Below are 115,343 nucleotides of genomic sequence, written 5' to 3' on the forward strand. Positions count from 1 at the left end.
CTGCTTCGAACTCAAATTCTGGCATTTCATCAGGGATTTGGTTTTTAGCAAAACGGTTAACAAACTCTTGCTCCGCCGCATCAGCGTCGGCTTCACTGTGGAAACGTGCAATGATTTCTTTGGCAAGCAGTACTTTGATGTCACGAGGGTTCTTACCAGCTTCAACATCAGCCTTAAACTGAGCAACCTCTTCCAGCGGACGGAAAGACAGAAGTTCGTAGTAACTCCACATCAAATCATCAGAGATCGACATAATTTTACCGAACATTTCACTTGGTGCTTCGCTGATACCAATGTAGTTGTTCGCAGACTTAGACATCTTCTTCTCGCCGTCCAGACCAACAAGAAGAGGCATCATTAGTACAACCTGAGGCTTCTGACCGTGAGATTTTTGTAGCTCACGACCCATTAGCAAGTTGAACTTCTGGTCAGTACCGCCGAGCTCAACATCGGTTTCCATTGCCACTGAGTCCCAACCTTGCAGTAATGGGTACATGAACTCGTGAATGGCGATTGGCTGGCCGCCTGTGTAACGCTTTTTGAAATCGTCGCGTTCTAGCATTCGAGCAACTGTCTGGTTAGCCGCCAGGCGAATCATGCCTTCAGCACCAAGTTCAGAAAGCCACTCTGAGTTAAATTGGATCTTAGTTTTTGCTGGGTCTAGAATCTTAAACACCTGCTCTTTGTACGTTTCTGCATTACGCAGTACGTCTTCACGGCTAAGTGGTGGACGAGTTGAGTTTTTACCTGTCGGGTCACCAACCATTGCAGTAAAGTCACCAATCAGGAACGTCACTTCATGGCCTAACTCTTGGAACAAGCGAAGCTTATTGAAAATAACCGTATGGCCCAGGTGGATGTCAGGTGCCGTTGGATCCGCGCCCAACTTAATACGTAGAGGACGACCTTCTTTTAGTTTTGCGATCAGCTCTTCTTCTGGAATCAGCTCTTCAACACCGCGCTTAATCTCGGCTAGTGCAGCTTCAATGCTCGCCATTCTTGTTCACTCCCACAGATTTGGCAAAATATAATAGCTGGACATATTACTTGAATAGCGATGCATTTTGAAACACGTTAGACTAGGTAGTTGTCATTTTTTATGTTTAATTTAGCAAACAAGTACGTCATGCATTCGATTTTTGTCCGACTTCCACTCTTGCACAAAGTATTGATCGGTTTTTTTAGTGCGCTAATCATCTTCGCACTATTCTTTTTACCCGATCCGCAAGAACTTAACCCTCAGCAAAGCCGCTTAAAAGTGGGGCAATATTATCCTGTGCCAATTTCTATGGAATTGACGACATTAAACGGGACGTCGTCTACTTCCTCGGTTTTACGCTGGGAGACCTACAAAGTTAAAAATGGTGAAAGTGCAGCCATTCTCTTTAGCCGTGTAGGTCTATCAGCGCGCATTCTGCATGAGCTGGTTTCCTCAGATAAAGAAGTGGAACAGCAGCTAACCCGTCTCCGACCTGGCGACAGGCTGCAATTCGGCTTTGATGAAAACAATGACTTAGTTCAATTACGACGTACCTTGAGCGCATTCGAAACCTTCCGAATCAAGCTACAAGATGGCAAATACGTCTCTGAAATCGACAAAAAAGAGGTCGATTATCAATACAACTTTGCCGAAGCAACCATCAAATCTAACTTCTGGAATGCAGGCATTTCTTCAGGCTTAAACGCTAACCAAATTATGGAGTTAGCGGGAATTTTCGGCTGGGATATCGACTTTGCATTAGATATTCGTAAGAACGACACGTTCAGAGTCCTGTATCAGGAAGAGGTTGTCGAAGGGGAAGTGATTGGACGCGGTAAAATCATCGCGGCCGTGTTCAAAAACCAGGGGGATACCTTCACTGCGATTCTGGATGAAAAATCAGGTAAGTATTACGATGAAAATGGTCGAGCAATGAAGAAAGCGTTTTTACGCGCACCATTGGACTTCCGTCGTGTAAGCTCAAACTTCAACCCTCGCCGTCTGCACCCTGTCACGGGTAAAGTTCGTCCTCACCGAGGCACAGACTATGCGGCTCCAGTGGGTACGCCAATTTGGGCTGCAGGTGATGGTGTGGTGCAAAAATCGTCATACAACAAATTTAATGGTAACTACGTGTTCATCAAACACAGTAATACCTACATTACCAAGTATTTGCACCTAACCAAACGTACCGTTAAAACCGGTCAGCGTGTTAAGCAGGGCCAAACCATTGGTACGTTAGGTGGTACAGGCCGAGTGACCGGCCCTCACTTACACTATGAGTTCCTGGTTAACGGCGTGCACAAAAACCCACGCACGGTTAATTTACCTCAATCAAAATCGTTAACTGGGCAAGCAAGACAAACCTTCTTAGCCAATGCGAAAATCAACATGGCTAAGCTCGACCGATACAGCGAACTTTTAACCATGAAGTAAGCAGCTCAAACAGGGAAAGAGGCGATTTATATCACCTCTTTCTCTGATCCAATCACCTCATGAGATGAATGCTCTTTCCCTAGCATAAGCAGACAGGGAGTTAACACCAGCGTCAGCAATGTAGCAAAAGCAAGCCCACCTGAAACAGCGGTTGCTAACTGAGACCACCACTGGGTACTTGGCGCACCGAATTCGATTTTCTGATTAATCAAATCGATGTTCATCTCCAGCACCATTGGCAGCAGGCCAAGAATCGTCGTGATCGTTGTAAGTAATACCGGGCGCAGACGCTGCACACCTGTTCTTAGGATCGCATCACGCTTATCCAACCCTCGTTTGCGCAGCTGATTGTACGTATCAATTAAGACGATGTTGTTGTTCACTACAATACCCGCTAATGCAATCACGCCGATACCCGACATAATCACACCGAAAGGTTTCTGGAATATCAACAAGCCCGCAAAAACGCCAACCGTCGAAAACAATACCGCACTCAGAATAAGAAACGCTTGGTAGAAGCTGTTGAACTGAGTAATTAAGATCAGAGCCATACCAACCAGCGCCACGATAAATGCGTTGAGTAAGAAAGCAGAGGAATTTTCCTGCTCTTCGTTCTGACCTCGGATTTTAAACTCGACTCCCTCAGGCAAGGTTAACTCTTTGAGCGCTTCTTCAACTTTAGGCAGTTCAAGCGCCAGGTTGTAACCTTCTCTAATGTCTGCAAACACGCTGATCACTCTATGCCCATCGACACGACGGATCGTATCCTGTTTATGTTCAGGAATAATGCTGGCGAAATTGGTGATCGGAACCAGTCCAGCAGCGGTTTTGACCCGCAACTGATCAAAGCGACCAATATCACGCTTATCCTCTGGGTAGCGCACTAATATATCGACTTCCTCTGAGGAGTCATCCGGCAGGTAATCTCCCAGCTTTAAGCCGTTGGTAACAAACTGCACTGTGTTACCGACTAATGTCGCGTCTGCTAAGAAGCGGGCGGCATCATCACGGCGAATATCGATCTGCCAGTCAATACCGTCTTTGCTTGAGTTATCACTGATATTGGTAAATGCAGGGTAAGCATCCGCCCAATGACGAACGATTTTCGCACCTTCGTCTAAGCCACTGAGCGTTGAACCAGACATTTCAATAACCAAGTCGTGCTCAGTTGGTGGACCCGCCTCTGGAAACTTGTACTCAATTTCCACCCCAGCATACTGGTCTGTGGTTTGTTTCAGTTCATCGATAATGGCTGTCACCTTACGACGATACTGCCAATCCACAGGCGTGATCTGGATTAAACCAATCTCATCATCGCCACCTGTTTTGGTGTAAACACTTTCAAACTCATCATGCCCCAACATCACCGATTCAACATCGCGCATGATTTGGTCTTTCTCATCGATAGATAAATCACCGTACGAGCGCACTTTAACCGTAAAAAATGGTGGGTCGACTTCAGGGAAAAACTCTGCACCTAATCCCGCTTTAACATAAGTAAAACCAACGCCGACCGAGAGTAAGATAGCACTCAGCAAGATCTTCAACGGGTGACGCAACGCAACATTCAGCGTCTGGTAATACAGCTTAGTAATACCCGTAGCTTTGTCATAATCGCCTTCATTCAGAGCCAGCATTTTCTCGTGTTGGATAGGCGAGACGTTTTGAGGTTTACCGATAAGGCTACCGAGCACAGGTACGAATAACAGTGCCATCGCCAACGAAGCGGCCAACGTCGCGATCAATGTCAGCGGAAGATACTTCATAAACTCGCCAGTAACATCCGGCCAGAACAATAGCGGAGCAAAGGCTGCCAACGTCGTCGCTGTCGAAGCCGTAATCGGCCAAGCCATGCGCTTTGCAGCGTCTCGATACGCTTCTTTACGCGGCGCTCCTTCCTGCATGCGGCGATCGGCAAACTCGGTGACCACTATCGCCCCATCGACCAGCATACCGACCGCCATTATCAGCGAGAACAAGACGATAATGTTCACTGTCAGGCCAAACACCGAGAGCACCAGCAAGCCTGTGAGGAATGAACCAGGAATCGAAATACCGACCAGTAGCGCTGTGCGAACACCGAGAATCGCAATAATCACAATTACGACTAAGATGATCGCCGACAAGATGTTGTTCTGTAGGTCGTTGAGCATCATCTTGACATCATCTGACTGGTCTCTCGTGTATTTCACCAGCAGGTTATCCGGCCATTGCTCTTGATTTTGAGCTTCGGCCATCACCGCTTTGATTAGATCTACGGTCTCGATGATGTTTTCGCCCGCACGCTTTTTAACATCGAGCACAATCGCGGACTTACCATCCAAACGAGCATAGCTTTCCGGATCACGGAATGCACGTCTTACCGTCGCCACATCACCAAAGGTAATGACTTGTTTACCATCGACTTTAACTGGCAACTCAAGCACATCTTTTAGCGTCTCAAACACCGACGGTACTTTGACCGAAAATCGGCCGTAGCCAGTATCAACAAACCCCGCCGCCACCACACGGTTGTTTAACGCGATCAAGTTATAGATACTCGCCTGATCCAGACCATAACTTTCCATCAACAATGGATCGACGATGATCTCAACGATGTCTTCTCGGTCACCCGCGATATCCACTTCCAGGATCTGTCTGTAGCTCTCCAGCTTGTCTCTTAATTGGCGCGCAAGATGTACAATGGTTCTTTCCGGCACGGTTCCGTAGAGCACCACCGACAAAGCTGCTTCTTCAGACGCTAAAGTGACTTCATTGACGGTAGGCTCATCACTATCGGCGGGCAATTTAGGCTTTGCCAAGTCAACCGCATCACGCACTTCTGCCATGGCTCGGTCAAGGTCGACGCCAACACTGAACTCTAGCACTACCGACGCATGCCCTTCAGAGGCTGTTGCGGTCATATCTTTAACCCCTTCGATAGAACGCAACTCCTGCTCTATCGGGCGCACGAGCAAGCGTTCTGCATCGGTAGGTGAGATACCTTGGTGGCTAACAGAAACATAGATAATTGGAATGGTGATATCAGGGCTCGATTCTTTCGGAATCGTCAGATAGGTAAGCACGCCAGAAATCAGAACAAAGACCAGCAGTACCATCATCGTACGTGCGCGAGATAAAGCGGCGTCGATCAAACGTAACATATCAACCCCACTTACAATTCTTGCTTAACGGCAATCACGTCATCACCGTCACGTACAAAACCCTGACCTGTGGTGATAATGTCGACTCTATCCCCCAGCCCTGTCAGCCAAACACCATCTTGTTCGGCTTTAACCAATTGAATGGGGATAAATTTTACTTTTTTATTTTCTAGTACTTTGACACCTAAAATACCGGCTTCATCGAGTGCCAGCATCGCTGGAGTTAACTTGATCGCTAATTGTTGTTTGAGGTTTAAATCAACCTCGGTGCTGATCCCTGCTGGAATCAACTGTTGAGGATTTGGTAGTCGGATTTCAATTGGGAAAGTGTTAGTCGCTGGTGAGGACACCCGTGAAACATAACTCACCGTGCCTTCAACCGTGTCACCAGAAATAAACTTAACTTTTGCAGGCTGATTTAATGACAAGTCCTGAATATGGCGCTCACTGACGTCCGCCTCAATCACCAAGTGAGTGAGATCAATAATCGTCGCAACTGGATCGCCAACACCGACAAAATCACCCACTTCGATAAATAGATGATCGAGAATACCGCTGAACGGTGCGATTACATTGGTATTTCTCAACGCAATCTTAGCGTTGGTGACTTGCGCTCGAGCCTCTACTAAAGAAGCTTCTGCATTACTGAATGCGACCTCCCCTTGTAGTCCTTTATTTTTTAAAGATTTTGCCGCGTTGAATTCCTTTTCACGGACTTTAAGTAGTGCATGCGCGCGCTCCAATTGGATATCGAGATCGCCTTTATCAATTTGCGCTATCACTTGTCCTTGCTTAACCGACTCCCCTTTTTCAACCTTAAGCGCAATGATCTTACCGGCAATTTCCGCCCCTAAATTAGCCTGTCTGTCTGGAGCGGTACGGCCGTACAACTCGATCGTTTTATAGGTGTTTTGTGCGGTAAATGTTTGGTAGGAGACTTTTGCCAGAGGAATATCTTGCGATGCACGCTGTGGTGACACATCGTCGGCTTGAAGTGAACCAAGTCCTAACCAAGCAGACATTAATAAAATAATGAGCAACGACACGATATAAGGTCGTTCAGCGAAAAATCGCGTAAAGGGGAAGCTAGCCATAATAATCTCTTGCAATAAGTAATGTTGCGAGAATTAATTCAATATACAAATCAATCTTAGTCGAATAATTTATGATACGAATTAACTTTCTAAAAAGAAAATAATAGCGGCTGGGATTCTTAACTACGTCGCAATTTCAGGAAATTCATCAATACATAAAACAAAGGCTGCAAAAATGCAGCCTTATGAATAACTTATACGGGATATTAAACGCTAAATGATGCACCACAACCACAAGTGGTCGTTGCATTCGGGTTATTTACGAAGAAGCGTGCTCCCTCTAACCCCTCAGTGTAATCCACGATGCCGCCAATAAGATATTGCAAGCTCATTGGGTCAACAACCAGTGTTACACCACTATTTACGATGGTTGTATCACCATCATTTACGTTCTCATCGAAAGTAAAACCGTATTGGAAACCGCTACAGCCACCACCAGTGATGTATACGCGCAGTTTCAATGCTGGGTTTTCTTCTTCTGCAATCAGCGCTTTAACGCGAGATGCTGCAGCATCGGAAAAAGATAATGGTACGTTTACTTCGCTCACGAAAAACCTCTCTCACTCGTGTAATGCGTCGAGCCTGAAGCAAGACGTCAAATTTGTGCTTATTGGATACGATTATCTAATACCTGACCAACTCGTTCAAGTATTCACCGCCGATTCTTTATATCGGATAGTTAAAATTACATTGCGAAACAACACATAAATTAAGCAAAACGTTTCTAAGTTGATTATAGCTAGGTACAATGCGCACCACTTGGTCCGAGCAATCAAAAGAGGATAACCCCATGACCAAATCATCAGAACTGTATGACAAAGCCCAGAAAACCATTCCAGGCGGTGTAAACTCACCTGTTCGTGCATTCAACGGCGTAGGCGGTTCTCCGCTATTTATCGAACGAGCAGACGGTGCTTTGATTTTTGATGCCGATGGTAAGGCGTATATTGATTACGTCGGTTCTTGGGGGCCAATGATCCTTGGTCACAACCACGCTGTAATTCGTGAAGCCGTGATCGACGCTGCACAACGCGGCCTTAGCTTTGGTGCGCCAACTGAGCTAGAAATTTCAATGGCAGAACTGGTTTCTGAACTTGTACCATCAATGGAACAACTACGCATGGTTAGCTCTGGTACCGAAGCAACCATGAGTGCGATTCGCCTTGCTCGTGGTTTCACTGGCCGCGATAAAATCATGAAATTCGAAGGTTGTTACCATGGTCACGCTGATAGCTTGCTAGTAAAAGCAGGCTCTGGCGCGTTGACTCTGGGCCAACCAAGCTCTCCGGGTGTTCCAGCAGATTTTGCTAAACATACCCTAACTGCAACATTCAACGATCTGGACTCAGTTCGCGAGCTATTTGCTGCAAACAAAGGTGAAATTGCTTGTATCATCGTTGAGCCTGTAGCTGGCAACATGAACTGTATTCCGCCAGTAGAAGGCTTCCATGAAGGCCTGCGTGAAATCTGTGATCAAGAAGGTGCTCTACTGATTTTTGATGAAGTAATGACAGGCTTCCGTGTTGCACTTGGCGGCGCTCAGGCACACTACAACATCAAACCAGACCTAACAACATTAGGTAAAGTGATCGGTGGCGGTATGCCAGTTGGTGCTTTCGGTGGTCGTAAAGAAGTAATGCAATATGTCGCACCAACAGGTCCTGTATATCAAGCAGGTACTCTATCTGGTAACCCAGTAGCGATGGCAGCAGGCTTTGCTTGTTTGAGTCTTCTTAAAGAAGAAGGCAATGAAAAACGTCTGGCTTCAAAAACTAAGCAGCTAGCAGATGGTTTTAAATCTCTGGCGGAAAAACATGGTATTCCATTGGTGGTAAACCAAGTGGGTGGCATGTTCGGCTTCTTCTTCACCGATCAAGATAGCGTAACTTGCTACGAAGACGTGACAAAGTGCGACGTTGAACGCTTTAAACGATTCTTCCACCTTATGCTTGATCACGGCGTTTACCTTGCACCTTCAGCATTTGAAGCAAGCTTTACATCTCTCGCTCACGGTTCAAAAGAAATCGATGCCACGCTAGAAGCAGCAGACCGCTGTTTTGCAACGCTGGCTGCTGAAGCACAATAATTCAGCAAAGGCAGTAACGACAAATCTCAAAAGGACCTTCATGGTCCTTTTTTAGCGCCAATTCAAAATAACTAAGACAACAAGTACACCAACCACAATACCTAACCACGGAGTGCGCTTGGTTTTTTTCTCGTTTTGACACGACTTGTCACCATTACAACAACCCATTTTACATCTCCTGATTGATAACCGACTGATTTGTCGTCATTATAACAAGGTATGCTACTAGGCTCTAATTGCACGGTATTATAAGACCGCGAGCACATACCGTAATAAAGGTTCACAGCCCGTGTTATAAGCTAGAAACCGTAAATATCATCCGTAATTTGGACTTATCTTATGCCAAACAATGTGAAAATCACGTCGAGTCATCGCGTTCTAATGGTCGCTCTGCTCGCCGCTGCTTTTGCTTGCTACTTATTAGTCGAACCTTACATCAACTCGATCGTAATGGCATTCATCATTTCATTACTCATGTTCCCTATACACGAATGGTTTGAGCAAAAGATACCAAAGCATAGGAACATGGCTTCGTTACTCTCTTGTGTGGTTCTGACCTTTATTATTGTGATTCCGCTTCTGTTTGTTTTTGCTGCTATCGTTCAGCAAGGCTCATTATTTTCACAAAATACTTATAAGTGGGTAACGAATGGCGGAATTCAGGATATTTTCCAGCACCCTTTAGTTGTCAAGGCTTTAGCGTTGGTGAATGAGTACTTACCATTCGATACAGTAGAGCCAAAAGCCATTGCGGAAAAAATTGCCCAATTCGCCACATCATTTGGTTCAAACTTAGTCACCATCAGCGCAAAAATACTTGGTGATGCGACAAACTTCTTAATGGACTTCTTCCTTATGCTGTTTGTCCTGTTCTTTTTGTTGCGCGATCACGACAAAATAATTTCCGCCATTCGACATATACTTCCCCTCTCACGTAGTCAGGAAGACAAAATTCTGACCGAAATTGAGCAGGTATCAAAGTCCGCAGTAATGGGATCATTTCTTACCGCAATAGCACAAGGTATGGCCGGTGGGATTGGCATGTGGCTCGCTGGTTTCCCGGGACTATTCTGGGGTACTATGATGGGCTTTGCCTCGTTCATTCCTGTTGTGGGCACCGCTTTAATCTGGATACCAGCGGCGGGGTACCTTTTCCTAACAGGTGATACTACTTGGGCTATCTTCCTAACGGCGTGGAGTGTGGTTATTGTTGGCTCAATTGATAATTTATTGCGCCCACTGCTGATGCAAGGCAGTTCTGGCATGAACACCTTAATGATTTTCTTCTCACTATTGGGTGGTCTGCAACTGTTTGGACTCATCGGCCTGATTTATGGCCCGCTGATTTTTGCTATCACTATGGTGCTATTTAATATCTATGAAGAGGAATTTAAAGACTTCCTCAACGATCAAGACAACAGCTAGTTACTCGTTAATGACTTCAAGCTTGGGCCAGATTGTGAGAAAATCTGGCCCTAATTATTTCTGACGAACAAAATTTATGTCTGCTTATATCGCTCCAAGTCAAATAGCGCAACGCCAGCTGGAATACTTCAATGGAAAGCATGTTTTAGTCGCAGGTGAAGTTGAAGACCTATTCCCTCTTGAGCTGGCCTCCTACTGTGAGTCTGTTGAAGTTTTTACTTCTAACTACAGCTATTACCGTCAAATTCGTACATCTGACAAGATCAAAAGCCACTTTGGTTCAGAGTATAACGTCGATACCCAAGCAGACATGGTGTTACTTTACTGGCCTAAAGCCAAAGCAGAAGCCGAATACTTACTGGCAATGCTCATGGCGAAACTTGGTGTCGATACTGAAATCGTTGTCGTTGGAGAAACCCGCTCTGGTGTAAAAAGTATCGAAAAGATGTTCAAAGACTATGGCCCGATCAACAAATACGATTCCGCCCGTCGCTGCTCTTTTTACTGGGGTCAATGCGTAAACGAACCAGCGCCATTTAATCAGATCGACTGGTTTAAGTCCTACACTATCAGCTTAGGCAACCAATCACTGCTAGTGAAAAGCCTACCTGGGGTATTCAGCCATGGTGAATTCGACTTAGGTAGCCAGCTATTATTGGAAACCTTACCGCCATTGTCCGGTAAAGTTCTCGATTTTGGTTGCGGTGCTGGCGTGCTTGGCGCATTTATGGCGAAAGCCAACCCTGAAATAGAAATTGAAATGTGCGATATCAACGCCTACGCGATCACCTCCAGCCAAGCAACACTGCAAGCTAATGAATTAGAAGGTAAAGTGTTTGCTTCTGACATTTATTCAGATACGGCAAACGACTACCGATTTATCATCAGTAATCCGCCTTTTCATAGTGGCCTGGATACAAATTACAATGCCGCAGAAAGCTTACTTGGTGATGCACCACGATACCTTCAAAGACAAGGGGAAATGATTATCGTAGCGAACAGTTTCTTGAAGTATCCGCCAATTATTGAAAGCGCTTTCAATAATTGCGAGACGCTAAATAAGACGAAAAAATTCTCAATTTATTACGCTAAAAAGTCTTAACTCTCCTCCGCGCAGGCGACAACCTGCGCGATTTTCCGCTAAAAACTCATCAAACATAAAAAAACTGCGTGACTCTGCACGCTTTGCAACTAACTTTCTTGTCAAAGAAAAAAAACTCGTTAATTTTGTTATTTCTATCGAATTTAACGTCTTATCCGTTTTTAACGAGAACCTTGGTAGCAATAAGTAAACTTTTTGCTGCCCTTTATGAGTTGCAATCTTATCCATGTTCAAATTCTACAAAAAACAGAAGTTTAAGCGTCTACAAAGTACGCTGATGACTGCGTTTCTTGTCCTCAGCCTTACGCCTCTAACCATTACCGCGCTTTTTTTCCTGCAGTCACACAGTCAAGATCTGCAAGAACAGAGCACATCACACCTGTTGTCTGTAAGAGATACCAAACAGCAGCAAATAGTTGACTATTTTGAAGCACGCGAAACCGAAGTCATGGGCTTTGTCCGTTCGGAGTTAGCTTATGCCAGTGGTGGACGCTTTTATGGTTTAGTCAATGCGTTCAGTCGCTTAGGAAATGACATTGAAGAATCACGTCAAAATGCACAGCAACGTTATATTGAAGGCAGTGGCGATCAGACAAAAACGTCAATCTTGCCGGAGTCATCTAACTTTGTCGGGAGTGAGCGTTATCGCCTGTTACACAAGCGCTATCATTGGGCTTATTCAGAACTTCTCAAACGCTCTGACTTCAATGACATACTTTTAGTCGATATCAACGGTAACGTTACTTACTCAATCAACAAAGATGACAATTACGGCACGAACCTTCTCACTGGCCGCTATAAAGATGCTGCGCTAGGTAGAGCATTTCAGCGCTTGGCCAACGATGTCAGTGAACGCCGTAAAGTAAACGAAGACTACACTCCAATCCTTATCTCTGACTTTGAACTTGAAAATGGCAAGCAAGTCGCGTGGCTTGGCGCTCCTATCGTTCAACAAGGATACCTCCACAGCTATGCCATGTTCCGATTGCCAAATAACGGCATCACAAAGCTAGTCGCAGACAAAAACCGCGAGTCATCGATTGAGACGCTGTTAGTCGGAGGAGATCAACAACCTCGAACCATTAACACCAAGCTAGATGATATCCAAAACAGTATGGAGGTCATCACTCAGGCACTTTCAGGTCAAACGAGCGTAGGTACTTATACAAACGGGCTCGATGAAGCTATTATCGCCGCCTATGCGCCAGTTAAAACCCGTGGTTTGAATTGGGCGTTGGTCGTGCAATTACCAGAAAAAGACGCCTTTTCGCGCATTCACCAGTTGGAAAAACTCTTCGTCATTGCGATGCTTACGGCGATCATACTGGTTGTGATTGCCTCGCACTATTTATCTAATTTCATCACCTCGCCACTGCTTAAATTAACCTGGGCGGCAGAGCGAGTATCAGCAGGCGATCTGGACGAAACCACATTTGATACCATTAGAAAAGACGAAATTGGTCGCTTAGCCATCAGTTTTGAGCGCATGCAACGTTCTATTCGTGAAAAAATTCAGACTATCAAGAAGCAAAATGAAGAGCTGGAAAGCAATATCCGCTTAATTCAAAAACAAAATGACGAGCTGCAACTGGCAGACAAGCTAAAAGATGAGTTTCTGGCAACGACCTCTCATGAACTGCGTACACCTTTGCACGGTATGGTCGGTATTGCAGAAACCTTGATATCCGGAGCCAACGGTACAATTCCAGCAAACCAGAAGTATCAGCTTGATATAATTATCAAAAGTGGTCAGCGCTTGGCTAACCTGGTCGACGACTTACTGGATTACCATAAAATGCGATACGGTAGCATGGACATCCAAAAGTCGGCGGTTAACCTGGCAAGTTCAACCCGATTGGTGCTGGAGTTGTCGGGTCATTTACTTGGAAACAAGACCATTCGAATCATCAACCAAGTGCCTAATGATCTCAAAGCTGTCTCAGCGGATCCACAACGACTTGAACAAGTGCTGTACAACCTGATCGGAAATGCAATTAAGTACACCTCTGAAGGAAAGATCGTTATTTCTGCAGGAGTCGTAGACGATTTAGTTCGCGTTCAAGTGGTCGATACCGGACAAGGTATTCCTGCAGAGCACCTTGAGCACATCTTTGAGCCTTTAATTCAGGCAGGACAGGATGAAAGTCGCTATCGACAAGGTGCGGGGTTAGGTTTATCAATTAGCCGCCAGTTGATTGAGCTAATGGGAGGCTCCTTATATGTCAGCAGCCAGCCTATGGTAGGGACCACATTCAGCTTCACTCTGCCTCTCGCCAGTGAAGAAGAGATCCTAGCAACACAGACGCAGGCAGCCTGTGGGCACTTCCAGGCTCCAGAAATTAACCTTGAGAACACAGACGACCTATCGCTACCAGAAAACCCAGATGGTCCGCTACTTTATGTAGCAGACGATGAACCAGTCAACCTACGAGTACTTGAAAGCTTTTTACGCTTAGAAGGCTATCGTGTAAGAACCGTTTCAGATGGCCCTGAAACGCTTGCTCTTGTCGAACAAGAAAAGCCGGAACTGCTGCTGCTCGATATCATGATGCCAGGAATGAGTGGCTATCAAGTATGTAATGAATTGCGTCAAACCTTTGATCATGCGGAGCTGCCAATCATTATGCTAACCGCATTAAGTCAAACTGAAGACCGCGTTCGAGGCTTTGAAGCAGGAGCAAACGATTATTTGTCGAAGCCTTTTAATAAACAAGAGCTTGCAGCCAGAATTAGAGCTCATTTGACCGCAAGTAAAGCAGAGATGCGTCATATTGAGAATAAAGTACTTGAGTCGGAACTTCGCCAACGAGCTGAAGTAGAAGCGAGCTTGCTTGAAACTCAGGGTCGTCTGCTAGAGCAACTTGAATCCGCTCCTGAGGCGATTATTTGCTTGCGCGAAGATCAACGTGTTCGTTTTGCCAACGAAGCCGCATGTAAGCTGTTTAAACGTAGCTTAGAGCAAATTAAACGTTCGTCTGCCGATGAGCTGATTGCTCCAAAATTTCTGACCGTTAAGCAGCCACATTATTGCGGGAAAATTGATATTTATATCGAGGACATTCGCCAAAATATTGAAGCGGACATCCTTAAGCTTCCAGAAGGTTCCGGCCTAGACGTTATGTACATATTTAATGTCGGTGGCGGCGCAAATACAGCGCGCATTCACAACCTGGAAACGGCAGTGGAGGTACTTTCTCGCTATGCCTTTGACGGCGACAAAGAACAGCTACAGAAGCTTAAAGAGCTTGGAGGCGAGTTCACTCGACTGGCAGACAAAGCACTAGGCAATAAAAAAGACAAACAAGAAGTTATGCGTGAAGTACTGGTCGAAGCGATGACACATGCTTTGGAATACTGGGAGTCTGTCACTGGAGAAAGTAAGTTTACCTTTGCCGAGCAAAGTGGGCTTTGGCGCGTTTACCTTGATAGAAGTACGCTACAAACCCGGACTCTAGACAAATACATGCGCATTGAAACCTTACCTAAAACTCCGCGCTGGAGAACGGTTTTAAGCTCTATCGAGTTCATCCTTGAGCACTGTAAAGAACAAAGTCCGGAGCGTGCTTACATTGAAGCGCAGCGTGACAAGCTGCAAAGGTTACTTACCAGCTAGCGGCGTTATCCACTACCGCACTTCATTTGAACAGCCCCCAACAATTAAACACCAATTGTTGGGGGCTTTTTATATCTGGGCTACTTCTGTTCAGGCGTTCAATCGCTTATTTCTAAGTGAATATCAACTGGACTAAAAGGGTTGCCGCCTATCCCACCAACAAAACCATCATACCCTACACCCAACAGAGTAAAGCTCACTATGCAGGAGCTCAATTTAGCCATTTCAGACGCTATTATCCAGACATGAACTCAGTGTTTTGGACCATATCTATAGGTTTTATTTCACAGTAAAGATCATTGTAATTCTCTTTATTCACTCAACAAAAAAAGCATAATACTCACCAATAAACAAAATAATAAAAGGCGAAACTTTCATCATTCAAAGCATAGATTTATAAACTAATGACACAGATTGCGAAGTCAATCACAACAGAACGGCAGATTAAATTTCACCTTATGAATTAACATGAAACACGTGCGTGATCGAGATCTCCTAACGAACTTCAATAAGTAAATAGACTTTAGAATAAAGCGCAAAGAGTAAGTAATCACTAACACGCATTATCATTAAGGATATAAACTGCGACGCATATCAAGGTTTATTTTTTACCCAAATTTGCTTCAAAAGCAAACAAAGTGACGTTTATAACGTTACATCGACCTTTTTTGACGTTTTTAACGGGATGCGGGTTTGATTATTTTCAGGATAAGGTGTTTTCTTACTCCTGCCGAAGACCTACAGGCCACTCTACATGTGATGAAGGTGAAAGCTTAAGTTGCAATAACACTAGAGGTGGGTCATGGCGAGTGTTTATCAATTGATGACATTCAATTCCATATAGTGAAATGAAGCAAACAGTAAGGAACAGCTATGCTTGCCAATATTAAAAAAACAGCACTAGCAACAGCAATTATTGCTACCGCTACTACAGGTTTTGCATCGGTAGCAACTGCGGCTGAACGCAGCGAACTGACTATCCACCCTAAAGAGTTTACAACCTTTGTTCGTAACTTTAACCCTTTCTTGGGTGCAACCAACCTGCACACAACAACTGACTTTATTTACGAGCCTCTTGTTGTTTTCAACGAAATGCACGGTAACACACCTGTATTTCGTTTAGCAGAAAACTTCCAAATGGCTGACGACCTGATGAGCGTGACTTTCGATATTCGTAAGGGCGTGAAATGGTCTGATGGTCAAGCGTTTACTGCTGACGATGTAGTTTACTCTTTCAACCTGGTAAAAGAGAAATCTGAGCTAGACCAATCAGGTATCAACTCTTGGGTTACTGGCGTAGAAAAAATCAATGACTACCAAGTAAAATTCCGTCTAACTGAAGCAAACTCAAACGTTCCTTACGAAATTGTTAAAGTACCTGTAGTACCTAAGCATGTATGGAGCAAAGTGAAAGATCCATCAACATTTACGAATGAAAACCCTGTAGGTACAGGTCCATTTACCGAAGTTGATACGTTCACTCCTCAGCTTTACATCCAGTGTCAAAACCCGAACTACTGGGATGCGGACAACTTAGATGTTGACTGTTTACGTGTACCACAAATCGCAAACAACGACCAATTCCTGGGTAAAATCGTTAACAGTGAAATGGACTGGACTTCTTCTTTCGTACCAGACATTGACCGTACATACGCAGCAGCAAGTCCTAGCCACCACTACTGGTACCCGCCATCAGGTACACAAGCGTTCGTTGTGAACTTCAAAAACCCAGATGCGGCGAAGAGCGAAGCACTGACCAACGTCGACTTCCGTCGTGCGTTCTCTATGGCACTTGACCGTCAAACTATCATTGATATCGCTTTCTACGGTGGTGGTACGGTGAATGACTTTGCTTCAGGTCTAGGCTACGCATTCGAAGCTTGGTCTGACGAAGCAACCCACAACAAATACAAAGGCTTCAACACGTACAATGTTGAAGGTTCTAAAGAACTTCTAGCTAAAGCTGGCTTTAAAGATGTAAACAAAGATGGCTTTGTAGACACACCATCAGGTAAGTCTTTTGAGCTTCTGATTCAATCGCCAAATGGTTGGACAGACTTTAACAACACAGTACAACTGGCAGTTGAGCAACTAGCAGAAGTTGGCATCAAAGCACGTGCTCGTACTCCAGACTTCTCGGTATACAACCAAGCGATGCTTGAAGGTACTTACGACGTAGCATACACAAACTACTTCCACGGTGCCGATCCACACCTATACTGGAACAGCTCTTATAACTCAGAGCTACAGTCTGGCGACGGTATGCCTCGTTTCGCGATGCACTTCTACAAAAACGAAGATCTAGACAAACTACTTAACAGCTTCTACAAAACGGCTGATAAGCAAGAACAGCTAGAAATCGCACACGGCATCCAAAAAATCATCGCGAAAGATCAAGTAACTATCCCTGTGTTATCTGGTGCTTACATGTACCAATACAACACGAAGCGCTTCACTGGTTGGTGGAACGAAGAAAATCCTAAGGGCCGTCCAAACATTTGGGCTGGTATCCCTGAGCGTCTACTGCACGTACTGGACCTAAAACCAGTTAAATAAGTAGAAGTTCATTTCTAGCGGCATACACCTGTATGCCGCCTATAAAAAATCCCCTCATCACGGAACCAATTTATGGCGCTCGTCGTCAGGGGATTTCTCGCTCTAAATTTCGCTAGGAGCGACCTGTAACCAGAAACAGAAAAAAATATCTGGGTGAGTAAGGTGTAAGTTATGGGTTATTTTTTAAGACGTTTGTCATTCTATCTTGTCGCGCTCTTAGTTGCAGCGACGTTAAACTTTATTATTCCAAGAGCAATGCCTGGTGACCCAGTTACCATGATGTTTGCAAATGCTTCAGTACAGGTTACGCCAGAACGAATCGCAGCAATGAAAGAGCTGCTAGGTTTTGTGGATGGTCCTATTTACATCCAGTACCTGTCATACATCAAAAACGTTCTGAGCTGGGAGCTAGGTACTTCAATTCAGTTCTACCCACTTTCAGTCAACTCTTTGCTTGGTAGTGCCTTTGGTTGGTCGCTATTTCTAGCAGGTACTGCAGTGGTACTTTCGTTTTCTATCGCATCAGTGCTAGGTATTTTTGCAGCATGGAAACGTGGTAGCAAATACGATGCGTTCGTTACGCCAGGAACCCTTATTATTCAAGCTATTCCGCAAATGGTTATCGCAATGCTAGCCCTATTTACCTTTGCAATTGGTTTGAAGTGGTTCCCATCTGGTTACGCGTACACTCCAGGTACCATTCCAGATTGGACAAGCTGGGATTTCATCAAGAACGTCGGTTACCACGCAATACTCCCTCTGTTCTGTGCGACCATCGTTCAAATTGGCGGCTTCCTCGTCAACATGCGTAATAACATGATTAACCTGTTAGCTGAAGACTACATCACAATGGCTAAAGGTAAGGGTCTGAGTGAAAACCGTGTGGTATTCAATTACGCAGCGCGTAACGCGTTACTTCCAAGTGTCACGGCACTTTCAATGTCTTTGGGTATGGCTATCGGTGGTCAGCTAATCATCGAAATGATCTTCAACTATCCAGGCTTAGGCACCGTCCTATTAAATGCGATCCACGCACGTGACTACCAAGTACTTCAAGGTCAGTTAATTATCATGACGATGTTCATGCTTTGCTTCAACCTGATGGCTGACATGCTGTACATGATTCTAGATCCTCGCTTACGTACCGGAGGCAAATAATCATGAAAGAACTCTTTAAACTTATTTTAGGTAACTCATTCGCTCGTGTTGGCCTTGCCATCGTTACCATCTTCGTTTTTATCGCTGTTTCTGCGCCTCTAATTACTAAGCATGCGCCAGACAAGCGTACTGGTAATCCACATGAATACCCTGGTTTCGTTGTGAAGCAGGCACAAAGCAATCCTGATGGCTGGGTTGCAAAAAATCTGGCAGATGACCGTCGAACACTGCATATGTCGAAAAAAGCTGACCATGTATTAGGCACCAGCCGTATGGGTCGCGATATCTGGTCTCAAGTTGCTTACGGTGCTCGCGTATCGCTAGGTGTGGGATTCGGTGCCGGTATCATTGTGTGTTTCCTAGCGACGGTCATTGGTATCTCAGCAGGTTACTTCGGCGGTAAAGTGGATGACATTTTAAGTGCCGCAATGAACATCATGCTGGTTCTTCCCCAGTTACCTTTGCTGTTCGTTCTCGCTGCATTTATTGGCGAAGCAGGCCCATTCACTATCGCGCTAATCATTGCTGGTACGTCTTGGGCGTGGGGCGCTCGTGTTGTCCGCTCACAAACCATGGCACTGCGTGAAAAAGAATTTGTCAAAGCTGCAGAAGTACTGGGCGAGTCTTCATTCCGAATCATCTTTGTGGAGATTTTACCAAACCTAATCCCGATCGTAGGCGCAAGCTTTATCGGTTCCGTCATGCTGGCCATTAACACAGAAGCGGTTATTTCATTCCTAGGTCTAGGCGACTCGAATACGGTGAGCTGGGGCACCATGCTTTACAACGTTCAAACCTCTTCGGCAATGCTGATTGGTGCATGGTGGGAAGTATTAGCACCTTGTATTGCACTGACAGTACTAGTGACTGGTCTGGCTCTGCTTAACTTTGCCGTTGACGAAATCGCTAACCCTCAGCTTCGGTCTCACAAAGGTATGAAACGCTGGAAGAAGCTAGCAGCAAAAGACAAGAAAGAACGTGAGCCTGAATTGGCACCACAAAATGCACTATGGAGCGGAGATAAATAATCATGACTGCACCACTAATTTCTATCCGTAACCTATGCGTAGATTACATTACAGATGCGGGCGATGTCCGCGCCTGTAATAACGTCAGCTTTGACATTGCACCAGGCGAAGTTTTTGGTCTGGCTGGAGAGTCTGGCTGTGGTAAATCAACCGTTGCTTTCTCGCTAATGCGTCTCCATAAGCCGCCAGCGTTCATCACTGGAGGGGAAGTTATCTTCAATGGTGAAGACATCCTTCAATACAGTGATAGCCGCATGCAATCATTCCGCTGGAGTGAGATGTCAATGGTGTTCCAAAGCGCGATGAACGCCTTGAACCCGGTTCTGACAATGGAAGAGCAGTTCTGCGATGTCATCATGCGTCATACCAATATGAGTCGTGAGCAGGCTAAGAAACGCGCAGAAGGTTTACTGGAAATCGTCGATATTCACCCGAGCCGACTTAGTGACTACCCTCACCAGTTTTCTGGTGGCATGCGTCAGCGCTTGGTGATTGCCATCGCTTTGGCTCTAAACCCAAAAATGATCATCATGGATGAACCGACAACCGCTCTCGATGTTGTGGTTCAGCGTGAAATATTGCAAAAAATTTATGCGCTTAAAGAAGAGTTTGGATTCTCAATTCTGTTTATCACTCACGACTTATCGTTGATGGTTGAGTTTTCCGATCGCATCGGAATTATGTATTCAGGTGAACTGATTGAAGTCGCACCTTCAAAGCAAATTTTGGAAAGTCCTTACCACCCATACACAAAAGGTTTGGGTAGCTCTTTCCCTCCACTAACAGGTCCAAAGACCAAACTAACGGGTATCCCGGGAAACCCTTTGAACTTGCTTGAAATTCCGCAAGGCTGTCGTTTTCAGGCTCGCTGTGACCGTGTTCACGAAGCATGCACGAAAATACCGACTCAATTGCGTCAGATAGAGCCAAGTCGTTTCTCAAACTGCCATTTGTATGGCGAAACCATTGCTCAGGCTAAGGTTTAACGTCCCGAAATCACGTTAGCTACGAACAAAATTACACTGGAGAGAATTATGAGCAAACAACTCGGCAAGTTGCTGATTGAGGGTAAAAATGTCGTTAAAGACTTCCCGCTAAATAGCAATTCTATCAAGCAGTCCAAGATGCGTGCGATCAACGACGTATCATTCAAAATGTATAAAAGTCGCGGCTTGTCTGTTGTAGGTGAATCTGGCTCAGGTAAATCTACAACCGCAAAAATGATTGCGAAAATGTACGCCCCTTCGGAAGGCATCATTGAATACAAAGGACGTGATATTCAAGATATTCAATCAAGACAAGATCTAATGTCTTACCGAGAAGGAGTACAAATGGTCTGGCAAGACCCATTTGGCTCACTAAACCCGACGCACAACATTTTCCACCATATTGCACGACCACTGCTTATCCATAAAAAAGTGTCACCGGGCAACAAGAAAGAGCTGGAAGAACGCGTGTATGACTTACTGGAACAAGTAGGCCTTATTCCGCCTAAAGAGACCGCGCAAAAGTTCCCTCACCAGCTTTCTGGTGGTCAGCGTCAGCGTGTAAACCTAGCGCGTAACATTGCAGTTGGTGCAGAAGTCGTATTAGCAGACGAACCTACGTCAATGCTGGACGTCTCGATTCGAGCAGGTGTTCTAAACCTGATGGAAGAGATGAAGTTCGAGAAACAAATGTCTCTGCTTTACATCACTCACGATATCGCAACGGCGCGCTACATCGCGGAAGATTTGGCAGTAATGTACGTCGGACACATGGTGGAATGGGGAGACACAGAGGAAATCATTCATGATCCTCAACACCCATACACTCAATTGTTGGTTTCTGCAGTACCCGATCCATCTAAATCCATTCACGAGAAACTGAAAGGAAACAAAGGAGAGATCCCTCTCTGGACTCCGGAGTCTGTCGGTTGCCCATTTGCGGGGCGCTGTGTACACGCAACAGATAAGTGTCGCCAACAACTACCAGGCGTTACCCAACTATCTGAAAACCACTTTGTCCGTTGTTACCTATTTGAGAACTAAGCATAACTAGGGCCAGAGAACACTGGCCCATTTCCAATTGTTTTGTTTCGCGGAGACATTAAATGCTGCTACTGACTAACCACATTGGTTATGAGCGTCTGGGGCCGAAAAAAGCGGTAATACAGACAGAACAATCACACTTGTCTTCTGATACTGCCACACTGGTCTGTGCCAAAAGCGAGCAAATCGTTGCTACCTTTTCGGTACAAGAGCAAGGGAAAGTAGCGAATTGGCATCAGGGGTATTTTTATCTTATCGATTTTTCGTCATTTGAGATCCCAGGCCACTATTATCTTCGCTTTGATAACGACTGTTCTTCTCAGCTAGAAATTGCTGAACAACTTCTTCTGGATCGCACTCTGTCCGATGTGATCCACTACTTTAAATCTCAGCGTTGCGGCGGAATTTTCGATCATGCCGATCGTCAGGCTGTGCTATTAAATTCCGAACAGACAGCCGATGTTCATGGCGGTTGGTACGATGCGTCTGGTGATGTAAGTAAATATCTAAGTCACCTTTCGTACGCAAACTACCTTAATCCTCAACAAACCCCTATGGTGGTTTGGAACATGCTAAAAGGACTTTCTCTGCACCAATCTAGCGACAGTATCGCTGCTTTCACCCGCACACGCCTCATTGAAGAAGCGCTGTATGGTGCAGACTTCCTTGTTCGCATGCAAAACGAGAAAGGTTTCTTTTATATGACGGTATTTGATAAATGGAGCAAAGATACCGCCCAACGTGAAATCTGTGCTTTCGAAACGCAACTTGGTCACAAGTTCGATGATTATCAAGCAGGCTTCCGACAAGGTGGCGGAGTCGCGATAGCGGCGCTTGCTGCTGCATCGCGTTTAGCCGTTCATGGTGAGTTCAATCAACAGCAATATTTAAATACCGCAGAGAATGGCTACTGGCACCTAAAAGAGCATAACAAGCAATATCTCAATGATGGCGAAGAGAACATCATAGACGAGTACTGTGCCCTGCTTGCCAGTGTTGAACTGTTTAAAACAACCAAAGAAAGCCGTTACTTGGACGAAAGCCGTCTGTGGGCTTCACGCCTGGCAGACCGCCAAATGAGTGATGATAAATTCAAGCATTTTTGGTCAGCCAATCAAGATGGTAGCCGCCCTTACTTCCATGCAGCGGAAGCTGGATTACCAGTGATTGCTCTTTGTGAATACCTATCTATCGAAGACGACTCCGAGTTGGCAGCGTCCATAAAACAGACGGTCAACCAGGCATGCGAATTTGAATTGGAGCTCACCAGTCGTGTCACCAATCCATTTGGTTACCCTCGTCAATATGTCAAAGGCGTTGAAGAATCGAAACGTGATGCCTTCTTTGTTGCCCACAACAATGAATCTGGTTATTGGTGGCAAGGTGAGAATGCTCGCTTGGGTTCACTAGCATCAATGTCTTACCTCGCTCTGCCTTATATCGAATCACATGAGACACAACAACAGCTGATACGCCTTGGGCAAGATGCGCTTAACTGGATCGTTGGCTTAAATCCATACGACATGTGCATGCTCGATGGCCATGGCCGAAATAACCCAGACTACCTTCCACAATATGGGTTCTTTAACGCTAAAGGCGGCGTCTGTAATGGCATCACTGGTGGCTTTGAAGACGAGAATGACATCGCCTTTAACCCACCAGCACAAAAGGATGACATCCTACAAAACTGGCGTTGGGGAGAGCAATGGATCCCACATGGTGCGTGGTACTTACTCGCGATCATGAGCCAAGCTCACCACCTATCAGTAGACGTTAAGGAGTAATACCATGGCGTTCTATTTTGTCGGTATTGATGGTGGCGGTACTTCTTGCCGCGCTCGCATTAAAGATGCCCAGGGTAATTTTCTTGGTGAGGCGAAAACTGGCAGCGCCAACATCATGCTTGGTGCTGAAGTAGCGATGACTTCTATCATTGAGGCAATTTCGTTGGCAGCTAAGCAAGGCGGGTTATCTGAGCAAGACTTTTCGTCTATGCATGTTGGGTTAGCACTCGCAGGGGCTGAACACAAAGCTTCTTGGAATACTTTTATGACTCTCGCTCATCCTTTCGCCAGCATGACATTAAACACAGATGCCTACGGTGCCTGTATCGGTGCACATAACGGCCAAGACGGCGCGATCATGATTGCAGGAACGGGATCTTGCGGCATCTACCTCAAAGGATTGCAACAACATGTTGTCGGAGGCCGAGAGTTTCCGATTTCAGACCAAGGTAGTGGTGCTGTCATGGGGCTGCGCCTAATTCAGCAGGTTTTATTGGCAGAAGATGGTATCCGAGAGAAAACCCCGCTCTCCCAGCACGTCATGGCACACTTCAAAAATGACGTAGACAACGTGGTTGCTTGGTCAAAACAAGCATTACCTCGTGATTACGGGCAGTTTTCTCCAGCTATTTTCCAGCATGCACAACAAGGCGATACGCTCGCCATTGAAATGTTAAAACAAACCGCTGCTGATATAGAAACGTTTCTCATGGCACTTAACAAGCGTGGAGCGACCCGTATTTGTTTAATGGGAAGCATTGCTGAACGCATTCTCCACTGGCTATCTCCGCCCGTTCAAAAGTGGATTGTAGAACCTCAATTTGATGCGATTGAAGGAGCCCTTATGTTTGCTGGCAAGCCTGAACATAACCTTTACTCGCTATCGGTAGAACAGGAGTAGATATGGAATATCGCGTTGACCTCGTCGTCCTATCTGAGCTAAAGCAAAATTGTCGCTTTGGACTGACTTTTCATAACTTAAGTGACCAAGATCTTCATGATTGGCACCTGACGTTTGCTTTTGATCGCTTCATTTTACCTGACAGCGTATCTAACGGTGTACTTAACCAAATTGGGAGCTTCTGTACTCTCAAACCAGAAAGTATGGTACTGGCGGCTAATCACAATTTCTATTGTGAGTTCAGTATTGGTTCAAATCCATTTCGCTATTATTCAGACGGATTGAATGAAGCTCTGGTTAATTTTGTCGTCAATGGTAATACTCAGCGAGCCGAGGTTGACGTAACACCTATCGTGCTGGCTTCGCCATACCGCGAGCGTAGTGACATTCCAGCGAGTTTGATTCACGCTCAGCCTTTATTACCTAAGCCAAACCATATTGAAGTTCACGAGAGTTATTTTTCTCTTCACAACCGTGTTGGAATCAGTACTTATTCCGATTTAGCCAATTCAGCAAAAGATTGGTTGCTCGATGAACTAAAACGTATTCACCAGTTTGAGCTTACCGCGTCTAATAACAGTCAGATTATCTTTAAAAGTAATCCAACCTTAGATAAAGGTGCGTATAGGCTCAAAGTGACCGAAGAATCGATAAAAATCGAGGCGGGTTCAAAGTCTGGATTCACCCATGCTAGTGCGACCCTGCTACAACTTATCAGAAGCAATGGGGAAAATAACTCTATGGAAGTGGTCTGTTGCTCAATTAAAGACAGACCTCGTTTCAAATATCGCGGAATGATGCTCGATTGTGCACGACACTTCCATTCCGTAGAGCAAGTGAAACGTCTTATCAACCAACTGGCACACTACAAGTTTAATACCTTCCACTGGCACCTTACTGACGATGAAGGCTGGCGAATCGAGATTAAATCCCTGCCAGAGCTGACAAATATTGGTGCATGGCGCGGGTTAGATGAGGCCATTGAACCGCAATATACGCATTTGTCTCAGCGTTATGGCGGGTTTTATACCCAAGAAGAAATAAAAGAAGTGGTTGCCTATGCGGCGCAGCGCAGTATTACCGTCATCCCTGAAATTGACGTACCAGGCCACTGCCGCGCCGCCATTAAGTCACTACCTCACATGCTTGTAGAGGCAGAGGACACCACCGAGTATCGCAGTATTCAGCACTACAACGATAACGTGATTAACCCAGCACTACCGGGCAGTTACGAATTTATCGACAAAGTGCTGGAAGAAGTTGCCGCTTTATTTCCTGCACCGTATATCCACATTGGGGCCGATGAAGTACCACATGGTGTCTGGTCGCAAAGCCCAGCCTGTCAGGCGTTGATGGAGCAACAAGGCTATAGCGACTACAAAGAACTGCAAGGTCACTTCTTGCGTCATGCGGAAGACAAACTTCGCGGGCTTGGTAAACGAATGCTGGGATGGGAAGAAGCTCAGCATGGCAACAAGGTCAGTAAAGATACCGTTATCTACTCATGGCTAAGTGAAGAAGCGGCTCTCAATTGTGCTCGCCAAGGATTCGATGTGGTGCTGCAACCCGCCCAAACCACCTACTTGGATATGACTCAAGACTACGCGCCAGAAGAACCTGGAGTGGATTGGGCAAACCCGATTCCACTAGAGACAGCGTATAGCTACGAGCCGTTAGCACAAGTGGCAGACGACGATCCGGTTAGAAAACGTATTCGGGGCATTCAGGCTGCACTTTGGTGCGAAATCATCAATAACCAACCACGTATGGACTACATGATATTTCCCCGTCTGACGGCATTAGCAGAAGCATGCTGGACCGATAAGCAGCACCGCAACTGGACTGATTACCTATCACGTTTGAAGGGGCACCTTCCACTGCTCGATCTGCAGGGAGTGAATTACCGCCAACCGTGGAAGTAACGAAAACATACGCGACGACAGCGCGCTTTAAAGAATTTTAATTTTTGGCTGCTCAAGCAGCTTTGTAAAAAGGAACGACACAAATGAAATACGGCTATTTCGATAACGAAAATCGTGAATATGTCATTACCCGTCCAGATGTACCTGCTCCTTGGACTAACTATCTGGGTACTGAAAAGTTCTGTACGGTTATTTCACACAATGCAGGTGGCTACTCATTCTACAACTCACCAGAATACAACCGTGTAACCAAATTCCGTCCCAATGCGACCTTTGATCGCCCGGGACACTATGTTTACCTGAGAGATGACGAAACGGGTGATTACTGGTCTATTTCTTGGCAACCTGTAGCAAAAAGCCTTGATGAAGCGAGCTACGAAGTTCGCCACGGGTTGTCATACTCTAAATTTAAGTGTGAATACAGCGGCATTACTGCAACGAAAACGCTATTCGTACCAAAAGGTGAAGATGCCGAAATTTGGGACGTGGTCATCAAGAACACCTCTGGCAAACCACGCACCATCAGTGCTTTCTCATTTGTTGAGTTCTCTTTCAGTCACATTCAGTCAGACAACCAAAACCATCAAATGTCTCTGTATTCTGCAGGAACGGAATACAAACAAGGCGTTATCGAATACGACCTGTACTACAACACGAACGATTTTGAAGGCTTCTACTACTTAGCTTCTACGTTTGATCCTGACTCTTACGATGGCCAGCGTGACAGCTTCCTGGGGCTATACCGTGACGAAGCAAACCCACTTGCGGTAGAACAAGGCAAGTGCTTTAACACCGCACAAACCTGTTACAACCACTGTGGTTCCCTGCATAAGCAATTTACTATCCAACCAGGTGAAGAAGTTCGCTTCGCTTACATCCTAGGTATCGGTAAAGGCAATGGTGAGCGTCTGCGCACTAAATACCAAGACCTAGCAGAAGTAGATAACGCGTTTGCTGGCATCAAAGCACACTGGGATGAGCGTTGTGGCAAATTCCAAGTAAAATCACCAAACGAAGGTCTGGACACCATGATCAACGCTTGGACGCTATACCAAGCAGAGACGTGTGTGGTTTGGTCTCGTTTTGCTTCTTTCATCGAAGTTGGCGGTCGTACGGGCCTTGGCTACCGTGATACGGCACAAGATGCGATTTCGGTGCCTCATGCTAACCCACAAATGACACGCAAACGCATTGTTGATCTTCTGCGAGGCCAAGTTAAAGCAGGTTACGGTCTACACCTGTTTGATCCTGATTGGTTCGATCCAGAGAAAGCGGATGTGAAACCATCTAAGTCACCAACAGTGGTTCCGACTCCGTCTGACGAAGACAAGATTCACGGCATTGAGGACACCTGTTCTGATGACCATCTATGGTTAGTGCCAACCATCTGTAAATATGTGATGGAAACAGGCGAGCACAGCTTCTTTGATGAAGTGATCCCTTACGCAGATGGCGGCGATGCAACCGTTTATGAGCACATGAAAGCAGCGTTAGACTTCTCTGCTGAATACGTTGGCCAGACAGGTATCTGTAAAGGTCTGCGCGCAGACTGGAACGACTGTCTCAACCTAGGTGGTGGCGAATCATCAATGGTGTCTTTCCTGCATTTCTGGGCACTACAGGAATTCATCGATCTGGCAAAATTCCTAGGCAAAGACGCCGACGTTGAGAAATATACAGAGATGGCGGCCAACGTTCGCGAAGCATGTGAAACCCACCTTTGGGACGAAGAAGGCGGTTGGTACATCCGTGGCCTAACGAAAAACGGTGACAAGATCGGTACTGCGCAGCAAAAAGAAGGCCGCGTACACCTTGAGTCAAACACACTAGCAGTTCTGTCTGGTGCGGTATCTCAAGAACGTGGCGAAAAGGCAATGGACGCGGTAGACGAGAACCTGTTCTCTGAATACGGCTTGCACCTGAACTCGCCATCATTCGCAACACCAAACGACGATATCGGATTCGTTACACGCGTATACCAAGGCGTGAAAGAAAACGGCGCTATTTTCTCACATCCAAACCCTTGGGCGTGGGTAGCAGAAGCGAAACTCGGTCGCGGTGACCGTGCAATGAAGTTCTACGATGCACTCAACCCATACAACCAAAACGACATCATCGAAAAACGTGTTGCAGAACCTTACTCATACGTTCAGTTCATCATGGGACGCGATCATCAGGATCACGGTCGTGCTAACCACCCTTGGCTAACGGGTACCTCTGGCTGGGCTTATTTTGCGGTCACTAACTTCATTCTCGGTGTTCGTACTGGTTTTGATGGATTAACTATCGACCCATGTATTCCAACCAACTGGCCAGGTTTTGAAGTGACGCGCCAATGGCTGGGAGCGACGTACAACATCAAAGTGGTAAACCCTGACACGGTAAGCAAAGGCGTGAAGTCGATCACTCTGAACGGTGAAGCTGTGAATGGAACATCAGTACCAGTGCAACCTGAAGGCTCAGTAAACGAAGTGATCGTTACCTTAGGTTAATTCGCTTTGGGGAAACGTTCCCCTTTTAATTTTTCCGGTGTACTTGGCTCTTACTGGGTACACCGGTTCGCTAGCAAATAAATAAGGTACGGCACGTTACCGTTCTTATTGAGGATCGAATCATGATCAAATTTGGTACAGGTGGCTGGCGCGCATTCATTGGTGAAGAATTCACTAAAGAGAATGTACGCTTGGTTGCTCAAGCAGTCGCAAACATCACCAATGCAGAATCTGTCGCGGAACGCGGCTTTGTGATTGGCTATGATCGCCGCTTTCTTTCTGACAAAGCAGGCCGCTGGTTTGCAGAGGTACTGGCAGCAAATGGCATTGTCGTCAGCTTCATCGATAAGTTTGTCCCAACGCCGATCGTTATGTTTAAAGCGAAGGAAATGAACTGCGCTTACTCAGCATGTATCACGGCTTCGCATAACCCTGCCGACTACAACGGGATTAAAGTCTTTATCGAAGGCGGTCGCGACGCGGATGAAATCATCACCCAGAAGATTGAAGATCAAATCGCCACGCTCACAGCAAACGATGTGAAAAGCGTCGACTTTGAACAGGCTATCGATGATCACTTAATTGAAATCATTAACCCGATGAACGAATTCGTGGATTCAATCATCAACTTTATCGACATAGAAGCGATCAAAAAAGCCAATCTCCGTGTGCTTGTCGACCCAATGTTTGGTGTGGCGAAGAATGCGCTGCAGACCGTGTTGATCAATGGTCGTTGTGACGTGGATGTCATCAACGATGGTAAAAACCCAGATTTTGGTGGCTTAATGCCATCACCAAGTGCAGCTACGCTTTACCGTTTGATGCACTTAGTCGAGGAACAAGGTTACGACATTGGTATCGGCACTGATGGTGATGCTGACCGTTTGGGCATTATCGATGAAAAAGGGAATTTCATTCATCCCAACGAAGTGCTTCTCTTATTGTATTACTACTTACTGGAATACAAAGGCTGGAAAGGCTCAGTAGTACGTAACATCGCAACCACTCACCTGCTCGATAAAATCGCACAAGATCACGGTGAAAAGTGCTTTGAGGTACCAGTAGGCTTCAAGCACATCAGTTCTCAAATGGAAGCGGATGACTCGTTGATCGGCGGGGAAAGTTCAGGTGGTTTAACCATTCGTGGCCATATAAAAGGCAAAGATGGGGTGTTTGCTTCCAGCTTGTTAGTAGAAATGATTTCCGTTACTGGTAAGAAGCTATCCGAGCTATTAGATGAAATCTACAGTAAGTATGGCTATGCCTATATGGCTGAAGGTGATTGCAAGTTCAAACCTGGGCAAAAAGAAGCGTTATTCAACAAGATTTATGTTGATAAACAGTTACCTGAGTTTGAATTTGAAATCGAAAAAGTCAGCTACGAAGATGGCGCAAAAGTCTACTTTAAGAACGGTGGATGGATTATTGCTCGCTTCTCTGGTACTGAGCCGCTATTGCGTATATTTGCCGAGATGGAAGATAAAGATACTGCGGAACGTGTTCTTCAACAGTTTAAAGACTTCTTGTCTCTTTAAGCTGAACTTGTCTGGCTTAAAGTTGCTGGCAGTCACTTAAGTCGCAAGTAGAGGAACACTTGCCCGGCATCACCGCCGGGCCTTTTTATTTCTGGAATAAAAACGTTAAGCGAACGCCAATACACCCTGAGTATCGATTTTTACTGCAACGCTGTCACCCACATTTAAAGCCTGCACGGAAGTAGCCAGCAATCTGTCTCCGTTCACATCTATCACATAGCGGCAGTGATCACCCATAAAGTGTTGCTCCAGCACTTTCACTGCGCTTTCTTCATCGGCCTGAACCTGCACATGTTGGGGACGAAGTAGTAGCGCACATTCTTCCTGCAATTGAATGTCCTGTTGAGCACTTGCTTCTATCACACCTAGATGCGTCTCAAACTCGCCATGTGACACTCTGGTTGCAGCCAAATAGCTACCACCGCCCAGGAAATCAGCGACAAATTTGCTCGAAGGCTGGTAGTACAACTCTGAAGCTGTTCCATACTGCTCAATAATGCCATTGTTCATCACGGCCATCTTGTCAGAAAAGGCAAAAGCCTCCTCTCGACTGTGAGTCACGAAAATCGCAGTTACACCTTGCTGCTTAAAAATTTTACGGATCTCGCGAATCAACTCGTGACGCACTTGAGTATCAATGTTGGAAAACGGCTCATCCAATAACAGCAAATCAGGTTTGTAAGCTAAAGAACGGGCAATAGCCACACGTTGCTGCTGACCACCTGACAGCTGATGAGGATAGCGATCTCCATAGCCTTTTAAGTGAACCAACCCCAACATCTCTTCCACTTTCAAAAGCTTCTGTTGGGCCGTTTCATTCTTCAGACCAAAAGCGATATTCTCAGCCACAGTAAGGTGCGGAAATAACGCGTAGTCTTGAAAGATCATACCAATATTACGCTGTTCTGGCGGTAGCCAATTCTCACCATCATCAATAATCAAGCTGTTGAGACTCATTTGCCCAGAAGACAAAGGCAGCAATCCCGCTACCGCTTTTAGTAATGTCGTTTTACCACAGCCACTAGCACCCAACAGACACACTATCTGGCCTTGCTCAACCTCAAGAGATAATGACTCTAAAACCGTTTGGTCATCGTAGTGGCAGGTCAGGTTTTTAATTGATAATGCGCAGCTCATTAGTGATTTTGCTCCAGTGAACGGTTAACGACAACAAGTGGGATCAACCCAACAAAAACCAACAACACAGCCGGTAAAGCTGCCAACTCTAAGTGCTCGTCCGAAGCAAAGTTATAAACGTAGGTTGCCAGTGTTTCAAAGTTGAACGGGCGCAAAAGAAGAGCCGCATTGAGCTCTTTCATCGACTCGATAAAAACTAACAGAGCAGCGATAAGTGCGCCACGCTTAACCAGCGGAAAGTGAACTCGCCATAACATGGAATTCGGTGTGCAACCCATGGTGCGTGATGCCATGTCCAAGGACGGGGAGATTTTGTTTAAGTTACTTTCGATACTACCAATGGCAACAGCGGAGAAACGTACAACCATGGCAAAAATAATGGCAAACATTGAACCTGAAAATATTAGCCCAGGTCTGCCCCACTCCATTGCTTTGGCAACATCATTGATGCGGTGATCCATAAATAAAACGGCCACCATCACACCAATCGCGAGTACCGTACCGGGCACCGCATAACCCATTGAAGATAAACGTATAAAGGTAAGCGTTGTCCTCTTGCCATTGACTCGGTAAGTAAAATTCACCACCAGAGCAACAACAACACCAATGATTGCCGCGATAACCGACACGACCAGACTATTCCAGGCATACTCACGGAATTGTGGCGTCCAACTTTGCGCAAAGTAAGTAATTGAGTAATCAACCAACTGCATTAGCGGCAGGATAAATGCGATTAAAACCAGTCCCCAACACCAAATCAGTGCTGCCCATTTTTTCCAGCCCTTCAATTCATAACGGAAATCTTCGTGGCTGTTGAACTGGCTTTGAAATAGTTTCTGCTTTCTTCGGCTGTAACGCTCTGTGCTTAATAGCAGCACGACGATCACCAACATGATGGCGGAAATTTTGGCCGCAGCATTAAGGTTAGAGTATCCAAGCCAAGTATCGTATACCGCGGTTGTTAACGTATTAACGGCAAAGTAGCTGACGGTGCCAAAGTCGCCGATGGTCTCCATTGCAACCAGTGATAAGCCGACAGCCATTGAAGGACGAGCCAAAGGAAGAGAAATACGCCTGAAGCTTTCCCATGGTGAACATTTAAGAAGACGCGCACTTTGCAACAGTGACACGTTTTGTTCCATGAATGCAGCTCGACAGAGCAGATAAATGTATGGATACAAAACCAGGGCCAGCACAAACGTTGCTCCGGACAAAGTACGAATATCCGGGAACCAGTACTCTTTGGGGCCCCATCCGGTTAAATCGCGTAAAAAGATTTGTATCGGACCGGCAAAATCGAACCAATCGGTAAAAATATACCCGATGATGTATCCCGGCATCGCTAACGGTAAAACCAGTGCCCACTGCAGCCATTTTTCGGTAGGCAGCTTACACATCGCCATAAACCAGGCACACGGAATACCAAAAACGAGAGACAACACCATCACACCTATAGTTAGCGTAATAGTGTTATAGATATAGGTAGGCATGACTGTCGCCATAAGGTGCGCAAACAGCTCATCCGTATCACCAACGGCGGTGTAGAAGATCGCTAAGATCGGTAAAACCAGTAGCAAAGCCAACGCTCCGCTACTGGTTTTCCATATATAATTCTTTTCTTTCATTGCCTAATTACAGCCAGGCTGAGTGAGAGATAAATGCACCTGCAAATACATCTCATATCCTTTTAATTAATTAGGGCTAGTTATACCCTTATAAACAAACAACCTCAAGTAGCCCTGATAAAAGAGCGACTTGAGGCTGTAAATTTATCATCGGTGGTTCAACTTCTCACCGACTGATATCAAGCGAACGATTAAAGATCGAACTTAACTTCGTCTAGTAGCTTGATCGCAGCTTCGTGGTGATCAGCAATCTCATCTAGAGAAAGCGTATCTGCTTTAAATTCACCCCAAGATGCAACTAGCTCAGAAGGCTTAACGTCAGCTTTCACTGGGTATTCAAAGTTCACTTCTGCGTACATGCTTTGCGCTTTGTCGCCCGCTAGGAACTCCATAAGCTTAAGTGCGTTTTCTTTGTTTGGCGCGTACTTCGCCATCGCCATACCAGAGATATTTACGTGAGTACCAGTAGTTTCTTGGTTCGGGAAGTTGATGTATACAGAATCAGCCCAAGCTTTCTGCTCTTTGTCGTTAACCATCTTGCCTAAGTAGTAGCTGTTACCCAGAGAAACGTCACATAGACCTTCTTTGATCGCTTTAACTTGGCCACGGTCATTACCTTGAGGTTTACGAGCAAGGTTAGCTTTCACGCCTTCTAGCCATTCTTTTGTAGCCGCTTCACCCTGGTGAGCGATCATAGAAGAAACGAGAGATACGTTGTATGGGTGCTTACCACTACGAGTACAGATCTTGCCTTTAAATTCTGGCTTAGCCAGGTCAGCGTAAGTGAAATCTTTACCTAGTTTACCTACACGGTCACGAGAAGAGTATACGCTACGAGTACGAGTCGTCAGAGCAAACCACTCGTTTGCTGAATCTTGGTATTGAGCTGGGATGTTCTTCTCTAGAACAGGACTATCCACCGGCTGAACTACACCTTTCTGGGTTAGCTCTGCTAGACGTGCGATATCAACAGTTAGAAGCACGTCAGCTGGGCTGTATTCACCTTCTTGAACCAGCTTTTCTGCGATACCTGTCTTAGCAAACTTAACGTTTACTTTGATGCCTGTCTCTTTTGTGAACTCATTAAACATAGGCTCAACCAAGAACGGCTGACGGTATGAGTATACGTTTACTTCTTCAGCAGCCATGGCTGTTGGAGCTAGTGTTGCACAAGCTAAAGCAGAAAGAGTTAGCACTTTTTTCATGGATCAATCCTTTAAGTATTCGTAATGATAACGTTTATCAGTTGCGTTATTATATTTATCTTCAATAGTAAAACAATGATCGATACAAAAAAACCTGCCAATAGTGGCAGGTTTTTCATTATGTGAAGTGTAACAATATGCTACATGGTAAATTTTATTTCGCTGTGACGAACTCTGGATATGCACCTACACCACAGTCGTGCATGTCCATGCCTTCCATCTCTTCTTCTTCGCTTACACGGATGCCTACTGTTGCTTTCAAGATTGCCCAAACAACCAGACTTGCACCGAATACCCAAGCAAAGATAACTGCTGCACCTAGAAGCTGAGCACCGAATGTCGCGTCACCGTTGCTTAGAGGAACAACCATTAGGCCGAAGAAACCACATACACCGTGTACTGAAATCGCGCCAACTGGATCATCGATTTTAAGTTTATCAAGACCAATGATGCTGAATACTACGATTGCACCAGCTACTGCGCCGATTGCAACTGCGTAAAGTGGTGATGGTGATAGTGGATCCGCTGTGATTGCAACCAAACCAGCCAATGCACCGTTTAGAATCATAGTTAGGTCAGCTTTGCCCCAAGTTGTCTTACATACAAACAGTGCCGCAATAGAACCTGCTGCTGCTGCTGCGTTCGTGTTTAGGAAGATTTGACCAACCGCTGTTGCGTTCTCGAAGTCAGAGACCATTAGCTGAGAACCACCGTTAAAACCAAACCAGCCAAACCATAGGATGAATGTACCTAGCGTTGCTAGAGGCATATTTGAACCTGGGATTGGGTGGATTTCACCATTTTTACCGTATTTACCTTTACGAGCGCCCAGTAGCAGAACACCAGCTAGTGCAGCAGAAGCACCTGCCATGTGTACAATACCTGAGCCAGCAAAGTCACTAAAGCCCGCTTCTGATAGGAAACCGCCGCCCCAAGTCCAGTAGCCTTCCATTGGGTAGATGAATGCAGTCAAGATTGCAGAGAAGATCAGGAATGACCATAGCTTCATACGCTCAGCAACCGCACCTGAAACTACAGACATCGCTGTCGCAACAAATACTACCTGGAAGAAAAAGTCTGATTCTAGTGAATGGTCTGCACCTTCACCTTGAGAACCAATAAGGGCACCTAGTGATGGTAACCAACCACCTTCGCCGTTATCAACGTACATGATGTTGTAACCAACGACTAAGTAAGTCGTACAAGCAATCGCGTACAGACAAAAGTTTTTAGTCAAAATTTCTGTTGTATTTTTAGAGCGAACGAGGCCTGCTTCAAGCATGGCAAAGCCCGCTGCCATCCACATGACCAATGCACCGGAAATGAGGAAGAAAAAAGTGTCTAGTGCGTAACGTAACTCTGTTACTGTTGTTGCTAATTCCATAATAGTGTCTCCAATCCCTTGAATACTTTTAAAGTGCTTCTGCGTCCATTTCACCGGTACGGATGCGAACAGCTTGATTCAGGTCGTATACAAAAATTTTACCGTCACCAATTTTTCCTGTTTGCGCCGCTTTTGTGATGGCTTCTACCACACGATCGACATTATCTGCATGAGTTGCGATTTCTATTTTTACTTTTGGTAGAAAGTCCACTTGGTACTCTGCGCCGCGGTACAACTCTGTGTGACCTTTTTGGCGACCAAAACCTTTAACCTCTGATACCGTCATACCTTCGATGCCTACGTCAGCCAACGCTTCACGTACATCGTCTAACTTAAATGGCTTTATAATGGCATTGATTATTTTCATTAAATTCTCTCCGAAGCATTCATCCTGAAACACTTCTAATAATCCAATCTACGTGCCAAGTTTTTAAGTTATTGATTTAAAGGAATTAAAGGCTATTGGTCACAATACAAACAAAAAAAGGCGCACCATAACAGTGCACCTCTTTCCCAAATATAAAGCAAGCTACAATTGATTACCCAAAATTGTGCATTAGATGTTCAAAAACTCTTTCCATTGCTCTATAAGAGTCATAAAGTCTTCGAGACCACAGCTAGCGGTGCTTTCACAGTCGTACAATTCGAACTCGCTGTCTTTGTCTTGTTCATAATGATGCAGCAATGCATTATCTTGTACCGTTACTTCATCACCACAAATCATCAAACTGATTTCTCTCCCCAAAAGCGAATACTCTTGAGTTGGTTTACTGATAGCCGAAGAAATAAGCGCATCTACTTCTGCGATATGATGGCGTTCCTTACCAATTTCTTCTTGTAACCAACGCCCGATAATTTCGTGCTCCATTGAGCAGTGACAATAGTAACTACCATCTAAGGTGTTTTTCTTAAATTCGTAGTCCATCCTATTTCCTTCATTTATCTTAACTGACAACAATATAAGTCAAATCAATACTTATACTCTTTATTATCAGTTAATATGCCTCGCTAAACCACCACTAGAGCTGGGTTTATAAAACGAGTATGCAGTTAAACGAAAATATCGCCCGACAAATCGTTGAGCGAACAATGACAATCATCTCCCATTCGGTCAACGTCATGGATGAAAAGGGGCGTATTATTGGTTCAGGTGACAGTACTCGCTTACAACAAAAACATGAAGGTGCTGTTCTCGCAATCAATGAGCGACGCATTGTCGAGATCAATCAGGCCGCGGTTAATAATCTCAAAGGCGTCAAACCCGGAATTAATCTGCCAATTATCTATCGTAATCAGGTAATCGGGGCTATTGGTATATCCGGTGCACCAGAGGAGGTTCACCATTATGGTGAGCTGGTGAAAATGACTGCAGAGTTGATCATAGAACAAGCCGCTCTCATGTCACAAATTGAATGGAACAAACGTCACCGGGAAGAACTTGTTCTTCAGCTCATCCAAGGTTCAACTTTAAATGACAATCAACTGACCTCGATCGCAGAGCGTCTTGATCTCGACCTGTCTCAACCAAGAGTTGCTGCGGTAGTCAAAGTCATACCGAGTAATGATACGCCAATGCGTCTGGAGCACTTGCAGCAGCTGGTACACCTGCTCGAGTACCCAGAGCGCGATAACTTAGTCGGGATCATTTCCGTATCTGAGCTTGAAGTCGTCGTGCTCAAACCTATCACGTTAACGGTAAACGGTTGGTCGAAAGAGAACGAAATCAAGAGCGCAAACCAATTGTTACGCCGGGTAAAAACGCAAGGTAAGTTTAAAATCCGGATTACGCTGGGCGACTACTTCCCTTCTCTGCAAGGTTTAGCCCAATCTTATCAAACGGCCAAACGCACCATGGAGTTAACTCAACACCAGCCTGGACAGGTCTTTTTCTGTCAAGACTACCGCATTCCGGTACTACTCAGCGCGGTAAAAAATGAACCCTGGCAACTACAGCAATTGTGTCACCCATATCAATTGCTGCAACTGAGTGATTCCAAAGGCACTCTCATAAAGACGCTCAAGGTGTATTTCGAACAAAATTGCGATGCACATCAAACCTGTTGCACTCTTCATATTCACCGTAACACTCTGCGCTATCGCCTTGATAAGATCTCACAAATAACATCATTAGATATCAACAGTTTAGATTCGATAATTCAACTATATCTTGGGTCTTCGTTTAGGCACTTGAAAAACGAAAAATATGCAGACGCACAGTAATTGAGTTGTTTTTTAAAAGAAAGATTGTTTCATCGTCCAAAGACTGACTGAATCGTGCCTTTTATATTGGCCAGACTAAATCACTAGCTTGGGTAATATAAAATGATTGAAGTCTCTACTCTTGGAGCCTTGGCCGCATTAATTGTGGCGATATCTCTAATTCTAAAGAAAGTCCCACCAGCATACGGCATGATTATCGGTGCCTTAATTGGTGGTGTTGTTGGTGGTGTCTCACTGACGGATACCGTTTCTCTGATGATTGGTGGGGCTCAAGGTATCGTGACAGCGGTACTTCGTATTCTGGCTGCCGGCGTATTAGCTGGTGTGCTGATAGAATCTGGCGCGGCAACTTCTATCGCAGAAACGATTGTCAAAAAAGTAGGCGAAACTCGCGCACTACTAGCGCTGGCACTAGCGACTCTCATTTTAACCTCAGTTGGTGTATTCGTTGATGTTGCCGTTATTACGGTTTCTCCCATTGCTTTAGCTATTGCCCAGCGTGCTTGCATTTCTAAAACTGCGATACTATTGGCGATGGTTGGCGGTGGTAAAGCCGGTAACGTAATGTCACCAAATCCAAATGCCATCGCAGCCGCTGATGCCTTTGACGTACCGCTGACTTCCGTAATGCTTGCTGGCGTTGTCCCTGGCCTGTTTGGTCTTGCGCTCGCTTACTTTTTAGCTAAGCGTCTAAGCAATAAAGGAAGCATGGTACAAGCAAGCGAAGTGGTTTCTGTTGACCGCAAAAAATTACCAACCTTTGGCGCTGCCATCGTCGCTCCACTTGTGGCTATCGCGCTACTGGCGCTGCGCCCAATCGCTGGTATTAACGTTGACCCTCTTATCGCTTTGCCTCTTGGTGGCCTAATCGGCACGGTTGTCATGGGTCGTTTTAACGACACCAACCACTTTGCCGTATCAGGTCTAACCCGTATGGCTCCTGTCGCTGTCATGCTATTGGGTACCGGTACACTCGCAGGCATCATCGCTAACTCTGGTCTTAAAGGAGGCCTGATTGAAGTCCTCACTGCTTCAGGTTTGCCATCATACTTACTTGCGCCAATTTCTGGTGCAATGATGTCATTGGCTACCGCTTCGACAACCGCTGGTACAGCAGTAGCAGCGAGCGTATTTAGCCACACGATTCTTGAGCTTGGTGTTCCTGCACTGGCAGGCGCAGCAATGATTCACTCTGGTGCAACCGTACTTGATCACATGCCTCATGGTAGCTTCTTCCACGCAACAGGTGGTGCACTCAACATGGATATCCGCGAGCGTCTTAAGCTCATCCCTTATGAGTCAGCGGTTGGTCTGATGATCGCGTTTGTCTCTACCATGATGTTTGGTGTGTTTGGTTTATTTGTTTAAGGCGTTTAGGTATCACTATGAAAATTGTTATTGCTCCGGATTCTTATAAAGAAAGTCTAAGCGCGATGGAAGTTGCAATCTCTATCGAGCAAGGGTTTAAACACGTCCTGCCAAATGCAGAGTACATCAAACTGCCAATGGCTGATGGCGGTGAAGGCACCGTTCAATCTCTTGTTGATGCCACTGGTGGCGAAATAGTTGAGCACTCAGTAACAGGCCCACTTGGCGAACCTGTTTCTGGCTTCTATGGACTACTGGGAGATGGCAAAACAGCGATCATCGAAATGGCGGCTGCATCTGGTTTGCACTTGGTCGATCCAGATAAACGTAACCCAATGATTACCACAACGTTTGGTACTGGTGAGCTGATCAAAGCGGTGCTAGATAAAGGTGTCGAGCACATCATCGTCGGTATTGGCGGCAGCGCGACTAATGATGGGGGGTTAGGCATGGCGCAAGCACTAGGTATTCGCCTTCTGGACGAGAATCATGAGCCACTTGGCTTTGGTGGTGGCGAGCTTTCCAAACTTCACCGTATCAATATGCGAGGTCTCGATCCCCGACTTGCACAAGTGCGCTTGGAGGTAGCGTGTGATGTAGACAATCCTCTGTGCGGGCCTCAAGGTGCATCACAAGTGTTTGGTCCGCAAAAAGGCGCGACGCCTGACATGGTTGAGCAGCTCGATCGAAACCTGGCACACTACGCAAGCATAATCAAAGCGCAACTAGGCCAAGATGTTCTCACACGTCCAGGCGCTGGCGCTGCAGGAGGTTTAGGCGCGGCACTAATGGGCCTGCTTAATGCGGAACTGCGCCCTGGAATTGAGATCGTAATGGATGCGGTTAATCTGGACGAAATCGTCGAAGGTGCAGATCTTGTCATCACGGGTGAAGGTCGTATTGACAGTCAAACCATTCATGGCAAAACGCCTATTGGTGTTGCTCGTGTGGCCAATAAACATTTTGTGCCAGTGATCGGTATCGCGGGCAGTTTGTCTCACGATTGTGGCGTCGTTCATGAGCATGGTATTGATGCAGTTTTTTCGATTGTAAACCGCTCGGTAGACCTGCCAACAGCATTCGCTGAAGCAGCACAGAACATTGAACTAACCGCACGCAATGTCGCAGCGATGTTGCAGTTAAAGCTTTAAAATATAGATTTCCCTAAGTCGCTAAACAAAAAAACCGCAGACACTGTCTGCGGTTTTTGTATTTCACCTATAAAGCTTATGCTGGCTCTTGGAAGATAACCGTATCCGCTTTCTTAGTGTACTGATCCATCTTATGGAAGTTCAGGTAGCGGTAAGTATCCGCTGCTGTTGCGTTGATCTTCGCTGCGTACTCCAGGTACTCTTCCTTAGTTGGAATTCGACCTAGAATTGCGCCAACTGCTGCTAGCTCAGCTGAAGACAAGTAAACATTCGCACCAGTACCCAGACGGTTCGGGAAGTTACGCGTTGAAGTAGACATTACTGTTGCTTTGTCTGCTACGCGAGCCTGGTTACCCATACATAGTGAACATCCCGGAGTTTCGATACGAACACCAGCACGGCCGTAGATACCGTAGTAACCTTCTTCCGTTAGCTGATCGCGGTCCATCTTAGTTGGCGGAGCCACCCATAGGCGCGTATCTAGCTGACCACCCCATTGCTCAAGCAGTTTACCTGCAGCGCGGAAGTGACCGATGTTAGTCATACATGAACCGATGAAGACTTCGTCGATTTGTGTACCTTGAACTTCAGAAAGTAGACGAGCATCATCTGGATCGTTAGGAGCACATAGGATTGGCTCGTTGATTTCCGCCAGGTCGATCTCGATTACGTGCGCGTATTCCGCATCCGCATCCGCTTCCATTAGCTCTGGGTTATCCAACCACTCTTGCATCGCAGTGATACGACGCTCGATAGTACGACGGTCGCCGTAACCTTCAGAGATCATCCACTTAAGCATAGTGATGTTCGAGTTTAGGTACTCTTCGATAGACTCTTGAGATAGCTTAACGGTACAACCTGCTGCTGAACGCTCTGCAGACGCATCTGAAAGTTCAAACGCTTGCTCAACCGTTAGGTGCTCAACACCTTCGATTTCTAGAACGCGGCCAGAGAATTCGTTGATCTTACCTGCTTTCTCTACCGTCAACAGACCTTGCTTGATGCCGTAGTAAGGGATTGCATGTACTAGATCACGTAGCGTGATACCAGGCTGCATTTCACCTTTGAAGCGAACCAGGATTGACTCTGGCATATCCAGTGGCATAACACCTGTTGCCGCTGCGAATGCAACCAGACCAGAACCTGCTGGGAAAGAGATACCTAGAGGGAAACGAGTATGCGAGTCACCACCTGTACCTACTGTATCAGGCAGAAGCATGCGGTTTAGCCACGAGTGGATAACACCGTCACCCGGACGTAGAGAAACACCGCCACGGTTCATGATGAAATCAGGAAGTGTGTGGTGCGTGTTTACGTCAACTGGTTTAGGGTACGCAGAGGTGTGACAGAAAGACTGCATTACTAGGTCAGCAGAGAAGCCAAGACACGCAAGGTCTTTAAGCTCATCACGAGTCATAGGACCCGTTGTATCCTGAGAACCAACCGTAGTCATCTTAGGCTCACAGTAAGTGCCCGGACGAACACCTTCTACGCCACATGCTTTACCAACCATCTTCTGTGCAAGCGAGTAACCTTTGCCTGTATCAGCAACGTCACCTGGTTTGCGGAAGAAATCTGCAGGCGCTAGACCTAGAGATTGGCGAGCTTTGTCAGTCAGACCACGACCGATGATCAGTGGAATACGACCGCCAGCACGTACTTCGTCGATAAGCACGTCTGTTTTTAGCTTAAATTCAGCCAGTGTTTCGCCAGTTTCGTGGTTACAAACTTTACCTTCGAATGGGTAAACGTCGATAACGTCGCCCATGTTCAGTTTCGATACGTCAACTTCGATTGGTAGTGCGCCCGCGTCTTCCATTGTGTTAAAGAAAATTGGTGCAATCTTACCACCTAGCACGTAACCACCAGCACGTTTGTTTGGAACGTTAGGGATATCATCACCCATGAACCAAAGCACTGAGTTAGTCGCAGATTTACGAGAAGAACCCGTACCTACTACGTCACCAACGTAAACCAGTTGATGACCTTTTTCTTGCAGTTCTTCGATCTGTTTGATCGGACCGATACTACCAGGTTGGTCAGGGTTGATGCCTTCACGCTCGTTTTTCAGCATTGCTAACGCGTGAACTGGGATATCTGGGCGAGACCAAGCATCTGGTGCTGGAGACAGGTCATCGGTGTTTGTTTCACCAGTAACCTTGAATACAGTAAGAGTGATTTTTTCTTGTAGCGCAGGCTTAGACTGGAACCATTCCGCGTCAGCCCAAGATTGTAGAACTTGCTGTGCATGCGCGTTGCCTGCTTTCGCTTTCTCTTCTACATCGTAGAAAGCATCAAACATAAGCAGAGTGTGAGATAGCGCTTTTGCAGCGATTGGTGCTAGCGCATCATCTTCTAGTAGGTCTACTAGAGGCTCGATGTTGTAACCGCCTTGCATAGTACCTAGCAACTGTGCCGCTTTTTCACGGCTTACTAGCGGAGAAGATACCTCACCTTTTGCTACTGCTGTCAGAAAACCAGCTTTAACATAAGCAGCTTCATCAACACCTGGCGGGATACGGTTCTCTAGTAGGTCAAGAAGGACTTCTTCTTCACCTTGAGGGGGATTTTTCAGAAGTTCCACAAGGCCAGCTACTTGCTCAGCGTCTAGTGGTTTAGGTACAACTCCTTCGGCAGCACGCTCTTCGACGTGTTTACGGTAGGCTTCAAGCACGACTTTTTCCTCTCATTGCGGTTCCTCCTTTATTATTACTATTTTTAAAGTAAAGGAGTGAACATCCTTGGAAACTTGGCTCTCCATTGCCCTTGTTTTCATTCAATTATGATTGAGAAACAGCGCCGTAGAGACCAAACTGTGGGCCAAAGAATAGCAAATTTAACCTTCAATTAAAATCTCATCATTTTGACCAACATAGCAACTTACGACTAAAGTTCTGCTAATTTTGAACAAATATGCTTAGGTTATGCCTTCTTGTCCCGATTAATTAAACGAGGTTCCTACGATCAAATACACTGCCTCCAAGTTCTGCTCTGTACGACCGTAAGCCAACATTATAGGCCCGATTGGGGAATCGACGCCAAAGAATACTGAGCCCGCATTATACAGCGGTGCTTCATCTAAATGGAGATCGTTGTCAGACCATACTCCACCATACTCCAATGAAGCGCCTATATATACCGGTGCTTCGAACAATCCGAAGTCATTATCGAACCATTTATAGCGGTAGACCAGACTGCTAAAGAATAAGTCCTGCCCAATCAGGCTATTTCTCGGAATTCCCGAAAGGTTTAAAAAGCCCCCTAACTCTCGCGGATCGAGTGGGATGGTGGAGTTTTTGCTCTCAACAAAGCTGTATTCAGCATGTCCGACTAAAGTATGACGCTGATGACTCACTGCACCTTTAAATCTGGCGGAAATTTCATACACCGTATCTTCAACCGAAGACTCGGATTCCAAGAAGTTATCACCTTCCGGACTTTTGTCATGAGAGACGAAATACTCCAAATCAACCAACAGGCCACGAGTAGGAAAAGCGAAGTCATCGAGCGTGTCTAAACGATAACTTGCAAATGCACCAAGTCGGTCAAAATCCAGATTACCTGCCGATGCCAACGTGGAAAGTTCAATACTGCCTGTTGAGTATCGTGCGCCCAATCGTAACTCTTGCCATAACGTGGGTTGAAGGCCAATAGAAAGCTCTGATGTAAAATCGCTGTACGACACAGGCAGGAAATCGTCCACTGCGCCAATATCCGGGTTTTGGAAGTCACTCAGCGGCAAGTTTCGGCTTTCATTACTGTAGGTGAGTCGTCCGGATACGAAAAGCTGCTGGCTGGACATGACTGGCGAGTACAGTTCAGCTTCAATCAGCTTATCCGTCCCCATTTCGACATTAAATGCCAGCTCTGCACCATGAGAATTTAGATTGGTGAAGTTGGTTGATAAGCCGATGCCATACTGGCTGTCAGTATCAAAATCATCTTCGAGGAAAAATCGAAAGTTGAGGTAATTAGGGCCCCACGATTTTTCGTTAACGTTAAACACCAGTTGTGTGACGCCTTCTTCTTCCTCAAACTGGTAAGTAATCAGCTCAAAGCGATCAAGCGCGTATAGGTTTTCAACCGCTTTTTCTATTTCTTGCGTGGGGATTTTTCGCCCTGTCTCCAAATGCAGACGGTTGGTCAAGAGTACATCGCTGTAGTGAGTGTTATTGATGATCACGACCTCATCAACCACACGTTCATCACCATGGACTAAGGTTTTCCGAGCTTCTTGTTTATGGTCGATGTAACGTTGGTAATCCGCACTGGATAGACTCAAGCCTTCTAATTTCGGTGCCAACGTTTTAGTAATTTCATACCCTGACTGAAACGCCGAAGGCATCTTATCGAACTCAACAGTTTCCATTTGACCAACATTCGGACGAATGTAAATGTCTTGCTCTTGGAGTGCTTCGACTTGCTCTTGAGTACTGCGGCGCACAAGATAGTTGGAAAGTTGGTCAGCTACGGTAAACAGTCCGGTAAAATCTTCTTTGGTTTTGTAATCGGTACTGATATCTACGGCGATAACAACGTCCGCGCCCATTGCACGAGCCACATCAACCGGCATGTTATTTACTACACCGCCATCGACCAGCATGTGACCATTTAACTGATAAGGCGGGAGCGCGCCTGGCACAGACATACTCGCCATCATCGCATCTACCAAGTAGCCATTACCAATGACGACTTCTTCAAGTTCTAATATGTCCGTTGCGACAGAGCGATACGGAATGGCCAGTTCATCAAACGAATCAAAGCGCCCCAAATTACCCGTGCTTTCACGCAGAATACGCAGCATGTTTTGCCCTAGCACGACACCAGTTGGTGCCCTAACCTCAGTCAATCTCAGGCCAAGGTCGGTGTAAATCTGATAACGGTCTTCATACTCTTTATCGCGAACTCGGCGCTGGCTTCGGTCTACACGGTCTCGATAACCGCCGTTCCAATCCACGGTGTAAATAAAGCTCTCAATCTCATCGGCGCTCATACCAGTGGCATACAAGCCACCAACGTACGCGCCCATGCTCGTTCCGGTTATGATATCGACCGGAATGTGCATCTCTTCCAGTGCTTTCAACACGCCTATATGGGCAGCACCTTTTGCACCACCACCAGCGAGAACCACTGCGATTTTAGGGCGCGATGCGGAAGTCTCTTCCTGAGCCCGGCCAACCGAAGGCGCAGCGATCAAAAAGAAGCTTACCCAAAGCGCAAAATGGCGAGTTAACGGGCTACATGACAACTTTTTGAACATTCATTTTTCCTTTATCGAATCTCTGGTCTCAGGGAGCGCATTGGCTGCATTGGTCAGCCAATGCTCCCAGATCTTACGCACTAATATGTACTAAGAATTGACCAGTGAAACAAGTTTCGATTTGCAGTTTAGCGACACTACCAATTAAATAAATCATTAATCCAGTTGGATTTTTTCTCACACTGCTGCTTCACCTGACCTGTTTTATCCCAAACCGGCAGTTTATATTCGCTACGACAGTTCATTTCCAACCCACCTTCGGCTGTTTGTTTGAAGCCCAGCGTTGTCACTTCTCGTGGCCAAGGTAAGGCTAAAGGTTCAGGAATGCGCTGAGACAAATATTCGGCATACACACGTAAAGCACCACTCGCGCCGGTTAGATTGGTTGGTTTGTTATCATCACGGCCCAGCCAGATAGTGGTAACTTCTCGACCGTCCACGCCCACAAACCAACTGTCGCGGGTATCATTACTAGTACCTGTTTTACCAGCCAATGCAGCCCAAGAAAATTGATTCTGCAAATAGCGCCCTGTTCCCTGAGCAACGCCTTGTTTCATCGCGTAAGTGGTGAGCCAGGCCGCCTGTTCATCAACCTCACGAGACGAGCGAGGAAGTGATTGGTACAGAACATTTCCTTCCATATCAATGACTGAGCGAAGTGCTGTTAACCTTGCTCGTTTGCCAGAGTTTGTCAGAGTCTGGTACATCTGAGCCACCTCAAGCGGCGTCAATGAAAACGCGCCAAGGAACATAGAAGGCACTGGGCGGATTTCATTTTTGCTTACGCCTAAGCGCTCTAACGTATTCGTCACTTCAGGAATACCTAGCTCCATACCCAAACGCACTGTTGGTACATTAAGCGACTTCGCTAACGCAAGGTACAGTGGCACATCGCCACGATATTTACGATCGTAGTTACGCGGTGTCCAAACCGTACCTTCACTGCCTTTCAGACTTAGCGGCGTGTCATGCAGCGTTGTTCCCAGGTTGTATTTTTCTGGTTGCTCCAGTGCAGTCAGGTAAATCGCTGGCTTCACCAAAGAACCAATAGGACGGCTCGCATTCAGTGCTCGGTTAAAACCATCATAACCCGCTCGCTTACCGCCAACCATCGCACGGATTTCACCACTGTGGCGGTCAACTGCCACCGCGGCTGCTTCGAGATCTTTACCACCGCGCTTCGCCAACTCTGGGATCTTTTTCGCGATGGCTTTTTCCATTTTGCTTTGCGATACCGGATCAAGTGAGGTGAAGACTCTTAATCCTGTTTCCGCTTTAAAACGTTCACCGACTTTTTCTTTCAGCTCGATGTTCAATTGCTGGAAGTAAGCAGGCTGACGGCTGGCAATGCGCGGATTACTTTGCGTATCAAGTGGACGACTGGCTGCTTGATCATATTCTTGTGCCGTCAGTAGATTTTGTTGCATTAACAGACGTAGCACCAAGTCACGGCGATCTTTGGTTCGCTCTGGATAGCGAATAGGGTTGTAATAAGACGGTCCTTTGACCATTCCGACTAACATGGCAAGTTGATCGACGCGTAGCTCACTGATCGGCTGGCCAAAGTAGTAACGAGACGCTAAACCAAAGCCATGGATCGCTTCACCACCACTTTGCCCTAAATACACTTCGTTTAAGTACGCTTCCAGAATACGATCTTTGCTGTAGCGATAATCCAGAATTAACGCAATGTAGGCTTCACGTAGCTTTCGCCACAATGTTTTGTCTCGGGTCAAAAACAGGTTTTTCGCCAACTGCTGAGTCAGTGTACTGCCGCCCTGGACCGTGCGGCCAGCCTTAATATTAGCCACAAGCGCGCGCCCAATGGCCAGCGGAGAAACCCCGTCATGTTGATAGAAGTTTCGATCTTCAGTAGCCAGTAGCGCATCCACCAAAATTTCCGGGAACTGGTCTCGGCGTAAAAACAGTCGTTGCTCGTCCTGATCTTTCTCCAGCATACCCAGCATCTTAGGTTCAAGGCGCAAATAGCCAAGATCCCCTCTGGATTCCAAAGACTGAATGCGCTGTAAACCACCGTCAGTGAAATGCAGCATCACGTGGCGATCTGGTTCAGGGCCATCGGCGAATTCAAATGGACGACGAATTAATTCGATGCGGGTAGAAGACGAAGAATATTCCCCCGGATAACGCGGCGTGCTCACCTTTCGATAGCTGAGTACATCTAGTTCATTACGCAGCTCTTTGATGGAGATATTTTCACCTGGACTCAAATTCAGGATTCGTGCGTAAACAACGGTTGGCAGTTCAAATAGCTGGCCATCAAAACGCTCCTTTACCACGCTATCTAAATAGATCCCGATAAACAACAATACCGCAGCCAGCGCAATACTCGCTTTCCAGCCAAACGACCACAACGTTTTCAACCACGAACGTTTGCCATTGTCCGGCTTTTTACCCGAAGTACGTTTAGTACGTGTTGCCGTACTTTTCGCTGCTGTTTTTTTCTTCGCAGGCGCTTTTTTTGTGCTTGGCTTTTTACTGTTAGTCATTATTCAATTGTCTTTTGGTTTTCGTTGTCGCTACATGGCTGGCAGGATCGTCTGGCCAAACGTGTTTTGGGTAGCGCCCTTTCATCTCTTTCTGTACGTCTTTATAACTGCCTTTCCAGAACGCAGCGAGGTCGGTGGTCACTTGCAATGGACGCTGCGCGGGAGAAAGTAACTCCAGCACTAAAGGTTTACGCCCTAAAGCAACGGTTGGCGATGTGCTTTCGCCAAATACTTCCTGCATTCTGACTGATAACACAGGCTCATGACCGTATTGATATCGAATACGTTTCTTTGTACCTGTCGGTAGCTGGTAGTGCTCAGGTAGCCACTCATCAATATTCTGATTTAAGGGCCAGCCTAAACGCGCATTCAAAGCTTCCGTCAAATTAACCTTATTCAGATCTTTTACCGACGATACGGACGCCATGTACGGCTCCAACCACTCTTCCAATGATTCAAGCAAACTCTCGTTATCAAAACATGGCCAAGGTTGCTCTGGAAGCCAGTCTATTGCGCAGCGAATACGCTCAAGCAAGCTTTCCGATGCCGGTGTCCAGTTTAGACTGCTCAATCCCTGACGGCGGACATAAGTGAGTAAAGCTTGTGTCATTTTTTCTTTGCCCGGGCTTGGCAACGACTCACGCTCTATCACCAACTGACCGAGCTTTTGTTGCCGCTGCGCGATTAAACGCCCTCTTTTTTCGTCCCAATCCACCAGTTCTTCAGAGGAAAATAGCGACTTAAACGTAGTTTGCAGTAAGTTGACGTCCAATTCACACGCCAAATGAATTTGACTCGAATTGGAATGTGAACGCATAAGATCAACCGCAACTAAATACTCGCTGGCGCCTAAGGTATCGTCGGGGCGACATTCCGCACCGTGACCATTCGATAGCGTGAAGCGACCATATTGATTACTGCGTTGCTGAGCAATACGATCCGGAAACGCCAGGCTCAACACCAGCGGCAACAAACTCTCATCGACACCAGCAACGGAAAAGGCACCATCCAGCTTGTGAGACAAAGATTGCGCGCGTTTAAGCAACAACGACCTTTTCGGATGTGTTCCTGTTACCCAGCGATGCAAGCTATGGGCAATATTGGTGACATTTCTTTCTGGCTCTTCTATAAGGGCGACCGCTGCAAGCGCAGTATTTAACATCTTCTCACTGTGCAGCGAAGATTTTATCAACATTGCAGCCGCGCGAGGTTCCACACCAAGCTCATGAGCCTGTCTGCCATCCGCCGTCAATTGACCTTGTTCAATTAAAAGCCCAAGTGAAACTAACAGTTGCTTCGCCTGATTCAAAGCGGCTTGAGAGGGAATATTGAGCCATTTTAGGTCCTGAATATCACTCGCGCCCCAAAAAGCCAGCTCCATAACCAAACTCGCCAGATCAGAATGCAGAATTTCAGGCTGCGGTACCGTCGGTTGCTGTTTGAACTGACTTTCAGAATAGAGGCGAACACAAATCCCCTCTTCGATTCGGCCAGCTCGCCCCAGCCTCTGTATCGCCGAAGACTGGGCAATACGAACCTGCTCCAGACGGGTGAGACCATTCTTGAGTTCAAAACGTGCGATACGCTCTAAACCAGAATCCACAACAAGGCGAATCCCTTCAATAGTCAGGGACGTTTCCGCGATGTTTGTTGCCAGCACGACTTTACGTTTCCCCTTTACCGCCAGAGAGATCGCTTTTTGCTGCTCAGCAAAGCTAAGCTGGCCGTATAGTGGGCACACTTCGACTTCCGTTGGCAAATGCGATAAACGTTCTTCAACCTGTTTTATTGCAGCAACGCCGGGTAGAAAAGCCAGTAAAGAGCCTGACTCTTTATTGATCAGACTCTCAATCGTTTTGGCCATAACAACGGGAAGATGATCATTAACGGCGAGCGGTGCGTAGCGCGTTTCAACATCAAAACTGCGCCCTTCTGATTCAATAAAACTCGCTTCGGGTAGCAACGCTTGCAAAGCATCTTGATCGAGCGTTGCCGACATCACCACCAGCTTAAGATCATCGCGCAGCGCTTCCTGAACTTCTAAACTGAATGCCAACGCCGTATCCGCATGAATACTGCGCTCATGAAATTCATCAAAAATCAGTAGATCGACACCATCCAGTTCAGGGTCATTTTGGATCATGCGCGTCATGATCCCTTCCGTCACGATCTCCAATTGCGTTATAGCGCTTACCTTTGTCTCACCGCGAACACGATACCCGACACTTTGCCCCACTTGCTCCCCTAGTTGTTCAGACAAATAACGAGCAATATTGCGGGCTGCCAGTCGTCTTGGTTCCAGCATAATAATTTTGCCAGTCACCAATTTGTGCTTAATAAGTTGGAGAGGAAAGTAAGTCGACTTACCTGCACCTGGCGCAGCTTTTAGGATGACCTGATGTTGGTTTTTGACCGCGGCAAGTAACTGAGGCATCACGGCTTCAATCGGCAATTGTGACAAAGGAAATACCTTATGGTGTAATGATGGCAACATTGTACATAAAAACATTCCTGTCTAAATAAGCAAAATGCATTTCGAACCCGCTTTAGAGTCAGCGACTCTACTTAAACGCTATAAACGCTTCCTTGCCGATATTGAGCTTGATAACGGTGAAATTCGCACCATCCATTGTGCCAACACAGGCGCAATGACTGGCTGTGCTACACCTGGTAATAAAGTTTGGTACTCAACATCCGATAATCCCAAGCGTAAATACCCTAATAGCTGGGAGCTCAGTGAAACCAAGCTCGGCCATCGTATTTGTATCAATACCGCGCGTGCCAACCAATTAGCGGTTGAGGCGATTGAAAATAACGTCATTTCAGAACTTTGCGGTTATGACACACTTCAAACTGAAGTGAAATATGGCAATGAAAATAGCCGAATTGATATCTTGCTCAGCGCAAGTGATAAACCAAAGTGTTATATAGAAGTGAAAAGCGTCACTCTTCTTGATGAAACTCACTCGGATGGGCAAGGATACTTCCCCGATGCAGTCACTACTCGAGGACAAAAGCACCTGAGAGAGCTCACAGAAATGGCACAAAATGGAAGTAGAGCCATACTTTTATTTACTGTTTTACATTCGGGTATTGAAAAAGTATCTGCGGCACACCATATAGACGCAAAATATTCACAATTACTCAAACAAGCACAAGACGCTGGAGTCGAAGTTCTCTGCTATAAAGCTGAACTAAGCAGTACTGACATATCGCTAATTTCCGCTGTTGATTTCATCAATTTAGAGAAAAAATGATGTTATCTTCACATTGACGATAAGATTGCAAATCAGTATTTGCCTGCACCGCCTCTTTTTGCTATAGATACCCGCCTTAAATAGACTGCGAAGCAGTTGACTAGGTGTAAGTAGGAGATGCTGTATGCCAGAATCAAAGAAAAAAACGATTGGCATCCTAGCCATTGCAGGCGTGGAGCCATATCAGGAAAAACCTGGTGAAGAATACATGTCACCAGAGCAGGTTGAACACTTTACGAAAATCCTAACGGCTTGGCGTGATCAGCTAAGATCTGAAGTGGACCGTACTGTTCACCATATGCAGGACGAAGCAGCAAACTTCCCTGATCCAGTGGACCGCGCCTCTCAAGAGGAAGAGTTCAGCCTAGAACTGCGTAATCGTGATCGTGAGCGCCGTTTGATCAAGAAGATTGAAAAGACGTTAGACAAAATCGAAGAAGATGACTTCGGCTTTTGTGAGTCTTGTGGCGTAGAGATCGGCATTCGCCGTCTTGAAGCACGCCCAACTGCCGATCTTTGTATCGACTGTAAAACACTTGCAGAAATCAAAGAAAAGCAGATGCAAGGCTAATCACCACGCATTTTGATTATGGAAGGGAGCTCTGGCTCCCTTTTTGTTTTGGCTTATCTGTTCGAGATTCACACACATGACAAGCTATGTTGGCCGATTCGCCCCATCTCCTTCAGGGCCACTGCATTTTGGCTCACTGGTAGCCGCCCTTGGCAGTTATTTTCAGGCAAAAGCTAACCATGGATCATGGTTAGTTCGCATAGAAGACCTCGATCCTCCAAGGGAAATGCCCGGCGCAACACAAGCCATTCTGGAAGCACTGCAAGCTTACCAATTGCATTGGGATGGCGAGGTGGTTTACCAGAGTCAGCGTCATCATCTCTACCAGGCTCAAATAGATACTTGGCTAGAAAATGGTGACGCGTATTATTGCCAGTGTACACGCAAGCAAATTAAGCAGCATGGTGGATTTTATCCGGGCACTTGCCGAGATAAAAACTTGAAAGAAGGCGCAATACGCCTAAAAATGACCAAACCTATCGCCAGTTTCTTCGACCTGAAACATGGAACTATTCAGATTCCAGAACAACTGGTTAATGAAGATTTCATTATTAAACGTCGAGATGGCTTATTTGCTTATAATCTTGCGGTAGTATTGGATGATATCGACCAAGGGGTCACTGAAGTTGTTCGCGGCGCAGATTTAATCGAACCGACTGGGCGCCAAATCAGCTTGTACCAAATTCTGGGGCAACCTGAAGTCAGTTACTTGCACTTACCATTGGCGATAGATGACAACGGCAATAAACTGTCGAAACAAAATCACGCGACGGCTATTGATATTGACAATCCGAAGCCAGCACTACTAAAAGCGATGACGTTTTTAGGCTTTGATATACCAGAAGAAATACGCGCCTCAGATATTACGAATATCCTTCGCTGGGGCAGCGAGAACTGGCAGTTAGAACAGCTACCAACAGAGATCGAAATCACAGCATGATTCTCAAATGGCGCTGTGTAGTGCTATCATTAGCCGCAAATCTGCCCGAGGGCACCAAAACTAACCAAAGCAAAATTGGATTAAACCCAGTTATTGCCAGATGCACATGAATACAAACGACTATACACCAAGCGAACCTGCCACAATCCCAGAGCTCGCTCTCAATGTAATAACTCGTGAAGAGCACAACATTTCGCGTAAGCAGATCAGTGACAATGCACTGAAGGTACTGTACCGCCTTAATGGTGCTGGTTTCGATGCTTTTCTTGTGGGTGGCGGGGTTCGAGATTTACTGCTTGGACAGAGACCAAAAGACTTTGATATTGCGACCAATGCAACACCAGAGCAAATAAAACAGCTATTCAGAAACTGCCGCTTGATTGGGCGTCGTTTCCGCTTGGCTCACATCATGTTTGGCCGTGACATCATTGAAGTCGCGACCTTCCGTGGCCACCATCAAGAGCAGAAAAACAAAAGTATTTCTCAGCAATCAAAAGAAGGCATGCTGCTACGCGACAACGTGTACGGCACCATCGATGAAGATGCTGAACGTCGCGATTTCACGATCAACTCGATGTACTACAACATCGCGGATTACTCAATTCACGATTATGCTCGTGGTATCGAGGATTTAGAAGATCGTCTGATTCGCCTGATTGGTGATCCAGAAACTCGCTACCGTGAAGACCCGGTGCGCATGCTGCGTGCGATTCGTTTCGCCGTTAAGCTCGACTTTGATATTGAAGAAGACACCGCAGCGCCAATCGAAGAAATGTCGACGCTATTGCGTGACATCCCATCTGCGCGTCTTTTCGAAGAATCTTTAAAGCTGTTACAGTCTGGTCAAGGTTTAGAAACCTACCACCTGCTGCGCGAATACAACTTATTCCAACAGCTTTTCCCGACGATTTCTGAGCACTTCACTGAAGATTACTCATCTCATACCGAACAGATGCTCGATTTGGTCCTCGATTCTACAGATATGCGAATTGAAGAAGGCAAACGCATCAACCCTGCATTTATGTTCGCAGCGATGCTGTGGTATCCACTGTGTGCCGTTGCCGAGAAACTGATGGAACAACGCCATCTTGGTTATTACGATGCCATCATGGAAGCCAGTAACATCATTCTTGATGAACAGGTTCGCACAATTGCGATCCCACGACGTCACACTGCGACTATTCGCGAGATTTGGCAACTGCAATTACGCCTGCCACGACGCAATGGTAAGCGTGCCTCACGCCTTATGGAATTAAACAAGTTCCGCGCGGGTTACGACTTTCTTGAAATGCGTGGCGAAATTGAAGGCGGAGAGACAGAGAAGCTTGCCAAGTGGTGGGAAACTTTCCAAAATGCAGGCCGAGAAATGCGCCAGGCAATGGCTGGTGATCTCGACGACCAAGCGCCGAAAGGCCAGCGTCGCCGTAAAACCTATCGCAAGAAAAAGAGTAAGCCGAAGTCATGATCACAGCGTACATTGCGGTAGGCAGCAACTTGGCTGATCCTGTCAGCCAAGCTAAACAAGCGATCGAAGCGCTAAAAACACTGCCTGAATCAAAATTTGTGAAAGCTTCACAGCTTTACAGCAGCACGCCTATGGGGCCACAAAATCAGCCGGATTACATTAATGCGGTCGTGGCGATTCAAACCAATTTGACGCCTTTGCAACTGCTTGATTGCACCCAAGCGATCGAGCAAGAGCAAGGGCGTGTCCGTAAAGATGAGCGTTGGGGGCCAAGAACATTGGATCTCGACATTGTACTTTACGGCAATGAGGTGATTAATTCCGAAAGACTGACCATTCCTCACTACGGAATGAAAGAGCGCGAGTTCGTGCTCTACCCTCTTGCGGAAATTGCACCAAGTTTACAACTCCCTGATGGGACCGAGGTCTCTTCACTACTGAATCAAGTAGATAGAAACGGCCTCAATATTTGGCAGTCATAGCCAACTCCTAGTAAGGATAAAACAATGAAAAAAATGACCATTAACGACCTTATTAAGTGCAAACGAGAAGGTCGTAAATTTGCTACTTCAACAGCTTACGATGCAAGTTTTGCCCAACTTTTTGAAAGCCAGGAAATGCCAGTTCTACTAGTGGGTGACTCACTAGGCATGGTGCTTCAAGGCGAAAACGATACGCTGCCAGTCACCGTAGAAGATATCGTATACCACACTCGCTGCGTTCGTGCTGGTAGCCCAAACTGTTTGCTGATGTCTGATATGCCATTCATGAGCTACGCAACGCCAGAGCAAGCCTGCGAAAATGCAGCAAAAATCATGCGTGCTGGCGCAAACATGGTGAAGATCGAAGGCGGTGATTGGTTAGTTGATACCGTTAAAATGCTTACTGAACGTGCGGTTCCTGTCTGTGCTCACCTGGGTCTGACGCCTCAGTCTGTAAACATCTTCGGTGGCTATAAAGTACAAGGTCGCGAGCAGGAAAATGCGGATCGCATGGTCAAAGACGCACTGGCGCTTCAAGAAGCGGGTGCTCAAATTATCCTACTAGAATGTGTTCCTGCAGCTTTAGCAGAACGCATCACCCAGTTGCTTGACGTACCAGTCATCGGTATCGGTGCAGGTAATGCGACTGACGGTCAAATTCTTGTCATGCATGATATGTTTGGTATTTCTGCCAACTACATGCCTAAATTCTCCAAAAACTTTCTTGCAGAAACAGGTGATATGCGCAAAGCCGTTGCAAAATACATGGAAGATGTTGCAAACGGTGTATTCCCAGACGATGCACATACCATTGCTTAGAGGATAAGTGAATGCAAACTTTTGCGGAAATTTCAGCGGTTCGTGAACAGGTAAAAACCTATAAGCGTGAAGGACGTAAAATCGCGTTTGTCCCAACCATGGGCAATCTTCATGACGGTCATTTAACACTTGTTCGTAAAGCTCGCGAATACGCTGATGTGGTTGTCGTAAGCATCTTTGTTAACCCGATGCAGTTTGAACGTGCCGACGATTTAAGTAACTACCCGCGAACATTGGATGAAGACCTCAGCAAGCTCTCCGCTGAAGGGGTTGAGCTAGTGTTCACTCCAACACCGGAGATTATCTACCCAGAAGGATTAGATAAGCAGACTTTTGTCGATGTACCTGGTCTTTCGACCACTTTAGAAGGTGCCTCTCGTCCGGGTCACTTCCGCGGCGTGACGACTATCGTCAATAAGTTATTTAATATTGTCCAACCAGATCTGGCTTGTTTTGGCGAAAAAGACTTCCAGCAACTTGCTGTTATTCGCAAGATGGTTGATGACCTGGCAATGGATATTGAAATCGTAGGCGTACCGACCGTTCGTGAAATGGACGGGCTTGCGATGAGCTCTCGCAATGGTCTACTTACGCTTGATCAACGTCAGCGTGCACCAGTGCTTGCACGTACCATGCGTTGGATTAGCAGTGCAATGCGTGGCGGGCGTGATGATTACGCTTCAATCATTGAAGATGCAAGTGATCAGCTCAGAGCTGCGGGGTTACATCCGGATGAAATATTTATCCGTGATGCTCGCACCTTAGATGTGATAACAGCAGACACAGCACAAGCCGTTATTCTGATGTCAGCATTTTTAGGTAATGTTCGCCTGATCGACAATCAAACCGTCGATATGGTTATTGAAGCTAAAGATAATTCAGAATCAAGCGATGGCAAGTCAAATGATGCCTAGCAAGCAAAAGTAAAAACAAAAGGTCGACTTCGAGTCGACCTTTTTTGTTGTCACTTCATCGGTAAAGTTTAGGTGCGTAAACCTTTACCTTTGGTTACTAAGTAATGCGCCACTGCATACAGCAATACAACAAAAACCCCTAGTACACTAAAAGATGTCACGATGCCCACATCCGATACGCCCAAAAATCCATAACGGAAAGCGTTGACCATATAGACGATCGGATTGATTTTTGACACGCCCTGCCAAAACTCTGGTAACAGGCTGATCGAATAGAAAACCCCACCTAAGTAGGTTAATGGCGTCAGGACAAACGTAGGGACAATAGAAATATCATCAAACGTCTTAGCAAATACAGCGTTGATTAATCCACCTAACGCAAAAACAACCGAAGTCATAAATACGGTCAGGAATATAATTCCCCAATGATCCACATTCAAATCAACAAAGAATAGCGAGACGAATGTGACAAAGGTGCCAACCAACAAGCCTCGGGTAACCCCACCCATGACATAACCCGCGATAATGACATAGTTAGGCACCGGAGCCACAAGCAATTCTTCGATGTTTTTCTGCATTTTTGCACTGAAAAATGATGAAGCGACGTTCGAGTATGAATTGGTAATGACCGACATCATGATTAAGCCAGGAACAATGTATTCCATATAACTAAATCCGTTCATCTGACCGATACGCGAACCAATAAGATTACCAAAGATAATGAAATACAAGCACATGGTAATCACTGGCGGAACTAAGGTTTGTACCCAAATACGCGTAAAGCGATTGATCTCTTTACCCAGCAAACTGACAAAAGCTGTCCAATAAATATGATACATATCGTTTCCTTAACTCTGCTCGCGAACAATACGGACAAACAACTCTTCCAAGCGGTTAGCCTTATTACGCATCGACAGTACTCTTACACCTTGCTCAGTTAACTGAGTAAACACATGGTTCAAGCCTTCCGACTTCTCAAGCTCAATTTCTAGAGAGCCTTCTCTCAATGTTTGAGAAATGACGCCATCAAGAGGCTGAAGACAGCTTTCATTCTCAACGTCCAGGACAAACGTCTCGACTTGCAGTTTAGACAACAAGCCTTTCATCGTAGTGTTCTCGATCAGCTCACCGCGATTAATAATACCGATGTTTCGACAAAGCATTTCCGCTTCTTCAAGGTAGTGAGTGGTCAGAATAATCGTGATACCTTGAGCGTTAATCTTTTTAAGGAATTCCCACATTGAGCGGCGCAATTCGATATCCACGCCAGCCGTTGGCTCATCCAGGATCAGTAATTTTGGTTCATGCATTAGCGCTCGGGCTATCATTAGTCGACGCTTCATACCGCCTGATAGATTACGAGCGGCCTCTGCACGCTTGTCCCAAAGGTCAAGTTGAGTCAGGTACTTCTGTGCACGCTCTTTTGCAACCGCTTTTGGTACGCCGTAATACCCTGCTTGTTGAATAACGATTTGCTCAACCGATTCAAATTGGTTGAAGTTGAACTCCTGAGGAACCAGACCTAAATTTTGTTTCGCTAATTCAAGGTCGGTGTCGATGTCATAACCAAAAACTTTGGTGGTTCCAGAAGTTTTGTTGACAAGCGAAGCGATAATACCGATTGTGGTTGATTTCCCTGCCCCATTTGGGCCGAGAAGCGCGTAAAAGTCACCTTGTTTAACTTGTAGACTGATGCCTTTTAACGCCTCAAAGCCGCCTGCGTACGTTTTACGTAGCTGTTCGATTTCTAATGCGTACATAGCGTAGTTGATTGCCGTCTGTTGTAATTCGTGATTGCTGATACCAAGTGAGTGTATTTGAACGATTAAGAGCCGATGCCCCAGAAACATCTTTCGGTATTGCAGTGAAGGATTATTAGTTTATCGTTGAATAACGATGATTACAATTAAACCTTTCGATAAACTTGTACGTGTTATCCACAGTAAATTAATGGTTTTCTGAGCGTTGGAGAGTCGATAACAGAGGGAAATGAGGTCTGGAACAGACGGTAAGATAACGAGCTCTGCCAAAAGGCTTGGCAGAGCTGAAAATAGAAACTGGGTGAATTACGCAGTAATGCGTTGGTATTGTGCTTCCTCAACATGCGCAACTGCGGCGTTCAAAGCTTCATAGCGGAATCGATAAATGTTGGCAGCAGGAACCAGATCGATCACGTGGAACTTTTCTAGTTGTTCACGCGTATGTTGATTTGGGCACAACAGATACACTTCACAATTCGCATCCAGCGCATCTTTTATCGCGTTTTCCAGTGCTAACCCCACGGTCACATCAATCATTGGTACATCCGTGAGATCCAGAATCATCACTTCATAATCGGCAATACTTGAGTGCTGACGAGAAATCGCTTTTGATACGCTAAAGATCATTGGCCCGGAAAGGTAGAAGAACAGAACCGTGCCGTTGGCTCGATCCAATAGTCCTCTTTCACTGTCTGTTAGAGGCACATCATCTTCATCGGCATCACTAATGGCTTTAACTTGGCGAGCCTGCTCACGACTCAGGCGTTCGATAATAATGATGTTGGAGATAAACACCCCAAGCCCGACCGCAACAATCAAATCGACGAATACGGTCAGTAGCATCACCCCGTACATCACCGCCATACCCGAAAAACTGACCTTGTGAGCACGTTGAATAAAGCTCCAGTCGAGAATATTAAATCCGACATACACCGCAATACCAGCCAGTACCGCCATTGGAATTGGCTCGGTCAGCCCGCCCGCAACCAATACGACTAATGCCAGCATCAGCGCACGTACCACACCAGATAACGGTGAGCGCGCACCAACCTGAATGTTGGTCACGGTTCCCATCGTCGCCCCCGCACCCGGTAGCGCACCAAACAATCCGGAAATCATATTTGCTAAGCCCTGACCACGCAGTTCTTTATCAGAATCATGTTCTTTACGCGTAAGCGAGTCACCGATAACCGCCGTCAGTAGTGTATCGATGCAGCCAAGGGTACCCAGGACCAGCGCATCGATAACCATCTCAACAAACATGTCTGGATTAATGTGTGGTGCCACCAACGAAGGCAGGCCTGCTGGGATTTCACCAATACGGCGAATGTCATCCGTATCAAACAGCATCACCGACAATAAGGTTACAGCAACCAGTGCCACCAGCTGAGCAGGGACATACTTGCGATATTGCTTGGGGAAGAAAAACAGAATACCTAGCGTCAGCAAGCCCAAAAACAGCTCACTAAACTTCAGGTTAGAGATAGTCTCTGGTAATGCGGATAGTGTCCCTAGCACCCCACCTGAAGGCGCTGCATGTCCCAGCAGAGGAGATAATTGCAGGATAATCAGTATGACACCAATGCCAGACATAAAGCCGGAAATCACACTGTAAGGCATTAAGGTAACGTATTTACCCAGCTTAAGTGTCCCTAGCAAAATCTGAAATGCACCAGCCATCATGACGACAGTAAACGTCATCGCCATCCCTGTTTCCGGATATTTCACCATCATGCTAGTCAATACAGCGGTCATAATGACGGTCATCGGCCCGGTCGGTTCTGATATCAGCGTATTAGAACCACCAAACAGAGAAGCAAACAAACCCACCATGATCGCACCCCATAAGCCAGCTTCTGCGCCAGCTCCTGAAGCGACACCAAATGCTAAAGCCAAAGGCAGCGAGATAATTGCCGTAGTGACACCACCAAAGATGTCCCCTTTGAAATTGATATCCTCAAATCGATTCCCGAACAACACTTAATTCCCTTGCATTAATATCAAACCAAACTCATCACTGTAACCAGTGACATTCTCCCTTAAACCATAACTATTTCATGGGCTTTGAAGGGAGATAAATAAACGAGCTCAATTGTACGAATTTATTGGTAAGAACACGTCAGATGAGTCCTGTCTGACGAATATTTAACGGGATCGAAATTGTAACATTGTGTATAGTTGAAATTCTGATCGCTTGCTATATTTGAATAGCAGAGCTATCAGTGCTTTTGTCATTTAAGGGAAGTTATTTGCAAGATGCCGGAAATTAAACAATTATTTGAGAATAATTCAAAATGGTCAGAAGAAATTAAGTCTGATCGCCCTGAATATTTCGCTAAGCTCGCAGAGGGCCAGAAACCCGATTTTCTATGGATTGGTTGTTCAGACAGCCGCGTACCAGCAGAACGATTAACCGGCCTTTACTCAGGAGAGTTATTTGTTCACCGTAATGTTGCAAACCAAGTCATCCACACAGACCTAAACTGCCTTTCTGTTGTTCAATATGCCGTTGACGTTCTCAAAGTAAAACACATTATCGTATGTGGTCACTACGGTTGTGGCGGTGTTAACGCTGCAATTGATAATCCGCAACTCGGTTTGATCAATAACTGGTTATTGCACATTCGTGATATTTACTTCAAACATCGCACCTATCTGGATCAAATGCCTCTGGAAGATCGTGCCGATAAACTAGGTGAACTTAACGTTGCCGAACAAGTTTATAACTTGGGTAATTCAACCATCATGCAAAATGCATGGGAGCGCGGACAAGACGTTGAGATTCACGGCTTTGTTTATGGTATTGAAGACGGTCGTTTAGAGTATCTGGGTATTCGCTCTAACTCTAAAGAAACCGTTGAAGAGTCGTACAAAACAGCCTTGTCGACGATTTTAAACTCCGAGAACAAGCTGCTGTGTCGCTAATACGACAAGTTGATTAAACAAAAAACGCCCATTTCGAAATGGGCGTTTTTTCTATCTGATTTTTTATAATCCGATAATGGACTTGTGCTTATTCTTGAGGCACAACTTTACCGATAAATGGTAAGTGACGGTATTTCTGAGCGTAATCAATACCTACACCAACCACAAACTCATCCGGAATTTCAAAGCCAATCCAGTCAACTGGCACGTTCACTTCACGGCGAGATGGTTTATCCAACAAGGTACAGATTGCGATAGATTTTGGCTCACGCAGCGACAGGATCTCACGAATCTTGTTCAGCGTATTACCGGTATCGATAATGTCTTCAACAAGCAACACATCTTTGCCTTTGATATCGTCATCCAGATCTTTCAGGATACGAACATCACGTGAGCTTTCCATCGTATTGCCGTAACTTGAAGCCGTCATGAAATCGACTTGATGAGTCAGATCAATGGCACGGGCTAAGTCGGCCATAAAAACAAATGAACCACGCAATAAGCCAACCAAAACCAGATCTTCGCTACCTTGGTAACGCTCAGTAATTTGCTTGCCTATTTCACGAACTCGATCCTGAACGACTTCCTCAGAAATCATGACTTCTACTGTATGTTTCATACTCTGCTCAATTTATTTGGTGGGTTAAGGTCAATCGCGCGCAAACGATCACCTAATCTTACGGCGCGTAGTGTATCACCACGTTCATTGTGTTGAAAGCCACAACCCTTTCCCGATTTTCTTGGGAGCGTAACCGTATTTTCACCATATTATGACGAAAAGCATCAACAATCAGGGCATTACTGTCTACAAATTACACAACAAATGTTGACCTTGAGTATATGCACCATTACACTCATCACTTGCTTTAAGCAATTATTAAAATAATCAATTAGGGGGTTTTCCCCCCATTCAACGAAAATGGCAAGGTAAATATAATGGACTCAATTGCAAAGAGAGCCCGTACTAGGCTTTCCCCTATTAAGCGTAAACAACAACTCATGGAAATCGCGTTGGAAGTATTTGCGCGTCGCGGTATTGGCCGTGGTGGTCATGCGGATATCGCTGAAATCGCTCAGGTTTCTGTTGCTACCGTTTTTAACTACTTCCCAACTCGCGAAGATCTCGTTGATGAAGTGCTGAACCACGTAGTACGTCAGTTCTCGAACTTCCTTTCAGATAACATCGATTTAGACCTACACGCTCGTGACAATATTGCCAACATCACCAGCGCAATGATTGAGTTAGTCAATCAAGATTGCCACTGGCTGAAAGTATGGTTTGAGTGGAGCGCATCGACACGCGACGAAGTTTGGCCACTATTCGTGTCAACCAACCGCACCAACCAGCTGTTGGTACAGAACATGTTTATCAAAGCAATTGAGCGTGGTGAAATCTGCAACACGCATCAACCAGAACATTTGACTAACTTGTTCCACGGCATTTGCTACTCACTGTTTGTACAAGCAAACCGTTTTAAGGGTGAAGATGAGCTGAAAAACCTCGTAAGTTCATACCTTGATATGCTTTGTATTTACGATCGCAATCAGTAAGGTCTACACCAAAAATCATAAAGCCTGGCTTCTGCCAGGCTTTTTTGTATTTGAAACTTAGCTGTTAAAAACAAAAAACCGCTGAATGTTCAGCGGTTTTTATTATTTAATCAGTAAAGAAACTTACTTCTTCTTAACTGCTTTTTTGTTTGGAAGGTCAGTGATAGAACCTTCAAATACTTCAGCAGCTAGACCAACAGACTCGTGTAGAGTTGGGTGAGCGTGGATAGTCAGAGCGATATCTTCTGCATCACAACCCATCTCGATCGCAAGACCGATTTCGCCAAGTAGTTCACCACCGTTAGTACCAACGATAGCACCACCGATTACGCGGTGAGTTTCTTTGTCGAAGATTAACTTAGTCATACCGTCTGAACAGTCAGATGCGATCGCACGACCTGATGCAGCCCATGGGAATGTTGCCACTTCGTACTTGATGCCTTCGTCTTTCGCTTCTTTCTCAGTCTTACCAACCCAAGCCACTTCTGGCTCAGTGTACGCGATTGAAGGGATAACTTTAGGGTCAAAGTAGTGCTTCTTACCAGAGATAACTTCAGCAGCTACGTGACCTTCATGCACGCCTTTATGAGCAAGCATTGGTTGACCAACGATATCACCGATCGCGAAGATGTGAGGAACGTTAGTACGCATTTGCTTATCAACGTTGATGAAGCCGCGCTCGTCGATTTCTAGACCCGCTTTTTCACCGTCGATCAGTTTGCCGTTTGGTACACGACCGATAGCAACAAGAACAGCATCGTAGCGCTCTGCTTCAGCAGGTGCTTTCTTGCCTTCCATTGAAACGTAGATACCGTCTTCTTTCGCTTCAACTGCTGTTACTTTCGTTTCTAGCATTAGCTTGAACTTGTCTTTGATACGCTTGGTGTAAACCTTAACGATATCTTTGTCTGCTGCAGGGATTACCTGATCAAACATCTCAACAACTTCAACTTTAGAACCTAGAGAGTGGTAAACCGTACCCATTTCCAGACCGATGATACCACCACCCATGATAAGTAGTTTTTCTGGCACTTCTTTTAGTTCAAGAGCGTCAGTAGAATCCCAAATACGTGGGTCTTCATGCGGGATAAATGGCAGTTTGATTGGACGAGAACCAGCAGCAACGATTGCGTTGTCGAAGTTAACAACAGTTGACTCGCCTTCACCTTCTACAAGGATAGAGTTAGGACCAGTAAACTTACCGTAACCGTTAACAACAGTTACGTTACGCATCTTAGCCATGCCACCTAGGCCGCCAGTAAGTTGGTTAACAACTTTTTCTTTCCAGATGCGGATTTTGTTGATGTCAGTTTGCGGTTCGCCAAATACAACGCCGTGATCAGCCATTGCTTTTGCTTCTTCAATTACTTTAGAAACGTGAAGAAGTGCTTTAGATGGGATACAACCCACGTTCAGACACACACCGCCAAGAGTGCTGTAACGTTCAACTAGTACAGTTTCAAGACCTAAATCCGCACAACGGAATGCTGCAGAGTAACCAGCAGGACCAGAACCAAGTACAACAACTTGGGCTTTAATTTCTTTGCTCATTTTGACCTCTTGTAGTCATTATCCCTAACAGGCTGAGTGATTTTTGATTCTTTTTGTTTAAGTAAGATTTTTTAAACAGTGACTTTCAGACCGCTAACAGTTTACAGAGATGTTAATGGCGTGAAAAGTAAATCAATTTAGCCTGTGAGCTAGACAACAATTCGATTGTGAAAACCCCATAGTGAATAAGGGCGATAACCAAATTGTTCAGTAATTATTATTAGCAGAGGCGGCTAAATTGCCGCCTCTCATACATCTAACTTCTATTAAAGAACTAGACGACGAATGTCAGATAGACATGAGTTTAGGTAAGTGATGAAACGCGCACCTTCCGCACCATCGATCACACGGTGGTCGTATGATAGAGACAGTGGAAGTTGTAGACGCGGTTCGAACTCTTTACCGTTCCATACCGGTTTCATCTCTGACTTAGATACACCTAGGATACCCACTTCTGGCGCGTTCACGATTGGAGTAAACGCAGTACCGCCGATGCCGCCAAGGCTAGAGATAGTGAAACAGCCACCTTGCATGTCAGCCGCAGTCAGCTTACCAGCACGAGCTTTCTTAGAAACAGCCATTAGCTCTTCAGATAGCTCGTAGATGCCTTTCTTGTTCACGTCTTTAAATACAGGAACAACCAGACCGTTTGGCGTATCTACTGCGATACCAACGTTCACGTATTTCTTCAGGATTAGGCTCTCACCGTCTTCTGATAGAGAAGAGTTGAACGCAGGGAACGCTTCAAGTGCTTTAGCAACTGCTTTCATGATGAACACGAGTGGAGTGATCTTCATGCCAGTGTCTTTCTTCGCTTCAATCGCGTTTTGCTCTTTACGGAATGCTTCAAGAGCCGTGATGTCTGCGTTATCCCACTGTGTAACGTGCGGGATCATTACCCAGTTACGGTGTAGGTTAGCACCAGAGATCTTCTTAATGCGAGATAGAGGTTGAACTTCTGTCTCACCGAACTTGCTGAAGTCCACTTTTGGCCATGGTAGTAGACCAAGAGCTGCACCGTCACCTTTGCCAGATGCTGCTGCACCAGACTCAAGACGCTTAAGCGCTTCTTTCACGTAGTTCTGAACGTCTTCTTTCAGGATACGGCTCTTACGACCAGAACCTTTAACCTTAGAAAGGTTTACGCCGAACTCACGAGCTAGACGACGAACAACTGGAGACGCGTGAGCGTACTCGTCGTTCTCTTTGAAATCGCCTGTTGCTGCTGGAGCTGCTGCCGCTGGAGCATCTGCTTTAGGAGCCGCTGCTGCAGGTGCTGCCGCTTGAGCTGGAGCCGCTGCAGGAGCTGGAGCTGCGCCCGCTACTTCGAATACCATGATTAGTGAGCCAGTAGACACTTTGTCGCCAGCTGCAATCTTGATTTCTTTAACAGTACCAGCGAATGGTGCAGGAACTTCCATAGAAGCTTTGTCGCCTTCTACAGTGATTAGAGATTGCTCTTCTTCCACTGTATCGCCAACTCCAACCATGATTTCAGTAACTTCTACTTCGTCGCCACCGATATCTGGAACGTTAACTTCTTTTGCCGCAGATGCTGCTGGAGCTGCTGCCGCTGGTGCTTCTACTGCCGCAGGAGCTGCTGCTGGAGCGCCTGAACCTGCTACTTCGAATACCATGATTAGAGAGCCAGTCGATACTTTATCGCCTGCTGCTACTTTGATCTCTTTAAGCGTACCTGCGAATGGTGCAGGAACTTCCATAGATGCTTTGTCGCCTTCTACAGTGATCAGAGATTGCTCTTCTTCGATGCTGTCGCCGATTGCTACCATGATTTCAGTAACTTCAACTTCGTCACCACCGATATCTGGTACGTGAACTTCTTTCAGTTCTGCCGCTGCTGCTGGAGCTGGAGCTGCTGCTGGAGCTGCTTCCGCCGCAGGAGCAGGTGCAGCAGCAGCTGCACCCTCGGCTTCGAAAATCATGATTAGAGAACCAGTAGAAACCTTGTCGCCTTCCGCAACTTTGATTTCTTTAACGATACCCGCTTGAGAAGCAGGAACTTCCATAGAAGCTTTATCGCCTTCAACAGTGATCAGAGACTGCTCTTCTTCAACCTTGTCGCCAACGCTTACAAGAATCTCAGTAACTTCAACCTCATCCGCACCGATGTCTGGTACATTAATTTCGATTGCCATTTCTTATCTACCTTCTTAATTAAGCGTATAGCGGGTTTGTTTTTTCAGTGTCGATGTCGAATTTCTTAATTGCTTCAGCAATTACAGATTTCTCAACTTCGCCACGTTTCGCTAGTTCAGTTAGCGCTGCTACTACTACGTAACCTGCGTTCACTTCGAAGTGACGACGTAGGTTTTCACGGCTGTCTGAGCGACCGAAGCCATCAGTACCAAGAACTTTGAAAGATTCAGCAGGGATGAATGCACGAACCTGCTCTGCGTAGTTCTTCATGTAGTCAGTTGCTGCGATAGCTGGCTCAGTACCCATTACTGTTTGGATGTATGGTACTTGCGCTTCCGCTTCTGGGTGTAGCATGTTGTAACGCTCTGCCGCTTGACCGTCGCGAGTTACTTCGTTGAATGACGTTACAGAGTAAACGTCAGATGCAACACCGTACTCATCGCTAAGGATTTGAGCTGCTTTACGTACTTCGTTCATGATAGTACCAGAGCTCATTAGCTGAACTTTACCTTTAGAACCAGTGTAAGTTTCTAGCTTGTAGATACCCTTACGAATGCCTTCTTCAGCGCCTTCTGGCATTGCTGGCATTGCGTAGTTCTCGTTCATTAGCGTTAGGTAGTAGAACACGTTCTCTTGCTCACCGTACATGCGACGGATACCGTCTTGCATGATTACCGCTACTTCGTAAGCGAATGTCGGATCGTAAGAGATACAGTTAGGAACTGTACCCGCCATGATGTGCGAGTGACCATCTTCGTGCTGCAGACCTTCACCGTTCAGTGTAGTACGACCAGCAGTTGCACCTAGTAGGAAACCACGTGCTTGTTGGTCACCAGCCATCCACGCCATGTCGCCAACACGTTGGAAACCGAACATAGAGTAGTAGATGTAGAACGGAATCATTGGTAGGTCGTTTGTCGAGTATGAAGTTGCTGCTGCAACCCATGAAGACATAGCACCTAGCTCGTTGATACCTTCTTGTAGAACCTGACCTGAAGTCGCTTCTTTGTAGTAAGAAACAACGCCACGGTCTTCTGGTGTGTAAGTCTGGCCGTGCGGGTTGTAAATACCGATTTGACGGAATAGACCTTCCATACCGAATGTACGTGCTTCGTCAGCAATGATAGGAACGATGTTCTTACCAATGTTCTTGTTCTTAAGCAGAACGTTCAGTGAACGTACGAATGCCATAGTAGAAGAGATGTCACGCTTCTGCTCTTCTAGTAGAGGCTTGAATTCTTCTAGTTCAGGAACGATCAGTTCTAGAGTGAAGTTCGGTAGACGCTGAGGCGTGTAACCGTGTAGCGCTTTACGACGAGCGTGTAGGTATTCGTACTCTTTTGAACCTTCTTCAAGTTTCAGGTACGGAAGCTCTTTCACTGCTTCGTCAGTTAGAAGATCTTGTAGACCTAGACGATCACGTAGGTGTAGAACGTGAGTCATGTCCATCTTCTTAACTTGGTGCGCGATGTTCTTACCTTCAGCCGCTTCACCCATGCCGTAACCTTTAACAGTCTTAGCTAGGATAACCGTTGGACGGCCTTTAGTGTCTGCCGCGTTTTTGTATGCAGCGTATAGCTTAGAAGACTCGTGACCACCACGCTTAAGTGCGAAGATTTCGTCATCAGTCATATCAGCAACTAGTGCAGCTGTTTCTGGGTACTTACCGAAGAAGTGCTCACGTACGTATGCACCGTCTTTCGCTTTGAACGTTTGGTAATCGCCATCGATTGTTTCGTTCATAAGCTGTAGAAGCTTACCAGTTGTATCTTTAGCTAGTAGAGAATCCCAGTTGTTACCCCAGATTACTTTAACTACGTTCCAGCCAGCACCTTTGAACAGACCTTCAAGTTCTTGAATGATCTTACCGTTACCCATTACAGGGCCGTCTAGACGCTGAAGGTTACAGTTGATTAGGAAACATAGGTTGTCTAGCTTCTCACGCGCAGCGAAAGAGATAGCACCACGTGATTCTGGCTCATCCATCTCACCGTCACCTAGGAACGCGTAAACGCGCTGCTCAGAAGTATCTTTCATGCCGCGGCCTTCAAGGTACTTAAGGAAACGAGCTTGGTAGATCGCAGAGATCGGACCTAGACCCATAGATACGGTTGGGAACTGCCAGAATTCAGGCATTAGTTTAGGGTGCGGGTATGATGGGATACCTTTACCATCTACTTCTTGACGGAAGTTGTCTAGCTGCTCTTCAGTTAGACGGCCTTCAACGAATGCACGAGAGTAGATACCTGGAGAAATGTGACCTTGGTAGTAAACTAGGTCGCCACCATCCTTCTCGTTTGGAGCACGGAAGAAATGGTTGAAACATGTTTCGTAGAATGCAGCAGAAGACTGGAAAGACGCCATGTGGCCGCCTAGTTCTAGGTCTTTCTTCGATGCACGTAGAACGATCATGATTGCGTTCCAGCGAATGATGGAACGAATACGACGCTCAAGTGTTGTGTCACCTGGGTAAGCTGGTTCTTGATCTGCTGGAATCGTGTTGATGTAGTTCGTGGTGATTCCAGTTGGCATGTCAACACCGTCTAGACGTGCTTTATCTAGAACTTGCTCAAGTAGGAACTGAGCACGCTCTACGCCTTCTTCACGTACAACTGACTCAAGTGCTTGTAGCCATTCTTGAGTTTCCAGTGCATCTACGTCATGCTTCATATCAGACATGGCGATCTATCCTTCTGTTGGTTGGATCTATAAAACAAGCAAATCGTCTTTAAGAGTCATTGCCCTGTTGCATTCGACGTAAAGAGCGTTCACGACGAGACTCTTCTCTGGTCAAATCCAACAATGTTTCTTCAATATAAGCTAAGTGTGAATGTGACATCTCACGCGCCTTTTCTGGCTGACCAGATACAATCGCATCCACGATGTTAGCTCGGTGTTTACTTACTTTCTCGACCGCCTCAGGGCGGCGATGCAATAATTTAAAATTCTGTAGAATATTTTGCTCAAGCAAAGGTGCCAGGCTGCGCACAATATGCAGTAGTACTACGTTGTGAGCCGCTTCCGTTAAAGCAATTAAGAACTGCATTACTTCCGCCGATTCAGCTGCAACGTCATCATTGGATTGCGCTTGGCTGATTCGTTCAAGACAGGCTTGAATTCGAGCAAAATCTTCTTCGGTACCACGAACGGCTGCAAAGTAAGCTGCAATACCTTCCATCGCGTGGCGCGTTTCCAGTAAATCCAGCTGAGTTTCAGAGTGACTAGACAATAAATTTAGCAGAGGATCGGAAAAACTTTTCCAGATGTTCTCACTAACAAAAGTGCCACCACCCTGACGGCGAGTAAGAAGACGCTTAGCTTCAAGGCGTTGAATTGCCTCACGGATCGACGGACGAGAAACATCAAACTGTTTTGCCAGTTCGCGCTCTGGTGGCAACTGCTGCCCCGGAGACAATGTTCCTTCCACAATCAACCTTTCTAACTCTTGTTCAATAACATCAGAGAGCTTTGGCTGACGAATCCTTTGATAAGCCATAATTTATTATTCTTCTACTCTTGCAGGTAATTGGTAATACCAATTTTAAGTTGGTGCAGAAATTAACATAATTAAAACGTCACTGTCCAGCCAAAAATTGACCTAAATCATAGAACGGGCCTAGCAAAAACACTCTGATAACAATTGACGGTTAAAACAGCAATAAAATTGGTCTTACCAATTACAATAACAAAACAAGTGGGGAAATGACGTGCTGAGCATTTTGAAAGTAAAAGCATAAAATGACAAAAAGATCAGGGCAAATATCGGCCACTTCCCTCGCTGTACACACAAAAATGTAGTTAATTTTCAACAAAAGTAATTATTTTTTGTATACAAAAAGGCATGGTTGAAACCATGCCTTATTGATTCTAGCTTTTATAATTTACATATTTATCACAACTTAATTTCAAATCAGTCGTCGATACTTGACCCAGTCAAAACTTAAGCCAGGGTCACTTTTTCTTAGCGGGGCGATGTACTGGTGGCCAGTAATTCGTTGAGGGGTAATGTTAGGGTATTGCGACATAATCGCTTGAGATAAACCCGCAAGTGACTGATATTGCTCATCTGTGTATGCGACAAACTCAGTCCCTTCCAGCTCAACACCTATCGAATAGTCATTGCATCCAGCTCGTCCGGCAAAACTTGACTGCCCTGCATGCCATGCTCTATCGAGAAAGGACACAAACTGTACAATCTCGCCATTTCTCTTTATTAAGCAATGAGCCGAAACCCCCATTTTGTGAATTACTTCAAAAAATGGATGCGCTTTAGGGTCCAATTTCCCGCAGAAAAAGTCCTCTATATAAGGACCACCAAACTGGCCGGGCGGCAAACTGATGTTATGCACAACAAGCAGAGAGATATCATTTGTATCTGAACGAGCATCAAAAAAAGGCGACGGGACATGCTTTGCTTGCGTCAACCAGCCATTCTCGATTATTGGGGGCATATCAACCTCTATAGTTGTAGGGTCTGTTGACCTTTTGCGGTTAAATTTTGTTCGGATGGGGACGCCTAGTCAAAAGCATTTTAATCGCGGCGAGTGGCGGACGGCTAGTTGTTTGTAGCCTAGTCACTCTAAGCAAAACACCTCTCAACAAAGAGTAAAACGCTTTTAGCGGGGGCGCCCAGCTCGAACCCGTCGGGCAGCGTTTGTGGCTCCTTTCTACTGCGTTATCGTCTTATCAGGTAGGTCAACTACATTTCAAAGCCTCTGCCTTGTATAAATAACCCACAAACTGCTGCAAAAATCAGCTCAAAAGATCAACAGACCCTAAATTAACTGCTGAAATTATTGACACCGGAGAGTATCATTCGTTGCCATCTCCCTTTCAAGACTAGATTTGCGATGAAGAACACACACAACAGCCAAGAACGCCTGGAATACCTGAAACAACAACTTCCTCTGGAGATCACTCGCTCCGTCGCCGATACCTTAAAAGAAGACCTCGGCGGCACAGTGGATATCAACAACGATATCACCGCATCTCTTATCCCTGCAGATGCCGTTAACACTGCGACGATCATTACACGTGAGCACGGTGTGTTCTGCGGTCAGGCTTGGGCAGATGAAGTATTTAAACAGCTGGGCGGTAAAGTGACTATCGAGTGGTATGTACAAGACGGTGACAAGGTTGAACCAAACCAGACACTTTGTACCTTATCAGGCCCTGCTCGTGACTTGCTTACTGGCGAGCGTAACGCGATGAACTTTATTCAGACGCTTTCTGGTTGTGCGACCACAACATCCGTGTACGCAGAAAAGATCGCGCACACCGAGTGCCGTCTGTTAGATACGCGTAAAACTATTCCGGGTCTGCGTAGCGCTCTAAAATACGCCGTCGCTTGTGGCGGTGGCTTCAACCACCGTATCGGCGTATTCGATGCGTACCTGATTAAAGAAAACCACATCATTGCCTGCGGTGGCATCACTCAAGCGATCACAACAGCGAAAGAGTTAAACCCTGGCAAACCAGTCGAAGTAGAAACAGAAAGCTTAGACGAGTTAAAAGAAGCGATTGAAGCCGGTGCGGATATCATCATGCTGGATAACTTTACTAAAGAGATGATGCGTGAAGCAGTAGAAATCAACGCAGGTCGCGCAGCATTAGAAAACTCTGGCAACATCACCTTAGACACTATCGCAGAATACGCAGAAACTGGCGTAGATTACATCTCTGTCGGCGCGCTAACCAAGCACCTGAAAGCGATGGATCTTTCGATGCGCTTCAAATAACCAATTAACAAAAACCATATTAAACAAGAAAATTCAATAAGTTACAAATCAAACATTAAATAAAGGGCCCTTTGGCCCTTTATTCCTATCCGTAAAAAGCCAAATCAATCGCAATTCGTTGCATATCAAATGTAATTAAGCATTAAAGATATCTATCTGACTCGATCACCCGCTGCCTGCCAGTTTTCACCACTTCTTACTCTCCATAATCTTGTGCCAATGCAACAGCATTATCTATCTCATGAGAAGGAAGAGAAAATGAAGTCAAATAAACAGAAAAAACAGCAAGGCTTTACGCTGATTGAATTAATGATTGTGGTGGCGATTATTGGGATTTTGGCAGCATTTGCTGTTCCTGCATATCAAAACTACACCAAAAAAGCGACGCTTGCAGAGTTTCCTAAAGCAGCTGCCGCAATGAAATTAGCTGTAGAACTTTGTGCACACGAAAGCGCATCCGATGCAGCTACTTTTAAAGCAAACTGTATATCTCCTAATAACGGAGTGCCTGCTAAAATTGAAGACTTAAACGATATATCCATTGTGGCGGTTGCAGGTACATCTGGAGTAAATGTTATTGCTAAAGCTAAAGCAGTAAAAGGGCCGATTGCAAAAGATGAGGAATACATTATGGCAGCAAACTACACTGCAAGCGGTATCGAGTGGTCAAGCTCATCTAAGTACGCAGACGGAAAACCTCAGACTGATTACTGTCCTGATTAATCCATGCTAACCAATCTCCCAACGATTCTTCGTCAAGCAAGATTGATTAACCCTTCCCAAGAAGAATCGTTAATAGAGCAAGTCAACGCTTCCGGTATTTCGATGCCGGAAGCGTTAGTTAACTCTGGCATATTCGCCTCTAGTGAACTCGCGACTCACCTTAGTTCTACCTTTGGTTTACCCTGCGAATCCTTATCTCACTATGATTACACCGCCCTGTGCCAAAAATTGGGGCTGCGTGAACTGATCACGAGTCATCATGCATTGCCACTGGAGCGAACGCCTTCGACGTTAACTCTCGCCATTGCCGACCCAACGAACCAACAAGCTGAAGATGATTTTCGCTTTGCTACCGGATTACAAGTCGACTTAGTTATCGCTGATTTTTCGGAGCTTGATGCTGCGATTCGCCGTTTGTACGGTCGTGCGTTAGGTCAGGAAAAATCGGGCTTAAAAGAGATCAACCAAGAAGAATTGGCTAATTTGGTTGACGTCGGTGCTGATGAAATCGATAACATCGAAGACTTAAGTCAGGACCAATCACCGGTTAGTCGCTATATCAACCAAATTTTGCTTGATGCGGTACGTAAAGGCGCATCCGATATCCACTTTGAGCCCTATGAAAAGATGTATAGAGTTCGCCTCCGTTGCGACGGTATTCTGATTGAGACTCAACAGCCGCCAAGCCATTTAAGTCGACGCTTATCAGCCCGAATCAAAATTCTGTCCAAGCTTGATATTGCAGAAATGCGTATGCCGCAAGACGGTCGAATAAAGTTAAAGCTTAATCAAGACACTGCGATTGATATGCGAGTGTCGACCTTACCCACTCTATTCGGAGAAAAAATCGTATTGCGACTGCTCGACAGCAGCTCCGCTTCTCTGGATATCGATAAACTAGGCTACAGTGACCAGCAAAAGCAGCTGTACTTAGATGCTCTACGTCGTCCACAAGGCATGATTTTAATGACCGGCCCAACCGGCAGCGGCAAAACCGTCTCGTTGTACACGGGGCTGAGCATTCTCAATAAACCAGAAATCAATATTTCCACGGCTGAAGACCCGGTCGAAATCAATCTCTCCGGTATTAATCAGGTTCAGGTTCAACCTAAGATTGGCTTTGGGTTCGCTGAGGCACTGCGCTCTTTCCTGCGCCAAGATCCTGATGTGGTCATGGTGGGAGAAATCCGCGATCTGGACACAGCAGAGATCGCAATTAAAGCCTCACAAACAGGGCACTTAGTCCTCTCGACACTCCACACAAATTCAGCCGCTGAAACCGTTATCCGCCTAACGAATATGGGCGTTGAAAGCTTTAACCTCGCCTCGTCGCTCAGCCTTATTATTGCCCAGCGCTTAGCCCGTAAGCTTTGCCCGTACTGTAAACAGCCTCAAGAGGTTACCGCCGCATTACAACATATTGGCATTCAAGCAACTGACCAGATTTATCAAGCTAACCCAAATGGCTGTAACCACTGTACACACGGCTATTCGGGAAGAACTGGAATCTATGAGGTGATGCGTTTCGATGAAACCCTATCCGAAGCACTGATTAAAGGTGCCTCTGTAAATCAACTCGAAAAACTCGCTATCCGTAACGGGATGAGCACACTACAAATGTCAGGTATTGAAAAGCTTAAACAAGGCGTCACAAGCTTTAGCGAACTGCAGCGCGTGCTCTACTTTTAATTTCACTTTGAACTAGCAGCCATTTAGCCTATGAAAACGACGACCCCACAACTAAAAAACTTCCGCTGGAAAGGCATTAATAGCTCAGGGAAAAAAACTTCTGGGCAAACGCTGGCCATGAGCGAAGTGGAAGTACGTGAACGACTCAACGCCCAGCACATAAAAATCAAAAAGCTCAAAAAAAGCAGTATTTCTTTTTTAACCAAACTGAGTCATCGCGTAAAAGGCAAAGACATCACCGTTTTCACTCGACAAATCTCTACCATGCTGGTCACCGGTGTCCCACTCGTTCAGGCTTTGAAACTGGTTTCCAATAACCATAAAAAAGCCGAAATGAAATCTATTTTGATGAGCGTAACTCGAGCGGTTGAAGCGGGCACGCCGATGTCGAAAGCAATGCGCACGGCCAGCACACATTTTGACGCACTTTATACTGACCTCATCGCAACCGGAGAACTGTCAGGCAATCTGGCAGAAGTCTTTGAACGACTGGCCACTTATCGTGAAAAAAGTGAGGAACTCAGAGCGAAAGTCATCAAAGCCCTGATCTACCCAGCCATGGTTATGTTGGTTGCGCTCGGCGTGTCCTATCTCATGCTCACTCAAGTTATCCCCGAGTTTGAAAAAATGTTTTCTGGGTTTGGTGCAGATTTACCTTGGTTCACCAGACAAGTACTGGACTTGTCTGCGTGGATGCAAAATTGGGGTTCATTTATCGCTCTTGGGACACTTAGCCTAATTATATCAGCAAGAATACTGGTCAAACGTTCTGATTCTTTTCGCTTGATGATGGATCGAGCCATATTGAAAATTCCCGTTCTTGGCGCTGTGTTGTCCAAGGCTGCGATTGCTAAATTTAGCCGAACCCTGGCCACCAGCTTCAGTGCTGGTATCCCAATCCTAACCAGTTTAAAAACCACCTCCAAAACATCAGGAAACCTGCACTATCAGCTGGCAGTAGAAGAGGTCTATCGTGATACAGCCGCTGGTATGCCAATGTATGTCGCGATGCGTAACTGCGATGTTTTCCCTGAATTAGTGCTACAAATGGTGATGATTGGAGAAGAATCAGGCAGGCTTGATGAGATGCTCAATAAAGTCGCAACTATTTATGAATTCGAAGTAGATAACACCGTCGATAACTTAAGTAAGATTCTTGAACCACTGATTATCGTTTTTCTTGGTGTGGTCGTTGGTGGATTAGTGACAGCAATGTACCTGCCAATCTTTAACTTAATGAGTGTATTAGGCTAAAATGGAGGCTGTAAATTAATCATTAAAACAGCACCTTGCCGTTTGATGCACCGCTCAAGAGACAAATATGGAAGTATTTCAGTACTACCCATGGTTATTCGTTGTATTCGCCGTGGTTTTTGGTTTGATCGTGGGAAGTTTTCTCAATGTCGTTATCTATCGACTTCCAAAAATCATGGAGCTGGAATGGCGCCGTGAATGTGCTGAGTCTTTTCCTGAATACAATATTGAATCACCTAAAGAAGTACTCACATTGAGCGTACCCCGCTCCTCTTGCCAACAGTGCGGTACTCCGATTCGCATTCGCGATAACATCCCGGTTATCAGTTGGCTACTTCTTAAAGGTAAATGCCACAACTGTAGCGCCCCAATCAGCGCCAGATACCCACTTGTAGAAATACTGACGGCAGCCTGCTCTGGCTATGTTGCGTTTCATTTTGGATTCAGCTATTTCACTATTGCGCTAATATTCTTTACTTTCATTCTGATCGCAGCGACGTTTATCGATCTCGATACCATGCTGCTGCCCGATCAATTAACATTGCCATTAACTTGGGCTGGCATTGCTCTAGCATTGTTCGAAGTCAGTCCTGTTAGTCTGCAAGATGCCGTGATCGGTGCAATCGCTGGCTATTTATGTCTCTGGTCTGTTTATTGGGGCTTTAAATTGCTCACAGGCAAGGAAGGCATGGGCTATGGCGACTTTAAGCTACTCGCCGCGCTTGGCGCATGGCTGGGTTGGCAAGCTTTACCAATGATCATTTTGCTTTCTTCCATCGTAGGCGTCATATTTGGAATAATTCAGCTACGATTGCAGAAGAAAGGGATCGAAAAGGCCTTCCCTTTCGGTCCTTACTTAGCGATTGCCGGATGGGTAAGTTTACTCTGGGGTGATCAAATTCTAAATTGGTATTTCACATCAATTCTAGGAGCGTAAATGGCTTTGGTTATTGGCTTAACAGGCGGTATCGCTAGCGGTAAAACCACCGTGGCGAATCTGTTCAAGCAGCAATTTAAAATCGACATCGTTGATGCAGATATTGTTGCAAGAGAAGTCGTCGAGCCCGGAACACCGGGACTGACAGCAATTATTGAGCACTTTGGTAGCGATATTGTTCGTGACGATCAAATGCTCGATCGGGCAAAGTTAAGAGAGAAAATTTTTTCGAACCCAGATGAAAAAGACTGGCTTAATAAGCTACTGCACCCGATCATTCGCGAAAAAATGGTAGAAGACTTACAGCAAGTCACCTCTGATTATGCGCTTTTGGTTGTGCCGCTACTGGTAGAGAACCAATTAGAAAGCCTGTGTGACCGTGTTCTGGTGGTGGATGTCGATCCTGAAACGCAAATATCGCGTACGATGAAACGTGATAATGTCAGCGAAGAACAAGCCCGTGCGATACTTGTATCCCAGGCATCAAGACAGCAAAGGCTCGATATGGCAGACGATGTGGTTAAAAATAACCCGGATGACCAAGATCTTTTGCTTCAAATCACAGATTTGCATGAAAAGTACCTAGCCATGTGTAAGAAAAATCTGCAAAATTAGAATGAAACTCACCAAGGCTTATGTCGATGACCACGCACAAATTTGAACATCCGTTAAATGAGAAAACTCGTATTTATCTAAGAGTAGAGTCTCTGCTGCGTCAGGCTCACTTGGCTTCTGGCTTTGCTGAAAATCATCAGTACCAGCTATTTTTCCGTGCGTTGTTTGATATGGTTGAGATTTTCGAGCAACTACAACTGAAAAGTGAACTGGCCAAAGATCTTGAAAAACAGCGTTTGAGTTATCGACATTGGCTCCATGTAGAAGGTGTCGATCAAGAGGCACTGACATCCTTACTCAATGACATCGATGTGGTGCACAAACAATTAATGCGCGCTGAAAGGTTTGGTCAGGCACTGAAAGATGATCGATTCTTAAGCTCGATCAGACAAAGGTTTAATCTGCCTGGTGGTTCTTGTTGTTTTGATTTACCCGCTTTGCACTACTGGCTGCATTTACCACTTGATCGTAAAAAGCAGGATGCACAAAAATGGCTGGATAGCTTGAAGCCGCTTTCGGATGCGTTGAACTTATGGCTAAAGTTAACCCGAGAAACCGGGCAATTTAAAGCTCAAATCGGCCGTGCGGGCTTCTTCCAGAGCGATGCTGATGAAGCGAATATTCTGAGACTTCATATACCTATGGAGCACGGCGTCTACCCAATGATTTCAGGTCATAAAAACCGCTTTGCGATTAAGTTTATGTCGTTTGAAAGTGGTCAAGCTTGCACTCAAGATGTCGAGTTTGAATTAGCGGTATGTAGCTAGCCGAATCTCACTCAACTACTATTTCATTATTCCTCTCTATTCGAGAAACATTGTTAATTCAGAGAACCAACCCATGTCTAAAATTACTATCGTTCAATGCCCTCAATGTGGAGCCGACGTAGAATGGGGAGAGCAAAGCCCTCACCGACCATTTTGTAGCAAAAAATGCCAGATGATTGATTTTGGTGAATGGGCAGACGAAGAGAATGCCATTGCTGGCGCGCCAGACATGTCAGACAGTGACGGCTGGTCAGAAGATCAATACTAGGTTCTAGGTTCTAGGTTCTAGGTTCTAGGTTCTAAAGATTGAGGAAGTTGGCGTGAGAGCGTCAACTTTTTTATTGCCTGTCGAAAAGCAGTTCTCTTTCTCTCCTGGTTTAACGCCTTTCTATCTGCAATTCGGCTTAATTTCAGAGGATTAAGCGAAGGTGTATTTTACTATAGCAAGGAGAAGGAACGGAGTTTACGCCAGTAAATGAGTACCGCCGACACAGCTATAGTGAAATACAACCAGCTTAAACCCAGAAATAAAAAAACGGAGCCCAAAAGGACTCCGTTTAATGAGAACGCTAGTTATAGCATTACTTCTTAGCAAGTTTCTCTTTGATACGAGCAGACTTACCAGAACGCTCACGTAGGTAGTACAACTTGGCACGACGTACTGCACCACGGCGTTTAACTTCGATGCTATCAACGATTGGAGAGTGTGTTTGGAACGTACGCTCAACACCTTCACCGTTAGAGATCTTACGTACAGTGAAAGCAGAGTGTAGACCACGGTTACGGATTGCGATTACAACGCCTTCGAAAGCCTGTAGACGCTCACGGTCACCTTCTTTTACCTTAACTTGAACAACAACAGTGTCACCTGGTGCAAATTTAGGTAGGTCTGATTTCATTTGCTCTTCTTCAAGAGCTTTGATGATGTTACTCATTTTAAAATTCCTAGAATAAACTGATACTAAATAAATTAGGTTACTTTGCATTCTGTTCGTTAACGGCTTTATGCTCATTAACAAACTCGGCAAGTAATTGTTCCTGTTCGTCAGTCAGAGCTAGGTTTTCCAGGAGCTCTGGTCTTCTTAGCCAAGTTCGGCCCAGCGACTGCTTGAGTCGCCATTGACGAATGTCCTTGTGATTACCTGACATCAGTACCGCTGGTACTTCTTTGCCATCCAATACTTCAGGACGCGTATAGTGAGGGCAATCTAGCAAACCATTAGCAAAAGAATCTTCTTCTGCTGACGAGAAATCTCCCAGCACTCCCGGTATAAACCGAGAAACTGAATCAATTAACGTCATGGCTGGTATCTCGCCACCCGTCATCACAAAATCCCCAATCGACCATTCTTCGTCGACTTCGGATTGAATGATGCGCTCATCTACCCCTTCATAACGGCCACAAATAAGAAGTAAATTCTCATTGGTTGCCAGTTCTTCAACCCCTTGCTGGTCGAGCTTGCGACCTTGAGGAGAGAGGTAAATGACTTTCGTCTTACCCGGTGAGGCTTGCTTAGCGGTATGAATGGCATCGCGCAAAGGCTGAACCATCATTAACATACCAGGGCCACCACCGTAAGGTCGGTCATCGACAGTTCGATGTTTGTCGTGAGTGAAATCTCGAGGATTCCAAGTCTCAATCGACAAAAGACCTTTTTTAACCGCTTGACCTGTTACTCCAAAATCAGTAACAGAACGGAACATTTCAGGAAAAAGGCTAATAACGCCAACCCACATGTTTATCTCGCTCTGTAATTTTGGAGATTAGAATCCAGGATCCCAGTCAACTTCGATCCGTTGAGCTTCGCGATCAACTTTAATGATCACTTGCTCTTCAAGGAACGGGATTAATCGTTCCTTTTGCCCGAAAGCATCTTTAAGATTTGCTTTAACAACCAGAACATCGTTTGAGCCAGTTTCTAGCATGTCAGTAACGACACCCAGATCGTAACCTTTAGTGGTTACTACTTGCATCCCAAACAATTCACGCCAGTAGAACTCATCTTCTGACAATTCAGGTAGTACCGCAGGGTCAATAGCAATTTCAAAGTTCGTCATTAAATGCGCGTCTTCACGAACATCCATGCCTTCCAACTTAGCCACCATACCTTTGTTATGGCGCTTCCAGCTTTCTACTTTGTACTCAACCCATGTGCCCTTTTGGTTAATGTACCAAGGACTGTAATCGAAAATGCTTTCAGCATTGTCTGTGTAGGAAAAAACCTTAAGCCAACCTCGAATGCCGTAAGTAGCACCAAACTTGCCTACAACAATCTTTTCGTTGCTCATTGTTTCTTTACCTTTCATCGACATAAACTAGTTTCTACTTCTAACAGTAAAAAATTAAGCCGCTTTTTGAGCGTCTTTAACTAGCTTAGCAACGCGGTCAGATACAGACGCGCCTTGACCAACCCAGTGGTTAACGCGGTCTAGGTCTAGACGTAGACCTTCTTCTTGACCTTTAGCAGTTGGGTTAAAGAAACCAACTTTCTCGATGAAACGGCCAGTTGCAGCGTTGCGGCTGTCCGCTACTACGATTTGATAAAATGGACGCTTCTTAGCGCCGTGACGTGCCAAACGAATGGTTACCATGTCGTCCTCTTTGCTTTCTCAAAAATAAAATTAACCCCAAGAACCATTCAATAAATGAACAATTTGGGGCTCGTGCCAAAATAAAGCTCCGGAATTTTACTCTTATGCCGGAGCAATGCAAGGGATTTAGTTACTTTTTCACCAACATAAATTGAAATTAAAGTTTGTGATGTAGCTAACACCCTGAAACTATAGTGTGAGCGAGTGATTATCGACCAAATGGGTTGAAACCACCACCTCCGCCCATGCCACCCATCATGCCTTGCATGTTGCGCATCATGCCTTTCATGCCGCCTTTTTGCATCTTCTTCATCATTTTCTGCATCTGGGTGAACTGTTTTAGCAGACGGTTTACGTCCTGAACCTGCACACCTGAACCTGCAGCAATACGCTTCTTACGCGAACCCTTGATGATTTCTGGGCGTTGACGCTCTTTCATCGTCATAGAGCTGATGATCGCTTCCATTTGCTTAAACATCTTGTCATCGACTTTATCTTTGACATTGTCAGGTAGCTGAGACATGCCTGGAAGTTTATCCATCATGCCCATCATGCCGCCCATGTTTTGCATTTGGCCTAGCTGTTCACGGAAGTCTTCTAAGTCGAAGCCTTTCTTCTCTTTGAACTTTTTCGCCAGTTTTTCTGCTTTTTCTTGGTCAACGTTACGTTGCAGGTCTTCAATCAAAGACAGAACGTCACCCATGCCAAGAATACGTGATGCTACGCGGTCTGGGTGGAAGGGTTCCAGTGCGTCAGTTTTCTCACCAACACCTAGGAATTTGATTGGTTTACCCGTGATATGACGAACCGATAGCGCCGCACCACCACGTGCGTCACCATCAACTTTGGTTAGAATCACACCCGTAAGTGGCAGTGCATCTCCAAAGGCTTTAGCGGTATTCGCCGCATCCTGACCTGTCATTGCATCAACAACAAACAGTGTCTCGACAGGGTTAATCGCAGAGTGAAGATCTTTAATCTCACCCATCATCTGTTCATCAATCGCCAAACGACCAGCGGTATCGACAATCAGAACGTCGTAGAATTTCTTCTTCGCGTGGTCGATTGCTGCGTTCGCAATATCAATAGGCTTTTGGTCTGGTGAGGACGGGAAGAAATCAACACCAATGTCTGATGCCAGTGTTTCTAGCTGTTTGATCGCCGCAGGACGGTAAACGTCGGCAGACACAACCAGTACTTTCTTCTTATCACGCTCTTTTAACAGCTTGGATAGCTTACCTACCGATGTGGTTTTACCCGCACCTTGTAGACCTGCCATCAAAAGCACTGCTGGCGGCTGAGCGGCTAGGTTCAGAGCTTCGTTAGACTCACCCATTACAGCTTCAAGTTCGCCTTGAACGATCTTAATAAACTCTTGACCCGGAGTCAGAGATTTAGAAACTTCTACACCAACCGCTTTTTCTTTAACGCGGTTTACAAATTCACGAACAACAGGAAGCGCAACGTCCGCTTCCAAGAGTGCCATTCGCACTTCACGTAGGGTTTCTTTAATGTTGTCTTCTGTCAGACGACCTTTGCCACTGATATTTTTCAGCGTTTTGGATAATCGATCCGTTAAATTCTCAAACATCTTTGTCTCTTCGCTAAAATGGCGATTAATTAGTGTGAGTATACCTTAGCCAAGGTCTGAGTCATACCCGTACCGCTGCTCTATTATTGTCTCTATTTCTATATGGAGGGGTAACTTATTAATTTCAATATCTCATCTATCGCGATTGTTGTCGCATAGAGCGTAGCCGCAAAGAGTAATGCAAGGTATAATTTCTCTATTGTGCACAACAACATTTAGGATTCATGGATAGCGTAATTGCCATCGCGGCCGCCATACTTTACGTATTAGCGATTGCGACGATCATACCAGGACTTTCACAGCAGTCAGTCATCAAAGCAAAAACCGTATTTGCCAGCGCTGCCTGTGCGCTTGTTTTCCATGCGTGGTTATTGAGTGATCTGATCCTCGATGGTTCTGGTCAGAACTTTAGTATTCTTAATGTCGCCTCTCTTATCAGTTTCATCATCTCTCTGGTGATGAGCGTTGCGATGCTAAAGAACCGGCTTTGGTTTCTGTTGCCTGTTGTTTATAGCTTTGCTGCCATCAACTTATCTGCCGCGGCTTTTTTACCAAGCACCTTCATCAAGCATTTAGAAAACGATCCTAAGCTACTCATTCATATTTCTTTTGCTCTGTTTTCTTATGCCACTCTGAGTATTGGTGCGTTGTATGCGCTGCAACTCGCTTGGCTGGACCACAAACTGAAAACCAAAAAGTCTCTGGCAATCAACCCTAATTTACCGCCATTACTCATGGTTGAACGTCAGTTGTTTAAAATTATTTTGATTGGTAATTTGCTTCTGACGGCTACGCTTATTACTGGCTACATGTTTGTTCAAGATATGTTCGCGGAAGGAAAAGCGCATAAAGCCATTCTTTCTTTCATTGCTTGGGTGGTCTATTCAGTATTACTGTGGGGCCATTATCAAAAAGGTTGGCGCGGAAGAAAAGTGACCTGGTTTGCCGTTGCGGGAGCCACATTACTCACTCTGGCTTATTTCGGCAGCCGCTTTGTAAAAGAGATCATTTTGAATTAAGGCGTCCACAAGCCCTTTATATTCAAAGTTAAATCAAATACAGTACCGTAAATCTATGACTTAACAGTTCTACATAGCTTTTAAAAATAACCCAATACTTACAAGGAACAGCAACGTTTTGGACGACATATCTACGGGTATCTTATTTGCGCTACTCGCGTGTCTTATCGTCATATCAGGTTACTTTTCCGGTTCAGAAACAGGGATGATGTCACTGAACCGTTATCGCTTGAAACACTTAGCCAAAAATGGGCATAAGGGAGCAAAGCGTGTCGAAAAATTATTGGACCGTCCGGATCGCCTGATCGGTCTTATTCTTATCGGCAATAACCTTGTGAACATCCTCGCTTCTGCAATTGCGACTATTATCGGCATGCGCCTCTACGGTGACATGGGTGTGGCGATTGCGACTGGTGCGCTCACCATGGTGGTTTTGGTGTTTGCCGAAGTGACGCCAAAAACTATTGCCGCTTTGTATCCAGAGCGCGTGTCTTATACCAGCAGCATTCTGTTGACCATTCTGATGAAGTTACTTTCACCACTTGTGCTGCTTGTAAACTTCATTACCAATGGCTTTATTCGTCTGCTTGGGGTAAAGGCTGATCACTCTGTGGAAGATCACCTCAGTTCAGAAGAGCTGCGCACGGTTGTAAATGAAGCCGGCGGTCTTATCCCTCGTCGCCACCAAGATATGCTGGTGTCCATCCTAGATCTTGAGCACGTCACGGTAAACGATATTATGGTGCCACGTAATGAAATTACCGGTATCGATATCAACGACGACTGGAAGTCTATCGTTCGTCAGTTAACGCACTCACCACATGGCCGTATCGTTTTTTACCGCGATCAAATCGATGAAGTGGTCGGCATGCTACGTTTGCGTGAGGCTTACCGCCTGATGCTTGAAAAGAACGAGTTCACCAAAGAGACATTACTGCGTGCGGCTGATGAGGTGTACTACATTCCCGAAGGGACCCCTCTAAACGTGCAGATGTTGAAGTTCCAGCGCAATAAACAGCGCATTGGCCTTATCGTTGATGAGTATGGTGACATTATTGGCTTGGTAACGCTTGAAGATATCCTGGAAGAGATCATCGGTGAGTTTACCACTTCGATCTCACCAAGCTTATCTGATGAAATCAGCCCGCAAGGGGATGGCAGCTTCTTAATCGAAGGCAGCACCAATATCCGTGACATCAATAAAGGTCTGAAGTGGCATCTGCCGACTGATGGTCCTCGTACACTAAACGGCTTGATCTTAGAGCACTTAGAAGACATTCCCGAAAGTCACCTGAGCGTGCAAGTGTCCGGACATCCGATGGAAATTGTCGAGATTGAAGAGAACCGAATTAAGTTAGTTCGCGTCTACCCTAAACGGAAGAAAGGCAGTAACTAAAAGTAATCTGTTTACAGATACATAAAAAGAGCCTGACATTGTCAGGCTCTTTTCGTTAAATTATTTGATAAGACAACTCAGGTCTTAGTCGATACGCAGTTCTTTTAACATCGACTCAGGCAGAGCTAGCTCATCATTTTTATTCACTGACACACCCGCATCCAGAATGTTTTTCGCAATTTGCTTTGCTTCATCCAGTGAGTGCATTGCCGCAGTGCCACATTGGTATTCATTCAGCTCAGGGATTTTGTTCTGACTTTCGACTTTCAGTACATCTTCCATTGATACAATCCAAGCATCCGCGACTTGTTGCTCTGAAGGCGTGCCGATCAGGCTCATGTAGAAGCCAGTACGACATCCCATTGGCGAAATATCAATGATCTCAACGCTGTCACCGTTTAGATGGCTACGCATAAAGCCGGCGTAAAGGTGCTCTAGTGTATGGATGCCTTTCTCTGAAAGGATATCTTTGTTTGGTGCAGTAAAGCGTAAATCGAAGACAGTAATGGTGTCCCCTTTTGGGGTTTGCATGGTTTTCGCGACTCGCACAGCAGGTGCATTCATACGAGTGTGATCCACAGTAAAACTATCGAGTAAAGGCATTACATCTCTCCTGATTGTAATCTCAACACCTTACGGTATTGGTTTGATTTCTGTTTATCCCTATTAGGGTTAAAAGAACCAGCTGCTGTTGTCTTCCAGTTCCTGACGACATTGTTTCAGCTGCCAGCCATAATTCTTCGCGGTTTGTTCTACACGTCTCGCGACTTTAACTAAGCTAGGTTTCCTTTTATAGGTTCCGCGCTGATAACCGCCTCTCCCTTCATGATAGGCAAGATACTGGTTATATGGGTCCCATAAAGAGATACCAAGCTGGCGACGGGTTTCGTGGGTATACCAACCGACAAACATCATAGCGTCATCAAAGTTAGTACGCGAGCCACCTTGCCCGGTCGAATCCTGAAAATCGTCCCAGGCGGGATCTTGCGCCTGAGCGTAGCCATATGCGCTACTGACTCTACCCCAGGGGATAAAGCCCAGCACATAATCTTTGGGTGGTTTTGCGTCGTGTCGGTATCCGCTCTCTTGCTTGATAATCGCCATTGCGACATGGATCGGAGTACCCCACTCTTCTTCCATATCTTTTGCATCATCATACCAGCCAGATTTTTCGCGGAATATCTCACATAGATTATCTTGCTGCTGTGGTGGTGCCGTCGCACATCCTGCGAGCAACACACTACCTAACACCGATACAACCAGAGGCTTAATATTCAATCCCACCCAATCCTTACTACTCTGTTATTGTTTTAAATAAGAAAAATAGTCTTCCAGGAAGTCATCAAAAGACATCGTGTCACTTAGCTCTGCTTGCTTTTGTTTTTCAACCGATGCTAACGCTTCCTGTTCCATCACTTCTTGTGAGTAATGCTGGTAGCCGTGATTCAGGTTATCTTCACGATGCTTCATACCAAGTGAACAACCTACTTTACCTAAGCCGCCCAACTCCTTGGTCAGTTCCAACAATTGACCAGAAGTCGTCAATTCAGGCTCCTCAATCCAGCCAGTTAGCTTATCGCAAACCTGTTGGTAAGCACTACCACCAGTTACCTCGTCTATCATCACGGCAATTTGGCGTAGCTCGGCAAACACACGATGTGCCCACTCTTGCAGAGGCAGGCGCTCACCTTGGCAACCGATCTGAAGCATCAAGCCTTTTTCACGACCAGAAACAATGACTTTGTTCCAGTTATCACGCCAGCACTCCAGCTCACAGTTATCCATCGGTTCTGAATCAGACAAGGCTGCCCAGGTCAGGAACAGGTCTAAGAAACGGACTTGCTCTTCTGTGATACCTACAGGGCTGAATGGGTTTACATCAAGAGAGCGAACTTCAATATATTCAACGCCAGCACGCTTCAATGCTTCTGATGGTTTCTCTCCACTTTTTGCCACGCGTTTAGGGCGAATTGGCGCGTACAATTCGTTCTCAATCTGCAAAATATTCGAGTTAAGTTGACGGTACTCACCATCCACTTTCACGCCAATTTTTGCAAACTCTTCTGACGGACGACGAATAGCATCACTTAAACCTTCTAGGTACTGATCAATACTATTAAAGCCTATTTTTAGCGTGCTCTGTGCATTATTCGTGTATCCGAGATCACTCAGACGCAAAGAAGTCGATTTCGGCAGGAATAAAGTGCCACCCAAACTTTCAAACGGCAAATCCGTTTCCCGCCCCTGAATAAACGATCCACACAGCGCAGGTGAAGCACCGAAGAAATATGGAATCATCCAACCAAAACGATAGTAATTACGAATTAGGGCAAAGTACGCATCAGATTTCGTTTCCTGACGAGCTTCTTCATCCTGCTCGCCATACAGGGCATCCCAAAACAATTCAGGGAATGAGAAGTTGAAGTGCACTCCTGAGATGATCTGCATCAAACTCCCGTAACGGCGTTTTAGCCCTTCTCGGTAGAGTGTTTTCATTCGTGCTGAGTTAGAGGAACCATACTGTGCGAGATTAATATTCTCTTCACTGGCGACATAACATGGCATCGAAAGTGGCCACATTTTTTCTTCACCCATTTTCGTTTGAGTAAAGTGGTGGATATCTTTCAGTTGGGCCATTAGCTCCGGAATATCATGAGAAACCGGAGTGATAAACTCCAATAGTGACTCAGAAAAGTCCGTAGTAATCCATTGGTTCGTGAACGCTGAGCCCAAACCCTCTGGATGAGGTGTTGTTGCTAGCTGTCCATCCTGACGATAGCGTAAAGTTTCACGCTCAACACCGCGTCCAAACTGCTTAAATACTTCTGGGTTTGATGCAACTTTTTCCAGTCGCGCAGCAAAATCAGTCAAAATGAGGTTCGCTTATGTTAGGAGCAGGCCACTTGCCATCCGAAGCAAGTGAAAGCTAAGTTATTGATATTCAGTTCATCTAGATAAAGAACCCATGAAAAGTCACTTATCTAGATGTATAGCGGAGAGCACGCCCTCCGCTATTAGATGTGTACTCTATCGAATGATTTCAAGCTCTTCTACGTCTTTCCCCAACTTTTCTAATTGAGGGCGAAGTGATTTAGCATCGCCAACTACAATGATTTGATAATCATTAGGGTCAAACCACTTCTGTGCCAATGTATTTAGTGTCTGCTTGTCCACTGTTTCTACAATCGCATTTCGCTGCTGAAGATAGTCTTTATCGAGGTTGTATTTAGAGATGTTACTGATGAGCTCCGCTTTTTGTGTCGGAGTTTCATACTTTAGAGCATCTTTTTGCCCCACCGCCTGACGCATAAAGTTCAACTCATCATCCGTCATACCAGCTTGAGAGAATTCATTCAGTTCATTTTTCATCTCTATAATTGAAGCAACGGTCGAATCAGCACGGACTTGTGCGGTAAATACAACAGATCCAGTTTCAGGGTTACCAGAGAAATAGCCATACGCACCATACGTGTACCCTTTGTCTTCACGTAAGTTTTGGTTGATGCGGCTATTGAAGTTACCCGATAAATTGAAATTAGCCAACTGACCTAGGAAAAACTCCCCCGTCGCATCGTATGGCACGCCTTGACGGACCATCATAACTACGCTTTGCGGCGCTCCCGGTTTGTCCACAAGGTGAACTTTTTGCTTACCCAGTGCAGGTATACTTTGTGGTGCGTACAGCGGTGCTGCATCATCCTGCCAGTTCGCCCAGAACGCTAACTTTTGCTCGATATCTTGTTTGCTCACATCGCCGACAACCGTGATCTGAGCACCATGTGGCGTGTAGTGCGTTGTGTAAAACTCGCGGATATCATTGAGTGTCAGAGCTTTCATCCCCGCTTGAGTACCGTCTTTAGGGCGAGCGAAAATGGAATCACCGTAAAGTACCTGACGGCTTGCTTGTGAAGCCATCCAGCTTGGGCTTTGATGCTCATAAACCAGTCCTTCCAGCGCTTGCTGTTTCACGCGTTCAAAGTCTTCTTGTTTGAAAGCAGGAGACAGCAACATCTCTTCGACGATCTTTAAGGTTGGCGCTAGGTTTTTCTCCAAAGCAGAAACACTGATATTGGTGGTATATCCGGTTGCATCGACGGAAATAACACTGCCCAGTTTATCGATCTCAGCCTGAATCTCTTCCATAGTGCGTTTCGTCGTGCCTTCCTGAAGCATTGATGCGGTGAGCTGTGCCAACCCTTCTTTGCCTTTCTCCACATAACGCGTGCCTGCAGGCAGGCTGAATTGCATCATAACGGTAGGCGTTTCATCGCTCACAGCGCCTAGAAGCTCAGAACCATTGTCGAAATGGACATCATATAAGTCCGGCATAGTGGCTTTCACCGGCTCACCCATTGGTGGCTGAACAGAACGGTCAAAATCATCCGTCGCTCGGCGGTAAGCGAGTTGATCATCAGTGATCTTTTTGTATTCAGGGAGTGTGCGCTCAGGCGTAACAAACGTTGCTGGTTTGACAGCCAAATCCGTTTTACCCGTCGGTACCACACTAAGCGTCACTTTAGACTTACCCTGAATAAAGTCACGGTAAACTTTATCAACGGAATCCGGGGTCACGGCTCGAATTTGTTCTAGCTGCTTTTCAATTAAGTCTGGCTGGCCAAAGAACGTTTCGTTAGAGGCTAACTGAGTCACTTTACCTTTGACACTTTGCAACGCAAAAATCGCATCGGCTTCTGCCTTACCAGTGAGCTGTTCCAAACGATCTTCCGTTACACCGGTTTCAGCAAATTTATTTAAAGACTGAGCCAGGTCTTGGTACAGCTTAGATAAATCGCCCTTGTCGCCAGAGTCTCCCATCGCATAGACAAAGAAGGTACATGCCAGCTCCGCACAATCATGAAATGAACCTGCATCAACCGCTTTCTGGGTTTTCACCAGATCTTGATAAAGTAAGCTGTTGGTCCCGCCACCAAGTACTTCGGATAAGGTATCCAGTGACGCTTGGCTTGCTTCACCATCGTAAGTCGTTGGCCACGCGATCATCACCATTGGCTGCTGAATACGATCTTCTAACGTAATGTATTTGCTTTCGGTCAGCGTTGCTGGTTGTTTTGCTGCATTCTCAACTTCTGGACCACGAGGAATAGAGCCAAAGTACTTGTTAACCCAAGCCAGCGTCTTTTCAACATCCAGATCACCACCTATCGTCAGCGTGGCGTTATTTGGGCCATACCATCGCAAGAAAAAGGCTTTCAGATCATTCACATCAACGCGATCTAAATCTTCCACATAACCGATTGTTTGCCATGAGTAAGGGTGGCCTTCAGGATATAACGCTTCTGACATGCGTTCCCAAATCAAACCATATGGACGGTTATCGTAACGTTGAGCACGTTCGTTCTTAACCGTAGAGCGTTGAATTTCAAACTTATGCTGTGAAACTGCGTCAAGCAAGAAACCCATGCGATCAGATTCGAGCCAAAGCATTTTCTCTAGCTGATTGGCTGGTACAGTTTCAAAGTAGTTAGTGCGGTCTCGGTTGGTTGTCCCGTTGAGTGTACCACCAGCCTCAGTGATGATTTTGAAATGCTCTTGGTCACCTACGTTCTCTGAGCCTTGGAACATCATGTGCTCAAAGAAGTGCGCAAACCCAGACTTACCGATTTCTTCACGGGCAGAACCAACATGATAAGTCATATCAACGTGCACCAGCGGATCTGAATCTTCTGGTGCGAGAATGACGGTCAATCCGTTATCAAGCTTGTATTTTTGGTATGGGATTTTAACTTTGCCTTCTTCCGCTTGTGATGACTCTACGAAAGTGATCCCCTCTGGCAGTGAAGAAACAGGGGATTGTGATGCACAACCCGTGATCACGAGCAGTGAACACGCGCTAACCCAAAACATTCTCATGTACTTTCCTTAAAATAATCCGAGATAGATGGCTGCTAGAAGGCTGTATCTAGCGGCCTTTCCAAAAAATATTAACATTACACACGGCAGGAATTTCATCCTTAACCATCCTGCCGCTAAGCACAGCGGGTCACCCACAATAGGTAGCCAACTGAAAAATAAAGCCCAGTAACCATATTTTGATAACCACTTTAACGCGGTATGGCCATGTTTTTCATCCTGGGTTTTATTTGGAATCCATAATCCAAGCCAGTAATTGGTCAAACCGCCAAGGGTATTACCAATCGTGGCTACAGTGATGATGGAAAAGACGGAATATTGATTTAGAGAGAGGGTCGCTATGAGACCAGCCTCAGAGCCACCAGGAAGTAAGGTAGCACTGAGAAAGCCTGTCATAAAAAGCACCCACAATGCTGAACCAGAAAACCAAAGCGCGATGCTCTCAAAGCCAGCATTGAATGCTTCTAACATGTCATATCAAGCAAAACCTTGCCTCGAGTGCGTCCAGATTCCACTTGTTCGTGAGCTGCGACAACCTCGTCCATTGGGTAGACATGTTGAACCTCTGTTTTTAGTAAACCTACATCAGCCATATACAGTAAAGAATCCAGCTGCTCTGGCTTAGGCTCAACTAACATACCGTTCGCTTCTAAGCCCAACTGTTTCGCTTGTTCGCAAATCTGCTCCGCGGTAATCGTAGGAATAGTAACAATCCTAGCATTAGGCTTTAGACATTTGAGAGCGTCCAGAGCTGCATCTCCACCCACTAAATCAATTAAAACATCTATGTCTTCAACACGTTCTGACACTGGCCCTAGTTGATAGTTCACTGCATGAGCACCAAGTGACGTGAGATAATCGACATTTCGCTCACTACAAGTTGTAAAAACTTCAGCTTTGCTTGCCACAGCCAGTTGCACCGCAATGTGTCCTACGCCACCCGCACCAGCAAGGACTAAAACACGATCGCTTTCTGTGACATTGGCTTTCTCCAGTGCCTGAGCCGCGGTTTGGCCGGCAAGAGGAAGCACTGCCGCCGATTCCAAAGGGACATTACTTGGTACGTGGCTCAGTTCTGATTCAGGCACAGATACATATTGACTATATCCGCCACCTCTTACTGGAAAACCAATGAAACCAGCTACCTTATCTCCAACAGCAAATCGGGATGTTTGCTCACCACAAGATACGACTTCGCCTGAAATGTCATATCCCGGAACCCAAGGCAGATTGTCTTTGTTTTGCGCCGCAGCCCAGCCCAGACCTGCACGAGTCTTCACATCAATAGGATTAATGCCAGAAAAAGAAACCTTAACTAACACTTCACCTGACTGTGGTGACGGTGTTGGGGCATGTTGAACCGCAAGTACGCTTGCATCTCCAAATTCAGTGATAACTATTTGTTTGTGTTCCATAAACCATTCCTTGAAAGACAAAAAGGGATGCCGAAGCATCCCTTTGACTATAAACCATTTTGTTTAGCTAAGTTAATGGCTGTAAGCGGATAATTTAATCCCCCGCACAGTCACTGCGCGAGTATGTTACCCACATACTAGCCGACCAGTGCAAGCAGAATACCTGCCGCTACTGCAGAGCCAAGAACACCCGCTACGTTAGGACCCATAGCGTGCATTAACAAGAAGTTTTGTGGGTTTGCATCCAAGCCCACTTTGTTCACCACTCGCGCCGCCATTGGCACAGCAGAAACACCAGCCGCGCCGATAAGTGGGTTGATGTCTTCTTTCGAGAACTTGTTGAGTAACTTCGCCATTAGAACGCCAGCTGCCGTACCGATACTGAAAGCAACCGCGCCCAAAGCCAAAATACCAAGCGTTTCCAAGTTTAGGAACTTATCCGCTTGCAACTTAGAACCAACACCAAGACCAAGGAAGATGGTCACGATATTGATAAGTTCGTTCTGGGCTGTCTTCGATAAACGATCGACAACCCCTGCTTCACGCATCAAGTTACCCAAACAGAACATCCCTACCAGAGGTGTTGCAGATGGCAAAAACAGAATGGTCATCAACAGTACAGCTAGCGGAAAAATCACTTTTTCCCACTTACCGACATGACGCAACTGAGCCATTTTCACCTGACGCTCTTCCTTCGTGGTTAGCGCTTTCATGATTGGTGGCTGAATAATCGGCACCAACGCCATGTAACTATATGCTGCTACCGCAATCGCGCCTAGTAAGTCTGGAGACAGTTTACTTGCCAGGAAAATAGCGGTTGGGCCGTCAGCACCACCGATAATCGCAATTGACGATGCGTCTGCCATAGAGAATTCCATACCCGGTACATAGTTCAGCAAAATCGCACCAAATAGCGTTGCAAAAATACCAAACTGCGCAGCAGCACCTAACCAAAGCGTTTTAGGGTTCGCAATCAACGCGCCAAAGTCCGTCATTGCGCCGACGCCCATAAAGATCAACAGCGGGAATACACCCGACTCAATCCCGATGTGGTAGACGTAGTACAGCAAACCACCCGGCTCGGTGAAGCCCGCATTAGGAATGTTAGCTAAAATCGCACCAAAACCAATTGGAAGTAGAAGCAGGGGTTCAAAACCCTTTCGAATCGCTAAAAACAGCAGAGTACAGCCAACCAGCATCATGCAGATTTGGCCAAACTCAAAGTTAGCGATCCCTGTTTCTAACCATAGGGTCATCAATCCGTCCATGATACTCCCTTACGCCAGGCTAAGAAGAGGTGCACCTACCGTCACGGCATCACCTTCTTTCACATTTAACTCCTGAACGATACCACCACGCGCAGCTCGAACTTCCGTTTCCATCTTCATCGCTTCTAAGATCAGTAGCACGTCACCTTCAGCCACTTCAGCACCTGGCTGTACATTGACTTTAAAGATGTTGCCCGCAAGTGGAGCAGGAACGGACTCAGCGGAAGTGTTAGCTGGTACTGCTGGAGCCACTGCTTTCGCTGGCGCTGCTGAAGGTGTTACCGACGTCAGCTCACCTTGCGGTCCTACTTCTACTTCATAAACTTGTCCGTCAACACGAACACTGTATGTTTCTACGCCGCCTACTGATGCTTGAGCAACTGGTGCCGGAGCAGGTTTAGAAGATTCTAAGGTAGGAGCTGGCTCAAACGCTTCAGGGTTGCCGCGGTTTTTCAGGAACTTAAGGCCAACTTGAGGGAATAGTGCGTAAGTTAATACATCATCAACTCTTTCACTCGCCAGCTTGATGCCTTCAGATTTCGCTTTATCCATCAACTCAACTGTCAGTGCTTCCATTTCTGGCTCTAGTAAATCAGCCGGACGGCAAGTGATAGGCTCTTTACCTTCCAGAACTTTAGCTTGTAGCTCTGCATTGATTGGCGCAGGCGCTTGACCATATTCGCCCTTCAACAGACCCGCAGTTTCCTTGGTAATGCTCTTGTAGCGCTCGCCAGTCAGTACGTTGATAACAGCCTGAGTGCCGACAATTTGCGAAGTTGGTGTTACCAATGGAATGAAACCAAGATCTTCACGAACACGAGGGATCTCTTCTAGTACTTCATCAAGACGATCGGCAGCGCCCTGCTCTTTAAGCTGGCCTTCCATGTTGGTTAACATGCCACCTGGTACTTGAGCAATCAAAATGCGAGAGTCCACGCCTTTCAATTGACCTTCCCACTTCGCGTATTTCTTACGAACCTCACGGAAGTAAGCAGCAATCGGCTCAATCTCTTCCAGTTTCAGGTTAGTGTCACGCTCTGTACCCTGAAGCATCGCTACCACAGTTTCTGTTGGCGTATGGCCGTAAGTACTACTCATTGATGAAATCGCAGTATCAAGAATGTCGATACCCGCTTCTACCGCTTTAATCGCCGTAGCCGTTGATAGACCCGTAGTTGCATGACAGTGCAGTGCCAGTGGCACATCACATGATGCTTTGATACGAGTAATCAACTCTTCAGCTTCATAAGGTTTTAGTAGACCTGACATGTCTTTAATACATAAAGAATGGCAGCCTAGGTCTTCCAGACGTTTTGCCAGATCAACCCACGTGTCAGCGTTGTGTACTGGGCTGGTTGTGTAAGACAGCGTGCCTTGTGCGTGAGCACCAACATCCACAGTCGCTTTAACGGCTTTTTGGAAGTTTCTCACATCATTCATCGCATCAAAGATACGGAAAACATCCATACCATTGGCATGCGCACGCTCAACAAACTTCTCTACTACATCATCAGCATAATGGCGGTATCCTAAAAGGTTCTGACCACGTAGTAACATTTGCATTGGTGTATTTGGCATCGCTTTTTTCAGCTCGCGCAGACGCTCCCACGGATCTTCTCCAAGGAATCGAATGCACGAATCAAACGTTGCCCCACCCCAAGTTTCTAAAGACCAATAACCAATCTTATCCAGTTCAGCCGCAATAGGCAGCATATCGTCGATACGCATTCGCGTAGCAAACAATGATTGATGGGCGTCCCTCAGGACCACATCCGTAATCGCTAGTGGTTTAGACATACTCTTAAACTCCTTTTTAATCCTATTTCGGCTACTTCGCGACAGAGGTGCGATGTTGATGAATCGCAGCCGAGATCGCCGCCACGACTTGTGGACTAACAGCTGAAGAGGTTGATTGATTATTGTTTTTTATTTTAGGTGCAGCGATCGGCTCTAGGACTTCTTCTGGTATGAGTCTCGACATGAGCCGAACGAGATAAACAAGAATAGTGAGGAAAATAAATACAACCGCCATCCCAGTAATCATGAGAGTGGCCGCATCTACCAGCAGGCTTCCTATATTAGTCATGTTGATTCCTTTCGTTGTCATCCTGACAGGCACAGGACTTTAATTGTGTCATTTCCCGACCAAAGGATTATCTCGACTGGTTAAACTTTGTCAATTTTGTTTAAGGAAGGTTTGTAGTAATCCCTACAAATGATTATTCATTCACTACCCAGATCACATTTCGGGTGCAAACCAAAAGAAGGGGATGTTAAAGAATTAACAGAAATGCAAAACAAAAGACACATCACAGTATCGTGTCGGAAAAGTCGCTAACAACAACATGCCATTGCAGCCAAGAGTTATTAAGGCAGAAAGCCTACGCCCTTAACAACATCGTCTATTAGCGATTTTAACCAGTAAAAGTGTTCAACTGCTTATTTAAATCAAGATTATTTAGATTGTTCTTCTCTACTTACTGCGCTGTCAACCCGCCATTCAAGCGAGCTAACTTTACCGCGTCATGTCGAGAGTGGACATCAAGCTTTTTGTACAGCTTGTATATGTGGCTTTTCACGGTACTCTCCGATAAAAACAAATGTTCCGCGATTTTTTGGTTCGATACGCCATAGACAAGTAGCGCTAAGATTTGCCGCTCTCTGCATGTCAACATGTCATGTTGAGAATCTTTATTTGAGTTGGCACAACGATAATCGTTAACCAGCTTCTCTAGATAGCTTCTCGGTAACCATAAGCCACCATTGAAAATATGTTCCACACAGTCACGAATAGCAGTGACGGGGGCATTTCGAAGTAACACGCCTTTCAGCAAAGTCCAACGGGCTTTGTTGCGTAATTCAGACGAGAAACCAAACCTCCTAAAGTTGAGCGACTTTTATACAATATACTGAGTTTCAGGCATACCAAGCCCTGTAAGTTTGTTCAGTGCTTTGATCATGGCGTAAGTCTCGCCAACCTGAGCGTTGTAATTTCTTAGACTTAATTTCCCACCTAGCAACTGTTTTACTCGGTACATTGCGGTCTCTGACAGAGAGCGCTTATGATAGCCATACCGCTTTTTCCACTTCTTGTTGGAGCCGTAGAGCTTCTGGCAACCTACCGCTAAGTTACGAGGATGCCCTTGTTCCCAGAAGGCTGCTCCTTCTCTTGGCGGGATGAGCGGAACAGCTCGCTTGATCCGTATGGCATCATGGCAATTCCTTGTGTCATAAGCGCCATCGCCTGATATCTCAATGATTTTACGACGTGTTTGCTTGAGTAAGTTGGGGAGCACTTCGGCATCAGTGACGTTAGATAAGCTCAGCTCTGCTGCGACTATTTCGTGGGTGCTTGTATCTACCGCGATATGCAGCTTACGCCAGACTCTTCGCTTCCCATCAGTTCCATGCTTCTTGACCTTCCATTCACCTTCGCCATAAACCTTGAGGCCAGTGGCATCAATGGCCAGATGTTGTATTGCTCCTCTGGTTTTGGTTTTAAATGAAACTTCAACTTCCTTAGCTCGGCGGCTTATACAGGTGTAGTGCGGGCAAACAAGCGGGATGTTAGCCAGCTTAAATACGGAGTCTAGAAAACCTTGCAGCGCTCTCAAGGGCATAGAGAAAACGCGTTTCACCATCAGTGCGGTAGTAATGGCTAAGTCGCTGAATCGGCGAGGTCTACCACGCTTGCCTTGTTTGTTTTGCTTCCACTCAGCTATCGCTTCCTCATCAATCCAAAAGGTCAGAGAACCACGGTTGATTAAGGATTTATTGTACTGCTTCCAGTTAGTTGTTTTGTAACGAGGTTTAGGCATGAGGCTACGACGATTGATGGGCGTAGCCGCTCAGATCGTAGTTTCTTGATTTAGTTCCATCGAATTACGCAACAAAGCCAGTCCAACGCAGTATATTCGCATGAACGCCCTGGTTAGGGACATTATGGATCATTAGTGGCCAGCCAAGTACATCAAAATCAGGTATTTGATTGCTCAACTCTAATTGATGAATAAAGTCATAATCCATCAGAACCAGGTCAACATTTAAGGAGTGACAATTAAAAACAACATCCTCAGGTAGCAGCGTTTTTACATTCACGTTAGGTATTAGAGATAACTGCTCCTCGATAAGTCTGCTCTGCAAGTTATCTTCTGAAAGTATGAATAGGTGTTTAGTTCCCATAATTCCCACCACTTATTCTTAATTAATTAATTACATTGGTTTTTTTAATGAAATTTAAGGTGCCTTACTTTTCTCCAGCCTCTTTATAACAAGAGATTTAATACGAGGAACTATAGCAGATGATAATGAGGATGAGGCCTAAAATAAAACAATTGAGTCATTAAAAAGTATTAAAAGACACTCAGCCATGACCAACCATTTACCCACTTCCATTTTATCAACCCATTAATTTTTAATACTAAAATTCAACCCTACTCATATTTACAAACAAAAATACCCAATAGATTCCTACCTACCGCTTATACCAAAGAACTCATACTATTTAAGCCTTAATATAAATTTACTTTCATACTTATTATGCACTATCGTTCGAGGCTTATATAACTAAATGATTACAAACAATTTCCAGTGAAATTCAGACCCATTTTATCTATAAAACCTTCCTCCCCCCAAAATGCTCACGAATTATCTTATCTATAATATCAACGCTGCCCTAGAGAACATCAGGAAGCAATCAGAAATCATTAGTAAGCAAACAGAAGTTGTACAGTCTTTTCAAAAATGAAAATGGAGTAATCATTATGATTCTTAGCAAAACAGGATTAGCTATCGCGGTATCTGCACTTCTATTTAGTGGATCATCTTTGGCTTTTAATGGGGTTGATGACGGCAACGGTAATGCGCAGTGGGATGACAGCGCAAACACCACTAACACTACTAACACTAACACACTAGGCGTTGGTATTGATGATAGCTTTAACCAGCTCACTGACAACAGCGACAACTTGGATGTGGAAGTCGAAGATAGCTTTAATGACGATACAACCAACAATACAAACACAACTTTAGGTGTTGGTATTGACGATAGCTTCAACGAGTACGAGTACACTGATAACAGCGATACGTTAGATGTGGAAATTGATGACAGCTTTAACGATAACAGTACTAACGACAGCTACAATACTGACGACAGCTACAACACACTATCTGTAAGTACTGATATGGTCGTAGCAAGTTCGACTCTAAATGGTACTGCTGCTGGTTTGGTGATTTACACAAACACTGATGACGACGCCGAGATAGAAGTTGAAAATTTCAATAGTATCGACGGCATGAGTGGTGTAGCGGGTATTACTACTGTTGGTCAAATCGCGGGTGCAAACTCACTTGTGCAACAATCTGTCGTAACCAATGCAAACCTATTTACTGGTGAATAGCCATTGATAACTTGGAGATCGCGATGCGTTTGGCAGTCTTTACCTTGAGTATGATAATTGCCGTTTCTGCATTCGCTGACGACCTAGAATTATCTGACGAAGAAGTTATTGGTACAAATGTTCTGAGTGAATCGAGAGGGGGTCATCTAGAAATTGAGATCGACTCGATTTACTCAGACACAGATTTGTCCGGTATTTCGTCAGATAATCTCGCGTTAAATACAGTGAGCGGAAATAATATTCTTGCGCCAGGAGCGTTTGCAGGGAGTTCTGGGATTGCTAGTGTGATTCAAAACACCGGGAACAATGTTGTTATCCAGAACGCAACCGTCGTTAATCTGACACTCAAGTAGATAATATGAACCTTTTGCGTAACTATTTTTGGCTGATACTCATATTCTTTTCGGTATCAGCCAATTCTTTAGAGTTTTTACCTTCCCGAGCACACTATTCGGTACCGGTAAAAAGCTACAAAGAAATGGTGTTTGGCGATATCTTTCGTCAACAGTATGACTTCAGCTGTGGTTCTGCGGCTTTGGCATCACTACTGAATTATCACTACGATACCAAATCTTCAGAACAAGAGATTTTTAAATCAATGTATGAGCGAGGTGACAAAAAACAAATTAAAGAGAAAGGCTTTTCTTTGCTTGATATGAAACTCTACCTAGAATCGATCGGTTTACGCTCAGACGGTTTTCAGGTGAGCATAGAAAAAGTCCGCGATCTTGGTGTTCCAGGAATAACGTTGGTCAATTTTGATGGCTATATGCACTTTGTCGTGATCAAAGGCATTAATAGTCACTCCGTCATTTTAGGCGATCCTTCCAGGGGCACTATGGTCATGAAGCTTGAAAAGTTTCAGAAGTTTTACCAAGGTATTGTTCTATTAGTGCGTAGCGAAGCTAAAGCCGGACGCTCTAGTTTCATCACAGACGACAAATTTGCCGTTTATCAACGCTCACCGTTAGATACAGGAGTATCACGAGATTCATTAGGGATCTTTAGTACCACCGTACCAGTATCAGGTGAAAACTTTAGTATCAGGTGAAAACTAACGAACGGTTAAGGCTGGATAACATGTTTTTCAAAAAGGGTCTATTTTTAAATCAGATTCTGTTCCTTAAAAAGAACCTAGTCACACTGTGCCTACTCGTATTGTCACACTTCTTTTTTACTCAAATGGCGAGTGCAAACGAAGTTGAATTCAAAGAATTAGAGCCGTTACCTCAGAGTTCACTCGCGCAATATCGAGGAGGGTTTCAGGTCACCAGCGACTACGTTATCAACATTGGTTTGAGCGTCATTACAAGCATCAATGGACAAGACATTTTCAATTCCAGCATCGCTAATTTAGTCATTGAAAATGGCAACTTATCCAACATCAATGCAAACCAAGATGCCTTAGATCAAAGTTTGATTAACATAGTTCAGATTGGACAAGGGAACAGCATCGAAGATGAAACCATCTCTGACCAGATAACGGGTATGCCACAAATCCCTAACTTCCAACAATCGGATATTATTAACTCTGAATTTATCAATTCAAGTATTGTTAATATTATTCAGAATACAACCGATAATAGCGTCATTGGGTTAAGCACTATTATCGACATAGATGCACAAGTTAGTGGAGTTATTCAACAAATTCGTGCCAATAATCGGCTAGAGGATGCCTTACTTAATCATCTTGACTAGTGACGAATGCACCTTATACATTAGCAGTAAAGGTGCCACTTTTTAGTTCACATTTAAAGTGTTAAAAAGTAAGAGACAGATATTCTGAGATCGGTATAAGTCATCGCCATCAAACCTATTTTTAAGTAGGAGTGGTATAAAGCGATGACTTTTCTGTTTTTTAGCTCATAAGACATTTACTCGCTGTAATAACAATGACAGAAAATTAATCGTCACAATAGCATAAGGAAGAAAATGCTTGAGCACCTAGTACAAATTTTCGATAAGTCACTATTTTATATTATTTTTTAGGTTTAGAGCTAAACTTATTTATAATTCTATAGCGAAAAGGAAACGCAACATGGTTATCGCGTATTTTAATAAGTTAGATGGACGAGCCGTTAATTACTATGACGGGTAAAAGGTCAATATAACAAAAATTCTGCTGGTTTATTTGTTCGTGATTGGCTCCTTTGTGAGGAGCCATTCTTGGTTGAAAGATCTGATCAGATAATCCGCTTTAGTTCCTTTCTATTTCTATTTCTATTCGAGCTATTCGAGTCTAGATTAAATATTATAAGGGACTCGAATGGTTAGTTGGAAATCTGGTGTATCTTCAGTTAATCCCGCTTGAGCACTGACATTCACCGAGGAGTTCTCACTAAACGCATAGTTTATACCAAAGATGAATGAATCCAACTGCAGCAATTTGGCATCTTCTGAATAACTGCCATTTATCTTACTTTTTAGTATGGTCTTATGGCTCAAACCGAGAGAAAAAGACAGGTCTGGATTGACCGCAAAGCCCATACCTCCCGACAATGCAATGGTATCACCAAGTTCAACTTCTACCTCTTGTTCCTCTTCGCCTTCTCCAATTGAGACATCATCTTCAAGATTGTAAATATAACTAAGACTTGCAAATAAAACTGCAGGATCAGCGGGATGGATCATAGTAAGACTTGGTTCAATGCTCCAAAAGCCCGATCCTGTTGGCACATCACTGAACGCGTTACTGTCTGGTTCAATAGATACATCGTAGGGAGAGCGACCTGTATCGGACTTAACTCTTAAACCACCAATCCAATAAGGGACTGATTCAAAGTTGAACTGATGCCTTAGAGCAAGCTCAACATCCCCCAGCCCTCCACCATCAACGGTGGTATTTACGACTTCTTGGTTCGCACCATCTTGAATAGGACGCGTTGCGACTTGATCGTTGCGATAGACGTAGGGAATACGAAGTTCCAACTCTGTCGCATTGGTTAAGCCATAACGAGTAGTGAGGCCGGCAGTAATCGTCGTTCGGTCAGAATCACTCACTTCAATACGACCAACAATTAACGTCGGTAAGATGGTATAACCAACCACTGAGACCTTATTTGAAGAGTTTTGCGTGTAATTAAGAGAAGTATCAAATGACCAGCTTCCTTTAGGGGTAAGGACGCCAGGCCGTTCGAAAACGTCACTAACCGTTTGAGCTCGTTGCGGAAGATCATCACCTTCAGCTCCTTGAACCATGGGAACCATACATACTAAGCCAAGAGTACTTCCCAACAGAGTGTTCCGTATCATAATAACCTCCTTTTCTTTGGCGGTTATAAATGAATAGGTCAGAACCAATGGATTAGCAATAACTCAACGAAATAAATCAACGACTTTCAGGCTGGCGCACAAAAAAATGAGTGAGGTGAAAGTAAGCAGGGATGACTGTATGAAGCTAAACAAAAAAGCCTCGCATAAGCGAGGCTTTGTAATAAGTGGCGCGTCCTGGAGGATTCGAACCTCCGACCGCCTGGTTCGTAGCCAGGTACTCTATCCAGCTGAGCTAAGGACGCGCAGTTTTCGATATCAATGCCTATAAACAGGTTATCAATATCAGGGCATTACCCTCAATAAGTGGCGCGTCCTGGAGGATTCGAACCTCCGACCGCCTGGTTCGTAGCCAGGTACTCTATCCAGCTGAGCTAAGGACGCGCAGTTTTCGATATCAATGCCTATAAACAGGTTATCAATATCAGGGCATTACCCTCAATAAGTGGCGCGTCCTGGAGGATTCGAACCTCCGACCGCCTGGTTCGTAGCCAGGTACTCTATCCAGCTGAGCTAAGGACGCGCAGTTTTCGATATCAATGCCTATAAACAGGTTATCAATATCAGGGCATTACCCTCAATAAGTGGCGCGTCCTGGAGGATTCGAACCTCCGACCGCCTGGTTCGTAGCCAGGTACTCTATCCAGCTGAGCTAAGGACGCGCAGTTTTCGATATCAATGCCTGTAAACAGGAAATCAATATCAGGGCAATACCCTGTCTTTCGTTTTCAAAGAAATAGTGGCGCGTCCTGGAGGATTCGAACCTCCGACCGCCTGGTTCGTAGCCAGGTACTCTATCCAGCTGAGCTAAGGACGCGCAGTTTTCGATATCAATGTCTGTAAACAGGAAATCAATATCAGGGCAATACCCTGTCTTTCGTTTTCAAAGAAATAGTGGCGCGTCCTGGAGGATTCGAACCTCCGACCGCCTGGTTCGTAGCCAGGTACTCTATCCAGCTGAGCTAAGGACGCACACGTTTCGATATCAACTTTAGTCAATATCAGGGCAATACCCTAAATTCTTTTTCAAAAAAGTCAGACTTATTTGAAAGTGGCGCGTCCTGGAGGATTCGAACCTCCGACCGCCTGGTTCGTAGCCAGGTACTCTATCCAGCTGAGCTAAGGACGCACATTTTGTGAAATAAATCACATTACTTTGTTTTAGAACAAAAAAAATTGACTGCTACGTCAATAAATGGCGGTGAGGGAGGGATTCGAACCCTCGATGCGGCTACAAACCACATACTCCCTTAGCAGGGGAGCGCCTTCGGCCTCTCGGCCACCTCACCACATTATTCATACTCGAATACATCATCAAAGAATAATGTAAAAGAATATGGCGCGTCCTGGAGGATTCGAACCTCCGACCGCCTGGTTCGTAGCCAGGTACTCTATCCAGCTGAGCTAAGGACGCACTTTTGTTCTTTGTTTGGATGCTAACTCAAACAAGGCAAGAATGGCGGTGAGGGAGGGATTCGAACCCTCGATGCGGCTACAAACCACATACTCCCTTAGCAGGGGAGCGCCTTCGGCCTCTCGGCCACCTCACCGTCTTGCGGAGGCACATATTACGTTTTACCGAAAATAAGTCAAACACTTTCTTTGAAAAAAACCGCAAAAAACACTTAACCGATGCCGATTTAATCAAAGTGACTATTAAACGAATTTTACCACCCTATTATGATGAAAAAAAGAGAGTCTTCTCTGAAAAAATGACATTTATCAGAAACTAAAAAGGCCAGCCCTTCGGCTAGCCTTTTTCATTCAAACTAAGCTCTGTAAACAGATGATACTTAGTAGTTGCCTGAAGCAACGTTACCGTTACCTTTTTCAGCTTGAATGCGCATGTAGATTTCTTCGCGGTGAACTGACACTTCCTTCGGAGCGTTAACGCCGATGCGCACTTGGTTACCTTTAACACCTAGTACAGTTACAGTTACCTCATCACCAATCATCAGTGTTTCGCCTACGCGACGAGTCAAAATTAGCATTCTATGCTCCTTGAGTAATCTCTAAATTTTCTTGCTATCACGCTATTATCCAACAAAAGTTATATTTTCGTAAACTACCTTGTTAGCGAAATCACCCTATTAGGGCATGTTTTTGCTGAATGCTTAACGCTTCACTAGACGTAATGTAAGCATCATGAAGAATGTTTGCCGCCATATCCACACAGTCAGGAGATAATACTAGCATCATAGTGAGTGCATTCGTTGCGCAGAAATTGATCGCAATCTCTTGCTCAGCCAGCAAATCGCATGCATGCTTGACCATTCCATTGGCCTCAAGCCCTACTGCGGTCAACAGGCTTACCATTTCACTATTACGGATTTTATCGCTGAACACCAGATCGAACTTGGCACATGCATCTTGTTTTATCATGATACCTGTCCGTTCTGTTTCCTCGATCACATTCCAGATATCGATACCTAACATCTGACATTGCTTTGTAGCACTAGACAAATGTTCTTTATCTACTTCAATAATGGCAAGGTCTCGTTGAATAGCTATACCAGAGATGGCTTGTGTGCCAATCTCTCCCTTAACTAAACTACCTTCATTCACATCGAATGTAGAAAGCACGCGTAGTGGTACATTGTTCTTCCATGCATATTGCACCGAAGGTAAATGTAAAACTTTAGCACCACGGCTTGCCATTGCTTCCATTGAAGGAAAGTCAATCACTGCCATTTTTTGCGCCGTTTTTACTACACGTGGGTCACAAGTATAAATACCATCAACGTCGGTAAAGATTTGACACTCATCAGCACGTAGTGCACCAGCCAGTGTCACTGCGCTCGTATCTGAGCCTCCTCGACCTAATGTGGTGATATCCCCATTTTCATTCACACCCTGAAAACCTGCGACGATAACGACATGCTCTTGTTCAAGCAATGCCATCACTCTCGTAGTATCAATGTGCTTAATCGTTGCGTCATTGTGCTGGTTATCAGTCACAATGTTCGCCTGTGCTCCGGTAAGTGAGCGTGCAGGATGACCCATTTTGTTCAGTGTCATCGCCAACAGTGCCATCGACACTTGCTCACCAGCAGAGAGCAAAACATCAAGTTCTCGGGCTGTAGGAACGCTATCTACCTGTTTAGCTAGGTCCATAAGCCTATTGGTTTCGCCTGACATAGCAGACACAACTACAACAACTTGATTACCATCATTTTTCGCCTTAATGATGTGTTCAGCAACTTGGTGGATTCTTTCAATTGAACCCACAGAGGTTCCGCCAAACTTTTGCACGATAAGGGGCTTTTTCACCAGTCTTCACCTTCCCAAGACCAAAGTCTCATTCGGACCACATACATTCTGTTTATATAAGTGGTAGTTACAAGAAAAACCAAGCAGCTTAGTGGGCCAGCTTAATCTCTGGTCCATTAAACCACTTGGTCAACTTAAAAAAATTACGCCCAATCAAAACAAATTGATTGAGCGTATATTTGTTATTTATAGCTTGTTACAAGCGCTCTTCTAGCCAAGGCTGAACAGTTTTGATTGCTTCTGGAAGTGCCGCTACGTCAGTACCGCCAGCTTGCGCCATATCAGGACGACCGCCGCCTTTACCACCAACCTGCTCTGCTACCATTTTAACTAAATCACCCGCTTTGACTTTGCCAACCAGATCTTTAGTTACACCAGCGATCAAACCAACTTTGTCACCCGTGATGTTAGCCAGAAGTACAACACCAGAACCCATTTGGTTCTTGATGTCATCAACCATAGTACGTAGGTTTTTGCTGTCAGCACCTTCTAGAGCCGCAACCAATACTTTTGTACCGTTAACTTCTACCGCTTTACCCATGATGTTTGCGCTTTCTGCCGCAGCCATCTTGTCTTTCAGCTTTTGAATTTCTTTTTCAAGCGCTTTCGATTTTTGCGCAGATTCTGCCAGTTTCTCTTCGTACTTAGCTGTTTGAGCTTCGATCACGTCTAGAGCTGCTTCACCTGTTACCGCTTCAATACGACGAATACCCGCAGCAATACCGCTTTCCGACGTAATCTTGAACAAACCAATGTCGCCCGTGTTAGATGCGTGGATACCACCACATAGCTCTGTCGAGAAGTCACCCATCGATAGTACGCGAACTTCATCGTCGTATTTCTCACCGAACAATGCCATCGCACCTTTCTGCTTCGCAGACTCGATGTCCATGATATTGGTTTCGATAGCGTGGTTACGACGAATTTGAGCGTTAACCAGACGTTCCACTTCTTTTAGCTCTGCTGCTGTTACCGCTTCAAGGTGTGAGAAGTCAAAACGTAGGTTTTCAGGTCGAACTAGAGAGCCTTTCTGTAGCACGTGCTCACCTAATACGCGACGTAGTGCCTCGTGCAGTAAGTGTGTTGCAGAGTGGTTTAGTGAAGTTGCAGCTCGGCGCTCAGCGTCTACGATTGTTGCAACATCATCACCTTTCGCCAGAACGCCTTCAGCCATTACACCGTAATGCGCAATTGCATTACCTAGCTTCTGAGTGTCTTCTACACGGAATACGCCGGACTCTGTGCGAATCTCACCAGCGTCACCACACTGACCACCTGACTCAGCGTAGAATGGTGTTTCACCAAGTACGATGATTGCTTTATCGCCTGCTGACAGTGATTCAACTTCGTTGCCTTCAACGAACATGGCTTCGACAGAACTTGAACCTTTTGTGCCTGTGTAACCACAGAACTCAGTTTCCGCGTCCACTTTGATTGTCGCGTTGTAGTCTGTACCGAATTGGCCAGCTTCACGAGCACGTTGACGCTGCTCTTCCATGGCTTTCTCAAAACCTTCTTCGTCGATAGTGAACTCACGCTCACGAGCAACGTCGTTAGTTAAATCAGCAGGGAAGCCGTAGGTGTCGTAAAGTTTAAATACAGTTTCACCGTCTAGCTCTTTGCCATCGAGGTTATCTAGCGCTTCGTTCAGGATCGACATACCACGATCAAGCGTACGACCGAAGTTTTCTTCTTCGATACGCAGTACTTTCTCTACAACCGCTTGTTGACGCTTCAGTTCTTCACCAGCAGTACCCATGACTTCTGCAAGTACACCAACCAGTTTGTAGAAGAAAACACCTTGTGCACCAAGCTTGTTACCATGACGAACAGCACGACGGATAATACGGCGTAGAACGTAACCACGACCTTCATTTGAAGGCATCACGCCATCAACGATCAAGAATGAACATGAACGAATATGGTCTGCGATAACGCGTAGAGACTGGTTAGACAGATCTTCGTAACCAACTACTTCAGCAGCTGCTTTGATCAGAGTTTGGAATACGTCGATTTCGTAGTTTGAGTGAACGCCTTGCATGATCGCAGAGATACGCTCAATACCCATACCTGTATCAACAGATGGTTTTGGCAGCGGCTCCATAGTACCGTCGGCATGACGGTTGAACTGCATGAATACGTTGTTCCAGATCTCGATGAAACGGTCACCATCTTCTTCAGGAGTACCAGGGCGACCACCCCAGATGTGCTCACCGTGATCGTAGAAAATTTCAGTACATGGACCACAAGGACCTGTGTCACCCATCTGCCAGAAGTTGTCTGACTCGTACGGCTTACCACCTTTTTTATCACCAATACGGATGATACGGTCTGCTGGAACGCCTACCTTTTTGTTCCAGATATCAAATGCTTCATCATCGGTCTCGTAGATAGTAACCAGTAGACGCTCTTGAGGCAGTTTCAGTACTTGAGTCAAAAATTCCCAAGCGAATGAAATCGCGTCTTCTTTGAAGTAATCACCAAAGCTGAAGTTACCTAGCATCTCGAAGAAAGTATGGTGACGGGCTGTGAAACCTACGTTTTCCAGGTCATTATGTTTACCGCCAGCACGTACACAACGTTGAGCCGTAGTCGCTCGAGTATAGGCTCGTTTTTCCAAGCCTAAGAAGCAATCTTTAAATTGGTTCATACCTGCGTTTGTGAACAGCAGGGTTGGGTCGTTATGTGGTACTAACGATGAACTTTCTACGATTTGGTGTCCTTTGCTTTCAAAGAACTTGAGGAACGAGTTACGAACCTCGTCAGTGCTCATGTACATGCAGCTCTTCCTGAAAATAGTCGAGTTAGAATTTCGCCGTATTGTAGATCAAGCAATCAGCTACGACTAGTTTTCTTACGGAAAAGAGGTCTTAGAGGAATAATTTTGAAGAAAAACAAAAAAAAATGCTGGAGAATCCCGCTCAATCGTGTTCGTCAAAGCTCAGTGCATAGCTGATTTGGTCAAAGCTGTATCCACGATATTGCATAAAACGCACCTGTTTGGCGTACTCTTTCTGGTCTTTGGCTTTTATGCCTTTGAATTTTTTCTCAGCCGCCATTCTTGCCAGTTCAAACCAGTCTTGTGGCTCTTCCATCATCGCTTCATCGACAACCGATTCCGCTACGCGCTTTTGGGCTAATTCCTGACGGATCCTGCGTTCGCCATGACCTTTATAGACATGTTGACGAATCTGGCTTTTGGCATAACGCAAATCATCAAGATAATTGTGATCCAGACAAAAATTGATCGCGGCTTCGATATCGGCTTCTTCATACCCTTTCAATGCCAGCTTTTGATATAGCTCGTACTGTCCGTGGTCACGACGGCTCAGTAACTGAATCGCAGCTTCTTTACTTGAAAGAGTTGGCGCTTGACGCTTTTGGTACATGATGATCCTAAACCTATTTTACCTGTACAGACTTGTTGTTCAGCACTTTAGATATAGCAGATACAACAAAGCCCCGCGTCGCAGGGCTTTTATATCTTTTATTTAAAGTCGAAGTTAAAACTCTTCTTCTTTCTTCTCTGGCATTTCACCGGCTTCAGGTCCCTCAGCTACAGCTGGAGACAAAAGCATCTCACGAAGTTTCTTGTCGATAGTCTGAGCAACTTCTGTATGTTCACGCAGGTAATTACAAGCATTTGCCTTGCCCTGACCGATCTTGTCGCCATTGTAGCTGTACCAAGCGCCTGCTTTTTCAACCAATTTGTGCTTCACGCCTAAGTCTACCAGCTCACCTTCGCGGTTAAAGCCTTGACCGTACATGATCTGCGTGTTTGCTTCTTTAAATGGTGCTGCAATCTTGTTCTTAACTACTTTGATGCGAGTTTCGTTACCCACAACTTCGTCGCCTTCTTTGATTGCGCCAGTACGACGGATATCAAGACGAACCGATGCGTAGAATTTAAGTGCGTTACCGCCAGTTGTTGTTTCTGGGTTACCGAACATCACACCAATCTTCATACGGATTTGGTTGATGAAGATACACATACAGTTAGACTGCTTCAGGTTACCTGTTAGCTTACGCATCGCTTGAGAAAGCATACGAGCTTGAAGACCCATGTGGCTGTCGCCCATTTCACCTTCGATTTCTGCTTTTGGAGTCAGTGCTGCAACAGAGTCAACAACCATTACGTCGATAGCACCAGAGCGCGCTAATGCGTCACAGATTTCTAGCGCTTGCTCACCCGTATCAGGCTGAGAAACCAAAAGTGCATCGATATCTACGCCAAGCTTCTTCGCGTATACAGGATCCAGAGCGTGCTCCGCATCGATAAACGCACAAGTTTTGCCTTCACGCTGTGCTGCAGCAATAAGCTCAAGAGTTAGTGTCGTTTTACCAGAAGATTCCGGACCGTATACTTCGACAATACGACCCATCGGTAAGCCACCAGCACCCAAAGCGATATCAAGAGAAAGAGAACCCGTTGAGATGGTTTCTACGTCCATTGCGCGGTTATCGCCAAGGCGCATGATTGAGCCTTTACCGAATTGTTTTTCAATTTGACCTAGCGCAGCGGCGAGCGCTTTCTGTTTGTTCTCGTCCATTACTTTCTCCGATTTATTCATCTTTTTGGGCGACGAATAGTCATTAAACTTTTCTCGAGCAGTTAATCGCTCAGCAATGAAAGTTATTATACTGTTGATTCATACAGTGTCTATACCTGTATAGAAAAAACTTTAGCTGATCTACGTATAACTTTGCCACAGAGCTTATCACGTCTGGGCTAACGTACTTTTAAATTTTCTCATTCAAATGCTGATAGATTCGAGTCAGTGCATGAAACACGGCTTGTTCACGAACTGCTGCACGATCACCGTCAAAATGCATGGTTTCAACCAAAAGCCATTGTTGATTATCTGCGAATGCAAAACATACAGTCCCAACGGGCTTTTCTTCGCTGCCACCACCTGGTCCGGCAATACCACTGATCGAGACGCCTATCGTTGCATTCGAATGCTCAAGCGCTCCTTGAACCATTTCAATCACAACGGGCTCACTGACGGCTCCGTGCATTTCCAGTGTCTTTTGCTTAACACCGAGCATCTCCATTTTCGCTTCATTGCTGTAAGTCACAAATGCACGATCCAGCCAGCCTGAACTGCCAGCAATGTCTGTAATGGCGGCAGCAACACCACCTCCGGTGCAAGATTCCGCGGTCGTCATCACATGTCCGTGCTGCTCAAGTAACACACCTAAATCTGCGCTTAATTTTGTTGTTCTTTCCATAGCCAAAATGCCCTTTGTCTCTTTTTACTTGATAGGGATTCACGTATCCTAAGCCGCTCCGGAAATAAACAAAAGAACTTACCTGTGAAAGCTGAACAAAAACACACTCCGATGATGCAGCAATACCTCAAGCTAAAGGCTGAGAACCCTGATATTTTGCTGTTTTACCGCATGGGCGATTTCTACGAGCTCTTCTATGATGATGCTAAGCGAGCCTCTCAACTGCTTGATATCTCATTGACCAAACGTGGTGCATCTGCAGGAGAGCCTATTCCTATGGCGGGTGTGCCATTTCATGCCGTAGAAGGCTATTTGGCTAAACTTGTTCAGCTTGGTGAGTCTGTCGCAATCTGTGAGCAGATCGGTGATCCCGCGACCAGTAAAGGCCCTGTTGAGCGTAAAGTCGTGCGCATTGTTACTCCGGGTACCGTCACTGACGAAGCTCTTCTTTCTGAGCGCCTCGATAACTTGATTGCGGCGATTTATCACCACAACGGTAAGTTTGGTTACGCGACGCTGGATGTCACTTCAGGCCGTTTTCAATTAACGGAACCTGAAACCGAAGAGGCAATGGCGGCTGAACTGCAACGCACCGCACCACGTGAGTTACTGTTTCCTGAAGATTTTGAGCCCGTCCATTTGATGTCGAGTCGCAACGGTAATCGTCGTCGTCCGGTATGGGAATTTGAATTAGATACCGCGAAACAACAACTGAATCAGCAATTCGGTACCAAAGACTTGATTGGCTTTGGTGTAGAACACGCAGCACTTGGCTTATGTGCCGCAGGTTGTTTGATCCAGTATGTAAAAGACACCCAGCGTACTGCGCTACCGCACATTCGTTCTTTGACTTTTGATCGTCAGGATCACTCTGTCATTCTGGATGCAGCAACGCGTCGTAACCTCGAAATTACTCAAAACCTTGCAGGCTCGACAGACAATACGTTGGCCGCAGTTCTCGATCACTGTGCAACCCCAATGGGTAGCCGCATGCTCAAGCGTTGGCTCCATCAACCAATGCGCTGCATCGATACATTAAACAATCGCCTTGATGCCATCGGCGAAATTAAAGACCAAAGCCTATTTGCCGATCTTCAGCCCACTTTAAAGCAGATTGGTGATATTGAGCGAATTTTAGCCCGTCTGGCGTTACGATCTGCCCGCCCTCGTGACATGGCTCGTCTGCGTCACGCTATGCAGCAATTGCCAGAGCTAGAAGCCATTAATGCCTCACTGACTCATCCATACCTCGTGAAGCTGGCTCAGTTTGCAGCACCAATCGATGACGTGTGCGAATTACTCGAACGTGCAATCAAAGAAAACCCTCCTGTTGTGATTCGCGACGGTGGCGTTATCGCAGAGGGATATAATGAAGAGCTGGATGAGTGGCGTAAACTCGCTGATGGCGCAACAGAATACTTAGAAAAACTCGAATCGGACGAACGTGAGCGTCATGGCATTGATACGCTTAAAGTTGGTTACAACAATGTGCATGGCTTCTACATTCAGGTTAGCCGTGGTCAAAGCCATTTGGTACCGCCACACTATGTGCGTCGCCAAACTCTTAAAAACGCAGAACGCTACATCATTCCTGAGCTGAAAGAACACGAAGACAAAGTGCTTAACTCTAAGTCAAAAGCACTCGCGTTAGAAAAGCAGCTTTGGGAAGGGCTGTTTGATCTGTTGATGCCGAACCTAGAACAGTTACAGAATTTGGCCTCTGCGGTTTCTCAATTGGATGTACTACAAAACCTGGCAGAACGTGCTGATTCACTCGATTACTGCCGTCCGACATTAGTCAAAGAACCAGGTATCCAAATCCAATCGGGTCGCCACCCTGTTGTAGAGCAAGTCACCAGTGACCCATTTATCGCCAACCCAATAGAGCTCAACCCACAGCGTAAAATGTTGATCATTACAGGTCCGAACATGGGTGGTAAATCGACATATATGCGCCAAACTGCATTGATCGCACTGATGGCTCACATCGGTTCGTACGTTCCAGCTGAATCAGCTCAGATTGGATCGTTAGATCGTATTTTCACTCGTATTGGTGCTTCTGATGACTTAGCCTCCGGGCGATCAACATTTATGGTGGAAATGACGGAAACGGCGAATATTCTGCACAACGCAACGAAAAACAGCTTAGTACTGATGGATGAAATTGGTCGAGGCACCAGTACTTATGATGGTCTGTCTTTAGCATGGGCAAGCGCAGAATGGCTGGCAACACAAATCGGCGCGATGACACTGTTCGCCACCCATTATTTTGAGCTGACTGAACTACCAAGTCAGTTGCCAAATCTGGCCAACGTCCACTTAGACGCGGTCGAGCATGGAGACAGCATTGCGTTTATGCACGCAGTTCAAGAAGGTGCTGCAAGCAAATCATACGGTCTTGCAGTTGCAGGCTTGGCTGGTGTCCCAAAAACAGTGATCAAAAATGCGCGCGCGAAGTTATCTCAACTTGAACAGTTAAGTCATGGTAACGACTCCCCTCGCCCGGGAGCGGTCGATGTGGCGAATCAGCTCAGCCTTATTCCGGAGCCAAGTGAAGTGGAGCAAGCTTTATCAAACATCGATCCCGATGAAATGACGCCTCGCCAGGCACTTGAAGAACTGTATCGTTTGAAAAAAATGCTTTAGCTGTAATTGGATACCCTGCTTAAAACGCAAAAAGGCTATGGTTCACCATAGCCTTTTCTCTTTATGTATGTCGATTAGTCATCTTCGACGTTAAACAAGTTCTCCATATTCAGGCCTTGTTTAATCAATACTTCGCGTAGACGACGTAAACCTTCCACTTGGATCTGGCGAACGCGTTCACGAGTGAGTCCAATTTCACGCCCTACTTCTTCCAGCGTTGAAGGTTCATAACCTAATAAGCCAAAACGACGAGCCAACACTTCTTTCTGTTTCGGGTTCAACTCTTCAAGCCAATGGATTAGAGAAGACTTGATGTCGTCATCTTGTGTCGAAACTTCAGGGTCAGAGTTGTTACCATCTGGAATGATATCAAGTAGTGCTTTTTCACCATCACCACCAATTGGCGTGTCGACAGAACTAATACGCTCATTTAAGCGAAGCATTTTGCTGACATCTTCAACAGGAATATCAAGTTGCGCTGCAATCTCTTCGGCTGTTGGTTCATGATCGAGCTTCTGAGAAAGTTCACGCGCAGTACGCAAGTAAATGTTCAGCTCTTTAACAACGTGAATCGGTAGGCGAATAGTACGAGTTTGGTTCATCAACGCACGTTCGATCGTTTGTCGAATCCACCATGTCGCGTAAGTAGAGAAACGGAAACCGCGTTCTGGGTCGAATTTCTCAACTGCTCGGATCAAGCCAAGGTTACCTTCTTCAATAAGGTCCAGAAGGGCTAAGCCGCGGTTGCTGTAACGACGAGAGATCTTTACAACTAAGCGTAAGTTACTTTCGATCATGCGCTTACGAGCAGCTTCGTCGCCACGTAATGCGCGTCGAGCATAAAGCACTTCTTCTTCAGCAGTGAGTAGAGGTGAGAAGCCAATTTCACCTAGATACAATTGGGTTGCATCTAAGCTCTTGCTGCTTGCATCGAATTCTTCACGCGCAGCCGTTTTGCTTTCTGTGGATGATGATTTTCCGAGTTGACTCGCAACGGTCTTCACTGACTCATCGTCAAAATCAAACTCTTCAACTTTGGTTACTGTGTTGCTGATACTCATAACGCCTCCCCCTGGCGAGTTAGCAAGACATGACAACTCAATATGTCGCTAAATGGTTTCGCAAGTTGTTTTTCAAAGTTTTACGGTAAATAGCGTTTTGGATTCACTGATTTACCTTGGTAGCGAATTTCAAAGTGCAGTTTGACGGATTTCGAACCAGAACTACCCATGGTTGCGATTTTTTGTCCACTGTTAACACTTTGTCCTTCGGATACCAGCAGCTTGTCATTATGGGCATATGCGCTTAGATAATTGTCATTATGCTTCACTATAATTAGGTTGCCATAACCTCGTAGTGCATTGCCTGAATAAACAACAGTGCCGGCTGCGGTTGAAACGATAGGCTGACCACGCTGTCCTGCGATATCAATACCTTTATTTCCTTGTTCTCCCGCCGAGAAGTTCTTGATTACTCTCCCTTTTGTTGGCCACAACCACTTCGATACGTTCGCATTTTTAGTAGTCGTTGTAGACGGATTTTTCTTCACATTTTGGTTATCTTTTGAACCAACATACTCCTTTGTTTTGGATTGTTCAACCTTCTTTGGAGGCTGTTTTTGCACCGCTTTAAGGGTAGTTGGCTGCACTTTTGGGGTAGAGCTTTTACTTGAATCAACAGGCTTGGATACCGTTGATATTTTAGTCACTGGAGCCGGAGTCTTCGCAACTATAGGTGCCACAACGGGTTCCACTTTTTGCCCGAATTTCGGAGCAATATATTTCGGAGCCCAAAGTTTTAGACGCTGACCTGGATAGATAGTGTAAGGTTGAGCAAGCTCATTGTAACGAACGAGGTCATTTACATCCTTATCTGTGACGTATGCTATGAAATAAAGTGTGTCTCCTTTCTTTACTTCATAGTAACTCCCTCTATAGCTGCCTCGCTCAACATTTGAGTAATCTTTTTTTAAGCTAGAAACAGGCGCTGGTGAGTGAGCCGCACAACCGAGAAGTCCTGCAGCTAACATAAAGCTAATACTAGTTCGACGTAATAACTTACTCACCTATCTTTAACCCTTACGCTAAATCACCCGCCACTAAAGGAACAAACCG

93 protein-coding genes and 10 tRNA genes (1 of these 103 running past the window's edge) are annotated in these 115,343 nt (G+C 45.5%); 42 read left to right on the forward strand and 61 right to left on the reverse strand.

All coding sequences use genetic code 11. The features are described 5' to 3' along the window. The coding region (gene tyrS / locus L9Q40_RS01815) for a tyrosine--tRNA ligase (protein ID WP_498791773.1) at positions 1-997 on the reverse strand (997 nt) is incomplete at its 3' end. Between the two features lie 129 nt (positions 998-1,126). Between tyrS and shyC the strand changes: the two genes are divergently transcribed. Then, the gene (gene shyC, locus L9Q40_RS01820; protein ID WP_498791828.1) at positions 1,127-2,416 is read left to right on the forward strand and encodes a peptidoglycan DD-endopeptidase ShyC; all 1,290 of its coding nucleotides are present in this window, start codon (positions 1,127-1,129) and stop codon (positions 2,414-2,416) included. Between the two features lie 26 nt (positions 2,417-2,442). Here shyC and L9Q40_RS01825 read toward each other — a convergent pair whose 3' ends face one another. The 3 genes from L9Q40_RS01825 to erpA form a co-directional block, all read right to left on the reverse strand. Beyond that, a complete protein-coding gene (locus L9Q40_RS01825) occupies positions 2,443-5,559 on the reverse strand; it encodes an efflux RND transporter permease subunit (RefSeq protein WP_498791774.1) in 3,117 nt (1,038 codons plus the stop codon). Between the two features lie 11 nt (positions 5,560-5,570). Further along, a complete protein-coding gene (locus tag L9Q40_RS01830; protein WP_268668706.1) occupies positions 5,571-6,653 on the reverse strand; it encodes an efflux RND transporter periplasmic adaptor subunit in 1,083 nt (360 codons plus the stop codon). A gap of 206 nt (positions 6,654-6,859) precedes the next feature. After that, the gene (gene erpA / locus L9Q40_RS01835; protein WP_014232903.1) at positions 6,860-7,201 is read right to left on the reverse strand and encodes an iron-sulfur cluster insertion protein ErpA; all 342 of its coding nucleotides are present in this window, start codon (positions 7,199-7,201) and stop codon (positions 6,860-6,862) included. Positions 7,202-7,443: 242 nt separating this feature from the next. On the opposite strand from erpA, the gene hemL reads away from it, so the two are divergent. From hemL to rsmC, 3 genes are all read left to right on the forward strand, one after another. Next, positions 7,444-8,739, forward strand: coding sequence for a glutamate-1-semialdehyde 2,1-aminomutase (gene hemL, locus L9Q40_RS01840; RefSeq protein WP_014232904.1), 1,296 nt, complete (start codon positions 7,444-7,446; stop codon positions 8,737-8,739). Positions 8,740-9,078: 339 nt separating this feature from the next. Further along, positions 9,079-10,164, forward strand: a complete 1,086-nt coding sequence (locus L9Q40_RS01845; RefSeq protein ID WP_065297340.1) for an AI-2E family transporter — start codon at positions 9,079-9,081, stop codon at positions 10,162-10,164. 76 nt (positions 10,165-10,240) lie between these two features. Further along, positions 10,241-11,266, forward strand: a complete 1,026-nt coding sequence (gene rsmC / locus L9Q40_RS01850) for a 16S rRNA (guanine(1207)-N(2))-methyltransferase RsmC (protein ID WP_014232907.1) — start codon at positions 10,241-10,243, stop codon at positions 11,264-11,266. Here the strand turns inward: rsmC and L9Q40_RS01855 are convergent. Then, entirely contained in the window at positions 11,240-11,494 is a 255-nt protein-coding gene (locus tag L9Q40_RS01855) for a hypothetical protein (protein WP_498791775.1), read from the reverse strand. The genes rsmC and L9Q40_RS01855 overlap by 27 nt on opposite strands. On the opposite strand from L9Q40_RS01855, the gene L9Q40_RS01860 reads away from it, so the two are divergent. The 11 genes from L9Q40_RS01860 to L9Q40_RS01910 all read left to right on the forward strand — a co-directional run bounded on the left by L9Q40_RS01860 (position 11,493) and on the right by L9Q40_RS01910 (position 30,285). Continuing rightward, positions 11,493-14,879, forward strand: coding sequence for a hybrid sensor histidine kinase/response regulator (locus L9Q40_RS01860; RefSeq protein WP_498791776.1), 3,387 nt, complete (start codon positions 11,493-11,495; stop codon positions 14,877-14,879). The two genes, L9Q40_RS01855 and L9Q40_RS01860, sit on opposite strands and share 2 nt — an antisense overlap. 873 nt (positions 14,880-15,752) lie before the next feature. After that, positions 15,753-17,435 carry an ABC transporter substrate-binding protein gene (locus L9Q40_RS01865; protein WP_498791777.1) on the forward strand — a complete coding sequence of 561 codons (1,683 nt, stop codon included), beginning with the start codon at positions 15,753-15,755 and terminating at the stop codon, positions 17,433-17,435. 171 nt (positions 17,436-17,606) lie between these two features. Beyond that, positions 17,607-18,593: an ABC transporter permease gene (locus L9Q40_RS01870; protein WP_498791778.1), complete on the forward strand. Its 987-nt coding sequence runs from the start codon at positions 17,607-17,609 to the stop codon at positions 18,591-18,593. Positions 18,594-18,595: 2 nt separating this feature from the next. Then, the gene (locus L9Q40_RS01875; RefSeq protein ID WP_498791779.1) at positions 18,596-19,621 is read left to right on the forward strand and encodes an ABC transporter permease; all 1,026 of its coding nucleotides are present in this window, start codon (positions 18,596-18,598) and stop codon (positions 19,619-19,621) included. Between the two features lie 2 nt (positions 19,622-19,623). Continuing rightward, positions 19,624-20,607, forward strand: coding sequence for an ABC transporter ATP-binding protein (locus L9Q40_RS01880; RefSeq protein ID WP_498791780.1), 984 nt, complete (start codon positions 19,624-19,626; stop codon positions 20,605-20,607). Positions 20,608-20,655: 48 nt separating this feature from the next. Then, the gene (locus tag L9Q40_RS01885) at positions 20,656-21,651 is read left to right on the forward strand and encodes an ABC transporter ATP-binding protein (RefSeq protein WP_498791781.1); all 996 of its coding nucleotides are present in this window, start codon (positions 20,656-20,658) and stop codon (positions 21,649-21,651) included. 62 nt (positions 21,652-21,713) lie between these two features. After that, entirely contained in the window at positions 21,714-23,435 is a 1,722-nt protein-coding gene (locus L9Q40_RS01890) for a glycoside hydrolase family 9 protein (RefSeq protein ID WP_498791782.1), read from the forward strand. A 4-nt stretch (positions 23,436-23,439) separates the two neighbouring features. Continuing rightward, a complete protein-coding gene (locus L9Q40_RS01895; protein ID WP_498791783.1) occupies positions 23,440-24,336 on the forward strand; it encodes a glucosamine kinase nucleotide-binding domain-containing protein in 897 nt (298 codons plus the stop codon). Between the two features lie 2 nt (positions 24,337-24,338). Then, positions 24,339-26,258, forward strand: coding sequence for a beta-N-acetylhexosaminidase (locus L9Q40_RS01900; protein ID WP_498791784.1), 1,920 nt, complete (start codon positions 24,339-24,341; stop codon positions 26,256-26,258). Between the two features lie 83 nt (positions 26,259-26,341). Continuing rightward, positions 26,342-28,750: a glycoside hydrolase family 94 protein gene (locus tag L9Q40_RS01905; protein ID WP_498791785.1), complete on the forward strand. Its 2,409-nt coding sequence runs from the start codon at positions 26,342-26,344 to the stop codon at positions 28,748-28,750. 122 nt (positions 28,751-28,872) lie between these two features. Beyond that, entirely contained in the window at positions 28,873-30,285 is a 1,413-nt protein-coding gene (locus L9Q40_RS01910; RefSeq protein WP_498791786.1) for a phosphoglucomutase/phosphomannomutase family protein, read from the forward strand. A gap of 105 nt (positions 30,286-30,390) precedes the next feature. On the opposite strand, the gene L9Q40_RS01915 is transcribed toward L9Q40_RS01910, so the two are convergent. From L9Q40_RS01915 to L9Q40_RS01940, 6 genes are all read right to left on the reverse strand, one after another. Further along, entirely contained in the window at positions 30,391-31,422 is a 1,032-nt protein-coding gene (locus L9Q40_RS01915) for an ABC transporter ATP-binding protein (RefSeq protein WP_014232919.1), read from the reverse strand. Continuing rightward, entirely contained in the window at positions 31,422-33,047 is a 1,626-nt protein-coding gene (locus L9Q40_RS01920; protein ID WP_118119327.1) for an ABC transporter permease, read from the reverse strand. The genes L9Q40_RS01915 and L9Q40_RS01920 overlap by 1 nt, the downstream gene beginning before the upstream one ends. Positions 33,048-33,238: 191 nt before the next feature. Continuing rightward, entirely contained in the window at positions 33,239-34,252 is a 1,014-nt protein-coding gene (locus L9Q40_RS01925; RefSeq protein WP_014232921.1) for a Fe(3+) ABC transporter substrate-binding protein, read from the reverse strand. Positions 34,253-34,406: 154 nt separating this feature from the next. After that, positions 34,407-35,636: an ammonium transporter gene (locus L9Q40_RS01930; RefSeq protein ID WP_014232922.1), complete on the reverse strand. Its 1,230-nt coding sequence runs from the start codon at positions 35,634-35,636 to the stop codon at positions 34,407-34,409. 28 nt (positions 35,637-35,664) lie between these two features. After that, on the reverse strand, positions 35,665-36,003 hold the full coding sequence (locus L9Q40_RS01935; RefSeq protein ID WP_005386570.1) for a P-II family nitrogen regulator: 339 nt from the start codon (positions 36,001-36,003) through the stop codon (positions 35,665-35,667). A 189-nt stretch (positions 36,004-36,192) separates the two neighbouring features. Continuing rightward, on the reverse strand, positions 36,193-36,561 hold the full coding sequence (locus tag L9Q40_RS01940) for a YacL family protein (RefSeq protein WP_014232923.1): 369 nt from the start codon (positions 36,559-36,561) through the stop codon (positions 36,193-36,195). Positions 36,562-36,680: 119 nt separating this feature from the next. On the opposite strand from L9Q40_RS01940, the gene L9Q40_RS01945 reads away from it, so the two are divergent. The 3 genes from L9Q40_RS01945 (at position 36,681) to L9Q40_RS01955 (ending at position 40,375) form a co-directional block, all read left to right on the forward strand. Then, the gene (locus L9Q40_RS01945) at positions 36,681-37,856 is read left to right on the forward strand and encodes a sugar diacid recognition domain-containing protein (RefSeq protein ID WP_498791787.1); all 1,176 of its coding nucleotides are present in this window, start codon (positions 36,681-36,683) and stop codon (positions 37,854-37,856) included. A 102-nt stretch (positions 37,857-37,958) separates the two neighbouring features. After that, positions 37,959-39,224, forward strand: a complete 1,266-nt coding sequence (locus L9Q40_RS01950) for a GntP family permease (RefSeq protein WP_020333928.1) — start codon at positions 37,959-37,961, stop codon at positions 39,222-39,224. A gap of 17 nt (positions 39,225-39,241) precedes the next feature. Continuing rightward, the gene (locus tag L9Q40_RS01955; RefSeq protein WP_065300172.1) at positions 39,242-40,375 is read left to right on the forward strand and encodes a glycerate kinase; all 1,134 of its coding nucleotides are present in this window, start codon (positions 39,242-39,244) and stop codon (positions 40,373-40,375) included. A gap of 76 nt (positions 40,376-40,451) precedes the next feature. Here the strand turns inward: L9Q40_RS01955 and acnB are convergent, their stop codons facing one another. The 4 genes from acnB to hrpB form a co-directional block, all read right to left on the reverse strand. After that, positions 40,452-43,049, reverse strand: coding sequence for a bifunctional aconitate hydratase 2/2-methylisocitrate dehydratase (gene acnB / locus L9Q40_RS01960; RefSeq protein WP_065302855.1), 2,598 nt, complete (start codon positions 43,047-43,049; stop codon positions 40,452-40,454). Between the two features lie 267 nt (positions 43,050-43,316). Beyond that, a complete protein-coding gene (locus tag L9Q40_RS01965) occupies positions 43,317-45,635 on the reverse strand; it encodes a patatin-like phospholipase family protein (protein ID WP_065297353.1) in 2,319 nt (772 codons plus the stop codon). 137 nt (positions 45,636-45,772) lie between these two features. Further along, the gene (gene mrcB, locus L9Q40_RS01970; protein WP_498791788.1) at positions 45,773-48,145 is read right to left on the reverse strand and encodes a penicillin-binding protein 1B; all 2,373 of its coding nucleotides are present in this window, start codon (positions 48,143-48,145) and stop codon (positions 45,773-45,775) included. Beyond that, complete coding sequence (hrpB, locus tag L9Q40_RS01975; RefSeq protein ID WP_498791789.1) at positions 48,138-50,606, reverse strand: ATP-dependent helicase HrpB; 2,469 nt, start codon at positions 50,604-50,606, stop codon at positions 48,138-48,140. Before hrpB ends, mrcB begins: the two co-directional genes overlap by 8 nt. A gap of 67 nt (positions 50,607-50,673) precedes the next feature. Between hrpB and sfsA the strand changes: the two genes are divergently transcribed. From sfsA to panC, 7 genes are all read left to right on the forward strand, one after another. Next, positions 50,674-51,402, forward strand: coding sequence for a DNA/RNA nuclease SfsA (sfsA, locus tag L9Q40_RS01980; RefSeq protein WP_020333934.1), 729 nt, complete (start codon positions 50,674-50,676; stop codon positions 51,400-51,402). 124 nt (positions 51,403-51,526) lie between these two features. Next, positions 51,527-51,973, forward strand: coding sequence for an RNA polymerase-binding protein DksA (gene dksA / locus L9Q40_RS01985; RefSeq protein WP_014232932.1), 447 nt, complete (start codon positions 51,527-51,529; stop codon positions 51,971-51,973). Positions 51,974-52,049: 76 nt separating this feature from the next. Then, on the forward strand, positions 52,050-52,913 hold the full coding sequence (gene gluQRS / locus L9Q40_RS01990; protein ID WP_118119336.1) for a tRNA glutamyl-Q(34) synthetase GluQRS: 864 nt from the start codon (positions 52,050-52,052) through the stop codon (positions 52,911-52,913). Between the two features lie 100 nt (positions 52,914-53,013). Then, positions 53,014-54,378 (forward strand): polynucleotide adenylyltransferase PcnB, encoded by a 1,365-nt coding sequence (gene pcnB, locus L9Q40_RS01995; protein ID WP_065300178.1) that lies wholly within the window; start codon positions 53,014-53,016, stop codon positions 54,376-54,378. Then, positions 54,375-54,860, forward strand: a complete 486-nt coding sequence (folK, locus tag L9Q40_RS02000) for a 2-amino-4-hydroxy-6-hydroxymethyldihydropteridine diphosphokinase (RefSeq protein ID WP_014232935.1) — start codon at positions 54,375-54,377, stop codon at positions 54,858-54,860. The genes pcnB and folK overlap by 4 nt, the downstream gene beginning before the upstream one ends. A 24-nt stretch (positions 54,861-54,884) precedes the next feature. Then, a complete protein-coding gene (gene panB, locus L9Q40_RS02005) occupies positions 54,885-55,679 on the forward strand; it encodes a 3-methyl-2-oxobutanoate hydroxymethyltransferase (RefSeq protein WP_498791790.1) in 795 nt (264 codons plus the stop codon). A gap of 11 nt (positions 55,680-55,690) precedes the next feature. Further along, positions 55,691-56,593 (forward strand): pantoate--beta-alanine ligase, encoded by a 903-nt coding sequence (panC, locus tag L9Q40_RS02010; protein ID WP_065297358.1) that lies wholly within the window; start codon positions 55,691-55,693, stop codon positions 56,591-56,593. A 68-nt stretch (positions 56,594-56,661) separates the two neighbouring features. Here panC and L9Q40_RS02015 read toward each other — a convergent pair whose 3' ends face one another. The 3 genes from L9Q40_RS02015 to L9Q40_RS02025 form a co-directional block, all read right to left on the reverse strand. Beyond that, positions 56,662-57,432, reverse strand: coding sequence for an ABC transporter permease (locus tag L9Q40_RS02015; protein ID WP_014232938.1), 771 nt, complete (start codon positions 57,430-57,432; stop codon positions 56,662-56,664). A 9-nt stretch (positions 57,433-57,441) separates the two neighbouring features. Then, positions 57,442-58,353 carry an ABC transporter ATP-binding protein gene (locus L9Q40_RS02020; RefSeq protein ID WP_498791829.1) on the reverse strand — a complete coding sequence of 304 codons (912 nt, stop codon included), beginning with the start codon at positions 58,351-58,353 and terminating at the stop codon, positions 57,442-57,444. Between the two features lie 306 nt (positions 58,354-58,659). Then, positions 58,660-60,330, reverse strand: coding sequence for a SulP family inorganic anion transporter (locus L9Q40_RS02025; RefSeq protein ID WP_065297697.1), 1,671 nt, complete (start codon positions 60,328-60,330; stop codon positions 58,660-58,662). Between the two features lie 279 nt (positions 60,331-60,609). On the opposite strand from L9Q40_RS02025, the gene can reads away from it, so the two are divergent. Beyond that, a complete protein-coding gene (gene can, locus L9Q40_RS02030) occupies positions 60,610-61,278 on the forward strand; it encodes a carbonate dehydratase (RefSeq protein WP_014232941.1) in 669 nt (222 codons plus the stop codon). 88 nt (positions 61,279-61,366) lie between these two features. On the opposite strand, the gene hpt is transcribed toward can, so the two are convergent. Then, the gene (gene hpt, locus L9Q40_RS02035; protein ID WP_014232942.1) at positions 61,367-61,897 is read right to left on the reverse strand and encodes a hypoxanthine phosphoribosyltransferase; all 531 of its coding nucleotides are present in this window, start codon (positions 61,895-61,897) and stop codon (positions 61,367-61,369) included. A gap of 317 nt (positions 61,898-62,214) precedes the next feature. Between hpt and L9Q40_RS02040 the strand changes: the two genes are divergently transcribed. Then, complete coding sequence (locus L9Q40_RS02040; RefSeq protein WP_020333941.1) at positions 62,215-62,829, forward strand: LuxR/HapR/OpaR family quorum-sensing transcriptional regulator; 615 nt, start codon at positions 62,215-62,217, stop codon at positions 62,827-62,829. A gap of 123 nt (positions 62,830-62,952) precedes the next feature. On the opposite strand, the gene lpdA is transcribed toward L9Q40_RS02040, so the two are convergent. The 5 genes from lpdA to ampD form a co-directional block, all read right to left on the reverse strand. Further along, a complete protein-coding gene (gene lpdA / locus L9Q40_RS02045) occupies positions 62,953-64,380 on the reverse strand; it encodes a dihydrolipoyl dehydrogenase (protein ID WP_014232944.1) in 1,428 nt (475 codons plus the stop codon). A gap of 266 nt (positions 64,381-64,646) precedes the next feature. Then, a complete protein-coding gene (gene aceF / locus L9Q40_RS02050) occupies positions 64,647-66,536 on the reverse strand; it encodes a pyruvate dehydrogenase complex dihydrolipoyllysine-residue acetyltransferase (RefSeq protein WP_498791791.1) in 1,890 nt (629 codons plus the stop codon). A gap of 19 nt (positions 66,537-66,555) precedes the next feature. Next, positions 66,556-69,216, reverse strand: coding sequence for a pyruvate dehydrogenase (acetyl-transferring), homodimeric type (gene aceE, locus L9Q40_RS02055; RefSeq protein ID WP_498791792.1), 2,661 nt, complete (start codon positions 69,214-69,216; stop codon positions 66,556-66,558). Between the two features lie 49 nt (positions 69,217-69,265). Beyond that, a complete protein-coding gene (gene pdhR / locus L9Q40_RS02060; protein WP_014232947.1) occupies positions 69,266-70,033 on the reverse strand; it encodes a pyruvate dehydrogenase complex transcriptional repressor PdhR in 768 nt (255 codons plus the stop codon). Between the two features lie 409 nt (positions 70,034-70,442). After that, complete coding sequence (gene ampD / locus L9Q40_RS02065; protein ID WP_491843350.1) at positions 70,443-70,988, reverse strand: 1,6-anhydro-N-acetylmuramyl-L-alanine amidase AmpD; 546 nt, start codon at positions 70,986-70,988, stop codon at positions 70,443-70,445. Positions 70,989-71,387: 399 nt separating this feature from the next. Between ampD and nadC the strand changes: the two genes are divergently transcribed. The 8 genes from nadC to yacG all read left to right on the forward strand — a co-directional run bounded on the left by nadC (position 71,388) and on the right by yacG (position 78,528). Next, positions 71,388-72,275 carry a carboxylating nicotinate-nucleotide diphosphorylase gene (gene nadC, locus L9Q40_RS02070; protein WP_065300184.1) on the forward strand — a complete coding sequence of 296 codons (888 nt, stop codon included), beginning with the start codon at positions 71,388-71,390 and terminating at the stop codon, positions 72,273-72,275. Between the two features lie 258 nt (positions 72,276-72,533). Continuing rightward, entirely contained in the window at positions 72,534-72,998 is a 465-nt protein-coding gene (locus tag L9Q40_RS02075; protein ID WP_498791793.1) for a pilin, read from the forward strand. Between the two features lie 3 nt (positions 72,999-73,001). Beyond that, positions 73,002-74,687, forward strand: coding sequence for a type IV-A pilus assembly ATPase PilB (gene pilB, locus L9Q40_RS02080; protein WP_498791794.1), 1,686 nt, complete (start codon positions 73,002-73,004; stop codon positions 74,685-74,687). A 30-nt stretch (positions 74,688-74,717) separates the two neighbouring features. Further along, entirely contained in the window at positions 74,718-75,941 is a 1,224-nt protein-coding gene (locus tag L9Q40_RS02085; RefSeq protein WP_498791795.1) for a type II secretion system F family protein, read from the forward strand. 67 nt (positions 75,942-76,008) lie between these two features. Beyond that, a complete protein-coding gene (locus tag L9Q40_RS02090; RefSeq protein ID WP_243974794.1) occupies positions 76,009-76,878 on the forward strand; it encodes a prepilin peptidase in 870 nt (289 codons plus the stop codon). Next, positions 76,879-77,493 carry a dephospho-CoA kinase gene (gene coaE / locus L9Q40_RS02095; RefSeq protein WP_014232954.1) on the forward strand — a complete coding sequence of 205 codons (615 nt, stop codon included), beginning with the start codon at positions 76,879-76,881 and terminating at the stop codon, positions 77,491-77,493. Between the two features lie 26 nt (positions 77,494-77,519). Beyond that, the gene (gene zapD / locus L9Q40_RS02100) at positions 77,520-78,260 is read left to right on the forward strand and encodes a cell division protein ZapD (RefSeq protein ID WP_014232955.1); all 741 of its coding nucleotides are present in this window, start codon (positions 77,520-77,522) and stop codon (positions 78,258-78,260) included. 73 nt (positions 78,261-78,333) lie between these two features. Next, positions 78,334-78,528: a DNA gyrase inhibitor YacG gene (gene yacG / locus L9Q40_RS02105; protein ID WP_014232956.1), complete on the forward strand. Its 195-nt coding sequence runs from the start codon at positions 78,334-78,336 to the stop codon at positions 78,526-78,528. Between the two features lie 313 nt (positions 78,529-78,841). Here yacG and rplS read toward each other — a convergent pair whose 3' ends face one another. The 5 genes from rplS to ffh form a co-directional block, all read right to left on the reverse strand. Further along, complete coding sequence (rplS, locus tag L9Q40_RS02110; RefSeq protein WP_005379971.1) at positions 78,842-79,195, reverse strand: 50S ribosomal protein L19; 354 nt, start codon at positions 79,193-79,195, stop codon at positions 78,842-78,844. Positions 79,196-79,235: 40 nt separating this feature from the next. Next, on the reverse strand, positions 79,236-79,997 hold the full coding sequence (gene trmD / locus L9Q40_RS02115) for a tRNA (guanosine(37)-N1)-methyltransferase TrmD (RefSeq protein WP_014232957.1): 762 nt from the start codon (positions 79,995-79,997) through the stop codon (positions 79,236-79,238). 27 nt (positions 79,998-80,024) lie between these two features. After that, positions 80,025-80,573 carry a ribosome maturation factor RimM gene (rimM, locus tag L9Q40_RS02120; protein WP_014232958.1) on the reverse strand — a complete coding sequence of 183 codons (549 nt, stop codon included), beginning with the start codon at positions 80,571-80,573 and terminating at the stop codon, positions 80,025-80,027. A gap of 30 nt (positions 80,574-80,603) precedes the next feature. After that, a complete protein-coding gene (gene rpsP, locus L9Q40_RS02125; RefSeq protein ID WP_005379962.1) occupies positions 80,604-80,852 on the reverse strand; it encodes a 30S ribosomal protein S16 in 249 nt (82 codons plus the stop codon). 208 nt (positions 80,853-81,060) lie between these two features. Beyond that, positions 81,061-82,443 carry a signal recognition particle protein gene (gene ffh, locus L9Q40_RS02130; RefSeq protein WP_014232959.1) on the reverse strand — a complete coding sequence of 461 codons (1,383 nt, stop codon included), beginning with the start codon at positions 82,441-82,443 and terminating at the stop codon, positions 81,061-81,063. A 224-nt stretch (positions 82,444-82,667) separates the two neighbouring features. Between ffh and L9Q40_RS02135 the strand changes: the two genes are divergently transcribed. Together L9Q40_RS02135 and L9Q40_RS02140 are read left to right on the forward strand one after the other, a co-directional pair. Continuing rightward, on the forward strand, positions 82,668-83,462 hold the full coding sequence (locus tag L9Q40_RS02135) for a cytochrome C assembly family protein (protein WP_498791796.1): 795 nt from the start codon (positions 82,668-82,670) through the stop codon (positions 83,460-83,462). A gap of 118 nt (positions 83,463-83,580) precedes the next feature. Further along, the gene (locus L9Q40_RS02140; protein ID WP_014232961.1) at positions 83,581-84,858 is read left to right on the forward strand and encodes an HlyC/CorC family transporter; all 1,278 of its coding nucleotides are present in this window, start codon (positions 83,581-83,583) and stop codon (positions 84,856-84,858) included. An 84-nt stretch (positions 84,859-84,942) separates the two neighbouring features. Here the strand turns inward: L9Q40_RS02140 and luxS are convergent, their stop codons facing one another. From luxS to L9Q40_RS02200, 12 genes are all read right to left on the reverse strand, one after another. After that, positions 84,943-85,461 carry an S-ribosylhomocysteine lyase gene (gene luxS / locus L9Q40_RS02145; protein ID WP_498791797.1) on the reverse strand — a complete coding sequence of 173 codons (519 nt, stop codon included), beginning with the start codon at positions 85,459-85,461 and terminating at the stop codon, positions 84,943-84,945. A 69-nt stretch (positions 85,462-85,530) separates the two neighbouring features. Then, positions 85,531-86,136: a transglycosylase SLT domain-containing protein gene (locus L9Q40_RS02150; protein WP_014232963.1), complete on the reverse strand. Its 606-nt coding sequence runs from the start codon at positions 86,134-86,136 to the stop codon at positions 85,531-85,533. A 24-nt stretch (positions 86,137-86,160) separates the two neighbouring features. Further along, the gene (gene gshA, locus L9Q40_RS02155; protein ID WP_498791798.1) at positions 86,161-87,729 is read right to left on the reverse strand and encodes a glutamate--cysteine ligase; all 1,569 of its coding nucleotides are present in this window, start codon (positions 87,727-87,729) and stop codon (positions 86,161-86,163) included. Between the two features lie 156 nt (positions 87,730-87,885). Further along, positions 87,886-90,729 carry a M16 family metallopeptidase gene (locus L9Q40_RS02160; protein ID WP_498791799.1) on the reverse strand — a complete coding sequence of 948 codons (2,844 nt, stop codon included), beginning with the start codon at positions 90,727-90,729 and terminating at the stop codon, positions 87,886-87,888. Between the two features lie 9 nt (positions 90,730-90,738). Further along, a complete protein-coding gene (locus L9Q40_RS02165; protein ID WP_065300192.1) occupies positions 90,739-91,200 on the reverse strand; it encodes a YqaA family protein in 462 nt (153 codons plus the stop codon). Further along, positions 91,194-92,144, reverse strand: coding sequence for an NADP-dependent oxidoreductase (locus L9Q40_RS02170; RefSeq protein ID WP_498791800.1), 951 nt, complete (start codon positions 92,142-92,144; stop codon positions 91,194-91,196). Before L9Q40_RS02170 ends, L9Q40_RS02165 begins: the two co-directional genes overlap by 7 nt. A 137-nt stretch (positions 92,145-92,281) precedes the next feature. Further along, positions 92,282-93,412: a sodium ion-translocating decarboxylase subunit beta gene (locus tag L9Q40_RS02175; RefSeq protein ID WP_020333958.1), complete on the reverse strand. Its 1,131-nt coding sequence runs from the start codon at positions 93,410-93,412 to the stop codon at positions 92,282-92,284. Positions 93,413-93,421: 9 nt separating this feature from the next. Continuing rightward, complete coding sequence (oadA, locus tag L9Q40_RS02180) at positions 93,422-95,209, reverse strand: sodium-extruding oxaloacetate decarboxylase subunit alpha (RefSeq protein WP_498791801.1); 1,788 nt, start codon at positions 95,207-95,209, stop codon at positions 93,422-93,424. Between the two features lie 31 nt (positions 95,210-95,240). Then, positions 95,241-95,498: an oxaloacetate decarboxylase subunit gamma gene (locus tag L9Q40_RS02185; RefSeq protein WP_498791802.1), complete on the reverse strand. Its 258-nt coding sequence runs from the start codon at positions 95,496-95,498 to the stop codon at positions 95,241-95,243. A 391-nt stretch (positions 95,499-95,889) separates the two neighbouring features. Then, the gene (locus L9Q40_RS02190; RefSeq protein WP_498791803.1) at positions 95,890-96,234 is read right to left on the reverse strand and encodes a response regulator transcription factor; all 345 of its coding nucleotides are present in this window, start codon (positions 96,232-96,234) and stop codon (positions 95,890-95,892) included. Positions 96,235-96,309: 75 nt separating this feature from the next. Then, positions 96,310-97,230, reverse strand: a complete 921-nt coding sequence (locus tag L9Q40_RS02195) for an IS5-like element ISVa2 family transposase (protein WP_010446562.1) — start codon at positions 97,228-97,230, stop codon at positions 96,310-96,312. A gap of 64 nt (positions 97,231-97,294) precedes the next feature. Then, on the reverse strand, positions 97,295-97,594 hold the full coding sequence (locus L9Q40_RS02200) for a hypothetical protein (protein ID WP_498791804.1): 300 nt from the start codon (positions 97,592-97,594) through the stop codon (positions 97,295-97,297). 581 nt (positions 97,595-98,175) lie between these two features. Here L9Q40_RS02200 and L9Q40_RS02205 point away from each other — a divergent pair. Genes L9Q40_RS02205 through L9Q40_RS02220 form a run of 4 tightly spaced genes read left to right on the forward strand, consistent with a single transcriptional unit; the run spans position 98,176 to position 100,509 of the window. Next, positions 98,176-98,811: a hypothetical protein gene (locus L9Q40_RS02205; RefSeq protein ID WP_498791805.1), complete on the forward strand. Its 636-nt coding sequence runs from the start codon at positions 98,176-98,178 to the stop codon at positions 98,809-98,811. A gap of 23 nt (positions 98,812-98,834) precedes the next feature. Then, on the forward strand, positions 98,835-99,164 hold the full coding sequence (locus L9Q40_RS02210; RefSeq protein WP_498791806.1) for a carbon storage regulator: 330 nt from the start codon (positions 98,835-98,837) through the stop codon (positions 99,162-99,164). A 5-nt stretch (positions 99,165-99,169) separates the two neighbouring features. Continuing rightward, positions 99,170-99,862, forward strand: a complete 693-nt coding sequence (locus tag L9Q40_RS02215; RefSeq protein WP_498791807.1) for a C39 family peptidase — start codon at positions 99,170-99,172, stop codon at positions 99,860-99,862. A 29-nt stretch (positions 99,863-99,891) separates the two neighbouring features. Next, positions 99,892-100,509 carry a hypothetical protein gene (locus tag L9Q40_RS02220; protein WP_498791808.1) on the forward strand — a complete coding sequence of 206 codons (618 nt, stop codon included), beginning with the start codon at positions 99,892-99,894 and terminating at the stop codon, positions 100,507-100,509. A gap of 546 nt (positions 100,510-101,055) precedes the next feature. Here L9Q40_RS02220 and L9Q40_RS02225 read toward each other — a convergent pair. From L9Q40_RS02225 to pncC, 17 genes are all read right to left on the reverse strand, one after another. After that, entirely contained in the window at positions 101,056-102,063 is a 1,008-nt protein-coding gene (locus L9Q40_RS02225; protein WP_498791809.1) for a transporter, read from the reverse strand. Positions 102,064-102,249: 186 nt separating this feature from the next. Further along, positions 102,250-102,326, reverse strand: a tRNA-Arg gene (locus L9Q40_RS02230). Positions 102,327-102,388: 62 nt separating this feature from the next. Beyond that, positions 102,389-102,465: transfer RNA gene (locus L9Q40_RS02235), tRNA-Arg, on the reverse strand. Positions 102,466-102,527: 62 nt separating this feature from the next. Continuing rightward, positions 102,528-102,604, reverse strand: a tRNA-Arg gene (locus tag L9Q40_RS02240). Between the two features lie 62 nt (positions 102,605-102,666). Beyond that, positions 102,667-102,743 (reverse strand) — tRNA-Arg (locus L9Q40_RS02245). Positions 102,744-102,821: 78 nt separating this feature from the next. Next, positions 102,822-102,898: transfer RNA gene (locus tag L9Q40_RS02250), tRNA-Arg, on the reverse strand. A gap of 78 nt (positions 102,899-102,976) precedes the next feature. Further along, a tRNA-Arg gene (locus L9Q40_RS02255) sits at positions 102,977-103,053 on the reverse strand. An 80-nt stretch (positions 103,054-103,133) separates the two neighbouring features. Beyond that, a tRNA-Arg gene (locus L9Q40_RS02260) sits at positions 103,134-103,210 on the reverse strand. Between the two features lie 67 nt (positions 103,211-103,277). Continuing rightward, a tRNA-Ser gene (locus L9Q40_RS02265) sits at positions 103,278-103,370 on the reverse strand. Between the two features lie 48 nt (positions 103,371-103,418). Continuing rightward, positions 103,419-103,495: transfer RNA gene (locus L9Q40_RS02270), tRNA-Arg, on the reverse strand. Positions 103,496-103,538: 43 nt separating this feature from the next. After that, positions 103,539-103,631: transfer RNA gene (locus tag L9Q40_RS02275), tRNA-Ser, on the reverse strand. A gap of 243 nt (positions 103,632-103,874) precedes the next feature. Then, positions 103,875-104,072 (reverse strand): carbon storage regulator CsrA, encoded by a 198-nt coding sequence (csrA, locus tag L9Q40_RS02280; RefSeq protein WP_004415691.1) that lies wholly within the window; start codon positions 104,070-104,072, stop codon positions 103,875-103,877. A gap of 91 nt (positions 104,073-104,163) precedes the next feature. Further along, the gene (locus L9Q40_RS02285) at positions 104,164-105,351 is read right to left on the reverse strand and encodes an aspartate kinase (protein ID WP_498791810.1); all 1,188 of its coding nucleotides are present in this window, start codon (positions 105,349-105,351) and stop codon (positions 104,164-104,166) included. A 196-nt stretch (positions 105,352-105,547) separates the two neighbouring features. Further along, positions 105,548-108,130, reverse strand: coding sequence for an alanine--tRNA ligase (gene alaS / locus L9Q40_RS02290; RefSeq protein ID WP_498791811.1), 2,583 nt, complete (start codon positions 108,128-108,130; stop codon positions 105,548-105,550). A gap of 142 nt (positions 108,131-108,272) precedes the next feature. Next, on the reverse strand, positions 108,273-108,740 hold the full coding sequence (gene recX / locus L9Q40_RS02295; protein WP_065297372.1) for a recombination regulator RecX: 468 nt from the start codon (positions 108,738-108,740) through the stop codon (positions 108,273-108,275). Between the two features lie 114 nt (positions 108,741-108,854). Then, the gene (recA, locus tag L9Q40_RS02300; RefSeq protein ID WP_014232974.1) at positions 108,855-109,901 is read right to left on the reverse strand and encodes a recombinase RecA; all 1,047 of its coding nucleotides are present in this window, start codon (positions 109,899-109,901) and stop codon (positions 108,855-108,857) included. 190 nt (positions 109,902-110,091) lie between these two features. After that, positions 110,092-110,583 carry a nicotinamide-nucleotide amidase gene (gene pncC / locus L9Q40_RS02305; protein WP_498791812.1) on the reverse strand — a complete coding sequence of 164 codons (492 nt, stop codon included), beginning with the start codon at positions 110,581-110,583 and terminating at the stop codon, positions 110,092-110,094. Between the two features lie 84 nt (positions 110,584-110,667). On the opposite strand from pncC, the gene mutS reads away from it, so the two are divergent. Next, a complete protein-coding gene (mutS, locus tag L9Q40_RS02310; protein ID WP_498791813.1) occupies positions 110,668-113,229 on the forward strand; it encodes a DNA mismatch repair protein MutS in 2,562 nt (853 codons plus the stop codon). A gap of 74 nt (positions 113,230-113,303) precedes the next feature. Here the strand turns inward: mutS and rpoS are convergent, their stop codons facing one another. From rpoS to L9Q40_RS02325, 3 genes are all read right to left on the reverse strand, one after another. Then, positions 113,304-114,290, reverse strand: a complete 987-nt coding sequence (gene rpoS, locus L9Q40_RS02315; RefSeq protein WP_024372915.1) for an RNA polymerase sigma factor RpoS — start codon at positions 114,288-114,290, stop codon at positions 113,304-113,306. Positions 114,291-114,370: 80 nt separating this feature from the next. Then, positions 114,371-115,294 carry a peptidoglycan DD-metalloendopeptidase family protein gene (locus L9Q40_RS02320; RefSeq protein ID WP_498791814.1) on the reverse strand — a complete coding sequence of 308 codons (924 nt, stop codon included), beginning with the start codon at positions 115,292-115,294 and terminating at the stop codon, positions 114,371-114,373. A gap of 13 nt (positions 115,295-115,307) precedes the next feature. Further along, on the reverse strand, positions 115,308-115,343 hold the end of the coding sequence (locus L9Q40_RS02325) for a protein-L-isoaspartate(D-aspartate) O-methyltransferase (RefSeq protein WP_014232979.1). Its footprint extends 591 nt past the window's final position; the window shows 36 of its 627 coding nt (coding positions 592-627); the start codon falls outside the window, past its right edge; the stop codon is at positions 115,308-115,310.

The sequence above is a fragment of the Allocatenococcus thiocycli genome (assembly GCF_921292965.1).
GTDB lineage: Bacteria > Pseudomonadota > Gammaproteobacteria > Enterobacterales > Vibrionaceae > Vibrio > Vibrio natriegens.

Coding starts and splice junctions, on each gene's coding strand:
- shyC (WP_498791828.1), top strand. CDS start 1,127: ATGCATTCGATTTTTGTCCGACTTCCACTCTTGCACAAAGTATTGATC.
- L9Q40_RS01825 (WP_498791774.1), bottom strand. CDS start 5,559: ATGTTACGTTTGATCGACGCCGCTTTATCTCGCGCACGTACGATGATG.
- L9Q40_RS01830 (WP_268668706.1), bottom strand. CDS start 6,653: ATGGCTAGCTTCCCCTTTACGCGATTTTTCGCTGAACGACCTTATATC.
- hemL (WP_014232904.1), top strand. CDS start 7,444: ATGACCAAATCATCAGAACTGTATGACAAAGCCCAGAAAACCATTCCA.
- L9Q40_RS01845 (WP_065297340.1), top strand. CDS start 9,079: ATGCCAAACAATGTGAAAATCACGTCGAGTCATCGCGTTCTAATGGTC.
- rsmC (WP_014232907.1), top strand. CDS start 10,241: ATGTCTGCTTATATCGCTCCAAGTCAAATAGCGCAACGCCAGCTGGAA.
- L9Q40_RS01860 (WP_498791776.1), top strand. CDS start 11,493: ATGTTCAAATTCTACAAAAAACAGAAGTTTAAGCGTCTACAAAGTACG.
- L9Q40_RS01855 (WP_498791775.1), bottom strand. CDS start 11,494: ATGGATAAGATTGCAACTCATAAAGGGCAGCAAAAAGTTTACTTATTG.
- L9Q40_RS01865 (WP_498791777.1), top strand. CDS start 15,753: ATGCTTGCCAATATTAAAAAAACAGCACTAGCAACAGCAATTATTGCT.
- L9Q40_RS01870 (WP_498791778.1), top strand. CDS start 17,607: ATGGGTTATTTTTTAAGACGTTTGTCATTCTATCTTGTCGCGCTCTTA.
- L9Q40_RS01875 (WP_498791779.1), top strand. CDS start 18,596: ATGAAAGAACTCTTTAAACTTATTTTAGGTAACTCATTCGCTCGTGTT.
- L9Q40_RS01880 (WP_498791780.1), top strand. CDS start 19,624: ATGACTGCACCACTAATTTCTATCCGTAACCTATGCGTAGATTACATT.
- L9Q40_RS01885 (WP_498791781.1), top strand. CDS start 20,656: ATGAGCAAACAACTCGGCAAGTTGCTGATTGAGGGTAAAAATGTCGTT.
- L9Q40_RS01890 (WP_498791782.1), top strand. CDS start 21,714: ATGCTGCTACTGACTAACCACATTGGTTATGAGCGTCTGGGGCCGAAA.
- L9Q40_RS01895 (WP_498791783.1), top strand. CDS start 23,440: ATGGCGTTCTATTTTGTCGGTATTGATGGTGGCGGTACTTCTTGCCGC.
- L9Q40_RS01900 (WP_498791784.1), top strand. CDS start 24,339: ATGGAATATCGCGTTGACCTCGTCGTCCTATCTGAGCTAAAGCAAAAT.
- L9Q40_RS01905 (WP_498791785.1), top strand. CDS start 26,342: ATGAAATACGGCTATTTCGATAACGAAAATCGTGAATATGTCATTACC.
- L9Q40_RS01910 (WP_498791786.1), top strand. CDS start 28,873: ATGATCAAATTTGGTACAGGTGGCTGGCGCGCATTCATTGGTGAAGAA.
- L9Q40_RS01915 (WP_014232919.1), bottom strand. CDS start 31,422: ATGAGCTGCGCATTATCAATTAAAAACCTGACCTGCCACTACGATGAC.
- L9Q40_RS01920 (WP_118119327.1), bottom strand. CDS start 33,047: ATGAAAGAAAAGAATTATATATGGAAAACCAGTAGCGGAGCGTTGGCT.
- L9Q40_RS01925 (WP_014232921.1), bottom strand. CDS start 34,252: ATGAAAAAAGTGCTAACTCTTTCTGCTTTAGCTTGTGCAACACTAGCT.
- L9Q40_RS01930 (WP_014232922.1), bottom strand. CDS start 35,636: ATGGAATTAGCAACAACAGTAACAGAGTTACGTTACGCACTAGACACT.
- L9Q40_RS01935 (WP_005386570.1), bottom strand. CDS start 36,003: ATGAAAATAATCAATGCCATTATAAAGCCATTTAAGTTAGACGATGTA.
- L9Q40_RS01940 (WP_014232923.1), bottom strand. CDS start 36,561: ATGGACTACGAATTTAAGAAAAACACCTTAGATGGTAGTTACTATTGT.
- L9Q40_RS01945 (WP_498791787.1), top strand. CDS start 36,681: ATGCAGTTAAACGAAAATATCGCCCGACAAATCGTTGAGCGAACAATG.
- L9Q40_RS01950 (WP_020333928.1), top strand. CDS start 37,959: ATGATTGAAGTCTCTACTCTTGGAGCCTTGGCCGCATTAATTGTGGCG.
- L9Q40_RS01955 (WP_065300172.1), top strand. CDS start 39,242: ATGAAAATTGTTATTGCTCCGGATTCTTATAAAGAAAGTCTAAGCGCG.
- L9Q40_RS01965 (WP_065297353.1), bottom strand. CDS start 45,635: ATGTTCAAAAAGTTGTCATGTAGCCCGTTAACTCGCCATTTTGCGCTT.
- mrcB (WP_498791788.1), bottom strand. CDS start 48,145: ATGACTAACAGTAAAAAGCCAAGCACAAAAAAAGCGCCTGCGAAGAAA.
- sfsA (WP_020333934.1), top strand. CDS start 50,674: ATGCATTTCGAACCCGCTTTAGAGTCAGCGACTCTACTTAAACGCTAT.
- dksA (WP_014232932.1), top strand. CDS start 51,527: ATGCCAGAATCAAAGAAAAAAACGATTGGCATCCTAGCCATTGCAGGC.
- gluQRS (WP_118119336.1), top strand. CDS start 52,050: ATGACAAGCTATGTTGGCCGATTCGCCCCATCTCCTTCAGGGCCACTG.
- pcnB (WP_065300178.1), top strand. CDS start 53,014: ATGCACATGAATACAAACGACTATACACCAAGCGAACCTGCCACAATC.
- folK (WP_014232935.1), top strand. CDS start 54,375: ATGATCACAGCGTACATTGCGGTAGGCAGCAACTTGGCTGATCCTGTC.
- panB (WP_498791790.1), top strand. CDS start 54,885: ATGAAAAAAATGACCATTAACGACCTTATTAAGTGCAAACGAGAAGGT.
- panC (WP_065297358.1), top strand. CDS start 55,691: ATGCAAACTTTTGCGGAAATTTCAGCGGTTCGTGAACAGGTAAAAACC.
- L9Q40_RS02015 (WP_014232938.1), bottom strand. CDS start 57,432: ATGTATCATATTTATTGGACAGCTTTTGTCAGTTTGCTGGGTAAAGAG.
- L9Q40_RS02020 (WP_498791829.1), bottom strand. CDS start 58,353: ATGTACGCATTAGAAATCGAACAGCTACGTAAAACGTACGCAGGCGGC.
- can (WP_014232941.1), top strand. CDS start 60,610: ATGCCGGAAATTAAACAATTATTTGAGAATAATTCAAAATGGTCAGAA.
- hpt (WP_014232942.1), bottom strand. CDS start 61,897: ATGAAACATACAGTAGAAGTCATGATTTCTGAGGAAGTCGTTCAGGAT.
- L9Q40_RS02040 (WP_020333941.1), top strand. CDS start 62,215: ATGGACTCAATTGCAAAGAGAGCCCGTACTAGGCTTTCCCCTATTAAG.
- lpdA (WP_014232944.1), bottom strand. CDS start 64,380: ATGAGCAAAGAAATTAAAGCCCAAGTTGTTGTACTTGGTTCTGGTCCT.
- aceF (WP_498791791.1), bottom strand. CDS start 66,536: ATGGCAATCGAAATTAATGTACCAGACATCGGTGCGGATGAGGTTGAA.
- aceE (WP_498791792.1), bottom strand. CDS start 69,216: ATGTCTGATATGAAGCATGACGTAGATGCACTGGAAACTCAAGAATGG.
- pdhR (WP_014232947.1), bottom strand. CDS start 70,033: ATGGCTTATCAAAGGATTCGTCAGCCAAAGCTCTCTGATGTTATTGAA.
- ampD (WP_491843350.1), bottom strand. CDS start 70,988: ATGCCCCCAATAATCGAGAATGGCTGGTTGACGCAAGCAAAGCATGTC.
- nadC (WP_065300184.1), top strand. CDS start 71,388: ATGAAGAACACACACAACAGCCAAGAACGCCTGGAATACCTGAAACAA.
- L9Q40_RS02075 (WP_498791793.1), top strand. CDS start 72,534: ATGAAGTCAAATAAACAGAAAAAACAGCAAGGCTTTACGCTGATTGAA.
- pilB (WP_498791794.1), top strand. CDS start 73,002: ATGCTAACCAATCTCCCAACGATTCTTCGTCAAGCAAGATTGATTAAC.
- L9Q40_RS02085 (WP_498791795.1), top strand. CDS start 74,718: ATGAAAACGACGACCCCACAACTAAAAAACTTCCGCTGGAAAGGCATT.
- L9Q40_RS02090 (WP_243974794.1), top strand. CDS start 76,009: ATGGAAGTATTTCAGTACTACCCATGGTTATTCGTTGTATTCGCCGTG.
- coaE (WP_014232954.1), top strand. CDS start 76,879: ATGGCTTTGGTTATTGGCTTAACAGGCGGTATCGCTAGCGGTAAAACC.
- zapD (WP_014232955.1), top strand. CDS start 77,520: ATGACCACGCACAAATTTGAACATCCGTTAAATGAGAAAACTCGTATT.
- yacG (WP_014232956.1), top strand. CDS start 78,334: ATGTCTAAAATTACTATCGTTCAATGCCCTCAATGTGGAGCCGACGTA.
- rplS (WP_005379971.1), bottom strand. CDS start 79,195: ATGAGTAACATCATCAAAGCTCTTGAAGAAGAGCAAATGAAATCAGAC.
- trmD (WP_014232957.1), bottom strand. CDS start 79,997: ATGTGGGTTGGCGTTATTAGCCTTTTTCCTGAAATGTTCCGTTCTGTT.
- rimM (WP_014232958.1), bottom strand. CDS start 80,573: ATGTCGATGAAAGGTAAAGAAACAATGAGCAACGAAAAGATTGTTGTA.
- rpsP (WP_005379962.1), bottom strand. CDS start 80,852: ATGGTAACCATTCGTTTGGCACGTCACGGCGCTAAGAAGCGTCCATTT.
- ffh (WP_014232959.1), bottom strand. CDS start 82,443: ATGTTTGAGAATTTAACGGATCGATTATCCAAAACGCTGAAAAATATC.
- L9Q40_RS02135 (WP_498791796.1), top strand. CDS start 82,668: ATGGATAGCGTAATTGCCATCGCGGCCGCCATACTTTACGTATTAGCG.
- luxS (WP_498791797.1), bottom strand. CDS start 85,461: ATGCCTTTACTCGATAGTTTTACTGTGGATCACACTCGTATGAATGCA.
- L9Q40_RS02160 (WP_498791799.1), bottom strand. CDS start 90,729: ATGAGAATGTTTTGGGTTAGCGCGTGTTCACTGCTCGTGATCACGGGT.
- L9Q40_RS02165 (WP_065300192.1), bottom strand. CDS start 91,200: ATGTTAGAAGCATTCAATGCTGGCTTTGAGAGCATCGCGCTTTGGTTT.
- L9Q40_RS02170 (WP_498791800.1), bottom strand. CDS start 92,144: ATGGAACACAAACAAATAGTTATCACTGAATTTGGAGATGCAAGCGTA.
- L9Q40_RS02175 (WP_020333958.1), bottom strand. CDS start 93,412: ATGGACGGATTGATGACCCTATGGTTAGAAACAGGGATCGCTAACTTT.
- oadA (WP_498791801.1), bottom strand. CDS start 95,209: ATGTCTAAACCACTAGCGATTACGGATGTGGTCCTGAGGGACGCCCAT.
- L9Q40_RS02185 (WP_498791802.1), bottom strand. CDS start 95,498: ATGACTAATATAGGAAGCCTGCTGGTAGATGCGGCCACTCTCATGATT.
- L9Q40_RS02195 (WP_010446562.1), bottom strand. CDS start 97,230: ATGCCTAAACCTCGTTACAAAACAACTAACTGGAAGCAGTACAATAAA.
- L9Q40_RS02200 (WP_498791804.1), bottom strand. CDS start 97,594: ATGGGAACTAAACACCTATTCATACTTTCAGAAGATAACTTGCAGAGC.
- L9Q40_RS02205 (WP_498791805.1), top strand. CDS start 98,176: ATGATTCTTAGCAAAACAGGATTAGCTATCGCGGTATCTGCACTTCTA.
- L9Q40_RS02210 (WP_498791806.1), top strand. CDS start 98,835: ATGCGTTTGGCAGTCTTTACCTTGAGTATGATAATTGCCGTTTCTGCA.
- L9Q40_RS02215 (WP_498791807.1), top strand. CDS start 99,170: ATGAACCTTTTGCGTAACTATTTTTGGCTGATACTCATATTCTTTTCG.
- L9Q40_RS02220 (WP_498791808.1), top strand. CDS start 99,892: ATGTTTTTCAAAAAGGGTCTATTTTTAAATCAGATTCTGTTCCTTAAA.
- L9Q40_RS02225 (WP_498791809.1), bottom strand. CDS start 102,063: ATGATACGGAACACTCTGTTGGGAAGTACTCTTGGCTTAGTATGTATG.
- csrA (WP_004415691.1), bottom strand. CDS start 104,072: ATGCTAATTTTGACTCGTCGCGTAGGCGAAACACTGATGATTGGTGAT.
- alaS (WP_498791811.1), bottom strand. CDS start 108,130: ATGTACATGAGCACTGACGAGGTTCGTAACTCGTTCCTCAAGTTCTTT.
- recX (WP_065297372.1), bottom strand. CDS start 108,740: ATGTACCAAAAGCGTCAAGCGCCAACTCTTTCAAGTAAAGAAGCTGCG.
- recA (WP_014232974.1), bottom strand. CDS start 109,901: ATGGACGAGAACAAACAGAAAGCGCTCGCCGCTGCGCTAGGTCAAATT.
- pncC (WP_498791812.1), bottom strand. CDS start 110,583: ATGGAAAGAACAACAAAATTAAGCGCAGATTTAGGTGTGTTACTTGAG.
- rpoS (WP_024372915.1), bottom strand. CDS start 114,290: ATGAGTATCAGCAACACAGTAACCAAAGTTGAAGAGTTTGATTTTGAC.